Genomic DNA, 114,739 nt, shown 5'->3' on the forward strand with positions numbered 1-114,739 from the left:
TCGCGACATCGCCGGGGGCCCAGTGCCAGCGGGTGGTGTGCTCGAGCCGGGTCACCCGATCCTGGAACAGCCGGAACAGCGCGTGCGATTCGGTGCTGGGCAGGCCGACGATCCGCTTCACGAAATGCCCGAGCAGCAGGGCACGCTCGCCGGTGTCGGGGTGCACCTCTACCACCGGGTGCTCGGTCTCGTAGTAGGTGGATTCGAATTCGCGGCGGTAGGCGCGCACGTTCTCGTCCGGGCGGTCCTCGGCCTCGGCGGCGTAGTCGTAGAGGTTGGTGTGGCGGGCCCGCAGACCCTCGGCGAGCCGCTTGAGTGGATCGGGCAACGAGTTGTAGGCGGCGACGGTGGAGGCCCAGGTGGTGGAGCCGCCGTAGCTGGGCAGCCGTTCGGCCCGCAAGATCGAGGCCTTGGGCACGCGGTCGACGAAGGTGACGTCGGTGTGCCAGCTGTTGGCGCGCCCGTGCCGGGAGTCGATGGCCAGGCTCTTGACCCCGGCGGAGGTGACCGTCGGATGCGGGGTGGTCGGCGTGCCGAGCAACTGCGCGAACTCGTACTGGCCGTCCTCGGTGAGGTGGTCCTGGCCGCGGAAGAAGATCACCTTGTGCTCGTGCAGCGCCGCGCGCACGGCCGTCACCGTTTCCGGGTCGAGGTCGCCGCCGAGCCGCACCCCCTCGACCACCGCGCCGATGTGCGCTCCGAGCTTGACCGCCCGCACGGCGGACTGGGAAACGACGGACATGGCAGTGCCTTTCGCTCGAACCTCACGATCGACACCGATGGAATCAGCCGCGCGCGTCGGCGGGCAGGGTTGTCCTCAGCGGGATTCGAAATCCCGTGGCGACCGCCGATCGGCGCGTCCACGCAGGTCACGCGGGCGACACGACAGGCGGCCCGGACGCGACACGCCGTGCTGATTCCCGCCGGGCGCCGTCGACCATCGCGATTGCTGCGCCGTAGCGGCGACGCCGCTCACTCTCCCGAGCCGGGTCGCTCGGCCGCGTCGGCCGGCACCAGACGGCTCAGCGGGACCGGGAACGGATAGCGGCCGGGGGCGTCCTCGGGGAGTTCGGACGCCTCGATGAACGCCTGCTCACCGTCGATCTGCACGATCCGGAACACCGAGATGCCGGATTCGGTCACCCTCACCAGATCACCCACCTGCACGGTGGCAGGATAACTCGAACCGACCGATCGGCCTTGTTTGCCGGTGGGACACCGGCGGCGCGTCGGCGCACCCCGCCGTCGGGAGAGGCCGAAACCGACCGATGGGATGGGATTTCCGCCCAGCTCAGGCGGGTATTTTTCAGGAGTCGATATCGGCCCCTACCGCGAGGAGCCCCTGATGTGCGGCACCAGCCTGAGCGCCAGCGCGAGCGCGCGAATCCGCTCGACCACCGACGCGACCCGCCGCGGTGAGGTCACCGAGCGACATTCCGGGCCGCACGCGCTCGCCGAACCGAGCCCGTCCGGCGAGCCGGTCACCGCGGGCGAGCAGGTGGACTGACCCACCTGCCGGCGGCGCGCGGGCCCGCGCACGTGCCCGGACCCATGCCGAGCAGTCTTCTGCACGGTACGAGCCCGGCCGTCCAGGTGACTCGCAATTCTTGCTGCGATGACTGCGGAAGCCCGGGTACGGCAGGTATCAAAACTCCGATATCAAGGGGATAACGCCTACTTCCAGCCTCTCCCCACGGGGCGATACAAATGATAAGTTAATAGTGATTCTGTTCAGTGACCATCGTCTCTCACGCCGGGACTCCGGGCATCGCGATGGTCGGGCTCGACGAGGAGCGACGACATGGATGGACTCGACGTTCTCCGGACGGCAACCGACCGCACCCCCGTCGGCAGCCGGGCGCGCGACGCGCTCCGGTAAGCGGGATACGGGGGTGCATCATGGTCACACGCCGGCAGACAATCGCCGCGACCTGCGCGGCCGCCGCCCTGATCGGCGGCCTCCCGCTCACCCTGGCCCCGGCCGTGCACGCGGCACCGCCGCGCTGCCCGGACCTCTTCGTCGTGGCGATCCCGGGGACCTGGGAGACCTCCGTGACCGAGCCGGGGCGCGGCATGCTCGCCGCGGTTGTGGACGACCTGCCCGGTGACGTGGCGGTCGAGTTCGTGCACTATCCGGCCACCGCGTTCCCCTGGGAGGGCGAGGTCTACGGCCGCTCGAAGAACGAGGCGTTCGTCAAGGCGCGGCAGGCGGTGGCGGCGGTCGCGCAGTCGTGCGACGCCACCCGTTTCGCGCTGCTCGGCTACAGTCAGGGCGCCGACGCGGCCGGGGATCTGGCCGCCGAGATCGGCACCGGGCTCGGTGTGGTCGCCCCCCACCGGGTCGAACTGGTCGGGCTGATCGCCGATCCGCGCCGCTCCCCCACCGACAACCTCATCGGTCCCCCGGTGCCGGGGGCGGGCGCGGTCGGTCCCCGCATCGGCGGGTTCGGCCGGCTCAGCCGCACCACCTACACCTTCTGCGCGCCGGGCGATCTGTACTGCGCCATGCCCGACGGGGATTTCGCCGGGCGGATCGCCGGATTCGTCGTCCAGCTGTCGAATCCGGATCCCGCGAAGATCGACAGCTACCAGCGGCAGGCCGACCAGTTGATCACCGACGCCCTCGCGGCGGGCGGGCTCGGCTTGCTCGCCGACCAGCTCAACGCCGCGGCCTACGAGGAGCGCAGAAGGCAGGTGGACGACTTCCTCAATTCCGGTGTGCACCAGAGCTATCCGCACTACCGCGTCGGCCGTGACGAGACCACCGCGCTGAGCTGGCTGCGCCGTCGCCTCCTGGAGGTGATCCGCCGCTGACGGGGCTACCCCGCCGCGGGCACCCAGGTGCCGTGCAATCCGGCGGGCACCCGGATCGGCATCCGTACCGAGGCCACCGGTCCGGCCGCCGGGTCGGCGGCGGCGAGGATGTGGAACCACGAGGACATGTCGCGTCGGTCGGTGGCGAGGGTTCCCCAGTAGGCGTGCTCGGCGCCGGGCAGGTGGATCGGCTCACCGACGGCGTGATCGCCGGCATCCCACCAGGTTTCGGTGCCCCGTTCGGTGTCGACGAACAACAGCGCGGTGCGGTCGCCGGAGCCGTCGCGCCTGCCCGCCGTGGCGACGACCCCGTGCGGGCGGCCGATGCGGCGGTCGTCGATCCGGGGGAATTCCACCGGGTGCATGGCGATCTCGTCGCGGGCCACCGCTCCCGAGGCGGGATCGACGACGGCACGGACCACGCCGCCGCGCTGGGGTGTGCTCACCCGGGCCAGGCCGCTCGGGTAGTTCCACTGGACGTAGTCGAGCACGATCCGGCCCCGGTCGTCGTCGAAGGCGTTGGCGAAGTGCCAGACCCAGAAGGTGTCGGTCTCGGCCCACCGCACCGGACCGCCGTCGCGCGGGATCATCGCGATCCTGGTGCCCGCGGCGGGGCGCCAGTCCAGCAGCGAGCCGCCGTTCAGCAGGGCGGGGATGTCGAAGACGAGCGGGGCGAGCACCAGCACCAGATACCGCTCGGTCAGCGCCATGTCGTGGATCATGATCGGCTCGGCGACGCCGTCGACCGGGGTGGGCGCGCGCAGCACGTCGCCCGCCCGGCTCACCACCGACCACGCCAGGTAGGGCGACTCGAGCCGGTAGGTGAACAGCACCAACTCGCCGGTGCCCGGGTCGATCTTGGGGTGCGCGGTGCTGCCCAGTGCCATCGCGCCACCGCAGTCGTCGCGGCCGAGCGTGGCCAGGTCGGCCGGGTCGATCCGGTAGGGCAGGTCGCTCTCGGCCATCGCCAGCAGCCTGCCCGAATGCGCGACGACGTTGATGTCGGGCAGGTGCCTGCTGGTGCCCGCGAGTTCGGGACCGACCAGATCGGCGCCGGGCGTGTAGGGGTCGGTGATCCCCGCCCAGAGCGCGTGTCCGACACGCTCCTCGGCCACCACCATCGGGGTGCGGACGAAGCGGTTGAGGTAGCTCGCGCGTCCGTCCTCGATCCGGACGCGGTGCACCATCGCGTCACCGTCGAGCGGGTAGACGAAGGTACCGATGGGGTCGAAGCGCGGGTTCGGGCCGTTGCGGAAGTAGGTGCCGTGCAGGTCGGGCGGAATGGTGCCGGTGACCGGCAGGTCCACCGCCTCGACCTCGCGGCGCTGCGGGGCGAAGACCCCGCTCAGGTACGGGGTGCGGGCGAGGTCCACCGGCGCGGGTGGGGTGGAGGTGGTCATCCGGGTCTCCCCTCGGCTGGTGGCCCCGGCCGTCGCGGGCCTGTCGGAAACGATACGCGTCGGCTATCGTTCTCTCGGCGTAATACGGCAGGAATCAGTTCCGTCCGGCGGCCTCGGCGAGGTCGCCGTCACACCGACGGATGCCCGTCGAGGTGCGGTTTCTTCGAGCGGCAGCCGAGGGAGGATCGGCGATGGCACCGATGGCGCGTCTGTTGGGCTCGGCGGCCGCGGCGCTGGCCCTCGTGCTGGTCTCCGTGCTGGTCTCCGCGGGTGCCGCCTTCGCCCAGCCCCCGCCCGCGGACGACCCCTTCTACAGCTACGACGCGCCGCTGACCGGAGTGGCACCGGGCACCGTGCTACGCACCCGGCCCGTGCCCTTCGCCGCGCCGAATCTCACCACGCCGGTGTCGAGCACCCAGGCGCTCTACCGCACCACCGACCAGTTCGACCGCCCGGTGACCACCGTGGCGACGGTGCTGCGGCCGTTGCTGCCCGGTCCGGTGCGGCTGATGTCCTACCACATGGCCTACGACGCGCTCGGCTCGCAATGCGATCCGTCCTACACGCTCACCGGCCACGGCGACAGCGGCGTGGCGCTGGCCGAACAGGCCGTGATCGCCGGGTATCTCGTCGCCGGATACACCGTGGTGGTGCCCGATTACGAAGGGCCGCGGCTGGAATGGACCGTCGGCAGGCAGTCCGGGTACGCCGCGCTCGACGGAATCCGCGCGGCACTCGGCGTGTTGGCGCTGCCTGCCTCCACACCCGTGGCGATGATCGGCTACTCCGGTGGCTCGGTGCCCACCCAGTGGGCCGCCGAGGTCGCCCCCCGGTATGCGCCGGAACTGAACCTCGTCGGCGCCGCGGCGGGCGGCCTGCCCGTCGATCTGGCCCACAATCTGCCCTACATCAGCGGCAGCGCGCAGTGGGCCGGCGTCATCCCCGCGCTGGTGGTGGCCTACACCCGCGCCTACGGCCTCGATCCCGCCGCGTTCCTGTCCGCGCGCGGCGCCGAGGTGGTCGCGCAGGTGGAGACCGGTTGTATCGGCCAATTCGCCGCCGCCTACCCCGGACTCACCGACGCCGACATGGTGCGCGCGCCCTACACCTCGCTGCTGGATGTGCCGTCGGTGGTGGCCGCGGTGGACGACAACATCATGGGCACGGCGGGCACCCCGGCGATCCCGCTGCTGCTCGCGGTCGGCCAGGCCGACGCGGTCGGCGATTCGGTGATGGTCACCGCCGATGTGGCGGGCCTGGCGCACGAGTACTGCACGCGCGGTGTCGCGGTCACCTACACCCGTTTCGCCGGGCTCGACCACGGGGCCGCGTTCGCGCCCTTCCAAGCCGAGGCCGCCCGCTTCCTCACCGATCGGTTCGCCGGGAGGCCGCCCGGCACGAACTGCGCCGAGGTCGGCCCCGGCAACGATCTCGCGCCCACTCCCCTGCCCCGGTAGCGCCTCAGACCAGCGGTTTGCCGAGTGCGCGCCGCCGCCGCATGTCCGCCAGGTGCTTGCTCAACGGGTATCGGCGCCGCCGCTGCGGTCCGCGGCGCAGCACCTCGCCGATGGCCCGCATGATCACCTCGAAGGCACGCTGTCGGCGCGGCCCCCACGACAGGTCGAGTTCGTCGCGGAACCGCTGCGCAGAAAGCCGGTGGTGAAGAACCGGTGCGGGCCCGAGCGGGCGTGCCGGTGCGAACTGTCGGTCGCGGCCCGATAGGCGGCGCGTTCCTCGTCGGTGCCCCACAGGGCGACGGCCAGATAGGGACACCGGTTCGCCGGGCGGGCTCCGGGGTATCCCCGGACCCACGAGGCCGTCACCGGCCATGCCACGCCGACGGAGGACCGCATGCCCGCATCGCCGGACCGCCCCCGCGCCGTCGCGTTACGTGCGCTCAAACTCGGTGACCTGCTCGTCGCGGTCCCGGCACTGCACGCGCTGCGGCGCGCACTGCCCGAACATCGGATCAGCCTCGCCGCCACCGGCTGGCTGGCGCCGATGGTGCCGCTGCTCGACGCCGTCGACGATTTCGTCCCGCTCACCGGTCTCGTCCCGTTCACCCTCGACGCCCCACCCGACGTCGCGGTGAACCTGCACGGCGCGGGCCCACCCAGCACCACCATCCTCGACGCGCTGACCCCGCGCCGCCGCATCGGCCACGCCGGCGGCGGCTGGTCCGGCCCGGACTGGCACGACGATCTGCCCGAACGCAACCGCTGGTGCCGCATGGTCCGCGCACACGGCATCCCCGCCGACCCGGAGGAGGTGTGGCTCGCCGAGCCCGCCGTCCCGTCGCCGCGCCCGGGCACGACGCTGGTCCACCCCGGCGGCCGCTACGGCGCGAAACGCTGGCCACCCGAACGATTCTCGGCGGTGGCGCGCGCGCTCGCCGACCGCGGGCACGAGGTGGTGGTCACCGGCGGGCAGGGTGAGCGGGCACTCGGCGCCGACGTCGTGGCGCGGGCGGGGCTACCGCCGACCGCCCTGCTCGCCGACCACACCGACCTGCCCGAACTCGCCGCACTGGTCGCCGAGGCGGCGCTGATCGTGTGCGCCGACACCGGCATCGCGCACCTGTCCTACGCCTACGCCACCCCGTCGGTGGTGCTGTTCGGCCCCGCCCCGGCGGCGGTGTGGGGCCCGCCGCGGGAGGGACCGCATCGCCCGCTCTCCCACGACGACCTACGCCGCGGCGACACCTTCGGCGCCGACCCCGATCCGGCACTGCTCGCCGTCACCGTGGACGAGGTGCTGGCGGCCGTCGATCAGGTCCTGGCGGCATCGAGGCGCGCGCGGGCGTGACCGGCCGCACGCTCGCTGCCCGCAGGCACGGGGCACCCGGCAGCACCGTCAGGCGCCGTGGAGCGCCGCACGGAGCACCGAGACCGCTTGGGCGACCGCGGCTTGGGCCGCTTCGGTGCCGTGCATCGAGTTCACCATGACGAAGTCGTGGATGATCCCGCCGTAGCGGGTCTGGATCACCGGCACGCCCGCGGCGCGCAGCTTGCCGGCGAAGGCCTCGCCCTCGTCGCGCAGCACATCGGCCTCCGCGGTGATGACCAGGGCGGGCGGCAGACCGGCCAGCTGCTCGATGCTCGCCCGCAACGGGGAGGCGGTGATCTGGGCCCGGTCGGACTCGCTGGTGGTGTACTGATCCCAGAACCACCGCATGCCCTCCCGGCTCAGGAAGTAGCCCTCGGCGAACTGCTCGTAGGAGCCGGTGTCGAAGTTCGCGTCGGTCACCGGGTAGAACAGCACCTGCTGCACGAAGGACAGGTCGCCGCGCTCCTTGGCCATCAGCGTCAGCGCGATCGCCATGTTGCCGCCCACCGAATCCCCGGCCACCGCGATCCGCGTGCTGTCGAGCCCCTTGCTCGCGCCCTCGGCCGCCACCCACTGCGCCACCCGGTAGGACTGTTCGTTCGCGACCGGGTAGTGCACCTCGGGCGAGCGGTCGTACTCGGGGAAGACCACCGCGGCCCGGGCGCCGATCGCCAGGTCGCGCACCAGCCGGTCGTGGGTGTGCGCGTTGCCGAACACCCAGCCCGCCCCGTGCGTGTAGACGATCACCGGCAGCGGGCCCTCGACGGCCGGGGGCTTGACGATCCTGGCCCGCACCGAACCGGTCGGCCCGCCCGGCACGGTGATCCACTCCTCGTCGATCGCGGGCTTCTCGATCGGCGAATCCTGCACCGCGTCCACCGCCTTGCGGCCCTCCTCCGGCGGCAGCTGGTACAGGAACGGCGGCTGCGAGGTCGCGTCGACGAACTCCTGCGCGGCCGCCTCGAGCGGAAGGTTGTGCGGATTGCCTGCCATGTCGGTCCCTTTCGCCGGGTGGAGGCGCCGACCGGGCCGATGCCCGGGCGCCGTCCCCAGTCTTCCCGTCGACACCCGGCCGCGCCCCTCGCGACGGGCCGGGAAAACCCCGGATCGGGACATGCCCCGCCGAGGGGTTGCTACGGTGACGCCATGCGCTCGCCCCACCTCCCGCACCCACCCGACGGCGCGGCAGCCCGGCGGTGGCGTGGCGGCGAGCGGTAGCACCGGCGCATGGCCGAGCCCGACACGCCGGGGCGGTCCGGGGTCGATCCCCGGCTCGCGCACCTGGATCTGCCGCAACTGCACGCCCTGCACGCCTTGCTGACCGAACGCAGTGTCACCGGCGCGGCCGCCCGCCTGCAGCGCAGCCAGCCGACCCTGTCCAGCGCGCTCGCCCGGCTGCGCAGGCACTTCCGTGACGAACTGCTCACCCGGTCGGGCAATCGCTACGTGCTGACGCCCTTCGCCGAGCAACTGCACCCGCTGGCGGCGGTGGCGGTGGCGGCCGTCGAGCGGGTGTTCGGCGCGGAAGCCGAGTTCGACCCCTCCCGGAGCCATCGGGAGTTCTCCATCGTGTCCTCCGATCACGGCATCAGCGTGGCGGGCGGGCCGCTGATGGCCCGGCTCACCCGCGCGGCGCCACACGCCCGGGTGCGGTTCATCCCGGTGACCACCGAGGCGATCAGCCGGGAGGACGATTTCTACCGGACGATCGACGGGGTCTTCATGCCGCACGGGTACCTCGACCTGCCGCGCGCGATCGACCTCTACACCGACCGCTGGGTATGTGTCGTGGCGGCCGACAACCCGCGGGTGGGTGAGCGGTTGACGATGGCCGACCTGCGCGCGCTGCCGTGGGTCGCGACCTTCGTCGACCCGCTCGGCCGGGCCCCGGCGTGGCGGCAGATGGAACTGCTCGGGGTGGTGCCGCGCGTCTGCGCGGTGACCGAGTCGTTTCTGGCCCTGCCGCAGTTGATTCGCGGGACGGAGGCGATCGCGCTGCTCCAGGAGCGGGTGGCGAAGCTGGTGGCGAGTGGACCGGACTTCCGGGTGCTGGATTGCCCGTTCGACGCCGTACCGCTGGTCGAGGCGTTCTGGTGGCATCCGATGCACGACGGCGATCCCGGCCACGCGTGGCTGCGCGGCATCCTCGCCGACCTCGACCTCCAGGCATAGACGCGGTCTATAGCGCGCATCGGAAGAATTGTCTTCCTTTGCGCTGGTGACCCTCGAAGAATCGAAGACACCTCGGGCCGATCCGCCCGTCCGTCCGCGTTCTTCGGAGGTTCCGCGATGTCTGCTGCCCTGCCACCCCTCGCGCTGGACGTGCACGCGCACGTCTGGCTCGACACCGTCGAGGAACTGGTGTCCGGCCGGCCCGGGTACGCCGCGGCGGCCGCCCTCGAGGCCCGGCGGCTGGGACCGGAGTCCGCGGCCACCAACGCCGAGCAGGCCGCGCTGCGGCGCGCCCTGCTCACCGACATCGACGCCCGCCTGGCCGCCATGGACGCCGCCCGCATCGGCGCGCAGCTGGTCTCGGTCGTGCCCACCCAGTACCACCACTGGTCCGACCGCGGCCTGGCCAGGGAGGTCGCCGAAGCCACCAACGCCGGGGTGGCCGCGCACTGCGCGCTCGCCCCGGACCGGCTCACCGGCCTCGGCGTCGTTCCGCTCCAGCATCCGGACCTGGCGGTGGCGGCACTGGAGGACGCCGTGCTCGGCCACGGGCTGCGCGGTATCGAGGTGTCCTCGCACGCGCCCGTCGGCGCCGACACCATCGAACTGTCCGACCGGCGCCTGGACCCGCTGTGGGCGCGGGCCGGCGAACTCGGCGCGGTCGTGCTGCTGCATCCGTGGGGCTGCACGCTGGACGCGCGGCTGGACCGCTGGTACCTGTCGAACTCGGTGGGCCAGCCGGTGGAACACGCGGTCGCCCTGTCGCATCTCGTCTTCGGCGGCGTGCTCGACCGTTTCCCCGATCTGACCGTGATCGCCGCGCACGGCGGCGGATACCTGCCCGCGTTCATCGGCCGCGCCGATCACGCCTGGCAGCACCGGCCGGAGGCCCGCGGCTGCGCCGCACCGCCGAGCAGCTACCTGCGCAGGCTCTGGTTCGACTCGCTCGTGCACTCCCCCGTCGCCCTGCGGGCGCTGATCACCGCGGCCGGCCCCGACCGGGTGCTGCTCGGCACCGACTTCCCGTTCGACATGGGCGACTCCGACGCGATCGCCCGGCTCGCCGCGGTGCTCGACCCCGCCGAGTTCGACGCGATCACCGTCGACAACGCGCACCGGCTCGGTCTGCGCCCCCTCGCCTCCACCCCCCGCCCGTGACCCCGGACAGGACAGACACCATGACCACTTCCGCCCCCACCGTCGAACGCCTGCGCTGGTCGTCCACCGACGACGCCGACCGGCTCGCCGTCGAGAACCCCGCCACCGGCGCCGTCATCACCACCCTGCACGGCTCCGGACCCGACCAGGTGGACGCGGCGGTGCGCGCCGCCCACGCCGCCCAACCCGCCTGGCGCGCCCGCAGCCCTCGCGAGCGCGGCCGCTGGCTGCGCCGCATCGCCGACGCCATCCGGGACAACGCCGACGAGATCGCCCGGCTCGAAACCAGCGACAACGGCAAACCGTTCACGCAGGCCCGCGGATTCGATCTCGAAGCCGCCGTCGCCATCTTCGACCTGTTCGCCGGCCTGTGCGAGGCGATGCCCGGCGCGGTCCGCGACGCCGGACCGACCCTGGACATCACCACCCTGGAACCGTACGGGGTGGTGGCGGCGATCGTGCCGTTCAACTGGCCGCCGCTGCACACCGCGGGCAAGCTGGCGCCCGCGCTGGCCGCGGGCAACGCCGTGGTGATCAAACCGCCGGAACAGGCACCGCTGTCGGTGTTGCGGATGGTGGAGATCGTGCAGCAGATCCTGCCCGACGACATCGTGCACGCCGTCCTCGGCGGCGGCCCGGTGGGCGCGGCGCTGGCCGGGCATCCCGGCATCGGCAAGATCTCCTTCACCGGCGCACCGTCCACCGGGTCGGCCGTCCTGCGCACCGCCGCCACGAATCTCACGCCGACACTGATGGAACTGGGCGGCAAGAACCCGCTGCTGATCTTCGACGACGCCGACCTGGACTCGGCGATCCCGTGGGCGATCGAAGCGGCGTTCTTCAACCAGGGCGAGGCATGCACCGCCGCCTCCCGCATCCTGGTGCACGCCGACCGCTTCGACGAGGTCGCCGAGCGGATGGCCGCGGCGGTGCGCCGGTTGCGCGTCGGCGACGGCGCCGATCCCGGCACGCACGTCGGCCCGCTGGTCACCGCCGCGCACAAGGCGCGCGTCGAGGAGTACCTGGAACTCGGCGTGCGGGAGGGCGCCACCGTCCTCGCCCGCGCCGCCCTGCCCACCGATCCGCGGCTGGCGCGCGGCCACTTCGTCGCACCCACTCTGTTCACCGACGTGCGCCCGGACATGCGGATCGCGCGCGAGGAGATCTTCGGCCCGGTCACCTGCCTGCTGCCGTTCCGCGACGAACAGCAGGCGCTCGCCATCGCCGACGACACCGACTTCGGCCTGGTCGCCGGGGTGTTCACCGCCGACGCCGAACGCGCGCTGCGGGTCAGCCGCGCCGTGCGCGCGGGCATGGTGTTCGTCAACCACTACCACCGCGCGTTCACCGGCACCCCGTTCGGCGGGGTCGGGCACAGCGGCTACGGCCGTGAGCACGCGCTCGAGACCCTGCACGAGTTCGGCTACAGCAAGAGCCTGCGGCTGCCCTCGGGCACCACGCCGATCCCGCGCTGGTCCCCGGCGCAGGACGTCTGCCGACCCTGACCACGAAACCCCTACTCCACCAACACTATCGGCCCCCTTCAACGCGGAAGGACGGCACATGACCGTTCCCCTGAAGACAACCGCCGTCGACCCCACCATGTTGCGCCGCGCCGCGGTCGCCAGCACGGTGGGCAGCGCGGTCGAGTTCTACGAGTTCACCATCTACGGCTTCCTCGCGGTGGTGTTCGCCCCGCAGTTCTTCCCTGCCGACGACCCCACCGCCTCCACCCTCGCCGCGCTCGCGGTCTTCGGCGGCGGCTACCTGGCCCGGCCGCTGGGCGGCATCCTGTTCGGCGCCTGGGGCGACCGGGTCGGCCGCCGCAGCGTGCTGATGGCCACCATCTTCCTGATGGGCGGGGCATCGATCGCGATCGGCCTGCTGCCCACCTACGCCACCGCCGGGCTGCTCGCCCCCGCCCTGCTGCTGGTGCTGCGACTGGTGCAGGGGCTGTCGGCCGGTGGGGAATTCACCGGCGCGCAGACCTACATCGTGGAGATGGCGCCGAGCCGCCGCCGCGGGGTCTACGGCTCGCTGCCCGCCCTCGGGATCGGCCTGGGGTTCGCGGTCGCGGCCCTGGTCGTGGCCACCACCAATGCCGCGCTCGACGGCGCGCAGATGAGCGACTGGGGGTGGCGCCTGCCGTTCCTGCTCTGCCTGCCGATGACCGTGGGCTGCCTGTTCCTGCGGTTGCGGCTGGAGGACTCGCCGGAGTTCGCCGCCATCGTCGCGGGCGCCGAGGTGACCCGCACCCCGGTGCGGGACGTGTTGCGCGGCCACCTGCCCGACGTGCTGCGCGTCGCGGGACTCACCATCGCGGTCCTCGGCCCCGGCTTCCTGGCCAAGCTGTATCTGGGCATCCATCTCGTCCAGATCAGCGACCTCGACCCGGTGCACGTCTACACCCTGCTCGGGGTGCTGCTGCTGGTGACCGCCGCGCTGTTCCCGGTGATGGGCCAGCTCAGCGACCGGCTCGGGCGCAGGCCCATCGCCCGCGCCGGGTTCGCCGCCTCGGCGCTGCTGTCACTGCCGTTGTTCCTCGTCGTCGACGCCACGACGAACCTGTGGCTGATCGCGCCGATCCTGTTGCTGTTCACCGCGATCGAGCCGTTCGTCTCCGCGTCGGTCTACACCACCTTCGCCGAACTGTTCCCCGGCCGCACCCGCTACACGGGCACCTCGCTGGGCTTCAACCTCGGCACCATCGTCGCGGCGGGCTTCGGCCCCTACGTCTGCGGCCAACTGATCACCGCCACCGGCTGGCACGCCGCCCCGGGATTGTGGGGAACCGCCTGCGCCGTGCTGGGTCTGCTCGTGCTGACCCGCACGCGCGAGACCAGCCGCGCCGCCCTCGCCCGCTGACCACGACAAGGCTCACCATGCGCAGATTCGTCGACCTCTCGGTACCGCTGCGGGCCGGCATCGCCTCCGACCCGCCCGGCCTGCTTCCCGAGATCGAATACCACACCCACGCCGACACCGCCGCCGACCTGCTCGCCTTCTTCCCCGGCGCCACCGCGCGGGACCTGCCCGACGGGGAGGGCTGGGCGATCGAACGCCTGCACCTGACCACCCACAACGGCACCCATCTCGACGCCCCCTACCACTATTCCGCGGTCATGGACGGCGGCCGTCCCGCTGCCACGATCGACCGGATCCCGCTGGAGTGGTGTCTGCAACCGGCGGTCAAACTCGACTTCCGGCACTTCCCCGACGGCTACGTGGTCACCGCCGACGACGTCGCCGCCGAACTGGACCGCATCGGCCACCGGCTGCGCCCGCTCGAGATCGTCGTGATCAACACCGCCGCCGGTACCCGCTACGGTGACCCGGACTACGTGAACTCCGGCTGCGGCATGGGCCGCGAGGCCACCCGCTATCTCCTCGACCACGGCGTGCGGTTGACCGGCACCGACGCCTGGAGTTGGGACGCGCCCTTCACCCACACCGCGAAACGCTATGCGCGCGAGCGCGATCCGGCGATCATCTGGGAAGGGCACCGGGTCGGCCGTGACATCGGCTACTGCCACCTGGAGAAACTGCACAACCTGGAAGCCCTGCCCGCCAGCGGATTCGAGATCTGCTGCTTCCCGGTGAAGATCCACGCGGCCTCGGCGGGGTGGACCCGCGCCGTGGCCGTCTTCGACGACCGTTCCGACCACGCTGGAGTCACCCGATGAGTGCTGTCATCACCGTCGCCCCGACCGGGCCGATCGCGTCCACCACCGACAACCCGCACCTGCCCACCCAGCCGGAGGAGATCGCCGACGCGGTCGCCGCCGCCTACGAGGCGGGCGCGGCGGTCGCGCACATCCACCTGCGCGACGCCGACCAGCGGCCCACCGCCGATCCCGCGATCGCCCGCCGCACCATGGACCTGATCGCGCAACGCTGCCCGATCCTGATCCAGCTCTCCACCGGCGTGGGATTGCAGGTGCCGTTCGCCGAGCGCGCGGCCCTGGTGGAGTTGCGCCCGCGCATGGCGACGCTGAATCCGTGCAGTATGAGCTTCGGTGCGGGCGAATTCCGCAACCCGCCCGAGCAGGTACGCGAACTCGCCGCCCGCATGCTCGAACTCGGCGTCAAACCGGAACTGGAGATCTACGACACCGGCCACCTGGAGGCGTGCCTGCGGCTGCGGGACCAGGGCCTGCTCGGCGACGGCCCGCTGCAGTTCTCCATCGTGCTCGGTGTCGCGGGCGGTATGGCCGCCACCGCCGACAACCTGCTCACCATGGTGCGCCGCCTGCCCGAGGGCTCGATCTGGCAGGTGATCGCGATCGGCCGCAACAACCTGCCCCTCACCGCGATGGGGCTGGCGCTCGGCGGCAACGCGCGGGCGGGCCTGGAGGACACCCTGCACCTGCGCAAGGGCGAACTCAGCCCCGGCAATCTCCCGCTGGTGCGCCGCGCGGTCCGGCTCGCCGAGGACCTCGATCGCGGCATCGCCGGGGTCGAGGAAGCCGAAACGCTGCTCGGCCTGCCCGCCCGGTGACCACCGCGCCGGACACGCCGCCCGCCGTGGCCGTGCTCCGGTGTGGTGGTGCGCGAACGCCCGGCGGTGGTGAGGGGCCGCCGGGCGTTCGTGCACTCGGAGTCGGACGCCGGTGCACTCGCAGTCGGATCCGCCGGGTCGCCGGTTCCTAGGTTTGGCCGAACACGAAACGACAGTGAGGAGTCGACGATGAGTCAGCGAGACAGTTTCCGCGCCGCGGCGGTGCAGGCGGCACCGGTGTGGCTGGACGGCGCCGCGACGGTGGACAAGTGCGTCGCGTTGATCGAGGAGGCGGCCGACAACGGGGCGGCGCTGATCGCCTTCCCGGAGACGTTCGTGCCCGGCTACCCGTGGTGGCTGTGGCTGGATTCGCCGGCGTGGGGCATGCAGTTCGTGGCCCGCTACTTCGACAACTCGCTCGCGCTGGACGGCCCGCTGTTCGCCCGGTTGCGCGAGGCGGCCCGCCGCAGCGCGATCACGGTGGTGACCGGGCACAGCGAGCGCGACGGCGGTTCGCTGTACATGGGCCAGGCGATCATCGGGGCCGACGGCGAGGTGCTCGCCGCCCGCCGCAAGCTCAAGCCGACCCACGTCGAGCGCACCGTCTTCGGTGAGAGCGACGGCTCGAACCTGACGGTGGTGGACACCGAGCTGGGCCGCCTCGGCGCGCTGTGCTGCTGGGAGCATCTGCAGCCGCTGACCAAGTACGCGATGTACTCCCAGCACGAGCAGATCCACGTGGCGGCCTGGCCGAGCTTCTCGGTCTACCGGGGCGCCGCGTACGCGCTCGGCCCCGAGGTCAACACCGGCGCGGCCCGCCAGTACGCGGTCGAGGGCCAGTGCTTCGTGCTCTCGCCGTGCGCGGTGATCGACGAGGCCGGTGTCGAATTGTTCTGCGACACACCGGCCAAGCGCGAACTGTTGCTGCCCGGCGGCGGCTTCGCCCAGATCTACGGCCCGGACGGGCGGGAGCTGGGCACGGCGTTGCCGGAGACCGAGGAGGGCCTGGTCTACGCCGACCTCGAGGCCTCGGCCGTGGCGGTGGCCAAGAGCGCGGCCGACCCGGTCGGCCACTACAGCCGCCCGGATGTGCTGCAACTGCTGTGGGATCCGCGGCCGCGCAGTGTGGTCCGGCAGGTCGCGCTCAGTGCGGCGAGCCCGGCCGAGAGCGCCGACGACGCCGAACCCGCGGTGCGGTGACGCCGTGAGCACTTTCGTCCTGGTCCACGGCTCCTGGGCAGGCGGCTGGCACTGGGCGGACATCCGGGCCCGTCTGGAGCAGGCGGGCCACCGCGTCCACGCGCCCAGCTTGACCGGCATGGCCGACCGGCACCATCTGGCCGGCGAACACGTCGGCCTGCACACCCACATCGACGACGTGGCCCGGCTGCTGGAATGGGAGCGGCTGACCGACGTGATCCTGGTCGGGCACAGCTACGGCGGCATGGTGATCACCGGCGCCGCCGCGCGGGTGCCCGAGCGCATCGCCCACGTGGTCTACCTCGACGCGTTCCTGCCCCGGGCGGGCGAGGCGGCCTGGGACCTGCTGCCGTGGCAGCGCGAGGCCTTCCAGCAGCTGCGCCTGCCGGACCGGCCCTGGCTGGTGCGGCCGGTCGACGCCGCGGCCTTCTTCCCCGAACTGGGCGAGGGCTTCGACGACAACCGCCCGACCCCGATGCCGATCGCCACCCACGAACAGCCGGTGCCGGACGCGCCCGCCCCGGGCGCACTGCCCGGTACCTACATCCACTGCACCGCGGCCCCGGCCTACTTCGACGACGTCGCGCGCCGGGCCGCCGACGACGGCCTGGCGGTCGTCACCCTCGACGCCGGGCACATGGCGTTGCTCACCCACGCCGACGAGGTGAGCGCCACCCTGCTCGAGCTCGCCCAGGAGGCACCGCGATGAGCGAGGATCTCGAACGGGCGCTGACCGAACGGGCCTGGCGCGACCCGGCTTTCGCCGACGAACTGCGCACCGATCCGGCCGCCGCGCTGGCCCGGCTGGGTGTCGAGGTGCCGCCGGGACTGCGGATCGACGTCCGCGTGCAGCGCCGCGACACGCTGTACTACGTCATCCCGCCCGCCGCCGACGACGGCGGATCGGGCGACGAGATCGTCAACCAGATGGACCTGTGGCGCAGCGGCGACCAGTTCTGCTGGATCCTGCCGCAGCACGCCAAGGTCGCGCTGCTGGCGATGCGGCAGGCACATCGTCGCTGGGCCGCCGAGCAGGAAGGCAGCGCATCGTGACCCACGACGTGTTCACCGACCACTACCGGGTGCTGTCCACCGATGCGGCGGCGCGCGCCCGGCTGCTCGCCGACCCGCGGGCCGAACTGCTGCGCCACTTCGGGTATCTGCCCGACGGCGACTACCGGCTCGAGGTCGTCGAGCAGCGCAGCGACACCATCACCATCCTGCTGCCCGCGCCGCCGGCCGAACACGAGGACCCGGCCGCCCGCCTCGCGGAGGTGACCGGCCGGATCTACGACATCCTGTTCACCACCGGGGTCGGCGGGTTCCTCATTCCCGCCGAGGAACTCACCTGGTTGCTGCGGGACCTGCGGTCGCACTGGGCCGCGCGCGAGCGGGAGTGACGGCCACGCTCGGGCAACCGGCCGCATCCGTCGACACCGTGGACGGACGCGGGTACGGTGACATCCACCCTGGTTGCCCGAGCGTTGCCGGGGCAGGACAGCAGCACGTCAGCGAGATGGCATCGTCGAACATGGGCGACTTCGATCACTGGGAGACCTCGATCAGCGAGGCGTTCGTCGCGCTGCGCGCCAGCACGCCCGACCCGGCATCCTTCCGCGGCGCCCTCGTCCAGGTCGGACACGGCGAACTCTGCCATCTGACCACCGTCGACGCGGCGCCCCAGGATGTGGCGCGCTCGCCGGGCCTGGTGCGCCGCAACCCGACCGACTCGGTGATGATCGGATTACAGACGCGCGGACGCGGGTTCGTCGAACAGGACGGCCGGGTGGCCGCCGTCGGGCCCGGCGACCTGGTCGTCTACGACCCCGCCCGCCCGTACACGCTGCGCTTCCCCACGCCCTTCGTCACCCGCGTGCTGCTGCTGCCGCGCACCCACTTGCGCGAAGTGGAGCAGGCGATCGGTGACCTGACCGCCCGCGCACTGCCCGGCGCGGGCGGCATCGGCGCGGTGTTCGGCGCGTTCGTCACCAGCGTCGCCGAGCAGCGCGACACCCTGACCGAGGACACCCACCAGAGCTTGTGCTGGCAGGCCGCGGCACTGGGCACCGCCCTGCTGCGGACCGTGGCCGGCACGAGCACGCCGCACTCCCCCGCTCAGGAGGATCTGCTTCGGCGCGCCCGGACCTACGCCGAGGAACACCTCGCCGACCCCGCGCTCAACGCCGCCGCCCTCGCCCGTGCCCTGCACGTCTCGCCGCGCTACCTGTTCAAGCTGTTTGCCGAGCGCGAGACCACGCCGGGCCGCTGGATCCAGGCCAGGCGGCTGGACCGGGCGCGCGCTGAGATCGCCGCCAACCCCGCCGTCCTGGTGTCGGTGGTCGCGGCCCGCTGCGGCTTCGCCGACCCCACCCACTTCTCCCGCGCGTTCAAGAGCCGGTTCGGACTCACCCCCAGCGCGTTCGCCGCGCGCGTCGCCGGACGGTGAACACGACAGACCAGCGTCGTCGACCAGCACGGCTTCGATGGCGGCGAACGTCGGCGGGTCGTCGCCGCGGTGTGGCGGGGTAGTGGCTAACGCTTGGCGTAGTCGGCGACGCCCTGCCAGTCGAGCATGACGCAGGCCTCGTCGCCGACGACCCACGCGTCATGGCCGGGCGGTACCACCATCAGGTCCCCCGGCCCGAATTCCTCCTGCTCACCGTCGTCCATCCGCACCGCCAGCCGACCCGACAGGCAGTAGCCCATGTGGGGTGCCTGGCAGCTGTCGGTCCCGGCGATCGGCTTGACGTGCAGCGACCACTGCCAGCCGGGCTCGAACACCGCCCGACCCACCGGGCCGCTGTCGAGATCCACCAGATCGAGCTTGCCCTTGCCCTGCTCGAAGGGCCTGGTCTCCTCGGGTGCGTCGAAATTCTTGCGGATGATGGTGGACATGGCGTCCTCCTTGTCGTCGTCGGCGCCGACATGTGACGGTCCACCTGAACGCATTACGCCCGGCCCACCACCGCAGCTACCGCACAGTCAATCGTTCGCCGGTCCGGGGCGATGCGCAAGAGGTGCACCCGGCGGCACCGGGGTCGTCGAGATCGGCGGCTGCCCGACCCCGGCGGCGGCTCGGAATCGGGCGCGTACATCGCCGACCCTTCGATCAGGAGACCGCCACCGGCGTGCCTCAGTTGTCGAGGGCGGCGACGACCTCCACTTCGAGCAGGAGCTCCGGAAACGCCAGTGCCGCGACGCCGACGAGCGTACTCGCGGGCGGGCGGCCCGACTCCCCGCGCAGGGCGCTCAGGATGGCGGGCAGTATCTCGGGGCGGTAGTCGACGACGTAGATCGTCTCCTTGACGATGTCCGCACGGCTCGCGCCGACCGCCGCCAAGGCGGTATCGATGTTGGCGGCGATCCGCGCGGCCTGGGCGGCGTGGTCGCCCGCGCCCACGACCGTCCCGTGCTCGTCCCAGGCGACCTGGCCGGACAGGTGCACCAGGGTGCCGCCGGTCACGGCGACCACCTGGGTGATCAGCTCCGGGAGTGCGTGCAGCCCGGTCGGATTGAGGTGTCGGCGAGTCATGGGGGGTCTCCTTCACAGGTGCGCGCCGGTGAGTACGGCGTCGATGGATCGGTGGTCGAGAGTGGCTGCGGCCCAGGCGATGTGGCCGTCGGGGCGGATCAGCGCGGCTCCGACGCCGGACCAGTCCCCGGGCAGGTGTTCGGGCCGGGCGGTGTGTGCGAGCAGCCCCGGGCGGGAGCCCGGGTCGCCGGCGCCGGTGAGGTCGAGCAGGACGTGCTCGCCGCCGTGCAGCAGCTCGAACAGCCCGGTGGCACCGAACCGCAGATCCGGCGCCCGCGTACCGGTCAGTGGGTGCGCGTCCGGCGCGGGCCGGTACCGCACGGCCAGGCCGCTGACGCGTTCGGCCAGATCCTTGTTCAGCTGCGGGTTGTTCGCCAGCATCTCGGCGAGCAACGCGCGCAACCGCAGTCCTTCCGGCGAGAACGCCGACATCAGTGCGACCTGTGCGCGGCTGGTGTCGGTCAGTTCCGCGCCGACCGGCCGTCGCTCGGTCTCGTAGGTGTCCAGCAGTTCCGGACGGGCCCGGCCGGTCAGCGTCGCGGCCAGTTTCCAGCCCAGGTTGTGCGCGTCCTGGATGCCGACGTTCATTCCGACGCCACCCGCCGGGAAGTGCTGGTGTGCGGCATCACCGGCGAGCACGACCCGGCCCCGGCGGTAGTGGTCGGCCAGGTGGGTGGCATTGCCGTAGCGGGACAACCACACCGGCGCGCGCATGCCGAAGTCGTGACCCGCCAGCGTCACCGTCTTGGCCCGCAATTCCGCCAGGGTGAACTCGCCCGGCCATTCGGTCGTCACGTCCTGCGGGGTGAGGCCGACGATGCGGTGCAGCCCGCCGGGCAACGCGACGACGAGCAGCGTGCCCTCCGCGCCGAAGTGGCCGAAGCCGCCCTCGGGCGGGTTGTCCAGCACGACGTCGCCGAGCCAGCCGGCCAACGTCGCGGGCGTGCCGGGGAAGCCGATCCCGGCCGCGGCGCGGACCGTACTGCGGGTGCCGTCGCATCCGGCGAGGTACGCGGCCTCGATGCGGGCGGGTCCGGCGGGTCCTTCGATCGCCACGGTCACCCGGTCCGCCTCCTCGGTGAACCCGACCACCCGGTGCCCGCGCAGGATCCGCGCGCCGAGCGCGCGGGCGCGCTCCTCGAGCAGTTCCTCCGTGCGCGCCTGCGGCAGCGCCAGGGTGTAGGGGAACGGGCTGTCCAGCACCCCGAAATCCAGCCGGGTGTCCAGCACGCCGAAATGGCCGCCCCGGATCGGAACGCCCTCGGCCAGGAACGGTCCGTGCACGCCGCGCGAGGCCAGGATCTCGATGGTGCGCGGGTGCACGGTGAGCGCCTTGGAGCGCTCGTCACGCCGATCACGCGCCTCCACGACCGTGACCGGCACCCCGCCGAGCCGCAGTTCCGCGGCCAACCACATCCCCACCGGTCCCCCACCGGCGATGACAACGCCTGTCCTGTCCATCGTTCACCTGTTCTCTCGATTGCTTGGTCAGTGACCAAGAGTGCGGATACGAGTAAACTAGGTCGGTGACCAAGAAGCAAGGGGATGACCGCCTCGACGTCGACCGCGTGGTCGCCACCGGCCTCGCGGTGCTCGACGAGCGCGGCCTGGCGGCCGTGTCCACTCGGGCGATCGCGGAGCGGCTCGGCGTGCGCATGAACACCGTGCTGTGGCATGTGAAGACCAAGACCGGGCTGCTCGAACTCATGGCCGACGCGATCGTCGGCGAGATCGGCTACGACGACCTGCCCACCGCGGCACCCGAGCGGGTGCGCGAACTGGCGCGCCGCTTGCGCGCGGCGATGCTCGCCCACCGCGACGGGGCCGCCCTCGTCGTCGGCACCTACGCCGCGGAGGCGAACACCCTGCGCTTCGCCGATGCCGTGGTCGCCGCCCTGCTCGACGACGGCCGCACCGAACGCGGCGCCGCGTGGACCACCTGGACGATCATCTACTTCACCCTCGGCCTCACCCAGGAGGAGCAGGCCGTCACGGGCGCGCTGCCCGGCCGCCTCGCCGCGGCCGTCTCCGCGACCACCCATCCCGCGCTGCACCGGGTCCTGCCCCACCTCGACGCCGAATCCTTCGACGAGCGTTTCGAATTCGGCCTCACCGCGATCCTGCGCGGCACGACGCCCGGCGAATGAGTCAGTCGATCGGGTCGCGCGCCAGCGGGCAGGTCATGCAGTGCCCGCCGCCCCGGCCGCGGCCGAGTTCGGCGCCGACGATGGTGATCACCTCCACCCCGGCGCGGCGCAGCGCGGCATTGGTGAGGGTGTTGCGGTCGTAGGTGAACACCACGCCGGGCTCCAGGGCGACGGCGTTGTTGCCCGAATCCCACTGCTGGCGTTCGGAGGCGTAGGCGTCACCGGCGGTCTCCACCACGCGCAGGCGGTCGAGGCCGAGGGCGCGCGCGACCACGTCGACGAAGGGGGTGCCCGCCTCGTCGACGATCCGCACGCCCGGCGCGGCGTCGTCGGGCAGCAGGGTGAACGGGTGGATGCCGTCGACGATGCGCGGATGGACGACCACCAGATCCCGGTCGGCGAAGGTGAACACGGTGTCCAGGTGCATGGCCGCGCGCAGCTTCGGCATCCCGGCCACCACCACCCGATCGGCGGCGCCGGCCTCGAACAGCGCCTTGGCCAGCTGGGTGATCGCCTGCCGGGAGGTGCGCTCGCTCATGCCGATCAGCACGCTGCGGTTGCCGATCGGCATCACGTCGCCGCCTTCGAGAGTCGCCTGCCCCCAGTCCTTTTCCGGATCACCCCACCACACGGTGTCGGCGGCGTAGTCGGGGTGGAAGCGGTAGATGGTCTGCATCAGCAGCGGCTCGTCGTGGCGGGCGGGCCAGTAGAGCGTATTTATGGTGAGCCCGCCGTAGATCCAGCAGGTGGTGTCGCGGGTGTAGAGCGTGTTGGGCAGCGGCGGCAGCAGGTATTCGGGTCTGCCGAGCGATTCGCGGGCCAGGGCGAGATAGTCGCTGCGGTAGTCGGCGGGCAGATCCGCGGTCGACAGGCCGCCGATGAGGTAGCGGGCCAGTTCCCGCGGCGGCAGCGAATCCAGGAAGGCGCGGGTGCCCTCCACCAGACCGAGCCCGACGCGGTTCGCGACGATCTTGCGGTCGAGCAGCCACGCCCGCGCCTCGGGGAGCTCGAGGGTGCGGCCGAGCAGATCGTGCAGTTCCACCACCTCCACGCCGCGGTTGGTGAGCTTGTTGGCGAAGTCCAGGTGATCGCGCTGGGCGGCCTCCACCCACATCACGTCGTCGAAGAGCAGCTCGTCGGAGTTGGTGGGCGTGAGCCGCTCATGCGCCAGGCCCGGCGCACAGACCAGCACCTTGCGCAGGCGGCCGACCTCGGAATGGACTCCGTGCGGGATGGGATGGGTTGACATCGAACCACCTTCCGTCGACGAGCGGCACCACGGTTGTCACAGACTGATCCACCCGGCCGCGAGCGCGACCACGCCGAGCAACGCCCCGGCCGATACGACAGCGAACAGCACGACCTCCGCCCCGGTGAACACCCGCCGTCCGCGTTCCCGGCGGACCAGGACGAACAGCACGGTGGCCGGCGCGTAGAAGATCATCGAGACCAGCACGAACCTCAGGCCCGCCGCGTAGATCAGGAACACGGTGTAGATCGAGGCGATCGCGGCGACGGTCGCGTCGCCGCGCCAGGTCGCCGGCCGTTCGCCGGCGTGGTCCCGGGTCAGCCCGAGCCGCAGGGCGTACAGCGCGGCCAGCAGGAACGGGATCAGGCTCAGCGCGGCCGTCAAGTCCAGCGCGAAATCGAAGGCGTCCTCGGACAACATCGTGATGATCAGCACGGTCTGCGACAGCGCCGTGGTGAGCACCAGCGCGTTCACCGGCACGTCGCGCTCGGTGGAGCGGGCCAGGAACCGTGGCATGTCGTCGTCCTTCGCGGCGACGAAGAGCACCTCGGCCGCCATCAACGTCCAGGCCAGATACGCGCCGAGCACCGAGACGATCAGGCCGGCGCTCACGAACGCGGTGCCCCACGAACCCACCGCCGCCTCGAGCACACCGGCCATCGACGGCTGGCGCAGCTCGGCGATCTCCGCGCGCGGCAGAATGCCGTAGGAGACGATGGTCACCGACGCGAAGATCGCCAGCACGCTGAGGAATCCGAGGATCGTGGCCCGCCCGACGTCCTCGCGGCGGCGCGCGTGCCGGGAATAGACGCTGGCGCCCTCGACGCCGAGGAACACGAACACCGTCACCAGCATCGTGTCACTCACCTGCTGCCAGAGCGAGCCGGAATAGTCCGCGGCACGGACGTTGTCGGCGAACACCGCCGGATCCAGCAGGAACGCCGCCAGCAGCACGAACACCAGGATCGGGACCAGCTTGGCGATGGTGACGATCCGGTTGATCGCCGCGGCCTCCTTGGTGCCGCGCCGGATGATCAGGAAGAACGACCACAATCCGAGCGAGGACAGCAGCACCGCGATCAGCGTGTCCCCCGCCCCCAGCGCCGGAAACCACTGCCCGAGCGTCGACATGATGAGCACCCAGTAGGTCACGTTGCCCACACACGCGCTCGCCCAATACCCCGCCGCCGCGTAGAAGCCGGTGAACTCACCGAATCCGGCCTTGGCGTAGGCGTAGACACCGGCATCCAGTTCCGGCTCGAGCACCGCCAGCCGCTGGAACACCAGCGCCAGCACCAGCATGCCCGTCCCCGCGATCAGCCAGGCGATGAGCGCGCCACCGACCCCGGTCTCCTGAGCGAAACGCCGTGGCAGCGAGAACACTCCCGCCCCCACCATCGACCCGACGACCATCGCCGTCAGCGTGAGCACCGTGACCTTCACCGCGCGCTCCGGCGCCTGCTGCTGGGTCATGCACCCACCTCCCTGCCCGCCGACGAACCGGCCCCGAAAAGCCCCGGACACGGCTGCCGGCGCGCCCCGGGGACGTCCACCGACAAGGCAACTCCCTCCGCGCCGTCCGCGAATCACCCGACGCGGGTGATTCCCGCGGCGACGACCCGTGCCAGCGTGGGGCGAACCGCCTGCCGTCCGTCCCCCACCGACGCGCGAGCCCCCCGAGCACCGGCCGAGGCCGAACCGATCGGTGGCGCCACCACGAGAGAGGCGACCATGAGCGAAGATCTGGACCACACGGACACGAGGGACTTCGACGACGCGACCCGGGGACTGGTCGCCGAACTCGATCCGCCCGCGATCACCGACGGAAACGGACGCGTCGTCTGGGACATCGAGTCCTACGGGTTCCTGGCCCAGGACTGCCCCGACACCGCACACCCCGGCCTGTGGCGGCAAGGCAGGCTCTGCAACATCCAGGGCTTGTTCGAGGTCACCGCGGGCATCTATCAGCTGCGCAACCTCGACCTGTCGAACATGACGATCGTCGAGGGCGACGAGGGCGTCGTCGTGATCGATCCGTTGTTGTCGGCGCAGACGGCGGCGGCCGGGTTGGCCCTGTATCGGAAACATCGCGGCGACCGGCCGGTGCGCGGGCTGATCTACACCCACTCCCACGCCGACCACTTCGGCGGGGCGCGCGGCGTGCTGCCCGAGGACCACCCAGAGGTGCCGATCCTCGCGCCCGCCGGTTTCCTCGAACACGCGGCAGGCGAGAACGTCTACGCGGGCGGCGCGATGAGCAGGCGCGCGCTGTACATGTACGGCGCCGCGCTGCCGAAATCCCCTGCGGGGCAGATCGGCTGCGGGCTGGGCATGACCACCTCCACCGGACGGATCACCCTGATCCCGCCGACAATCGACATCACCCACACCGGTCAGGAGGAAGTGATCGACGGGGTGCGCATGCTCTTCCAGCTCACGCCCGGCACCGAAGCACCGGCCGAGATGAACTTCCTGTTCCCCGACCACCGCGCCCTGTGCATGGCCGAGAACGCCACCCACAACATGCACAACGTGCTCACCCTGCGGGGCGCACTCGTGCGCGACACGCGGGTGTGGGCGCGGTACCTGGACGAGGCCATCGCCATGTTCGCCGACCACGCCGACGTCGCCTTCGCCTCGCACCACTGGCCGACCTGGGGGCAGGAGAACTGGACCGGGTGGCTGGCCGACCAGCGCGACATGTATGCCTACCTGCACGACCAGACTCTGCGCTTGATCAACAAGGGGCACACCGGGATCGAGATCGCCGAGGAACTCACGTTCCCGCCCGCGCTGGACGCCCGGTGGGCGAATCGCGGCTACTACGGCTCGCTCAGTCACAACGTCAAAGCCGTCTACCAGCGGTATATGGGCTGGTTCGACGGCAATCCCGCGCACCTGTGGGAACACCCACCGGTGGCGACCGCGCGACGCTACGTCGCCGACTACGGCGGGGTCGAGACGGTGTTCGCCAAGGGCCGCGAATACGCCGACCGCGGTGATCTGCGCTTCGCCGCGACGCTGCTCGACCACGCGGTGTTCGCCGAGCCCGAGCACGCGCGCGCCCGGCACGCGCTCGCCGAGGTCTACGACCGGCTGGGCTACGGCGCGGAGAACGGGCCCTGGCGCAACTTCTACCTCTCCGGCGCCGAAGAACTACGCAACGGCGTCCTCGAAGCGACCATCGACACCGGCGACCCGGATGTGCTCGCCGCCTTGAGCGTGGACATGATCATCGACGCGCTCGCGGTACGCGTCGACGGACTCCGCGCCGCACGAACCCATCTGACGATGGACTGGAAGCTGACCGACGAAGACCGGGTCGTCCGGCTGACCCTCTCCAACGGCGCGTTGACCCATCGCCAGGAGACCCCTCGGGCGCCGCTGCGCGGCGACGCCGACCTCACCCTGACACTGAGCAAGCCGCAGCTGCTCGGTGTGCTGTCCGGCGGCGGCCTCGACGGCGTCGACATCGACGGCGACCCCGCCCTGCTGGCCCGGTTGACCGAGGTGCTCGACCGCCCCGACCCGCGATTCCCGATCGTCACGCCCTGATCGGTCACGCCGGTCAGTGTCCCGCCAGCAGGGCGGTGATCAACGAACCGCGTTGCAGCTGTTGCCGGTCGGCGTCCTCGGAACGGTAGGTGGCGGTGGTGACCGCCAGCGATTCCGGGGCGGGGGCACCGATGCAGTGCGGGGCGAGGCGGCCGAAGAACCGCTCCGGGGTGAAGACGGCCTCGGGCGGATGGACGCCGGGACGCGCCGCCCGCAGCAGCGCACCGACGGCGAGGGGGATTCCGGTGACCTCGGCCATCGTCAGGCCGGGCACCTGCCCGAGGGCGCAGGCCAGGGTGGCCTCGGCGCCGCCGTGTTCGCCCGAGGCCAGCGCGAACAGCGGCGGCAGTTGGGAAGCCGCCAGCAGCCCGACCGATTCCGTGGGCAGCAGACGCTCGGCCAGTGCCGCCACCGACGCCGCGCGGTCCCGGCTCAGGATGCCGTGCGTGACGCCGCGGCCGAGCAGCTGGAGGGCGGCGACGACGTGGCGCGGCGCGAGGGCCAGGTTCACGCTCTCGGTGATCGTCGGGTAGGTGCGGGCGAGGGTGACCGGTTCGGGGTGGCCGAACGTCCATCCCGTTCCCCGCCCGATCCCGGGGTAGTCGACCACCGTCGCCCGCAGGGGCCGTTCCCGCACCTGCCTGCCGCCCCGGATGACCGGGATGGTGTTGCTGACCTGCTCGATGCCGTGCACCACGGCGGCGCTGGGCTGCCAGGAACGGGTCTGCGGCTGCGCTATGGCGAGGTTCCAGCCGGTGAGCACGGTGTCGACGCGGTCGAGGCCGGCGATGCACCGCGCGGCGAGCAGATTGGCGAGGCCCGGGCTCGCGCCGACGCCGAGCACCGCGGTGATCCCGGCGGCCTCGGCCTCGGCATGCATGTCCAGCATGGTCTGGGTCGGCTCGGGATCGTCGCAGACGTCGACGTAGTCGCATCCGGCCTCGATGGCGGCCCGCAGCACACCGGGCCCGAACCGGAAGAACGGTCCCACCGTGTTCGCCACGATGTCGGCATCCCGCATCAGCGCCACCAGCGCCGCGTGGTCGGTGACGTCGATGGGCTGCGCGGTGGCCTTCTCCCCCAGTTCGGCCGCCACCGCCCTGGCCCGATCCGCGGCCAGGTCGGCCACCACGAGCCGGTCGACCGCCGCGTCGGCGGCCAGGACACGCGCCGCGGCCCGCCCCACTTCGCCCGCCGCACCCAGCACCAGCACCCGCATACGCACTCTCCCCTCCGGTCGTCGGCTCAGACGACGAGATTATCCGTAACTTCGGGTACCAGGTGTTGGTTTTCCCGATTCCGTTCCGGTGGCCGCCGAAACGGGAACCACCAGTTCCACGAATCGGCCACCGACATCAGCGCCGGCACCAGGATCAACCGCATGACCGTGATGTCGACGACGATCGCGACCGCGAGCCCGAACCCGATCTGCTGGAGCTCGAGCACCTCCGCGACCACGAGCGAACCGAACACCGCGATCATGATGAGCCCCGCGACGAGAACGCGCCGTGCGGGTACCTGTCGACGTTGCTCGACGGCACGATCGCCAAGATCAACACCACCCTGCTCGGCTGGCTCAGCTACACCCGCGACGAGATTGTCGGACGCCGCCACTTCAGCGACCTGCTCACCGTCGGCGGGCGCCTCTACCACGAGACCCACTTCGCCCCGCTGCTGCGCATGCAGGGCGAAATCCGCGGCATCGCACTGGAATTGCGCACCGCGACGGGTGAGCGCCTCCCGGTCCTGGTCACCTCGACGGTCAAGACCGCCGCCGACGGCAGGCCCCTGCTCATCCGCACCACCGTGTTCGACGCCCGCGAACGCCGGGCCTACGAAGCCGAACTGCTGCGCGCGCGCCGCGCCGCGGACGCCGAACGCGAACGGCTGCAACGGCTCAACACCATCCTGCAACGCACGCTGCTGCCTTCGGCGCTGGAACCCGTCCCCGGCTTCGAGGTCGCCGCCCACTATCACATCGCCTCGCTCGACGAGGTCGGCGGCGACTTCTACGACCTGTTCCCGCTCGCCGACGGCGGCTGGGGGTTCTTCCTCGGCGACGTGTGCGGCAAGGGTGCCGCCGCTGCCATCATCACCTCCCGCATCCGCTACACCCTGCGCGCGGCGGCCGTCCACGACCCCGACCCGGCCGCCGTGCTCACCCACCTGAACCGCGTGATGATCGCCGCCTATCAGCCCGGCGACCCCCGCTTCTGCACCGTCGTCCACGGCCGCCTCACCCGCGAGGGCGACGCCGTCCACGTCACCCTCGCCGCGGGCGGGCATCCCCCGGCACTGTTGCTGCGTGCCGACGGCACCGCCGATTTCCTGCCCGCCCCCGGCGGCCAGCTCATCGGCGCCCTCCCCGGCGCCACCATCGCCACCCGCGGCATCGACCTCGCCCCCGGCGACACACTGCTGCTCTACAGCGACGGACTCACCGAAGCCCGCACCGGTGCGGGCGGCCTCTACGGTGAAGACGCACTCCTGGACTTCGCCCGATCCATCGCACCCGCCGGCGCGAGCGAGGTGATCACCGAACTGACGACACTGCTCGACTCGCTCGGCAACGGCGTCACCGACGACACCGCCCTGCTGGCCCTGCACCGGAGCACCGCGGCCGACGTGCAGCCCGCCACGGACACGTAGCACGGGGGAAATCTGCGCGCGGGCAGCGGCCGGCGCGTTACGATCCGCCCACCGCCGGCGAATGGATGCGATCATGCGCACAGCGCTGCACGCACTGGGGATCGGCACCGGATCGCGGCCCGCGGTCCCGCGGCCGCCGACTGGCTCGACCCCCTGCTGACCCTCGGCTTCGCGGCGGCGTGCACGACGACGATCCGCCTGGCCACCGGTGTCCTGCTGCTGCCCGAACACAATCCCGTCGTCGTCGCCGAGCAGGCCGCCTCGCTCGACCGGCTCAGCGGCGGCCGGTTCACCCTCGGTGTCGGAATCGGCTGGTCCCGAGAGGAATTCGCGGCGTTGGGGGTCCCCTTCGCCCGCCGCGCCGACCGCTGCGCCGCCTACGTCGCCGCCATGCGCACCCTCTGGCGGGACGAGATCGCCTCCTACACCTCCGAATTCGTCTCCTTCGACGCCATCCGCGTCAACCCGAAACCCGACCAGCCGACCATCCCGGTCATGCTCGGCGGCAACAGCGACCCCGCCCTGCGCCGGGTGGCCGAGTGGGGCGACGGCTGGTACGGATTCGGCCTCGACGGCGTAGGCGCGGCGGCCGAGCGGCTGGACACCCTCACCCGGCTGTGCGAGGAAGCGGGCCGCGACCGCGGCGAACTCGTCATCGCGGTGGCGCTGCGGTCCCCGACCGCGGCGGACCGGCAGGCACTGGCGGATCTGGGCGTCGACGAACTGGTGCTGGTGGAGTCGCCACCGGAGACGGGAGTCGAGGCGTGGGTCGACCAGCTGGCCGACCAGTGGCTGGACCGACACCGGCCGGAGTAGACCGCGAGCCGGCGGCCAGCCTGTTGACCGAATCACCTTGCCGACGTACAGTGACTGCACTCACGTATTGAAACGTTTCAACGACGAGGCGGCCCCGAATGACCCAGACCCGCGAACGCGTCTGCTTCCTGCTCTCCCTGCGTCCGGACCGGATCGAGGACTACCTCGCCGCGCACGCCACGGTGTGGCCGGAGATGTTGGCGGCGCTGCGGGAGGCGGGGTGGACGAACTACTCGCTGTTCCTGCGCCCCGAGGACGGGCTGGTGGTCGGCTACCTCGAGACCCCCGACTTCGCGGCGGCGCAGGCGGCGATGGCCGCGAGCGAGGTCGATGCGCGCTGGCAGGCCACGATGGCCCAGTACTTCCAGCCCGGCGCCCGGCCAGGCGACGGCATGCACCGCCTCACCGAGTACTTCCACCTGGACTGAGCCCCGGCTCGCTCCGCTCCCCTCCCGAAACCCTGCTGATCACCGAGGAAGACCCATGAAGGTAGGCGCAACAACCACCACCGGGTGGAAAGCGACGATCTCCGTCGCGATGTCCAACTACATCGAGGCGGGCTCGATCATCGCCATCGCCACCAGCCTGACCTTCTGGCAGGACGCGTTCGGCATCAGCAACTTCGCCGTCGGCCTGCTGGCCGCGTTGAGCGCCAACGCCTTCGGCGCGGCGATCGGCGCCGGCATCGGCGGGCCGCTGTGTGACCGCTACGGGCGCAAGGCGATCTACACCTACGACCTGCTGGTGTACATGGCGGGCGTGCTGCTGGCGGCGTTCGCGATGAACTTCGCCATGCTGCTGGCGGCGTTCGTGATCACCGGTATCGCGGTGGGCGCGGGTGTGCCGGCCTCGTGGACCTACATCGCCGAGCAGGCGCCGACGACCGAGCGGGCCCGCCATGTGGGCACCGCGCAGCTGGCCTGGTCGGTCGGGCCGCTGGTCGGCTTCGCACTGGCCGCGGTGCTGGCCCCGCTGGAACTGCTGGGCTCGCGCCTGATCTTCCTGCACCTGTTCGTGGTCGCGGCGGTGGTCTGGTGGATCCGGCAGGGGCTGGCGGAGTCGCAGATCTGGCGGGACGAGACCGGCACCGGCGCGAACGTCACGGCGGGCGTGCGGTCCACCACCGGTGGTCAGGGCCTGCGGGGGTTGTTCTCCCGGCGCATCAACATCACCGCGCTGCTGGTGCTGATCGGCATCTACGGTTTCTGGAACACGGTGGCCGGGCAGGCGGGCATCTTCATGCCGCGGGTCTACGACAGCGCCGGAGTGCACAGCGCGGTGCAGCAGAACCTGCTGCAGGTGCTGGTGTGGGGTGCGACGGTGGCCGCCACCTGGTTCGGGTTCATGGCCTACGCCGACCGGGTCTCGCAGCGCCTGCTCTACGTGATCGGCGCGGCGCTGGGCGTGCTGGCCTGGTGTGTGCTGGTGTTCTTCACCGACGCGGGCATGCCGACCCTGCTGCTCTTCGCGGTGCTGTGGGGCGTGTCCAGCGGCATCGGCGCCCAGGCCTTCTACAGCCTGTGGACCTCGGAGCTGTTCGCCACGCCGTATCGGGCCAGCGCCCAGGGCTTCATGTTCTTCGTGGTCCGGTCGGCGACCGGTCTGCTCAGCTACTTCTTCCCCACCCTGCTGGCCGCCACCGGGCTCACCGTCGTCGGCCTGCTGCTGATCGGCCTGCTGACCGTCGCCCTCGCCATCGGCGCCGTCTTCGCCCCGCGCACCCAGGGAAAGACGTTGCGTGAGATCGAGATCGAACGCTACGGCAGCCCGGTCGAGGCACCGGGTGCCGCCCGCGGACTCGAGGGCGCACCCGTGAGTGGGCACTGAGATGACGCGTCCGCCCACCCCATCCGTGACGAAAGGAGGTCCGGCCGTGTCGGTCGAGACCGTGCTGGAGGCCCTCGCGATCGAACTGCCCTCCTGGGCGTTCGGCAACTCCGGCACCCGGTTCAAGGTATTCGGCACCCCGGGTACCGCCCGCACCGTCGAGGAGAAGATCGCCGACGCGGCGACCGTGCACCGGCTCACCGGCCTGGCGCCGACGGTGGCGCTGCACATCCCGTGGGACACCGTGCCGGACTATCGGGCGCTGGCCCGCTACGCCGAGGATCTCGGCGTCGCGCTGGGCACGATCAACTCCAACACCTTCCAGGACGACGACTACAAGTTCGGCAGCCTGACCCACACCGACAAGCGCATCCGCCGGAAGGCGATCGATCACCATCTGGCGTGCCTGGAGATCATGGCGGACACCGGCTCGCGCGACTTGAAGATCTGGCTCGCCGACGGCACCAACTACCCCGGCCAGGGCGACATCCGCGGCCGCCAGGACCGGCTGGCCGAGTCGCTGGCCACGATCTACCGGCACGTCGGCGCCGGCCAGCGAATGGTGTTGGAGTACAAGTTCTTCGAGCCCGCCATGTACATGACCGACGTGCCGGACTGGGGCACCGCCTACGCCCAGGTGAGCGCGCTCGGTGAGCGGGCGGTGGTGTGCCTGGACACCGGGCATCACGCGCCGGGCACCAACATCGAGTTCATCGTGGCGCAGCTGCTGCGGCTGCGGAAACTGGGCTCGTTCGACTTCAATTCCCGCTTCTACGCCGACGACGACCTGATCGTCGGCGCGGCGGACCCGTTCCAGCTGTTCCGCATCCTGTTCGAGGTGCTGCGCGGCGGCGGGCTCGACCCCGGCTCCGGTGTCGCGCTGATGCTCGACCAGTGCCACAACATCGAGGACAAGATTCCCGGCCAGCTCCGCTCGGTGCTCAACGTGCAGGAGATGGCCGCGCGGGCGGCGCTGGTCGACCTCGACGCGCTGACCGCCGCGCAGGAAGCCGGCGACGTGCTCACCGCCAACGCGGTGTTCATGGACGCCTTCTACACCGACGTGCGGCCGCGGCTGGCCGCCTGGCGCGGCGAGCGCGGCCTACCGGAGGACCCGATGGCCGCCTACGCCCGTTCGGGCCACCAGCAACGGCTCGCCGGCGAACGTGCCGGGGGCAGCGCGGCCTCCTGGGGCGCCTGACCACACCATCATCGACACGAGGACACCACCTGCCATGACGCACCCGACCGTCGCCGCACTCATCGCCCGCTCCCACCGGCTCGGCGCCGATCCGAAGAACACCAACTACGCCGGCGGCAACACCTCCGCCAAGGGCGCCGACACCGATCCGGTCACCGGCGAACCCGTCGAGCTGATGTGGGTGAAGGGCTCCGGCGGTGATCTGGGCACGCTCACCGAATCCGGGCTGGCCGTGCTGCGGCTGGACCGGCTGCGCGCCCTGGTCGGCGTCTATCCCGGTGTGGAACGCGAGGACGAGATGGTCGCGGCGCTGGACTACTGCCTGCACGGGCGTGGCGGTGCGGCCCCGTCCATCGACACCGCCATGCACGGGCTGGTGGAGGCCGCGCACGTCGATCACCTGCATCCGGATTCGGGCATCGCGCTGGCCACCGCGGTGGACGGGCCGGAGCTGACCGAGAAGATCTTCGGCGACCGGGTGGTGTGGGTGCCGTGGCGGCGACCCGGTTTCCAGCTGGGGCTCGACATCGCCGAGATCCGGCGCCGCAACCCCCGCGCCATCGGGACCATCCTCGGCGGGCACGGGATCACCGCGTGGGGTGAGACCTCCGACGAGGCCGAGGCGCACTCGCGGGAGATCATCGAGACGATCGAGCGATTCCTGGACACCCACGGCAAGCCCGAACCGTTCGGCCCGGTCCTGCCCGGCTACGCGGCGCTGCCGGCCGAACAACGCCGGGCCAAGGCCGCGGCGCTGGCGCCGTTCCTGCGCGGGCTGGCCTCCACCGACCGCCGCCAGGTCGGGCACTTCACCGACACCGAACCGGTGCTCGACTTCCTCGCCCGCGCCGAACATCCGCGGCTGGCCGCGCTGGGCACCAGCTGCCCGGACCACTTCCTGCGCACCAAGGTCGCGCCGCTGGTGCTCGACCTGCCCGCCGACGCCCCGATCGAGCAGTGCAAGCAGCGCCTCACCGAACTCCACGAGACCTACCGCGCGGACTACCGCGCCTACTACGAGCGGCACGCCACCGCCGACTCCCCCGCCATGCGCGGCGCCGACCCCGCCATCGTGCTGATCCCCGGCGTCGGCATGTTCAGCTACGGCGCCGACAAGCAGACCGCGCGGGTGGCCGGCGAGTTCTACCTCAACGCGATCAACGTGATGCGCGGCGCGGAGTCGGTCTCCCGGTATCAACCGATCGACGAGGCCGAGAAGTTCCGCATCGAGTACTGGGCGCTGGAGGAGGCCAAACTCGCCCGCCGCCCGCGGCCCAAGCCGCTGGCCACCCGGATCGCGCTGGTCACCGGCGCGGCGTCGGGCATCGGCAAGGCCATCGCGGCGCGGCTGGCCGCCGAGGGCGCGTGCGTGGTGCTCGCCGACCGCGACGGAGCGAAGGCGGCCGAGGTCGCGGCCGAGCTCGGCTCGGCCGACGTGGCGATCGGCGTGGCCGCCGACGTCACCGATGAGGGGCAGGTCCGGGCCGCCGTCGACGCGGCCGTGCTCGCGTTCGGCGGCCTGGACCTGGTCGTCAACAACGCCGGTCTGTCGCTGTCGAAGTCGTTGCTCGACACCACCGAAGCCGACTGGGATCTCCAGCACGACGTGATGGCCAAGGGCTCCTTCCTGGTGGCCAAGGCGGCGGCCCGCGCGCTGATCGATCAGCGCATGGGCGGCGACATCCTCTACATCTCGTCGAAGAACTCGGTCTTCGCCGGGCCGAACAACATCGCCTACTCCGCGGCCAAGGCCGACCAGGCCCACCAGGTGCGGCTGCTGGCGGCCGAGCTCGGCGAGCACGGCATCAAGGTCAACGGCATCAACCCCGACGGGGTGGTGCGCGGTTCGGGCATCTTCGCCGGCGGCTGGGGCGCGCAACGCGCGGCGGTCTACGGGGTCGAGGAATCCGAGCTCGGCGCCTTCTACGCCCAGCGCACCCTGCTCGAGCGCGAGGTGCTGCCCGAGCACGTCGCCAACGCCGCCTTCGCGCTGTGCAGCGCGGACTTCTCGCACACCACCGGGCTGCACGTGCCGGTGGACGCCGGGGTCGCCGCGGCGTTCCTGCGATGAGCGCCACCGGCGCGGTGGCCGCCGTCGATCTCGGCGCCACCAGCGGGCGGGTGATGCTCGCGCGGGTCGGTCCCGGCCGCATCGCGATGCGGCAGGTGTCCCGCTTCGCCAACGATCCGCTGCCGCTGTGGCAGGGCGACCGGGCGGCGCTGCACTGGGATCTGCCCGGCCTCTACCGGCAGGTGGGGCGCGGACTGGCCGCCGCGGCCAGGCTCGAACCCACCCTGCTCGGCGCCGGGATCGACACCTGGGCCGTCGATTACGCGCTGCTGCGGCAGGGGGCGGCGGTGCACCTGCCCTACCACTATCGCGACCCCCGCACGGCGCAGGGTGTGGAGGCGGTGCACGCGGTCGTGGACCGCGACGAGTTGTATCGCCGCAACGGCCTGCAGTTCCTGCCGTTCACCACGGTCTACCAGCTCGCCGCCGAACAGCGCCGCGGCGCACTGGAGTCCGCCGATGCGGCACTGCTGATCCCGGATCTGCTCGGGTACTGGCTGACCGGCACCGCGGTGACCGAACGCACCAACGCCTCCACCACCGGCCTGCTCGGACTCGACGGCACCTGGGACACCGACCTGCGCGCCCGGCTGGGGCTGCCGGACCTCTTCCCCGCGGTCGTCGATCCCGGCACCGCGCTCGGACCGGTACTGCCTTCGGTCGCCACCGCGTTCGGCCTCGATCCCGGGCTCACGCTGAGCACGGTGGCCTCCCACGACACCGCCTCGGCGGTGGCGGCGGTGCCGATGGCGCCCGAGTCCGCCGCCTACATCTCCTGCGGCACCTGGGGTCTGGTCGGCGTGGAACTGTCCGCGCCGCTGGTCGATCCGGCCGCCAGGGACGCCGGATTCACCAACGAGGCCGGACTGGACGGCCGCACCCGGTTCCTGCACAACGTGATGGGGCTGTGGCTGCTCAGCGAATCGGTGCGGTACTGGCAGCGCGACGGTCACACCGCCGACCTGGCCCGGCTGCTCGCCGCGGCGGCCGACGCCCCGGCTCCCGCGGCGCTGTTCGACGTCGACGACCCGATGTTCCTGGCCCCCGGCGACATGCCCGCCCGCATCGAAGCCTGGTACACCACGCGTGACCTGCCGGTGCCGGACGGGCCGGTGCCGATGGTGCGCGCCATCGTGGAGAGCCTGGCCGCCGCGCTCGCCGCGGGCGTGCGCACCGCCGTGGAACTGACCGGCCTGCCCGTGCGCACCATCCACCTGGTCGGTGGCGGCGCCCGCAACACCCTGTTGTGCCGGCTGCTCGCCGAACACGCCGGGCTGCCGGTGCTGGCCGGACCGGTCGAGGCGACCGCGCTGGGCAACATACTGGTGCAGGCCCGCACCCACGGGCTGCTGCACGGCGACGTGGACGCGTTGCGGGCCGAGGTGGCCGCCGCGTTCCCGCCGCGCCGGCACGACCCGCACCCCGAATCCGTCCGGAAGGCAGGCTGATGAAACGACAGGTACCCAGGCCACGCGACCTCGCGCCGCTGTTGCAGTTCAAGAAGCCGCGCCTGAACCCCACGCGGCGCCGCCTCGACGCCGCGCTCACCATCGAGGATCTGCGCCGCATCGCCAAGCGCCGCACCCCGCGCGCCGCCTTCGACTACACCGACGGCGCCGCCGAAGCCGAGATCTCCCTCGATCGCGCCCGCCAGGCGTTCCGGGACATCGAGTTCCATCCGGCGATCCTGCGCGACGTGTCCAAGGTGACCACCGGCTGGGAGGTGCTCGGCGGGCCGGTCTCGCTGCCGTTCGGCATCGCCCCCACCGGGTTCACCCGCATGATGCAGACCGAGGGCGAACACGCAGGCGCTCGCGTCGCCGGGCGGGCGGGCATCCCGTTCTCCCTCTCCACGATGGGCACCGCGTCCATCGAGGACGTGGCCGCGGCCAACCCGCACGGCCGCAACTGGTTCCAGCTCTACATGTGGAAGGACCGGGACCGCTCGATGGCCCTGGTCGAGCGGGCCGCCGCGGCCGGATTCGACACCCTGCTGGTGACCGTGGACGTGCCGGTGGCGGGCGCGCGGCTGCGCGACACCCGCAACGGCATGTCCATCCCGCCCGCGCTCACCCCGGCCACCGTGCTCGACGCGCTGCCCCGGCCGCGCTGGTGGATCGACTTCCTCACCACCGAGCCGCTGGCGTTCGCCTCGCTGGACCGGTGGTCGGGCACCGTCGCCGAATTGCTCGACACCATGTTCGACCCCACCGTGACCTTCGAGGACCTGGCCTGGATCCGGGACCAGTGGCCGGGCAAGGTGGTGGTCAAGGGCATCCAGACCCTCGCCGACGCGCGCGCGGTCGTGGACACCGGTGTCGACGGCATCGTGCTCTCCAATCACGGTGGCCGACAGTTGGATCGCGCGCCCGTGCCGTTCCACCTGCTGCCCGAGGTGGCGCGGGAGCTCGGCGGCGACACCGAGATCCTGCTCGACACCGGCATCATGTCCGGTGCCGACATCGTCGCGGCCGTCGCGCTCGGTGCGCGCTGCACCCTCGTCGGCCGCGCCTACCTCTACGGCTTGATGGCCGGTGGCGAGGCCGGGGTGCAGCGCGCGGTCGACATCCTCGCCGGACAGCTCGAGCGCACCATGCGGCTGCTCGGGGTCACCTGCCTGGAGGAACTGAACCCGCGCCATGTCACCCAGCTGGCCAGGCTTGCCCCGCGACCGGTGGCCGACCAAGATCGGGGATGAGCAACCCGGCAGCGGAACAGAGGAGGCGCGGGCACCGGTGGTGAGCATGAAGGAGGTGGCCGCGGCGGCCTCGGTGTCGGTGGGCACCGTCTCCAACGTGCTCAACGCGCCGGAGAAGGTCGCCCCCGCCACCGTCGAGCGGGTCCTCGCCGCCATCGACCGGCTCGGCTTCGTCCGCAACGACGCGGCCCGCCAGCTCAAGGCGGGCCGCTCCCGCTGCGTCGGGCTGGTCGTGCTCGACATCGGCAACCCCTTCTTCTCCGATGTCGCCCGCGCCGCCCAGCAACGCGCCGCCGACCACGACCTGGTCGTGCTGCTCGGCTCCAGCGACGACGAGCCCGACCGGGAACGCCGCTACATCGAAACCTTCGACGAGCAACGGGTATACGGGCTGCTCATCTCCCCCGCGGGGGAACGGATCGACCGGCTCGTCGCTCTCCACGACCGCGGTGTGCCGGTGGTGCTGGTCGACCGCGACGGCCACGGCACCCCGTTCTCCTCGGTCGCCGTCGACGACGTCGCCGGCGGCGACCTGGCGGTCCGGCACCTGTGCGCCGTCGGCCGTCGCCGCATCGCCGTCGTCGGCGGTCCCGCCACCCTCGCCCAGGTCGCCGACCGCCGCGCCGGTGCCCGCCGCGCCGCGCGGGCGCATCCCGGTGTCCGGCTCACCGTCCTCGACACCCCCGCCCCCACCGTGCTGGCCGGTCGCGCGGCCGGTGAACACCTCGTCGCCCTTCCCGCCGACGAGCGCCCCGACGCCGTGTTCTGCGTCAACGACCTGCTCGCCATCGGCGTCCTGCAGGCCCTCACCCTGCACGGCGTCACCGTGCCCGACGACATCGCCCTCGTCGGCTACGACGACATCGATTTCGCCGAATCCGCGATCGTCCCGCTCACCTCGGTGCGCCAGCCGCGCGCCCGCATCGGCTCCTCGGCCATCGACCTGCTGGTGGCGGTGGCCGACGGGAAGCGGCGCGAGCCCGAACACGTCTGCTTCCGCCCGGATCTGGTGCAGCGGGCATCGTCACGCTGATCCGGCGACTCCCGCCATCTCGAATGTGGTTGCGAGACGGAGCTGTTCGGAGTCGACGTGTGCCGCTGTCCTCATCGGTGACTCGCCAGACCGTCGGCGAGCATGTCGACGAACTGCTCGATCCATGTCTCGTCGACCGCCTCGGCGCCGCGCAGGACGACGGCCACCAGCGTGGTGCCGAACACGGCTTCCACACACAGCGAGATGTCGAGGTCGCGACGCGCTTCGCCGCGCGCGACGGCACCGGCGAACGAATCGGCCAGGTCGTCCCAGACCCGGCTGCGCAGCCGCGCCGACAGTTCCTTCTCCAGCGCGGAATCGGTCATCAGTTCGCTGATCAGCGCGGGGGTGGCGCGCCGGCCGGCGGGTGACCCCACCACCGCCACGCACCGGGTGACGATGGTGCGCAGGACCCCGCGCAACGTGCCGTCGACGGCGGGTCCGGCTGCCACGTCGACCGGGAAGACGGCCTCGTGCACCAGATGCGCCTTGGACGCCCAGCGGCGGCGGATGGCGGGCACCGATGTCCCGGCGCGCTCGGCGATGGCGCGGAAGGTGAGGTCCGCATAGCCCACCTCGGCCACCAGATCGCGGGTCGCGGCCAGCACGGCGTCATCGATCCTGGTGTCCCGGGGACGGCCGGAGCCGGTCGGCGCCGCGTCGTCGAGCACTCTGCTTCACCTCTTCCTCGGGAGCGGTCCCGCTCGGCCGGCTCATTATCGCCGGGTGCGGCGGATCTGTCCGAAACGCCTCGGCGAACACCTCCGAGTATTACATTCTGTTTCGGAACGAAATGTAATTCGGATCACTGGAGACACCGTGACGCCCGACTTCCCCCACGACTCGATCGCCGACCTGCTCGGTGCCCGCGCCGAGGACGACCACCCCGCACTGCTCTTCGGCGACCAGCGGATGAGCTGGCGCGAGTTCGTCCGGGCGGCGCGCGAGCGCGCGGCCGCGCTCACCGCACTGCGCCGGCCCGGGCCCTGGCACGTCGGCGTGCTCATGGACAACGAGCCCGAGTACCTGCTGCTGATCGCGGGCGCCGCCCTCTGCGGAGCCACCATCGTCGGCATCAACGCCACCCGCCGCGGCGGTGAACTGGCCGCCGACATCACCGGCACCGATATCCGCACCGTGATCGTCGCCCCCGGCCACCGCCCGTTGCTGGACGACCTCGACCTCCCCGACGTCGACATCCTCGACAGCGACGGCGCCCGCTACCGCGACACACTGCACCGCGCCGCGGCGAACCCCACCACCGCACCCGCACCGCCGCCGGGCCGCGAGCACACGCTGCTGTTGTTGTTCACCTCCGGATCGACCGGCGCTCCCAAAGCCGTCGTCTGCTCGTCCTTCCGGCTCGCCGTCATCGCCCAGCTCAACCGGCACAGCCTGGTCCGCGACGACATCGCCTACAACGCCATGCCGTTGTTCCACGGCAACGCGGTGATGTCGGCGTGGGCACCGATCCTCGCCGTCGGCGGCACCCTCGCCCTGCGGCCACGATTCTCGGCCTCGGGGTTCCTGCCCGACGTGCAACGGTTCGGGGCGACGTTCTTCAACTACGTCGGCCGGGCACTGTCCTACATCCTGGCCCAGCCCGAACGTCCCGAGGAGGGGCAGACCCGGTTGCGTCTCGGGTTCGGCACCGAAGCCTCCATCCGGGACCGCCGGGAGTTCCAGCGCCGCTTCCGCTGCCGGATCGTGGAGTCCTACGGATCCTCCGAAGGCGTCTGCGCGATCGTCCGCGCGCCGGACACGCCCGAGGGCGCACTCGGGCGGCCGACCGACGACCTCGAGATCGTCGACGTCCACGGAAACGTCTGCCCGGTCGCCGAATTCGGCCCGGACGGGCGCCTCCGCAACGCCGCCGACGCGATCGGCGAGATCGTGGTCCGCGGCGGCGCGGCCCGCTTCGAGGGCTACTACAACAACCCCGCCGCGACCGCGGAGAAGCTGCGCGACGGCGACTACTGGACCGGCGATCTCGCCTACCGCGACGCCGACGGCTACTTCTGGTTCGCCGGCCGCACCTCGGACTGGATCCGCGTCGACAGCGAGAACTTCGCCTCGGCACCCATCGAGCGCATCCTGGCCCGCCACCCGGGCATCGCCACCGCGGTCGTCTACGGCGTCCCCGACCCCCGCACCGGCGACCAGGTGATGGCCGCCCTGCTCCCGCTCCCGGGCCACCCCTTCGACCCCGACGAGTTCGCCGCCTTCCTCGACGCCCAGCCCGACCTCGGCACCAAATGGCGGCCCGGTCTGGTGCGCGTGGTCACCGACCTGCCGCAGACCGGGACCGGCAAGGTCGACAAGCAGGCCCTGCGCCGCCAGGCGTGGCTGTGCGGCGATCCCGTCTACACCCGGACGAACGGCACCTACCGACCCCTGACCGAGGACGCCCGCGCCGCCGTCGCGGCGACGTTCGCCGAACACGGCCGCCTGGCTCTCCTGCCCGGCGACCAGCGATGACCGAAAGGCAGCACCATGATCGAACTCGACCGCAACCACCTCGTCGACTGCATCACCGCCCGACTCGCCGTCACCGACCAGCCGCGGCAGCGGACCATGCTCGAACGCATGCGAGTCCACGCCGCCGCCGAACGCGACGGCGACCTCGACACGCTGGTCGGCACCCTCGGCCCGGCCACGAACTACCACTTCTGGCAGCTCACCGGTGACGTCGGCCCCAAGACCCGCGACGGTGTCACCGAGTACTACCGCACCCTGGTCGAGAACAACGGCCACATCCTCGAATTCCACTGCGAACGCATGGTCGTCGACGACCACTGCATCGTCATCGAAGGGCGCCTCACCATGATCCAACCCGGCGCGCTCCTGATGCAGCACCCCCTCGCGGCAGGCATGGCCGAGGCCGGCAAGAACTACCTCCTCCGCATGCGCAACGTCATCTTCTGGTCCTTCGACGAGGACCTGATGATCATCGGCGAGGACTCCTACACCGGCGGCCCGATCGAGGTCCGCGCCCTCGAAGACCACGAACTCCCACCGGATTTCGCCGCACTCGTCCAGTCGTGACGCCCGTGCGCCGACCACGGGCTCGCGGCCGCGTGGCGGCACCGCTGGGCACCCGCACTAGATTGCTAGCATGCTAACATCGGCGGGTGGCCAAGGAGGAAGTGAAGCAGTTCAACGTCTACCTGCCGACGGAGCTGATCAAGCAGGTCAAGTTCCACGCGATCGAATCGGGGATGTCGTTGTCGGCGCTGGTGGCCGCGGCGCTGCGCGACTACCTCGCGCACGAGAGAGAGGACGAGCGATGACGAGCACGGGTATCGAGGCGGTTTTCCTGGAGACGCACAACTGGGGCCGGATGGCGAAGTTCCTCCAGGGCGTCGGATTCACGCTCGAGTTCGAGACCGACCACCACTCCGGACAGTTCCGCACCGACGACGGGCCCTATGTCTTCGTGGCGGAGGTACCCCAGGACCGGCCGACCGGTGTCCAACTGGTGTTGAAGGCGACCGGCACCGAGCAGCCGGGCGACGGCGTCGAGGTGGTCAGCGAATTCCAGCCGACACACTACGGCACCACCGAGATGACCGTCCGCGATCCGGATGGGCGGGTCTGGAGCGTGCAGGCGCCCCGGGAGCAGCGGTGACGGCGGCGATCGCGCCGGACAGCACGGCCGTTCGGGTCGCGCTGTGGCGGGCGCTGCACGTGCTGCACGATCCGGCCCCGCATGTGTTCGACGACCTGGCCGGGTTGCGCTTGGCCGATCCCGAGGACGGCTGGCGGTGCCGGCCGGACATGGATCCGGCGCGGACCGGCCCGATGCGCGCGGGCATCGTCGCCCGCGCGCGCTTCGTCGAAGATCTGCTCGCGCTCCAGGAGGTGGATCAGTACGTTGTGCTGGGCGCCGGACTGGACACGCTCGCGCTACGACAGCCCGAGTTCGCGCGCAGGCTGACCATTTTCGAAGTGGACCAGCCCGAGGCGCAGGAATGGAAGCGGCGGCGGCTCGTCGAACTCGGTCACGGGATACCCGAGCGGCTGCGCCTGGTCCCGGTCGACTTCGAGGTGGACTCGTGGTGGGAGCGGTTGCGGGCGGCCGGTTTCGACCCCGGACGCCCGGCCCTGGTCGCCTCCACCGGCGTCACCATGTACCTCAGCCGGGCAGCCAATATCGCGACGCTGGAACAACTCGCCCGGCTCGCACCCGGCTCGACCTTCGTCACCACATTCCTGCTACCGCTGGATCAGGTGGGGCCCGAGGAACAGCAGCTGCGCCGGTTCGCCGAGGACGGCGCCCGCCGCTCCGGCACGCCGTTCGTCAGTTTCTTCCGGCCCGCCGAACTGGTCGACCTGGCCCGCGCCGCGGGTTTCACCGACGCCCGGCACATCTCGGCGGCCGACCTCACCGCACGCTACTTCGCCGACCGCCCCGATGGACTGCGCCCGGCCGAATCCGAGCAGATCATGGTCGCCACGACCTGACCACCGACGGTGGAGGCAGGGCGAACTCCGCATTCGCGGCCCAGGACGGCAGCAGAACTCCCGTCGTCCACCGTGATTCGGATTCGTCCCATGCCGTGCGCCACCGTTTCATGCCTCGCCGGAAAGAGCATCCCAGCCGTTCGCGAGGAGTTCGAAAGCGCGGATCATCGCCTCACGAGGATTGTCGTGGCCGCGGATGGCCCGGGGGGCTTCCAGGGCGAAATGAGCCAGCGCGGTGCAGGCGGGATCATCGGCCGACAGGTCGCTCTCCTCGGCGATGACCCGGGCAAGAGCGGCGGTGTGGCGCAGCCACATGTTCTGCCCGTAATCACGCAGGGCCGGTGTGCTGTTCACGAGGTTCGCGAATGCGGTGAAGCGCTCGTCGCCGTCGGCGGCGACCAGGCGGTGGCGCAACGCGTGCTCGCGCAGGGCCGCGGGTATCGACTGGCCTGCCGGGCGTTCCCGCACGGCGGCGAGCAGACGCTCCTGCTGGTCGGTGTCCGCATCGAAGACGAGCGCTTCCTTGACCGGGAAGTGCTTGAACAGGGTGGTCGTGGACACGTCTGCGGCGTCGGCAATCTCGCGGATGCCGACATCGTCGTAGCCCCGCTCGAGGAACAGACGCAGCGCGGCGTCGGCGATCGCCCGGCGGGTGGCCGCCTTCTTGCGTTCACGGCGGCCCACCGGCGCGGGTGTCGTCTCGGTGTCGGTCATGCCGTCAATGTACGCCTGAGTTGCTCCGCTTCAAACGTGCAACCGTTGCATTTTTGAAGTCGTTATGCTTTTCTGAAGTAGCGGCCCGTCGACACCGCGCTCCCAGTCCCCCTGCCCGTCGAGGCACCCACGAACGGAACACCACCATGCAAGCCCCCCGTATCGTCATCATCGGCGCCGGTCTCGGCGGCCTCACCTGCGCCAGGATCCTGCAACGTCACGGCATCACCGTCAGCGTCTTCGAACGCGAGACCGGTCCGGACGTGCGCAACCAAGGCGGCACACTCGACCTGCGCGCGGACAGCGGCCAGATCGCACTGCGCGAAGCCGGACTCCTCGACGACTTCTTCCGCCTCGCCCGATCGGAAGGACAGGAGATGCGCCAGCTCGACCCGGCGGGCAGGACGCTCTTCCACCACATCCCCGAAGCAGGAGACCGCTACAAGCCCGAGATAGACCGAGGTGTGCTGCGCGACCTCCTGTTGCACTCGCTCGAACCCGGCACCGTGCGCTGGGGCCACACCGTGTGCGACATCGACGGACCCGACACCGGGCCGCGGCGAGTCCGCTTCGCCGATGACAGTGCCGTCGAGGCCGACCTGGTCATCGGGGCCGACGGCGCCTGGTCCGCGGTCCGCCGCGCCGTCTCCGAGGCCGTCCCCCGCTACAGCGGCGTCAGCTTCCTCGAAGCTTGGTTCCACGATGTGGAGAACCGGCACCCCGACGTCGCCGAACTCGTCGGCGCGGGCAGCGCCGCAGCCGCCGACGGCGAACGCGGCCTGTTCGCCCAGCGCAACGGCGGCGGCCACATCCGCGTCTACATCATCCAGCGCGTGGCCGTGGACTGGATCGCCGCCGCGGGCCTGTCCGTCGCCGAGACCGACCGCCTCCGCGCTCTCCTGTTGACCCGATACCGCGACTGGGCACCGAACCTCCGCCGCCTGCTCACCGACAACGACGGTCCCTACATCGACCGCCCCATCCACGCCCTGCCGGTACCGCACACCTGGACCCACAGCCCGTCCGTCACCCTGCTCGGCGATGCCGCCCATCTCATGCCCCCGCTCGGCGTCGGTGTCAACCTCGCGATGCTCGACGCCTGCGATCTCGCCCTCGCCCTCACCCGCGGCGTCAGCGTGGACGCGGCTGTGCGCGCTTACGAAGCGACGATGTCGCCCCGCGCCACCGCCATGCAGCAGCTCCTCGACGGCGCCGCCGACCACCTGCTCTCCACCGAGCTACCCGATTTCGCCGGAGCGGAACGACCACCCGGCAGCACTGACGATCGAGCGTTCGAGGAACATCCCCACGTCACTCATTGACATCTGGCGATTCAACAAGAATCATATGATTCATATTCGGTTGCCCCGCGGCGGCCGGTCCAGTGGCGGACGAGGAGTCGGCATGTTCGACGAAGCAGAGTTCCAGCGAGCCCTCGCGCAGCCCCGGCTGTCCCGCCCGGTACCGGAGTTCCTGGAATCCAACCGCGCGGTGCCCATCCGGGCCATCCCCGAGACCGAGTTGCAGGCGACCACCCAGCAATGGTTCGAGTCCTTCGCCACCAAGCTCGACTATCTCGGCGAGCGGCACGGCACCGACCTGAGCTGGCTGATGACCTGGGCCAAGAAGTACTGGTGGAGTTTCCTGGTCCGCGACATGAGCGTCAACGACGAGTTGTACGCGCCCGATATCCGCTACACCGACGTCACCACATTCGGCCGAACCATCGTCGGCATCGACGAGTTCGTGAAATACAACTTCGCCTTCTTCGACGCCATCCCGGACTGGCGCTACGACCCGCTACCCGACCAGGTCTACATCGACGTCCAACCCGACGGCACGGTGCGCACAGTCATCCGCTACATGGGCAGCGGCCACTGGTCCGGCCCGCTTCGCCTCTACCCCTACGACGATTCCGCGCCCACCCTCTACGGCACCGGCCGCTTCATCCAAGCCCCCGCCGTCGACCGCTACCACTTCACCGAGGACGGGCTGATGGCGGAAGGCGAAACCCTCTACGACTTCCTCGACGGCGTGCAGCGCGCGGGCATCCTGCCCCGCGACGACAGCTGGCCCTTCCGCGCCCTGATGGCGGCGTCGAAGATCCCGGCGATGGCGCAGCGGGTCGGGCGCGGTTTTCGGCGATGACAGCGCACGGGAAACGTGGACGGCCCCGGAAACGTCGGCGGGGCTTACCACCGACCTTCGGGGCCGTCATCATCTTTCGCGAGCGTCAGATGCCGATGATCGCACGCAACGCCGCGATCAGCTGAGAAACGAAATCGAGAATCATCGGATTCACCTCCTCCGTGGTCAGCGGTAACCCTCGAATTACACGTTCCCCCGGCGCCGAAACACCCCCTGAGAAATGGGCGCACTGCGCGGCCTTCCGGCATGCATCATCCGGGTCCGACACCGAGGCCGAACAAGGAACTCGCGCCGCTGTACCGAGTCCGGGTTTCCCCGCCCGACCGCTACGCCGCCGAACCCGACCGGAGGTCGGCAATTTACCGGCGACGCCACCCAAGCGCATCCATGCAGCCCCGTGTCGTGGACACATGGGCCGATTTGGCCAGTGCCGCATCGACAACGGCCCGAATCGAGGCGCCGTTTTCGGTCCATGGCTCGGCACCCGACGTGTATCGCCGTCGGTTTCCCCGCGGACCCCCGGAGCCGGGCGGCGCGCCACGCGAGCCGGGTTTACGCCGCGCACAACGGTGTACCTCAGCAAGTGCAGTACCGGTGAATACGAACAGTCCGAGAGAAAGGAATTGCCATGCTCGACGAACTGTTGGCGTTGATCACCACCCTCATCGACACCCTCAGCGCCGGGGCGGGTCTGCCACTCTGACCGCCCGAGTCCCGACTGCCGCCCTGGCCCCGGTGACGGCCGGGGCCAGGGCGGCGCGGAGTCTGCTCGGCTGGAACACCTTTCGGAATCCACCGCGCTCCGGCGGAGTGTTGGCGGTGGCGGGCCCGCCGCCCTCCGACCAACCACCGGCCGGGCATGACCGACCCGCACACGCCTACTTATCGGGGCCGTCTGCGAGGATCGCCGCATGGACGAGGAAGTCATCCCCATTCTCCGCGTCGCCGATGCTGCCGCGGCGGTCGCCTGGTATGAGCGGCTGGGCTTCACACAACAGTGGGAGCACCGTTTCGAACCGGGTTTCCCCGCCTTCGTCGAGGTCGCCCGCGGCGAGGTTCGGCTGTTCCTGTCCGAGCACGAGGGCGACGCCCGCCCCGACACCCTGATCTACCTCCGCGTCCGCGATATCGACACCGTCGCCGCCGAATTCGGTGTCCCGGTCGAGGAAGCGCCGTGGGCGCGCGAAATCGAACTGCGCGATATCGACGGCAACCGGCTGCGCATCGGAACACCGACGGAATGACCCGCACGACAGCGGCTGTCCGCGGGAGACCGATGACCATGCCCCCTGCCGTGCTCCCCATCGCCCCGGCTGCCCGGATCGTTCAGCGAACCGAGGACCAGATGCCGATCACGATCGACGGAAGGCTGTGTGGCCGAAAGGCGATGAACCGCCACCTCGACCTGAGATGAGTGCTGCTGGCCAGGGCTCAGCGGCGCGTCATTGCCGGCCGCGGCTGCGTGCGGCGCTGTCGGGAGCGGCACCCGAGTCCGCGGCCACTACATGCTCAGGCGGTCGTTCGGCCCGGCCGGGCGAGGCCGGATACACGAGTGGCAGCAATATCCCGGCCATGGCGGTGGTGACGAGTGCCATCACGACCATGAGGGAGTACAGGTCGGTGTCGAGGACGCCGAGCTCCACACCGACGGTCAGGGCGATGAGTTCGGTCAGGCCCCTCGTGTTGATCAAGATCGCCAGCGCGACCGAGTCGCGAGGTGCGATCCGGTTCGCCCGGGCGCCGAGGTAGGCACCGATTCCCTTGCCGCCCACGGCGGTCAGCAGGATGAGCGCCAGGTCGCCGAGTGCGGCGCCGCCCAGCGCGGACAGGTCGACCGCGAGTCCGGCGACGACGAAGAACACCGGTAGCAGCACCGACGAGACACCCCGCACGCGCGACACCACCCACGCGCGCAGCTGGATGCCGTGTTCGCGGGGCATGGCCGCGCCGAAGAGGAAAGCGCCGAAGATCAGGTGCAGGCCCATCCATTCGGTGGCCGATGCCGACAGCGCCAGCCCGCCCGCGACCACGACTGACGCGGCAGCCCCGTACCGGGCACCGACGCCGGGCCTGCCGCGCGACCGCCGGTCGGTCCACGCACCCCATCGCGCCAGCAGGGGCCGGAGCCCGACGAGCACGAGCAGCACGAAGGGCACGACGAGCACGAGCCGCCACGGCTCGGCCGCACCGCCCGCCACCACCGCCACCACGGCCAGCAACGACCATGCGATCACGTCGTCGACGGCGGCGACCGCGACGGCGACCGCGCCGACCGGTGTGGCCAGCAGCTTGCGATCGGTCAGGATCCGGGCCAGAACCGGGAAGGCGGTCACCGACATAGCGGTGCCCAGGAACAGCACGAACCCCACGCGGTGCGCGCTGGGGTACCGCTCGGCCAGGCACAGTGCCAGCAACGCGCCGAGGCCGAAGGGCACCACGATCGAACTGAGCGCCACCCCACAGGCCGTCCGCCGCCGCCCGCGCAGCAGGTCACCGTTCAGCTCGAGCCCGACCAGGAACATGAACAGCACCACCCCGACGGTGGCCAGGGTCTGCAGTGCCGGGCGGATGTCGGCGGGGAACAGCAGCCGGGTGAGCGCGCCGCCGAAGACGGTGGGCCCGAGCAGGATTCCCGCGGCGATCTCGCCGATCACCGGCGGTTGCTGCAGTCGTTCGGCCACCCGGCCGAGCAGCCGTGCGACCACGACGATGACGACGAGCGCCGCCGACAGGTGCAGCACCATGTGCGGAGCCATCGACCATCCTTCTCCGCGGCGGCGGACAGCGCGCCGCTTCCTCGGGCAAGCGGTCGCGCGATCGGCGCCGGCGCGCAGGCTCTTTCGGCGACGGAACCGCCCCGGGACAACAACGCACTAACGATAACGGTTTTCATTTAGTTTCGCACATCGGCGCCTTCCGGAGCAGATCCCCGCAGGGATCGGCCCGGTGCCTCACACCTTCGCCGGGACCTCCGCGCGCGGGATCAGCAGTCCCGCGATCACCGTGCCGACCGCGATCAACGCGCCACCCATGAAGAACGCGGCCGAGTAGCCGTCGCTGAGCGCCGCGGGAGTTCGATCGCCCACGGTGACCGTCGCGGCCACCGTGGCCAGCACCGCCAGGCCGAGCGCGCCGCCGAGCTGGCGGGAGCTGTTCAACAGGCCGGAGGCCATCCCCGCCTCCTCGGCCGCGACGCCGCGCATGGCGATGGTGCCCATGACCACGAAGCTGATGCCGATGCCGACGCTCGCCACCACCGAGGGGCCGAGAATGTCGGTGAGGAACGTGCCACCGGGCCCGCCCGTGCCGAACCACGCGATCCCGACCGCGCCGAGCAGCCCGCCGACCACGAGCGTCGCCCGATGGCCGAACCGGTTCACCAGCACCGGAACCAGACGCATGCCGCCCACGGCGCCGAGCGCGAAGGGCACGAAGCACACCCCGGCGGTGGCGGGCGAGTACAGCAGCACCGACTGCATGTGCAACGAGACGAAGTAGAAGGCGGCCAGCTGCCCGGCGGTGATCATGAAACCGAAGACGTTGGCGCCGGCGACACTTCCGTGCGCGAGCAGCCCCAGGCGCATGAGCGGTTCGGCGACACGGGTTTCCACCACGACGAACGCCGCCAGCAGCACCACGCCGACCGCGAGCGTGCCGACCGTGACGGCGGAGGCCCAGCCGTGCTCGTCGGTGCGCACCACCCCGAGGATCAGCAGCAGCATCGCGGTGGTCACCAGCAGGGCGCCGGCGATGTCGAGCCGGGGTCGCGCCCGGTCCTCGGCACCCCCGATCCCCCGCGCGGCCGTGCTCAGCGCGGCGACCACGATCGGCACGTTGATCAGCAGCACCCACCGCCAGTCCACGAAGTCGGTGAGCAGACCGCCGGCCACCACGCCGAGCGCACCGCCGAGCATGGTGGCCGCCGCCCACAGCCCCACCGCCTTGGTGCGGGCGGGCCCCTCCGGGAAGGTCACGGTGATCAAGGCCAGCGACAGCGGCGACAAGGCGGCGGCTCCCAGGCCCTGGACCGCTCTGGCGCCGATGAGCAGGGCCTCGTCGGTGGCGAGGCCGCCCGCGAGGCTGGCGGCGCCGAAGAGGACCAGGCCCGCGATCATCGTCCGCCGGCGGCCGATCACGTCGCCGAGCCGTCCGCCGAGCAGCAGGAATCCGCCGAACACCACGGCATAGGCGTTGACGACCCATTGCAGTGCGGTGGCCGACATGTCGAACTCGGACTGGATGGCCGGGAGCGCGACATTCACCACCGACAAGTCCAGCGAGACCATGAACTGCACGATCACCACGGTCGCCAGCACGGCTGCCGGTCTGTTCGTCTGCGCCATCTACCCCTCCGAGCCCCGAAACCGATTTAATAACACGTCTTTTTATTATCCTCGCACAGGCGCCCGCACCCGTCGAGCCCGTGCCCGCGACCCAACTCTTAATGATAATCTTTTTCATTAAGTACACGGGTCGGCGTCCGCCGGGAATCAGGAGATGTGCATGAACGACTACTACTCACCCGTCGCGGAGTTCTACGACCTCGTGCCCCGCGCACACGCCGACGGTGAAGCGGCACTGCGGAAGATCCTGTCCGAGGTCGATCCGGCCGCGGGCACGGTGGTCGACATCGGCGCGGGCACCGGACGCACCTGCCGGGTCGTCGCCGAGGTGCTGCCGACCGCGAAAATCCTTGCCTGCGAACCGTCTCCGGCGATGCGCGCGGTGCTGACCCACGCCGTCCTGGCCGACGAGGACCTGCGCCGCCGGGTCACCATCGTCGCCGAACCGGCCGAGTCGATGGTGCTGCCGGACCGGATCTCGGCGGTGATCGTCTTCGGCGTGCTCGGTCACATCGGCGAACAGGATCGCCGGGCGCTGTGGGACCGGATGCTGCCGCGCCTGGCGCCCGGCGCGCCGGTGCTGGTGGAACTGCTGCCGGTCACGCGCCCGACCGCGCTGCCGCCGATGCCGTTGGCCCGCGAGCAGATCGGCGACCTCGTCTACGACGGGACACTCGAGGCCGAGCCGATCGGCGGTGACCTGATCCGGATGACCTCGACCTGGCGGATCAGCGGCGATGCCGCCCCCACCAGGGTGGTGCGCAACGTCAGCGAGTGGCACACCTTCGGCATCGAGGACCTGGCGCGGGAAACCGGCCTGGCCGGTGCACAACTCACCGCGCAGGCCGGCGTCCTGCGCGCCCCGCGCCGCTGACCCGACGGCGGCCCCTCGGGGCCGCCGCCTCATCGTCGCGCGGTGATACGCACCGTGATCCCGTCGCGCGGCCGCATCCCGATCAACCCCGCGGGCCGCGCGTCGGTGGTCAGCACTTCGCCGTCGATCCGCCGGGCGAGCGCGGCGAACGCGGCGGTGATCGCCATGGTGGCGAAGTGCGCGCCGATGCACCGGTGCGGGCCGCCACCGAAGGGCAGGAACTCGTGCGGCGCCGGGCGGCGGTAGCGGGGGGAGCCGGGATCCCACCGGGCGGGATCGAAGCGTTCCGGGTCCGGCCACACCGCATCGAGCCGGTGGGTGTGGAAGGGGCTGAAGATCAGCAGGTCGCCGGGGACGAAATGGGTTGCGGCGAAGGTGAATTCGGCGGCCACCGTGCGCGAGATGATCGCCGTGGCCGGGTAGAGCCGCATCGTCTCGGACACGAGCCGAGCCAGCCCCGGCGGCTCGGGCGCGTCCGAGGGATGGCCGGCGAGCGCGGCGGTGACCGACGCCCACAGCGGGCGATCACGCATCGTGCGGTACACCATCCACGCCAGCTGCGCGGCGGTGGTCTCGGCACCGGCCTCGAGCAAACTGACCAGCTGGTCGGTGATTTCGTCGTCGGTGAGGCGGGTGCCGTCGACGCCGCGCAGCAGCACCCCGAGCACGTCGGCGCACGGCTCGTCCAGCCGGGTGCGCCGCTCGATCTCGGCGATCACCCACCGGTGCACCGCGGACCGGGCCAACAGCGCACGGCGCCAGACCGGGGACCCGGAGCCGCGGTCGATGCTCCCGCCGACGACGTCGGTGTCGATGGCTTGATGGATGTCGTGCAGCCACTCGTCCAGGCCGTCGGCGCGTTCCACGGCGGCCGCGCCGAACAGGCTCGCCAGCGTGGCGCGGCGCACGGCCCGGCGCAGCGGCGGATAGAGGTCGACGACCTCGCCGGGCAGCCACTCGTCCATCGCCTGCTCGACGTGGCGGGTCACGGTGTCCCGGTGCGCGGCGACACGGCGCGCGGTGAAGGCGGGTGTCACCAGCCGACGCAGGTGACGGTGCCGGTCACCGTCGTTGACCAGCAGGGCGGACCGCCCGGTCAGCGGCGCCAGCGCGGTGAACGCCGCCTCCCAGCTGAACAGTTCGCTGTGGCCGAGGATGAACGCGGTCGCGTCGGTGCCGAGCGCGAGCCGGAAACGCATCGGCCCGGCTCCGAGTTCGGTGATCGCGCCGTGCTCCCGGTACAGCCGCGACATGGTGGCGTAGGGGTCGGCCGAGAACGCGTGCAGGTCGGCCAGTCCCCGGGGCACACCGGGCGCGTTCATGCGCGGACTCCGGTCTGCGGGTCCGGGCCGGCGAGCAGCTGCGGCAACGGGACCGGCGCGGGCGTGGGCGGCCGGATCAGCTCGGGTGAGCCGAGCACGGTGGTGAGCCGCTGCCAGAGGGCGGTCACGGTCATCGCCCACTGGTCGGCGGCCGCACAGCGGCGGGGATCGGCGATGTCGGCGCGCAACTGCCGCAACGCCACCCGCACGCTGTCCGGCCAGAGTTCGTCGAACACCGTCCGGAACGTGGGCGCGGTCGCGGGCCCGAGCACCTCGGTGCTGGGCACGTCCAGCCGTTCGGTGCCGGGTCCGGCCATGACCAGTCGTCCGGTCGCGTCGCGGCCGGTGTGCAGGCGCGGGCTCCACAGCACCGGTCCGTGGGTGTCGGCCAGCGACAGCACGCCGCCCTCGAAGGCGATCGCGATCCGGTGCAGCAGCAGCGCGTGATTGTCCGGGTCGGCGGGGTGGATCTGGTTCTGTACCCGCAACGACACCGGCACACCGCCGATCACGGCGGCCAGGTGGGTGTAGGGCATGGGCGGGTCGGCCAGCGCGGCCGGCTCCGGCGCGACGGGCGCCGGCTCGCCGATCGCCCACGGCCGCAGCTTGCCCACAGCGCGGCCGACGATGTCGAGCAGCGAGTAGGCGACCTGGCCACCCGCCGCGGCGTCCACGTGCAGTGGCCGTTGCCGCGCGCGCAGGATGGCGGCCGCGCGCAGGAACAATTCGACCGGGCGCAGGTGCGGATAGAACGCGTTGAGCCGGTAGCGGGCATCGTGCGCGCGGGCGGTCCGCAGGCAGTCGGCGAGCTCGCCGGGATGCAGCAGGTGTTCCTGTAGCACGTGGATGCCGCGGCGCAGCAGCTGCTGGGCCAGCTGCGCGCCGTCACCGCCCGCCGCCCCCGCGCGCACCGCGACGCAGGCGATGTCGATGTCGCCGGGCAGCTCGTCGACCCCGCAGTAGTGCGGCACCCCAGAGGTTTTCGCGATCTCCCGAGACGTGGCACTGCCCCGGGACACGATGCCGGCGAGCTCGACGTCCGGGTCGGCCTGCACCGCGCGCAGATACACCCGGCCGAACGAGGTGCCGCACACGACGACCCTCGGTGTCGCGGGTACGGGCGTCGGTTCGGTGGCGATCACAGGCTTCCTGCCTCCATCGGTTCGTCGTGGGCGTGCCGGTGGGTGTGCCAGACGGGCAGCGCTCCGAGGGCGGTGACCCCGGCGAGCAGGGCGCGGGGGTCGAGGACGTCGTCGGCGTAGTGCAGGCCCGGGGGCACCGCCCCCGACAGCACCGCCCGCACAGCGCACACCGCCGTCGCGGCGGTGAGCTCGAAGCTGCTCGGGGTGCGCAGCACCGCGGTGTCGGTCCGGTCGGGCCGGTGCAGCGTGAACGCCATCAGGTAGAAGGGGTCCGTTCCGGCCAGGTCGAGGTCGGCCGCGGCGCCGATCTCCGCGACGATCCCGGCGAGCGCCGCGGCGTCGGCGCGGACGCGGCCGCGCAGTCGGGTGAGCGTCAGCCGCAGCGCGTTGCCCACGAAGACGTTGTGCCAGTGCAGCTCCGCCAACCCGGTCGCCCGGGCCAGCCGTTCCGCGTCTGCGGTGAGGAACGGCATGGTGGTGACCCGGCCGGGGAACCCGGCGACCTCGACGTCCTCGCGCACCGGCAGGGCGTTGCGCACGCGACGGCCCCCCGACCACGCGGCCAGGGTCTGGCCGTACCAGTGGCCGTCGTCGGAGCTGTCCAGCGACAGGGCGAGGTCGCCGGCCGAGGCCGGGGCGAACGGTTCGATGCCGCCCGCGTGGACCACCAGCCGGGCGCCGGTGAGGTCGTCGGCCAGCACGCGCGGAACGACGTTCGCCAGGCCCGGCAGCATGCCCGCCGACAGCACCGCGGTCCGCTCGCCGTCCAGCAGCGGCGACCCGGCGAGCAGCCGGTGGGTGGGGCCGTCGCCGGAGACGTCGACGTAGTCGCTGCCCGCCGCCAGGGCCGCCCGGGCCACCCGGTCCAGCAGCAGATGGGACGGGCCCGCGCAGTTCAGGACGAGCCGGGCGCCCGCGCAGAACGCGGCCAGCGATTCCGTGTCGAAGGCATCGACCCGGCGCGGTTCGGCGTCGGGCGGGAATCCCGACGCCCGGGTGAGGTCGCGGGCGCCCAGGCGCAGCTCGCCGATGCCGAGCCCGGTGAGCATCCGCACCGCGGCCCGCCCGACGACCCCGGTGGCGCCCAGCACCGCCACGGTGGTGCGCGCCCCGGTTCGACGGCTGTGTTCGGTCACGGCTGCCGCTCGCCGCGCGCCTCCGGCAGCGGCGCGGTGATCCGGGCGGCGACCTCGGCGGCGTGCGCCGCCGACATGCTGGTGAGGTGATCGCCGGGGATGTCGTCGATGACGACGGTGCCGAGCCCGACCCGTGACCAGTACCGCGCCACCTCGGCCCGGGTGCCCATCAGCGTGGCGGTACCGCCGTTGCAGAGCACCCGGATCGGGCCGACGTAGGGCTCGGCGCGGTGCGCGCCCATCGCCCGCAGGTTGTGCGCGAAAATCTCGAACTGCCTGCGGAATTCGGCGAGTGTGAGTCCGCCGGTCCGGTAGGGCCCGGTCGCGGCGGTGGCGGCGGTGTGCAGCGCGGCGAGGCGATCGGCGCGCGGCACGGCCGCCAGCTGCCGGAACTGCGCGGCCGGGAGTGCGGCGGCGCCGTCGAGCCCGGCGAGCGCACCGGCCGGAACCCGGTCCGGGGTGCGGTCGAGGATGACACGCACCGCCGTCTCGACCGCGGTGTCGTCGGCGGGGAATCCGACGGTGGCCGGGTCGACGCCGAGGGAGCGGGCGAAAACGTATTCGGTGAGCAGCTCGTCGTGCACGGCGGGCGGCTGGTAGGCGCCGATCACGGTGAGTTCGTCCACCGTCGCCCCCGCCTCGGTCAGGGTGCGCGCGATCTCGGCGGCCAGCAACCCGCCGACGGAATAGCCGATGATCCGGAAGCGGCTGTCGTGCGCGAGCAGCTCGCTCGCGTAGTCGGCGGCCTGCCTGCCGATCACCGTGTCCGCGGGCAGTGCCGAGTACTTCGCCGCGTCGGTGAGCTCGAGCCCGAGCAGGGCCCCGGGGTGCGCGGCGCGCAGGTGCGGGAGCAGCGCGTCGTAGGGCGAGAGCGTGCCGGTGCCGCCATGCACCAGCACCCAGGTTCCCGCGGGGTGTCCGGCCGCGCCGCCCAACGGCCGCACCGAGGTCGGTGCGGTGGTGGTGTCGGCGGGCGCGGTCCGCGCCCCGCGGCGGCGGGCGGCCAGCGCGGCGACGGTGGGGTTGCGCAGGACGTCGCGCAGCAGTTCCTGCCATTCGATGTCGGCGACCTCGGGGACGCGGTCGCGCAACTTGCCGACCATCTGCGACAACAGCAGCGAATCACCGCCGAGGGTGTAGAAGTTCTGGTCGCGGCCGACCTTGGGCACGCCGAGCATCTCCTGCCACAGCTGCGCGATCCGCTCTTCGATCTCGTCGGCGGGCGGGGTGTAGGCGGCATCGGCGGTGGTGGCCGGTGCGGCGGCGACGCGGGCGGCCAACGCGGACCGGTCGAGTTTCCCGTTGGCCGAGCGGGGCAGGGCGTCGAGCAGGTGCAGTTCGTCGGGCACCATGTGGGCCGGCAGCAGCGTCGCGACGTGGTCGGTGAGTTGGTGTTCGGTGACGGTGTGCCGCTCGCTCTTGAACCGGGCGATGAACACGCCCTGGCCGGAGGCGGCGAGCGGAGTGTCCTCGGCGGGCAGCACGCGCACCTGCTCGGCCCCGGCGGTGTCGAGCTGGCGCAGCCACTGGTCGCGGGTGAAGAACGCCTGCCCGGTGCCCGCGCGGACATCGGTGAAGGCGGTCAGCTCACTGAAGAACTCGAACTCCATCGACACCAGCAGCGCGTAGTTGTGCTGCCGGGTGGGTTCGAGGAACACCAGCCAGCCGCCCGGCGCGAGCAGGTCGCGCAGCCGCGCCAGCACCGCGTCGGCGTCGACCGAGTTGTGCAGCACGTTCGCGCACAGGATGACATCGGCGGAGTTGGGTCGCAGGCCCTGGTCGGGCGCGTCGGCGTTGATGTCGAAGCGCCCGTAGCGCACCCAGGGATGCGCGGCGAACCTCGCGCGGGCTTCGCCGAGGAAGTACTCGGAGATGTCGGTGAACAAATAGTCCGGTTCGAACTCGGCCAGCGCGGGGATCAGGTCGGTGCTGGTGCCCGCGATGCCCGCGCCGACCTCGAGCACCCGCAGCCGGTGTGGTGTCTGCCGGGCGATTTCGCGCACGGTGTCGATCACGATGCGATGGGCGCTGCGCGCGACCAGGTTCGTGCGGTACACCGCGTGGGCGGCGCCGGGTTTCCCGGCGGGGAACAGCAGTTCGCGCACGTCGAGCGCGCCGCGAAGCAGGTCGTCGAGTCTGCTGCTGCATGCCTTGATGTAGGACAGGGTCTCGCTGCCGTAGCCGACGATCGCTTCCAGTTCGTCGATGCGCCGCCACGCCGCCTCGACCGCGTCCGGACCCGCGGCGATCAGATCGCGGTAGCGGCCGGTGGCCGGATCGTGGCGCACGGCTCCCCCGTCGGCGAGGGCGGCCAGCCAGCGTGTCAGCAGGCCGTGCTGGCGGTCGGAAACACCGGTGGCGGCGGCGATCTCGGCGATGTCGTGGGCGCGGTCGCGGTGATCGAACAGGCCGTTCGCGCGCAACTGGGCGGCGATGGACAGCATGGCCATCTCGTCGACGGCGTTCATCAGCGCGACGAACGCTTCGCCGTCGATGTCGCGGTGCGCGGCCGCCGCGGCGTGCTCGGCGGCGGCGAGCACCTCCGCCGCGGCCTGCCCGCCGCCGCCGTCGCCGGTCGCGATCTCGGCGAAGCCGAACAGCCGCGCGCCCGGTCCCCTGCCGTCGACCAGAACCGCGGCATCGGCGACGGCGGGATGGCGGCGCAGCGCCGACTCGATCTCGCCGAGTTCGACCCGGTGGCCGCGGATCTTGACCTGGGTGTCCTCGCGGCCGAGGAATTCGAGCCTGCCGTCGGGGTGGAAGCGGCCCAGATCGCCGGTGCGGTACAGCCGGTCGCCGGTGCGGGGGTGCCGGATGAACCGCTGCGTGGTCAGCTCCTCGTCGCCGAGGTAGCCCTCGGCCAGTCCCGTTCCGCCGATGTGGATTTCGCCGGTGACGTGGTCGGGGCAGTCCTGCAACGCACCGTCGAGCACGTGCACGGTCTGGTTCCGCAGCGGGGTGCCGTAGGGGATGCTGCGCCACCGCGGGTCGATCTCGCGCACCGGGTGGTGGATGGACCAGATGGCGGCCTCGGTGGCCCCGCCCAGTCCGATCACGGTGAGCTCGGGGTGGTGGGCGCGCATCCGGTCGGGTAGGTCAAGGGGGATCCAGTCGCCGGACAGCAGGACCAGCCGCAGCGCGGCGATGCGGGCCGCGGGTGCGGCCGGTGCGGCCGGATCGGGCGGGGAGTCGAGCACGTCCAGCAGCATCTGCAGGTGTCCGGGCACGCTGTTCCACAGCGTGACCGCGTGCCGGTGGACCAGATCGAGCCAGTGGGAGGGGTCGTCGGCGCGGTCCTGGTCGGGGAGCACGACCGCGCCGCCGGCGGCGAGCACGCCGAAGATGTCCCACACCGACAGGTCGAAGGCCAGGCTCGCGATGCCGAGCACCCGGTCGGCGGGGGTGAGGGCGAAGCGCGTCTCGATGTCGTCGAGGGTGTTGGCCGCGGCGCGGTGGGTGACGACGACGCCTTTCGGTTCGCCGGTGGAGCCGGAGGTGTAGATGACGTAGGCGGGGGTGTCGGGGTCGCCCGCGCTGTCGGGCACGGTGTCGATGCCCGCCAGCAGGTCGACGGCCAGGGGTTCGGTGGGGGCGGGGATCTCGCCCGCGTCGCGCAGCCAGGACTGGGTGAGCGCCACCCGGGCACCCGCCCGCTCGATGATCCGTTCCCGGCGGGCCATCGGCTGGGTGAGGGTGATCGGCACGTAGGCGGCGCCGACCGTCGACGTCGCGAGCACGGCCACGACCTGTTCCGGCCCCTTCTCCATGAGCACGGCCACCCGGTCACCGGGCCGCACGCCCGCATCGCGCAGTGCGACGGCGGTGGCGGCGACGCGGCGCCGTAGCTCGCCGTAGCCGAGCACGCGGTCGCGGTGGATGACCGCGGGCGCGTCGGGCGCGAGGTCGGCGCGCGCCAGGATCCGCTGGTGCAGCAGCCGCGGCGTGGTCGCGGCGGCGGTGTCGTTGTACCGGTCGCGCCGAGCGCGCTGCGCCGCGGGGAGGGGCACCGGGTAGGGCTCGGTCCAGGTTTCGGGGGTTTCGGCGAGCCGGGTGAGCAGATCGACGAACGCGGCGAACGCGGCGGTGGCCGTGTCCCCGGCCAGCACGCCGCGGCGCACGTCCCAGGCGACCAGCAATCCGTCGTCGTCGGGGGTGATCTGGCAGTCGAGCCACACCTGCGGGGTGCGGGTGATGCCGCGCAGGATGCGGCCGCGCCGGGCACGCGCCCCGGCGTCGCCGGAGCCGAGGGTGCTGGTGAACACGACGGGCATGAGCACCGGGTTGCCCGCGCGGCGGGTGAGTTCGCCGAGCACTTCCACGCCGTCGAACAGGCGGTGATCCAGATCGGTGAACAGCTGGGTGGTGATGCCGCGGGCGCGGTCGGCGAAGGTGTCGTGCTCGTCGAGGTCGATGCCGAGCAGTTCGACGGAGGTGAAATCGCCGAGCACCGCGCCGATGTCGGCGTGCGCGGGCAGCCGGTTGAACACCGGCAGGTTCAGGGTGAACCGCCGGCTGCGGCTCCACCGCCCGACCACCTCGGCGTAGGCGGCCAGTACCGCGCCGGAGGCGGTCAGGCCGTGCGCTGTCGCGTGGCGGGTCAGTCCGGCCAGGGCGGCGGCGGGCAGCCGGTGGTGCAACCGGTCGAAGCCGGGCTCGACGTCGGCGTCGTCGGTGTTCGCGCGGGTGGGCAGGTCGGGTGCGGCGGGCAGGGAGTCGATTCTGGCCTGCCAGTAGTCGCGGTCGCGGTGGTAGCGCGGGCCGTGGCGCAGCTGCTGGACGCCGAGCAGGTAGTCGCGGAAGCCGATCGCGGGGGCGGGTGGCAGTGCGGCGGCGTCGCCGGCGCGCACGAGGTCGTCGAGTTCGGCGAGCAGCAGCTGCATGCTCGCGGCGTCGACCACCAGCAGTTCCACCAGCAGGTGCAGGACGCATCCGGTGCCGGTGCGGGTGATGTGCAGCGCGAACAGCGGCCAGGTGCCGGGGTCGCCGGCCGAACCGAGCAGGGCGTCGCGCCGGCGGTCGAGGGCGGCGGCGAGGTCGGCGGGGTCGGCGTCCGGCAGATCGGTCACCGGGATCGCGTAGTGCGGTACGGTCGCGGCGACCTGTTGGTAGCCGTCGGTGTGGACGGTGGCGCGGAGCATGTCGTGGCGGGCTACGAGGGTGTTCCACGCCTGTTCGAGGACAGCGGGTTCGGCGCTGTCATAGGCGATTTCGAGGTAGCTGGCGCAGGCGACGCCGCCGAAGGGGTAGGTGGGGTCGCGGCCGATCAGGTAGGCCTGTTGCACCGGGGTCAGCGGGAACGGTTCGTGCGCGGCGTCCGGGTCGGCGGACACGCTGATCGTCGCCTGTTCCCGGGCGAGGTGGGCCAGCACGGCGGGTTTGTGCGCCGCCAGCTGTTCGCGGTGGTCGGCGGTCAGCACACCTTGCGGGGCGCGGAATCGCAGCTGTTCGCCGTCGGCCCACAGGTGCACTCCGCGCTGTCGCAGATCGGTTACCAGTTCGGGGACGTTCACAGAGCACCTTCTTCGAGGTCGATACCGTTGTGCGGGTCGTTGTCGCCGAGTCCGGCGATGGTGGGCGCGGCGAAGAACGCGCGCAGGGTGACGGTGATGCCGAGTTCGCGGGCGAGGCGGCCGACCAGCCGGGTCGCCGACAGCGAGTCGCCGCCGACGGCGAAAAAGCTCGTGTGCCGGTCGGGCGGTGCGGCGCCGACGGTGTCCGCCCAGATCTGCGCGATCCGGGATTCGAGTCCGGGGCGGATGGGTTCGCCTGGTTCGTGGTCGGGCGGGTCGGACTGGGTTCGGGCGCGGCGGGCCAGCGCGGCGTGGTCGATCTTTCCGTTGCCGGTCAGCGGCGGAGCCGGCAGCGGGATCAGGTCGGGGATCCAGGCGGAAGGCAGTCGGTCGGCGAGGAAGCGCGGAAGGTCTTCGGGGAGTTCGGGTTCGACGAAGGCGACCAGCCGAGCCTGGGCCCGTTCCCCCACCGCCACCGCGAACGCCCGCCGCACAGTGGGATGGGCGGCTATCGCCTGCTCGACCTCGCCCAACTCCACCCGATGACCACGGATCTTGACCTGCCGATCGACCCGCCCCAAGAACTCCAACACCCCATCACCGCGATACCGCCCCACATCACCGGTCCGATACCAACGAACACCGCCCTCATCGAAAAACGACGCCGCCGTCAGATCCGGTCTGCTGCGATATCCTCGGGCGACACCGGCACCACCGATCAACAACTCCCCCGGCACCCAATCCGGGCGATCATTGCCCTGCTCGTCCACCACCCGGAACCGTTGATTCCGCAACGGGCGACCGTAAGGAATGGACACCCACGCCGGATCGACCCGCTCGACCTCGAAACAGTTCGACCAGATCGACGCCTCCGTCGCCCCACCCAACGCGATCAGACGACACCGCGACGACAAGGCGGCGAGCCTGCCGGGCAGATCCAGACCGACCCAGTCCCCCGACACCAGCGCGCACCGCAGCGACGCCGGGAGCCCCGGCCCGGATTCGGCGACGGTGAGCAGCATGTCCAGCATCGCCGGGACCGTGTTCCAGACGGTCACCCCGTGCTCGCGCACCAGCGCCAGCCACCGCTCCGGATCGCGGCGGTCCTCGTCGGACACGATCACCGCGCTACCACCCGCACCCAGAACCCCGAACAGATCGAACACCGACAGATCGAAATCCGCTGCCGCCACCGCCAACACCCGATCACCCGCGCCGAGCCCATACCGGTCCCGGAGATCCGCGAGAGTGTTCACCACCTGCCGATGCTCGATCTCGACACCCTTCGGAACACCGGTCGAGCCGGAGGTGAAGATCACGTAGGCGAGATCGCAGCCGCTCCCCCGATGGACCGGCGCAGGCGCGTACCGGCGGACGTCGGCGATCGTTACCACCGGCACCTGGACGGCCCCGCCCGCGAATCGGGCCGGATCGTCGGTGAGGACGGCCGTGACCCCGGCCTGATCAAGGATCGCGGTCCGGCGCTGTACCGGCTGATCCACGGCCACCGGCACATACGCCGCCCCCGCCGCCAACACGCCATACAGGCCCGCCACCAACCCCGCACCACGCGCGGCACACACCACGACCGCATCACCGGGACGCACGCCCCGCGCGGACAGCATCGCCGCGATCCGGCGGCTGTGCTCCGCCAGGTCGCCGAAGGAGACGGTCACCGCGCCATCAACGAGCGCCACACGGCCGGGATCGGCGGCGGCGACCTCGAACATCGGCGCGTGCAACAACTCACCGTCCACCGGCGCGGCGGTGTCGTTGACCCGGTCCCGGACAGCCCGTTGCCTCGCGGGCAGCGCAGGCGCGAGCGGCTGCCCCCAATCCAGGTCACCCAACCCCCGCACCAACCCCTGGTAGGCGGCGAACATGTCCTCGACCAGCCCGTCGGGGAACAACTCGTCCACCGAATCCCAGCTCAGCACCAGACCATCGGCCACCTCGACGACCTGGTGGTCCAGCCACACCTGCGGCGTCTGGGTCCGGGTGACATCCGGCCACCGGATCGACCGCGCCAGCTCGTCGTCCACCCCGAGCATCGAGGTGAACACCACCGGCACCGGTTCCGCGGCCACCGCGCTCTCCCGCGCCAGCTCGCGCAGCACCCGCACCGCCGAGACCTGCTGGTGATCGAGGTCGCGCCACAGTTGCTCCTGCAACCGCCGCACCCGGCCGAGCCAACTCTCCCCCCGCGCCGGCTGATCCGCCACCAGCAACAATGCGCTGAAATCGCCCACCACCCGCATCACATCCGGATGCACCTCACGGCGATCGAAGCGCGTCAACGTCACCGTCAGCTCCCGCTGCGCACTCCACGCGCCCAGCACGGTGGTGTAGCAGGCCAGCAACACCACACTCGGTGTCACACCCAGGCCACGCGCACGCCGCACGATCACCTGCCAGAGCTCGGAATCGAGGCGGACCTCCCGGCGCGTGAACCGCGGCCGCCCCACCGCCGCCGGCAACACCCGCAACGGCAGCTGCGGCCCCGGCGGCAGCTCGGCCAACCGACCCCGCCAATACGACAGCGCCGCAGCCACTTCCGCCTCCGACGGCGCACAACTCAACACGTAATCCCGGAACTCCAGCGACACGGGCGCGAGCTCGAGCGCCGGGTCCTCGTACAGCCGCATCCACTCCGACAACAACACCAACGCACTCAGACCATCGGCGATGAGGGTGTCGAACGCGGCGCAGACCCGCGTCGAGTCGCCGTCGCGCACGACCCGCACGTCGAACAGCGGCCAGCGCCCGGCGTCGCGGAGACGGTCGGCGATGTCGTCGCGGACGGCGGTGACGGGTCCGTCGACCACCGGGATCTCGTACCGGGGCACCCGGGCGAGGACGCGTTGCGTCCCATCGGTGGCCACCACCGCACGCAGCATCGGATGGCGGTCGACGACCCGGTTCCACGCGGCCGCCAGCCGCACCGGATCGACTCCGGGCCAGTCGTATTCGACGTACAGGTGCGCGCCGACACCGCCGAGATCGAAATCGTCGGACCGGCCCAGCCAGTAGGCGACCTGGATATCGGTCAGCGGGAACGGTGCGTGCCTGTTGGCGGGATCGGCGACGATCTCCGGCAGCGCCGTGGCCGCGCCGAAGGTCAGCGTCGAGGCGAAAGCGGCGAGCGTGGGTGTGGTGAACAGGCGCGCCAGGTCCGCGCCCCGCACCCCGTCGGCGAGCAGCCGCCGGATCAGGCGGGTGGCCAGCAGGCTGTCGCCACCGAGGGCGAAGAAGTCGTCGTCGCGACGGATCTCCTCGACACCGAGCACCGCCGCCCAGGCCCGCGCCACCGCCCGCTCGACACCTTCCAGAGGCGCACCGGATTCCGTGCCGTCGCGGGTGCTCGCGGCAGCGAGGGTGGCGCGCACCGCGTCGCGGTCGATCTTGCCGTTGCGCGTGATCGGCAGCGCGGGGGCGCGGACGAACCGGCGCGGGACCATGTACGGGGGCAGCCGCTCGGCGAGCCAGGCACGCAGCCCGCCGTCGGTGATCTCGTCCCCGACCACGACCGCACCGAGGGCACGGGCCGGGTGCTCGAGCACGCCGGCGGCCGCGGCCGTCACCCGGGGATGCTCGGCGAGCACGGCTTCGACCTCGCCCAGCTCGATGCGGTGCCCGCGGATCTTGACCTGATGGTCGATGCGGCCCAGGAATTCGAGGGTTCCGTCGGGCCGGTAGCGCACCAGGTCACCGGTGCGATACCAGCGGCGCCCGTCGTGGTGGACGAACTTCTCGACGGTGCGTTCCGGGTCGCCGCGGTAGCCGTGTGCCAGCCCGGCCCCGGTGACCCACAGCTCGCCCGCCGCCCAGTCCGGGCAGTCCCGCCCGCGCGGATCCACCACACGGCAGCCCGCGTGCGGGAGCGGAACCCCGTATGGCACGCTCGACCAGCCGGGATCCACCGTCCCGACTTCGCACACCGTGGCGTGGATGGCGGCCTCGGTCATGCCGCCCAGACCGGCGAACCGGCAATCGGGGACCAGGCGGCGCAACCGTTCCGGCAGATCCACCGTCACCCGGTCGCCGCCCAGCATGACGAGCCGCAGCGTCGCGCCCAGCCCGGTGTCGGCCGCGGCGGTCAGCAACATGTCCAGCAGGGCGGGCACCGCGCTGACGACGGTGACGCCCCACCGGCGGATCAGCGCGGCCCACGCGGCGGCATCCCGCCGCTGCGCCTCCTCGACCACCACCACCGAGCCGCCGACCGTCAGGAACGCGAACAGGTCGTAGGCGGACAGGTCGAAATCCAAGGCGGACAGCGCGATCGTCCGATCCTCGGCGCCGATACCGAACACGTCGTCGACCGCGTCGATCGTCGCGGCCACCGCCCGGTGCGGCACCTCGACACCCTTCGGGACCCCGGTGGACCCGGAGGTGAAGATGACGTACATGACGTCCTCCGGATCGACCTCGGCGATGTCCGGCACCGGGGCCACCGCGCGCGCCTGCTGGGGGAAGATCGCGGTGAGGTCCGCGGGCCATCCGGCAGCAGCGGTGTCCGGATCGGTGATCACCCACCGCGCCCCGGCGGTGCGGTAGACCCGTTCGCGCCGCGCCGCGGGCAGGTCGACACCCGAGGGCACGTAGGTGGCGCCCACGGCGAGCACGCCCAGCACCGCCACGATCTGGTCGACGCCCTTGGGCAGGGTGATGCCCACGCTGTCACCGCGCCCGATTCCCCGCGCCCGCAACAGGCCCGCCATGCGCCGGGCCCGCTCGGCGAGCGCACCGTAGGAGATCGCGGCACCGTCGGCCAGCAGGGCGGTGCGTCCGGGGTCGGCGGCCGCCCGGGCGAAGAACCGGTGCGGCAGCGGCACGCCCGGCGCCGACGTGATCGGGGCGTGGTGGCGGCGGACCTCGGGACGGGGCGCTGCCCTGCCCCAGGCGCCGTCGTCGTCGATCAGCAGATCGACGAACCGCACGTAGGCGTCGAACATGGCGTCCAGCAGCCCGGGGGGAAACAGCGACACCCGGGCGTCCCAGTTGAGCAGGATGCCGCCGTCGAACTCGGTCACCTGCGCGTCCAACCAGACCTGCGGGCCCTGGGAGATCGTCCAGGACGGCTCGCCGAGGCACCGCCGAACCTCGGGCGCGTACAACTCGCCCAGGCTCAGCGCACTGGTGTACACCACCGGCGCCAGGACGCGGTCGCCACCGGCGGCCCGGCTCAGGTCCCGCAGCACCTCGACCCCGGTATAGGCGGTGTAGCCGAGCACCTCGCGCAGGCGGACGGTGAGCGCGCGCGCCCGCTCGACCACCGGCAGCGGCTCGGACAGGTCCACGTCGAGAAGCACCGAACTGGAGAAGTCGCCGACGAGGCGGTCCACGTCATCGTGCAGCGGCTCGCGATCGAAGGCGGGCAGATTGAGCAGGAACCGATCGGTGGCGCTCCACATACCGACCGTTTCCGCGAAGACCGTGGCGAGCACGCCGGCGGTGGTCAGTCCGGCCCGGTGAGCGCGCTCGCGCAGCAGCGCCGCCCGCTCGGGCGACAACCGGTGGGCGCGCCGGTCGACCCGCGCCACCCCATTCGTCTCGGTGGCCAGCAGCGGAAGCTGGGGTGCGGCAGGCAGATCCGGTAGCCGGCGCTGCCACCACTGCCTGGCCTGCTCGCGCGCGGCCGACCGCAGCCGGCCGCGATCGGCGAGATAGCGGGCATAGGTGTAGTCCAGGGCGGGCAGCGCGTCGGGCCCGTGCCGGTACAGCGCGGTCAAGTCGCCGAGGAGGTTGCGCAGACTCAGCGCGTCGCCCGCGATCATGTCCAGGTCCAGGTGGACCCGGGTCCGCCCGCCGGGCAGCAGCGAGAGCTGGAGATCGATCACCTCGCCGCCCGCGATATCCATGCTGCGGTGCGAGCAGGTGTCCCGGATCTCGGCCAGCCGCCGCTGCCGGACCGGTTCCGGCATGTCACGCAGGTCGTGCACGACCAACCCCCGCCAGCAGCCCTGCTCCGTGACCCGCTGCATGCCCGCGGCGTCGACGATGACGCGCAGTTGCGGGTGCCGGGCGATCAGTGCGCGCATCGCCCGCTCGAGCCGGTCCGGGTCCAGGCCGTCTGCGTGGTCGAACTCGCTGTAGAAGTGCGCGGCGACCGCGCCGAGGTGCTGCGCGCGCGTGCGGCCGACCCAGAAGGCATGTTGCATCACCGCCAGCGGGAACGGCTGCGCGAGATCCACCGTGCTGGTTTCCGCTGCCTCCGAACGACTTTCGTCGCGGCCGGGTTCGCGACGGCCCAGCAGGGCCTGCCAGGCGCCGAGTGTCGGGTTCCGGACGAGGTCGCGGTACTCGACGCGGTGGCCCGCGCGGCGCATGAGCCCGGAGATCCGCATGAGCGTCACCGAATCGAGGCCGAGCTCGAGCACGTTCGCGTTGTCGGTCAGTTCCTCGACCGGTACTCCGGTCAATTCGCTGACCGTCTGCCGCACATCGTCGTGCCCGGCTGTCGGTGCCATCGAGGGTGTCGGTAACGAACGGAGATTGTCTTTCATCACTTCCCTCGACAGCAGACCAGCAACAGCAACGACCAAAGCAAAACGAAAATCATTTTCAACAATGCTAGAATCTACGGCGACCGAGCGGTTCGGTCAAGCGAGCCTTCGCGTTCGGGCAGGCGAAACACCCAGGCGGCGAGCAGGTTCGGCGAGGTACAGGAAGCGGGCATGGCGGCGCAACAGCGACTGATGAACATGATGTTCGGGACGATCTGCTCCCAGGTGGTCGGCACCGCCGCCCGGCTCGGGCTCGCCGATCACCTCGGCGAGGACGAGCTCGACTACCGGGAACTGGCCGCCCGCACCGATACCCACCCCGGGGCGCTCGCCCGGTTGCTGCGCGCGCTGGCCGCCCTGGAGATCGTCGTCGAGACCGGCCCGGGCACCTTCCGGCTGGGCGAGGCGGGCCTGCCGCTGCGGACGGATCGACCCGATTCCCAGGCGGCGGCCGTGCTGCTGTTCACCGACCCCGCCCTGCTGGACTCGTGGAAGCTGACCGAGGAGGCCGTGCGCACCGGGCGGCCGACCTTCGAAACGCTCTACGGCACCGACTTCTTCAGCTTCCTGGCCACCCGGCCCGAGCTGTCGGAACGGTTCAACGCGACCATGCGGCAGGTGAGTCTGCCCATCGCGCACCTGGTTCCGGTGAGCTACGACTTCACCCGGCACCGCACAGTGGTCGACGTCGGCGGCGGCGACGGCACGCTGATCGCGCAGATCCTGCGTGGCGCACGGTCGGTGCGCGGCGTGGTCTTCGATTCGCCGACCGGGGTCGCCGAGGCCGCCTCGACGCTGGCAGCGGCCGGGGTCGCCGACCGCTGCCGCGTCGAAGCCGGTGACTTCTTCACCGCCGTGCCCACGGGTGGCGACCTCTACGTGCTCAAGAACATCCTGCACGACTGGGACGACGACCGCTGCGTCACCATCCTCGACCGCTGCCGGGCGGTGGTCCCCGCCGACGGCCGGGTGTTGATCGTGGAGTCGGTCCTGCCCGACACGGTCGACACCGCCGACCCGGCCCCCTACCTCACCGACATCAGCATGCTCGTCAACATGGGCGGGCAGGAGCGCACCCGCGCCGAGTACGAACGGCTCTGTCGCCGCGCCGGTTTCGCGGTCGTCGCCGCGCACCCGACCGTCTTTCCCACCTCGTATTCGCTCCTCGAGGCCATGCCGGTCTGAGGTCATGCCGGTCTGAACGGACAACGCACCCATGCTCGACACACCCCGGCCGATCGTGGTCGACCTGCTGGCCGAGGACTTCCACGAACGGGCGCACCGCGTCTACGACGAGCTGCGCGCACGGTCACCGGTCGTCTACGCCGAACTCCCGCACCAACCGGGCCGCGGTTTCTGGATGGTCCTCGGCTACGCCGCCGCCGACGCCGCGCTGCGCGACGCCCGGCTGGCGAACAACCCGCGCGCCCTGCTGACCCCCGCCCAGCGCACCGCCCGGGCGCGCGCGCAGATCCCGGACCCGCCGAACACCATGCTGCTGTCCGACCCGCCGGAGCACACCCGGCTGCGGCGGGCGGCGCAGCGGGCGTTCACCCCCCGATCGGTGGCCGCCCTGCGGCCCGCGGTCGTCCGGCATGCCGAGCGATTGCTCGACCGCGCGCAGCAGACGGCCGACCGGGGCGACGGCACCGTGGATCTGCTGCACTCCTACGCCTATCCGCTGTCCCTGACGGTGCTCGGCGAGATCCTCGGCTTCCCCGAGGCATGGCATCCCGGCCTGCACGACCTCGCCGTCCGGGCCGCCGCCGCCTCGACCCCGCTCTCCGGCCCCGATCCCGTCCTGCGCGAACGGCTCGACACCTACACCCGCGATCTCGTCGTGCTCAAGCGGAACAGCCCCGGTGACGATCTGGTCAGCAGGCTGGCCCACCCCGAGTCCGGGCGGGACGCGCTGTCGGACGAGGAACTGCGCGCCATGGTCGGGTTGCTGGTGGCGGCGGGGTTCGAGACCTCGGCCAGTCTGCTCGCCAGCGCCGTGCTGTCCCTGCTCACCCATCCGGACCAATGGGCGGCGCTGCGGGACGATCCAGGGCTGGCCGCGGCGGCGGTGGAGGAGACCATGCGCTACTGGGGCCCGGTGGAGTCGGCGACGATGCGCCTGGCGCGCGAACCGCTGCGGCTGGGCGACCGGCGCATCGCGCGCGGCGACCGCGTCCTGGTGTTTCCCGCCGCCGCCAACCGCGACCCCGCGCACGTTCCCGATCCACACCGTTTCGACATCCACCGCCCGCCCCGGCCGCATCTGGGCTTCAGCGGCGGCATCCACACCTGCATGGGCGCCGCGCTGGCGCGCACCGAGGTCGCCGTCGCGCTCACCGTCCTCGTCGCGCGCTGGCCCCGGCTGCGGCTCGCCGTCGACCCGGCCGCGCCGCGCTGGCGTCCCGGCATGGGACTGCGCAGCCTGCGCCGACTGCCGGTCCGGCCCGACCCGGACACCCCCTGACCCCGCGTGCCGCACCCGGGGCACCGAAAGCACCACCCGCACAAGGAGTTCGACCATGACATCCCCGATCGACACCCGCTACGACGTCGCCATCCTCGGTGCCGGCATCGCGGGCAGCACCCTGGCCACCATTCTGGCCCGTCACGACCTGCGGGTCCTGCTCCTCGACGCGGGCGTGCATCCACGCTTCGTGGTCGGCGAATCCACCATCCCGCACGCGACCACGACCATGCGGATCCTGGCCGAGCGCTACGACGTCCCCGAACTGCGTGCGCTGGCCACCTTCGAGGGCACCGCCGAACAGGTGGCCCGCACCTGCGGCCGGAAACAGAACTTCGGCTTCGTCTACCACGAGCAGGGCGAGCCCAGCGACCCCGGCAAGGCCAACCAGGTCGTGTTGTCCTCCGGTTACCGCGGCGCCGAAGCCCATTGGTTCCGCCAGGACATCGACGCCTACGTCTTCCATCTCGCCGTCCGCTACGGCGCCACCGCCCGGTCCAACACCCGGGTCACCGACATCGCGATCGACACCGGCCGCGGTGTCGAGCTCGGCACCGCCGCGGGCGAGACCTTCACCGCCGAGTACCTGGTCGACGCCACCGGCTTCCGCTCGGTCCTGGCCGAGCGCTTCGGGCTGCGCGAGCAGCCCACCCGCGCCCGGACGCGCTCGCGCTCACTGTTCACCCACATGATCGGCGTGCAGCCGTTCGACGACGTCGCACCGGTCGCCTACGACCCGCCCACCCGGTGGCACAACGGCACCCTGCACCACGTCTTCGACGGGGGCTGGCTGTGGGTGATCCCGTTCGACAACAACGACCGCTCACTGAACCCGCTGTGCAGCGTGGGGCTCACCCTCACCGGGGACGCCGTCGACGACGACCGTCCCGCCCCGGAGCAGGAGTTCCGTGCCTTCCTCGACCGCTTCCCGGCCGTCGCGCGCCAGTTCCGCGACGCCGCGGCCGTCCGGCCGTGGGTGAGCACCGGGCGGCTGCAGTACTCCGCGACCGGCACCGTCGGCGAGCGCTTCTGCCTCACCGCCCAATCCGCGGGCGCGATCGACGCCCTGTTCTCCCGCGGGCTGGCGAACTCTTTCCAGACCGTGAACGCCCTGGCCTGGCGGATCATCGAGGCCGCGCGCGACAAGGACTGGTCGACCGCGCGCTTCGACGGGCTCGACGCGGTGCAACAGCGCATGTTCGACGTCCACGACGATCTCGCGTACTGCTCCTACGTCGGCTTCCGCGACTACCCGTTGTGGGACGCGATCTTCCGGGTCTGGCACACCTACAGCTTCTATTCCGACGCCGCCCTGGAACACGCACTGTCCCGCTACGTCACCAGCCGCGACGATCAGGTGTTCCGCACCCTGGAGCGGGGCGATTTCGCCCTGGCCACCACCGTGCGCGGCCTGCTGAGCGACGCCCGCGAAACCTGCCGGGCGGTCGAGCGCGGCGAGCTGACCCCCGCCGCCGCCGCGGCGGCGATCATCGAGACCATCAACCGGGAACGGTTCTTCCCCGGCTACCTGCCGCACGGCAATCCCGAGATGAAGTACGTCGACGTCGGCCAGGACACCGCGATGGAGTTCCTGCGATGGTCACGCACCGACGCCCCGCGGTGGATCACCGAAGCCTTCGCCTGACCGCGCGCCGATGAAGACCACGCCGATGAAGACCACGATGACGCCGATGGGAGCTTCGATGAACCAGCCCGCCGTCCTCGGCGCCGACTACACCCACACGGTGCGCGGGCACACCGGTGACCCGATCGCGCTGGCGGCCGCGATCGCAGCCTCCGGACAGCTCACCGACTACGTCGTCTACGAACAACCGGGACGCTGGTACGTCGCGGGCAACCCGGTCGGCTCGGTGACCGTCCGGCCGGGCCGGCTGCACTGCACGCTCGGCGGTGCGCACACCGAGACCTGGTCGGGCAGCCCGTGGGCACAGATCCGCGCCGCGCTGGATCGGGCGCCGATGCCCCGGTGGCGCGCCTACGGCTGGGCCGGCTTCGAGCTCCACCGCCCGCGGGCCGCCGCACCGGACGACGTCCTGGCCCACCTCATGGTGCCCGGGGTGGAACTCGAGATCACCGCGACCACGGTGCACGTCCGCAGCTGGGGCGCTCCGTTCGAACTCGACCTGCCCGATCCCCCGGCCGCGCCCCCGCCGACACCGGTGCCGGTGGACGGGCTCGACCACGCCTACCTGCGGCGGGTGCGCGACGCCCTGGACCGGATCGCCGACGGCGAGTTCCAGAAGGTGATCGTGTCGCGCCGGGTGGAGGTGCCGTTCACGGTGGACCTGCCCGCCACCTACGCGGCGTTGCGCCGAGCCAACACCCCGGCCCGCTCGTTCCTGCTCGACCTCGGCGGCTGGCAGGCCGCGGGCGTCAGCCCCGAAACCGTCCTCGAGGCCGACGGAACGGGGCTGGCGGCGACCCAGCCGCTGGCGGGCACCCGGGCCAGAACCGGCGACGCCGAGCGCGACCGCGCCCTCCGCGACGAACTGCTCACCGATCCGAAAGAGGTCTACGAGCACGCGACCTCGGTGCGACTGGCCTACCGCGAGCTGGCCGCCGTCGGGACCGGCACGCGGGTCAGCGAATTCCTCACCGTCAAGGAGCGGGGCAGCGTCCAGCATCTGGCCTCCCGGGTGGAGACCCTGCTGCCGGTCGGACGTACCGGCTGGGACGCCCTGGCGGCGGTCCACCCCGCCATCACCGCCTCCGGCATCCCCAAGGCGGCCGCCTGCGCCGCCCTCGACGAGCTCGAGCCGGGCACCCGCGGTCTCTACAGCGGCACGGTCCTGCGCGCCGACAGCATCGGAACGCTCGACGCCGCACTGGTGTTGCGCGCGGTCTACCAACGGGCGGGCCGGGCCTGGTTGCGTGCCGGAGCCGGGGTGGTCACGGGCTCCACCCCCGCCCGCGAACACGAGGAGACGTGCGAGAAACTCGCCTGCATCGCCCCGTACCTCGTACCGGCCCGGCCCGGCGATGCCCCGGCGCCCGGCTGACCGGCGCCGCACTGCGCGACAGTGCCCCGGACCGATCCGCCGGGAGCACTGTCGATTCCGGCTCCGCCCGATGCGGTGACCGGTGCTGGACAGCGGACGCGACCGGCGCCGTTGCTGCCTCGTCCCAAGGAACCAGGTTGTTTCGAACATGGCCGAAACGACAGCTCGGTGAGTTCGCGAGACCTCCCCGCAGTACAGCGAATTCAGTGGAGTACCCCGTTCCCGCCCTCGCCGTAACGGATCCGCACCCGGTTGTGTGGTGTGCGTTGTGCGCTCTCACCTGTGCGCGGTGCGGGGGGATCTTCAACTCCGACCTCAGCTGTCGGCCGTAACCACCCCGGTTCTTGCCCGCGGCGGCATCGGCCGCGTCGGTGATCACCGAATGCTCGAGCCGCAGCGCGTCCCGGCGGGCTAGCGCGTCGGTGCGGGTGCCGTCCGCGCCGATATCGGTGGCGGCGTCGGTGCGGTCGATTCGACCGCGGTGATGCCGGATGCGACGCGCGCCGAGGCGGCACAACCTAGACGGACGCGGTGACCCGCCAGTGCCGGGCGCGGGTCTGCGCCGCCCACATGGCGTGGTAGCGCCCCTGCCGCGCCAGCAGCTCCTCGTGGGTGCCGCGCTCGGCCACCACCCCGTCCTCGAGCACCAGGATCTGGTCCGCGGCCACCACGGTGGAGAGCCGGTGCGCGATCACGACGACGGTCTTCTCCGCGACCAGTGCGTCGATGGCTTCCTGCACGGCCACCTCGCTCTCGGTGTCCAGCGCGGCGGTCGGCTCGTCCAGCAGGACGATCGGCGCGTCCTTGAGGATCGCGCGGGCGATCGAAATACGCTGGCGCTCACCGCCGGACAGTGCGCCGCCGATCTCGCCGACCCGGGTGTCGTAGCCGTGCGGCAGCCGGGTCACGAAGGTGTGCACGTTGGCCGCGCGGGCCGCGGCCTCGATCTGCTCCTGCGTGGCGCCCGGGGCGGCCATCGCGATGTTCGCCCGGATGGTGTCGTCGAAGAGGTACACGTCCTGGAAGACCACCGCGATGTTGCGGTAGATCTCGACCGGGTCGAGTTCGCGCAGATCGACGCCTCCGATCCGGATGCTGCCCGCGTCGGGGTCCGCGTACCGGGTCAGCATCCTGGTCACCGTCGTCTTGCCGGATCCCGACGGGCCGACCAGGGCCGTCAGCGAGCGGGCGGGAGCGGTGAACGACACCCCGCGCAGCACCGGGGCGCCGTCCGGATAGGCGAAGTGCACATCCTCGACGGCGAGGTCGTGGCCGGTGATGCGCGCCCGCGGGTCACCCACCGGCAACGCCGGGGCGTCGAGCACGGCACCGACGCGTTCCAGCGCCGAGTCGGTGATCTCGAAGATGGCCGACAAGTTGGCCATCGTCGACATGGGCTCGGCGAATCGCACGGCGGCGGCGACCACGGCGATCAGCAGCGCCGCCGACATCCGCAGCTCGAGCACCAGCGCCGCGCCGAGCGCGACCATCGCGACCAGACACAATTGCACCACCCCGGCGGCCAGCAGGCCCGGCCAGGTCAGCCGCTTCTGCATGGCCGACATCGCCGCGTTCTGCTCCTCCAACGTCTCGACCAGGCGCCGGGACGCGGTGCCGACCTGCCCGGTGGCGCGCAGCACCGGCAGGCCCTGCACGTACTCGACCACCCGGCTCGCGGCCGCGGCGTCGGCCGCGTCGGTCCGGCGCGCGCCCGCGCCGGTGATCTGCTGGATGCGCCGGACGAACACCACCGCGAACGGCAGCGAGGCCGCGAGCACCAGACCCAGCCGCCAGTCGACGGCGAGGATGAGCACGCCGATCACCGCCGGGACGGTCACCATCTGAATGAACAGCAACGCCATCCCGGACGAGCTCATCGTCGCGTTGGCGACGTTGCTGCCCATGACGGTGGTGAGGTCACCGGCGGCGCGGCGCTCCAGGTCGGCCTGCGGCATGGTCCGCAGCTTGTCGCCGAGCCGCAACCGGGTGGCGGCGAGCACGTCGGCCCACCGCCCGAACTCGAACCGCAGCTGCCCGTAGTGCAGACCCGCCTGGACCACCCAGCAGGCCACCAGCACGCCGAACCAGGTCCAAGCGGCGGTGATGTCGACCTCCGGCCTGCTCAGCTCGTACAGGATCGGGATCAACGTGGCGTAGGCGAGCGCCTGCACGATCGACCCGAGCAGCGCGCACCACAGGGTACGGCGGAACTCGTCGCGGTAGTCCCCGGCGGCGAGCAGCATCAGCCGCAGAATTCTCCTCATCGGCGCATGGCCTCCTTGGTCGAGCTGCCGAGACCCCATCCGCGGGCGCGCTCGTGGTGTTCCCAGAGCCGGGCATAGCGCCCGCCGGCGGCGAGCAGTTCGGTGTGCGTGCCGGATTCGGCGACCCGGCCGGATTCCAGCACCACGATGCGGTCGGCGTCGACGATCGTGGACAGCCGGTGCGCCACCACCAGCACGGTGCGACCGCGGGTGAGTTCGGCGATCGCGTCCTGGATCGCCGCTTCGTTCTCCGGGTCGGCGAAGGAGGTCGCCTCGTCGAGGACGACGATCGGCGCGTCCGCGAGCAGGGCACGTGCGATGGTGATGCGCTGGCGCTGGCCGCCGGAGAGCCGGGCTCCCCGCTCACCGACCGGGGTGTCGTAGCCGCGCGGCAGTTCCGAGACGATGAAGTCGTGGGCGCGGGCGGCCCGTGCGGCGGCCTCGACCTCGGCGTCGGTGGCCGACGGCCGGGCCAGCCGGATGTTCTCGGCCACGGTGTCGGAGAGCAGGAACGGCTCCTGGAACACCATCGCCAGCGTGGCGAGCAGGTCCTGCGACGCGATCTGCCGAACGTCCACCCCGCCGACGAGCACCTGCCCGGAATCGACGTCCCAGAACCGCGGGATGAGCCGGGCGACCGTCGATTTGCCCGAGCCGGACGATCCGACCAGCGCGCACACGCTGCCGCTCGGGATCGTCAGGTCCACCCCGTCCAGGGCGGGCCGGTCCGCTCCCGGGTACGAGAAACGGACGGAACGGAATTCGATGGATCCGTCGGCCGGAGTCTGCGGGTCCGCGGGCTCCGGCAGCGGCTCGATGTCGAGCAGTTCGACGATGCGGGCGGCGCCTGCCTTGGAGTCGTTGAGCAGGTTGGACAGGTTCATCAACGGGACCACCGATTCCACCGGGAGGGTGCCGATGAGGATCGCGGCGATCAGTTGCGCGGGCGACATCGACCCGGTCGAGGTGAGCCAGATGCCGACCGCGGTCACGATCACGATGGTCGGCAGCGGCGCGACCGTCAGGTTGGCGAAGATCATCGCGCTGCGGTTGTTGTTCTGCCAGTTGGTGGTCGCGACGTTGAACTGCCGCACCCGGTCGACGAAGCGCCGGAACGAGACCGTGCCGTCGTCGAAGGTCCGCACCACCGGCATGCCCTGCACGAACTCCACCGTGGCCGCGTTGATGGCCTCGTTGGCCTCGTCGTAGCGGCGGCGGGTCTCGACGTAGTCGCGCAGGCTGAGCTGCATCCCGACGAACACCACCGGCAGGAACAGCGCGACCGCCAGCAGCAGCCGCCAGTCCACCAGGCCCAGCGCCACCAGCGCCGCGACGGGCTGGGCCAGGGTGAACCCGGCCAGCGGCACGGCGTCGGCGACCGCCATGTGCAGGCCGCGCACGTCGTCCTGCACGATCTTCTTCACCGCGCCGGAGCCCAAGCGCTGCGCCTCCCCCAACGGCATCCGGCCCAGGTGTGCGGCCAGATCGCTGCGCAGACGCTGCTCGAGGTCGAACGATGCCAGATGCGAGAGCAGGAACGACCAGGCACGCAGGGCGAATCGGGCGAGGAATCCGGCCGCGGCCAACACCAGGAAGGCCACCACGGTGCCGGTCCGCGTGTCGGCGTCGAACAACTCCCCCAGCGCCAGTGCCGTTCCCACGAACCCGGTCACCCCGGCCGCGCCACCCAGCGCGGCGATGGCCAGCGACGCGGTCAGCCGTCCGCGGACCGGCTCGGTCACCCGGAACAGCGCGCTACCGGGGGACACCGCGGTCGCCTCCGCGGATGCCGATGGTGGCGGTGTGGCCTCGTCCGTTCGGAGCGCTGCTGCGGTACCGCCCATCGTCACCGCTCCTGCCCATCATCCACGAGAAGCTCCAACCCTTCCGACAACCATTTCATGAAAACGATTGTCATTAGCGAATGCGGGCACTGTAACACACTCCGACCCTCGGCGGGCGGCCGAAGAATCGACAGCCGCCACCTCCCGAAACCCGGTGCGGCAGCAGATCTCACGGAGACCACCCGAGTCGCGACACCCTCGGGCGTCGCAGCCACCGCGCGGCACACCGGATGCGCGCTGCCTTCTCCGGACGCGTGCTGTGATTACCGCCGACACACCCCGACCCCCACTGTCGAGACTCCGGCACGCAGAATGGACGACCGTGCCGAACCCAGCGCCCCGCCGCCGCGGCCGACCGGTCCGCCTCGACCGCGAGACGATCCTGGCCGCCACCGACCGCATGCTCAGCACCGACGGTGCGGCGAACTTCAGCATGCGGCGTCTCGCCGCCCAGCTCGAGGTCAGCACGGCCGCGATCTACCACCACTTCCCCACCAAGGGCGCGCTGTTCTTCGCCGTTCTCGACGCCCGCGCGGACGATCTCCGGAAGCCGGACCTGCCCGCCGACCCCACCGACCGGCTGGTCGCGATCGTCGGCTACCTCATCGACACCCTGCACGAATTGCCCTGGGTGGTCGACATCCTCGTCCGCGGCGAGACCTACGGCCGGGCCGCGATGTGGATCCTCGACGAATTCGTCGGCGCCGCGCGAGCGCTCGGCGCCACCGAGACCGACGCCGTGTACTTCTACTCGGTGCTGTGGCGCTTCACCCTCGGTGAACTCACCGCCCGCCGCGCCGCGCACGACCGGAACGCCGCCGTCGCCCGCGGCGAGGCACCGCCGCACTGGACCGAATCGGCCGCCCCGGACCTGCTCGACGACTTCCCCTCGGTGGTCGCCCTGCTGCCGCAGTGGACAACCGCCGTCGCGGCCTACGACACCGACAAGGCCATCCGCGCCATCGTCGACGGCCTCGTCGCGAACCTCGATTCCACCACCGAACGCTAGACCCCTTCGCGGACTCCGGCTTTCGCACGCCGCACGGCACAGGCCACACGTCCCGGTGGACGCACCGAGCGCGACTTCGAGCGGCCACCGTCGACAACGATTCCGCATCGCCGTGCACGGCGTCTGGCCCGCTGCCGGGCTACGGGTGTGCCAGACTCGGGCCCATGGCAGTCGATCCCCGCGGCAGAGACATCAAGCGCTACCTCGCCGAGGACCCCGGTGGTCCGGTGGTCATGCTGAACCTGCTGCGCTTCGCCGAGGGCGGGCGGGAGAGCTACGCCCGCTACGCCGACGCGCTGCGCGAGACGTTCCTGCCCCGCTACGGCGCCGAGGTGCTGTATGCCGGCGACGGGTCGAGCGTGCTGGTCGCCGAGGAGGGGCAGAGCTGGGACGCGGTGCTGATCGTGCGCTACCCCTCCCGCGAGGCGTTCTCCCGCATGGTCGCCGACCCCGAATACCAGCAGGTCACCGCCTGGCGCACCGAGGCGCTCGAGGAAGCGGTGCTCCAGGCGACCGTTCCCTGGCCCGCGGACTGATCGAGCGGCACCCACCAGCGCCGGGGACCGCCCGTCACCGCGTGTCCCGCAACGCCATCCGCGCACGCCGGGTCAGGGTGGCACCGATTCCGTCGGCGGCCGCCCGGACCGCGGCGACATGGCTCTCCGGGTGGAATCGGTGCGAGGCGCCCGCGATACTGATCGCCGCCACCACCCGGTCGGCCTCCCGCACCGGGGCCGCCACGCACACCAGCCCCGGCGCCGATTCCTCGTATTCGTAGGCCACCCCCTCGGCCGCGATCCGGTCGAGGTGCCTGCGCAGGGTGCCCGGCTGCACGATCGTCCGCGGGGTCTGGGCGACCAACGGACCGGTCACCACCCGGTCGCGCAGCGCTCGGTCGGCGTTGGCCAGCAGCGTTTTTCCGATCGCGGTGCAGTGCGCGGGCATGCGGCCGCCGATCCGGGACGGCGCGCTGGCCTGGCGACGACCACCGATCTTGGTCAGGTAGACCACGTCGGTCCCGTCGAGGACGCCCAGATGCACGGTCTCGTTGACGCGGGCGTTCAGGTCCTCGAGAAACGGAATCGCGACCTCGAGCAGGCTGCGTTCCACCGACGCGCGCATGCCGAGCTCGAACAGGTACCCGCCCAGCCGGTAGCCGCGGCCGGTGCGCTCCAGCAGCCGCACGGCAACCAGGTCCGCGAGAATGCGGTGCAGGGTGCCCTTGGCGAGCCCGGTGCGCCGGGCGATCTCGGCCAGGCTCAGCACGCCGTCATCGATCGAGAACGCCTCGAGCACGGCCATCACCTTGCCCAACACGGTCGGCGCGACCCCGGTGCGCCCGGGCGCGTCCGGCCCGTCCACTCGTTCTCCGGCCTCGCTCACCCGACCGAGCCTACCCCGCCGCGTTCCGGTCAGCGGAACGAAATGCTGGCCTGCCACTCCGGCGCGGCGGAACAGTGGCAAACGACCATTTCGTGACGACCCGGGGACAACGAATGCCACCCTCGCAACTCGATGAACGAACCGTCGCGGCGACGACCGCCGCCGCCGAACGGCTCGCCACCGCCGCCCGCACCCGCGTCCCCTGCGCGCCGGTGCGCGACCTGATCGGCACCGACGACGTGCGGGCCGCCTACGCGGTGCAGGAACGAGCGACGGCCGAACGGCTCGCGGCCGGCGCCAGGATCGTCGGCCGCAAGATCGGCCTGACCTCCCCGGCGGTCCAGCAGCAGCTCGGTGTCGACCAGCCCGATTTCGGTGTCCTGTTCGACGACATGCGGTTCGAGCAGGACACCCCGATCCCCGCCGACCGCCTGCTGCAACCCAAGGCCGAAGCCGAGATCGCGTTCGTCCTGGCCCATGACCTGACCGACGGTGCCCTCGATCACGCGCAGGTGCGCGCCGCCGTCGACCACGCCGTGGCCGCGCTCGAGATCGTCGACAGCCGAATCGCCGACTGGGACATCACCTTCGGCGACACGGTCGCCGACAACGGCTCCAGCGGACTGTTCGTCCTCGGCTCCCGGCAGCTGAGCCTCGCCGAGTTCGAGCCGGTGGCGGCGCAGATGACCATGTCGATCGACGGCGTCGAGGTGTCCACCGGCACCGGCGCCGCCTGTCTCGGCGACCCGTTGCACGCCCTGACCTGGCTGGCCCGCACCGCCCGCGAGTTCGGCCAGCCGCTGCGCGCCGGTCAGGTGATCCTGTCCGGTGCCCTGGGTCCGATGGCGGCGATCACCGCCCCGGCCACCGTCACCGCCCACATCACCGGCCTCGGCTCGGTGACCGCCCGCTTCGCACAGGAGTGAACCACGTGAGCGACCCCACCACCGTGAAAGTCGCGGTCATCGGCTCGGGCAACATCGGCACCGATCTGATGATCAAGGTCATCCGGCACTCGCGCGTTCTGGAGATGGGCGCGATGGTCGGCATCGACCCCGACTCCGACGGCCTCGCCCGCGCCCGGCGGCTTGGCGTGCCCACCACCTCCGACGGCGTCGAGGGCCTGCTGGCACTGCCGGGCTTCGCCGACATCGAGGTGATCTTCGACGCCACCTCGGCCAGGGCTCACGCCGCGAACGCGGCCCTCCTGCAACCGCTGGGTAAACGTCTCATCGACCTCACCCCCGCGGCGCTCGGCCCGTTCGTCGTGCCCGCGATCAATGTGGACGAACACCGGGATGCCCCCAACGTCAACATGGTCACCTGCGGCGGGCAGGCCACCATCCCGATCGTCGCCGCGGTCTCGCGCGTGGCGCCGGTGGCCTACGCCGAGATCGTCGCCTCCATCGCCTCGAAATCGGCCGGACCGGGCACGCGGGCCAACATCGACGAGTTCACCGAAACCACCGCGCACGCCGTCGAAACCGTGGGCGGCGCCCGCCGCGGCAAGGCGATCATCATCCTCAACCCGGCCGAACCGCCGCTGATCATGCGCGACACCGTGCTGTGCTTGGCCACCGCCCCCGATCCCGCCACCAGGAGCGCGATCCGCGAGTCCATCGAGGAGATGGTCGCCCGCGTCGCCGGCTACGTCCCCGGCTACCGGCTCAAGCAACAGATCCAGATCACCGAGATCCCGCCCGACCAGCCCGTGCACACCCTCGCCGCCGACGGCGGACCCGCGCCCACCCACCAGGTCAGTGTGTTCCTCGAAGTGGAAGGCGCGGCCCACTACCTGCCCGCCTACGCCGGAAACCTCGACATCATGACCTCCGCGGCGCTGCGATACGCCGAATCGATCGCCGCGACCGTCACCGCCGCACCGGCCGACCAGGGAGCCACCCGATGACCACCCGACTGTTCATCCAGGACGTCACCCTCCGCGACGGCATGCACGCCGTCCGCCACCGCATCACCCCCGAGGACGTGGGCCGCATCGTGGCCGCGCTCGACGCGGCCGGCGTGGACGCCATCGAGGTCGCCCACGGTGACGGGCTCGCCGGCGGCAGCCTCAACTACGGCCCCGGCAGCAACACCGACTGGGAATGGATCGAGGCCGCGGCCGACAACCTGACCCACGCCCGGTTGACCACCCTGCTCCTGCCCGGCATCGGCACCATCGCCCACCTCGAACAGGCCTACCGGCTCGGCGTGCGGTCGGTGCGTATCGCCACGCACTGCACCGAAGCCGACGTCTCCGCCCAGCACATCGCCACCGCCCGCGAGCTCGGCATGGACGTCTCCGGATTCTTGATGATGTCGCACATGGCCGAGGCCGAGCAGCTCGCCGAACAGGCCGAGCTGATGGAAAGCTATGGCGCGCACTGCGTCTACGTCACCGATTCCGGCGGACGGCTGACCATGGACGGCGTCCGCGACCGGGTGCGCGCCTACCGACGCGTCCTCGATCCCGCCACCGAGATCGGCATCCACGCCCACGAGAACCTGTCGCTGGCCGTCGCGAATTCGGTGGTCGCCGTCGAGGAGGGCGTCACCCGCGTCGACGCCTCGCTGGCCGGGCACGGTGCGGGAGCGGGCAACTGCCCGATCGAACCGTTCGTCGCCGTCGCCGACCTGTACGGCTGGAAACACTCCTGCGATCTGTTCGCCCTGCAGGACGCCGCCGACGACCTGGTGCGCCCGCTGCAGGACCGGCCGGTGCGGGTGGACCGCGAAACCCTGACCCTCGGCTACGCCGGGGTGTACTCGTCGTTCCTGCGGCACGCCGAAGCCGCGGCCCGACGCTACGGACTGGACACCCGCACCATCCTGCTCGAAGTCGGCCGCCGCGGGTTGGTCGGCGGCCAGGAAGACCTCATCGTCGACATCGCCCTCGACCTGCTGGCCGACACCACCGCCTGAGACCGAAAAACGCCGGGGCCCACCGCGAATTCGCGGTGGGCCCCGGCGTGTCGGGCGCCGATACCGGTGCGGGCGAACAAGCGGCACACCCGTCGGCTCGCGAGGCGCATCGAGGCGCCCCGCGAGCCGCGGATGGCGAATGTTCAGTTGCCGGAGACGAAGTCGGCGACGAGCCGGTTGAACTCCGCGGCGTGTTCGATCATGGCCCAGTGGCCGCAGCGATTGAGCAGCACCGCCCGGCTGTCGGGGATGTGCGCCAGCAGGAACAGGGTGTTCTCGTAGGACACCACGCGGTCGTCCTTGCCGTGGATGAGCAGGGTGGGCGCGGCGATGTCGGCCAGCTTCGACCGGTCGACCCAGTGCGGAATCGGGGCACCGGCGGGCAAACCCGCCACGTAGTTGCGCAGGTGCTCGGGACGCGCCAGCGCGGCGTCGGAACGGGCCCGGACCAACTCGGGGGTGGCGAAGCGCGCCTTGTCGAAGGTCATCACCTCCACCAGGCGGCGCATGTTCTCCGGGGAGGGATCCCGGTAGGCCGCGATCAGCACCTTCAACCCCTCCGACGGGCCGTCGCCCGCGCCGAACAGCGTCGGCATCGTCCCGATCGGCGGACCCATCGTGACGAGATGGCTCACCCGCTCGGGATGGTCGATCGCCAGCCGCAGCGCGGTGTGTCCGCCCATCGAATTACCGACGAAGGCGGCCTGCTCGATGCCGACCGCGTCCAGGAACTGCACGGCCGCGGCGGGGTGGTCGAGCTGGTCGACGGTGACCGCGTCGGACTCGCCCCAGCCGGGCATGTCGACCGCGTAGACGTGGAAGCGTTCGGCCAGGGCGGGAATGTTGCCGGCGAAGTTGGACCAGCCGGTGGCCCCCGGACCGCTGCCGTGCAGCAGCACGATCGGCCGGGCATCGGCCGGTCCGGCTTCGTAGTACCGCAGCGTCCAGTCACGGGTGGTGACCGTGCGGCCCGCCGACTCCTGGGTGATCGTCATCAGTGGGCCTTCTCCTCGTGGCGGATGTTCGTCGACGGCGCGCGGCCGAGCAGGTCGTGGACGACTTCGGGGGCGCGGTGTCCCCAGCTGTGCAGCCGGTCGAGCGTGCGCACCTGCCAGGTGGCGTCGTCGATCAGCAGCCCGCCCCAGCCGTATTCGATGCTGAACCCCGACGGCGTGCGGACGTAGAAGCTGAACATGTTGTCGTTGGGGTGCATGCCCAAGGTCATCTCGAACGGCTGCGCGGCGTCGAGACAGCGGTCGTAGGCCATGCCCACATCGCGGATGTCGTCGACCTCGAGCATGAAGTGGTGAATTCGCTTCGGGTGCGGCATCTCCCCGAACGCGACCGAGTGGTGGCGCGGATTGCAGTGCAGGAAGATCAGATCCGCGTACACGCCGGGCGCGAGTTCCTCGACGATGGTGTCGCTGACCCGGAACCCCAGCACGCCCTCGTAGAACGCCATGTACTCCGGGCGCGGCACCCCGCGCGCGAGCAGCACGTGATGACCGGCGCCGCCGGTTCCGGTGACGAACGAGCCGAGCAGCACCGCGGAGTGGAACGGGGTGTCCGCGTCGGCGAAGCCGGTCACCAGTTCGATGTGGTTGCCCATCGGGTCGGCGGTGAGCACGATGCGGTCGACGCGGCGGGCGGCGGCCAGTTCGGCATCGCCCTCGGCGACCGGCGCACCGGCCGCCCGCAGCCGCTCGACGAGGCGATCGAGCGCGGCGTCCGAATCGACTTCGTAGCCGGATACCAGCAGATCGTCCGCCGCGCCGCGCTCGATGCGCCAGCGGAAGGCCCGTTCGTCGGTGCGCAGGACGAGGGCGTCGGTCGTCTCCTCGGCGAGCTGCATGCCGAGCAGATCGCAGGCGAAGTGCCGCCAGGCGGCGAGGTCGCTCGCCTCGTAGACGACGTAGGCGAGTTCTTTCACTCCGGACATCGGAAGCTCCTGTCGGTAGGTGTCAGCGCGGGGTGTCGGCACGGGGGGTTCAGCACGACGGGACGGTGAGGCCGTGCACGTCGTCGGCCGCGACGAAGCGGTCGGGCCGGACGGCGACGACGCGGGCGCCGTACCGCTGGAGCCAGGGACGCAGCACGTCGTCGAGATCGACGAGGTCGTCCGGCCCACGGGTGTGCACGGTGCGCGGGCGGATGGCGACGTAGCGGGCGCCGAGTGCGTCCCAGCCCGCCTTGTCCTCGGTGGTCAGGACGGTGGCGGGATCGGTGTCGTCGCCGAGCAGGACGAAGCCGTCGCCGAGCAGGTCGTCGAGGCGGGTCATCCGGCCCGCGGTGTCCCCCACGATCGGCTGGGGCACCATCCGGCCGATGATGCTCGCGTCGCCGATCTCGCCGCGGAGCCATCCGGCGGCCAGCGTCGGTGGTGCGGTCAGGGGTGGTTCGTAGGGTGTCACCAAACCCTCGGGGACCGTGTTCATCGCCTCGATCTCGGCGGGGGTGGCTTCCTGTTTGATGACGCGGCCGAGTTGCACGGCGAGGTCGGTGTAGAACGCCGCATTGGGTCGGCGCTCGGCTTCGTAGGTGTCGAGCCACTGCTCGGGCAGCACACCGCGCAGCACCCGGCCGAGCTTCCAACCCAGATTGTGCGCGTCGCGCATCCCGGTCTGCATGCCCGCACCCGCCCACGGCGGCATCAGATGCGCGGCGTCGCCCACCAGGAAGACGCGGCCGTTGCGCCAGGTGTCGGCCATCCGCACGTGATGGCGGTAGAACGCGTACCGGTGGATGGCGACATCGTCCTCGGTCACCCCGATCGCCTCGAGCAGCGGCCTGACCTCGGCGTCGGTGGGGAAATCCGCCTCGGTCTCGCCGTGCATGAGCGGCAGTTCCCAGCGATGGTTGCCGCCGGAGAGGGCGATGTCGACCACCGGGCGCTTGCGGTCGGTCCAGAAGGTGAGCACGTCACGGTCGGGCCACCAGCGCCGCACCGCGCAGTCGACGACGATCCACAGGGTGTCGGCGGTGTCACCGTCGAGCCGCGCGCCGATCCAGCCTCGGGTCCGCGAGGAACCGCCGTCGGCACCGATCGCATACCGGGTGCGGTAGCTGCGGGCGCGGCCGGTGGCGGGATCGGTGGTCGTGACCGTCACACCGTCCTCGTCCTGCTCGACACCGGTGACCTCGGCGCCGTAGCACACGGTCAACCGATCGCTGTATTCGGCTGCGGCCGAGCGTAGTTCGGCCTCCATGGTCGGCTGGTAGATGTTGTAGAAGCGCCGCCCCGCGCCGAGGGTGCTCGGCGGGTGCTCGATCCGCATGACCTCCTCGCCGTCGTAGGTGACCCAGCGCAACATCCGCTGCGGATCGATCACCTTGTCGATGCGTTCATCGATGCCGAGGTGCTGGAAGATGCGCATCGTCCAGTCGTTGACCGTGACGGCACGAGCCCGCGGGTAGATGTCGCGGTCGCGCTCGAAGGCCATGACCGACACGCCTTGCCGGGCGAGCGTGAGAGCGCCGATCACGCCGGAGGGTCCGTATCCGATGATCGCGACGTCGGCGTCGAAATCCTGACTCATGGGGTCTCCCGATGTCGACGATCGGCTACTTTCGTACCGATCGTTCCATTCTTCGGAGCCAGACTCACATGTGACCGCCGACACGGCCACGAGTTTCTGCACACCAGAATCGGCCGCGGCCCTCCGCACCCGCCCGCACCGCCCTCCTAGGCTGACGCACATGGACACCGCTCACGAACGCGCCGTGCTCGAACGACCCGCCGGTAACCGGCGTGGGCGTCGTTCGCGGGCGGAGATCCTCGACGCGGCCTCACGGTTGATGGCCGAACGCGGGTATGCCGCGACCAGCATCTCGGTGCTGAGCGCGGCGACCGGTCTACCCAAAAGCGCGATCTACCACCACTTCCACTCCAAGAGCGGCCTGCTCTCGGCCGTGATGGCGCACGGGGCCTACGAGTTCTTCCGCGCCATGGAACAGGCGCAGGCCGCACCGCCGGAGGGCGGCACCGTCCGCGAACGTCTCGGCTGGTTCCTCCGGCGCACCGAAGAGGTCTTCGTGACGAAGGCGGATTTCCTGCGACTGCACCTGATGCTGCTGATGAGCACCGAAGCCGCCGACGCAGAGGTGGGCGCGATGATCGACCAGGTCCGCCACGACGGCCGCAGGCACTTCCACCGCATGATCGCCCAGGCCTTCCTGATCGAAGGCGCCGACATCGCGCAGGTGGTCGCCGACGAACTCGACCATTTCGGCATGGCGGGCTTCGACGGCGCCTTCATCGCCTGGCAAGCCGACCGATCGCACGGGCTCACGGACCGCCTCGAACAGCTCGCCGACGCGCTCACCGTCATGGGTCAGCGCATCGTCGCCGAGCGTCGCGGCCGGTCGTGACCGCGATCAGCCCAGCTCGCGCTGTAATCCCGCGGCCGCGGCCCGGAGCGCGGCCACATAGCGCGGCAACGATCGGTTGTCGTAACGGACGGCGGGCATCGACACCGACAACGCCGCGACCGCGGTGCCACTGCCGTCCCGCACCGCCACGCCGACCGCGACGACGCCGCGCTCCGACCGGCCGTCGTTGACGGCGAAGCCGTTGCGGCGGATCTTCGCCAGCTCGTCGGCCAACTGCCCGAGATCGGGCGGCGGCTCCGGCCGCTCGTCGAAGCGCTCGGGCGCGTAGAGCGCCGCGAGTTCGGACGGGGCGATCTCGGCGAGCAGCACGAGACCCCCCGAGGTGCGCTGCGCCGGAAAGACCATCCCCTCCCGACTGCCCACCCGCAGCGCCTGCGCGCACTCCACACTGGCGACGAACCGCACCGTGTCAGCGGTGCGGACCACCAGATTCGCCGACTCCCCCAGCTGGTCGACGAGCCGATGCAACTCCGGCAGCGCGGCCGCGCGCAACCGGGAGGCGGCCGACCTGGAATGCGCGGCCAGCTCGAGCAACGGACCCACCCGATACGCACGGTCGGAGTCCTGCACCGCGAAGTCCCGGTAGACCAGCATGCGCAGCAGCCGATGGGCGGTCGAGGCGGCCACGCCGATCCGCTCGGCCACCTCCGACACCGTCAGCGATCCCTCCAACTGCAACATCGCGGCGATCCGGAGCGCGTTGTCCACGCTGGTGATCGCATAGGCCGGCGGGGCCTTGAACGGGTGGCCCATCGTGCACCTCGCTTCTGTAGAGCAGAAAAGTGTGTTCTCCCCACCGGAACATCCTCACGATAGCCGCATGAGCGCTACTCCAGCCCCCGCCGACGCCGCCACGGCCGTCGCGCTGCGCCCCGTCGCCGCTCCCGACCAACCGGAGATCACGCCCGAGCTGCGCGACCTGTACGCCGGATTCGAACGGGAACTGCTGATCCCCCTGTGGACGGAGATCGGCGATCTGATGCCGCCGCACCCGCACTCGTCCGCGGTCGCCCACCTGTGGAAGTGGGAGCGACTGCTGGCCCTCGCCGAACAGGCCGGTCGGCTCGTGCCGGTCGGTCGCGGCGGCGAGCGCCGGGCGATCGCACTGGCCAACCCCGGCCTGGGCGGGCGTCCGTTCGCGACCCCGACCCTGTGGGCGGCCATCCAGTACCTGATGCCCGGGGAGGACGCTCCCGAACACCGGCACAGCCAGCACGCCTTCCGGTTCGTCGTCGAAGGGTCGGGTGTCTGGACCGTGGTCGGCGGCGACCCGGTGCCGATGAACCGCGGTGACTTCCTCCCGCAGGCGGGCTGGCACTGGCACGCCCACCACAACCGCGCCGACGAGCCGATGGCGTGGATCGACGGCCTCGACATCCCGTTCCAATATGTGACCGACGCTCAGTTCTTCGAGTTCGGCCGCGACCGGATCTCCGATGTCGAGCGAGCCGCCCCCGAGCGGTCGCGCTCCGAGCGCCTCTGGGCGCACCCGGGACTGCGCCCGATCGGTGTCGACCACGCCGGCCCGGGCTCGCCCCTGCTGGCCTACAAGTGGGAATTCACCGACCGCGCCCTCGCCGAACAGCTCGCGCTGGAAAAGGAAGGACACACCGGCACGGTGGAACCCGGCCACGCGGCGGTGCGTTTCAGCAACCCCGTCGACGGGTCCGACGTGCTGCCGACGGTGCGCGCGGAGTTCCACCGGGTGATCCGCGGGGCCGAGACCGCGCCGGTGCGGGAAACCGGATCGAGCGTCTACCAGGTCTTCGACGGCTCCGGCACCGTCACCGTCGGCGATCGCAGCTGGTCGGTCACCCGGGGTGACCTGTTCGTGGTGCCGTCCTGGCAGCCGTTCTCCGCGCGGTCGGAGGCCGGAGCCACCGACTCCGACTCCGGCGCACTCGACCTCTTCCGATTCACCGACGCGCCCATCTTCGAAGCGCTGCGCCTCGACCGATTCCGCAAGGACGCCTGACATGAAGCTCGCCACCATCCGCCTCGACACCGACGACACCCCCGCCACCCGCGCCGTCCGGCTCGACGGCGACCGGCTCATCGAGCTCGGGGCACCCGACGTCGGCGCCCTGCTGGCCGACCCGGACTGGCCATCGGTCGCGCAGCGCGCCACCGGCCCGGCCCACCCCCTCGACGGCGCGGATTTCGCTCCGGTCGTGCCGAATCCGTCGAAGATCCTCTGTGTCGGCCACAACTACACCAACCACATCACCGAGATGGGCCGAGAACTCCCGGCGTATCCCACCCTGTTTCCGAAATACGCCGACACCCTCACCGGGGCGGCCGACGACATCGCCAAGCCGGCCGAGACCGACGCCCTGGACTGGGAAGTCGAACTCGTGGTTGTGGTCGGCGCGCAGGTGCGCCGCGCCGACGAACAGCAGGCCGCCGCCGCGATCGCCGGTTTCACGGTCATGAACGACATCTCCGTGCGGGACTGGCAGTTCCGCACGATCGAATGGACCCAGGGCAAGATCTGGGACTCCTCCACACCGGTCGGGCCCTACCTGGTCACCCCCGACGAGGTGGGCGGCGTCCGCCCCAGCCTGCGGGTCCGCACCATCGTGGACGGGCAGACGATGCAGTGCGACGACACCGGCACCCTGCTGTTCGACCCGGTGTTCCTGGTCCGCTACATCTCCACCGTCATCACCCTGCGTCCCGGCGACCTGATCGCCACCGGCACACCGGCCGGCGTCGGGCACGCCCGCGAACCGAAGATCTACCTGCGCGGCGGCGAAACGGTCGTCACCGAAATCGACGGCATCGGCGCCTGCACCAACCGCATCGTGGCGACCCCATGACACGCACGTTCACCGACGCCCGCCGCTGGATGACCGCCGGGACGACCCTGTTCGCCGACGCGGTCGCCGGGCTGACCGACGCCGACTTCGACACCCCGACCCACCTGCCCGGCTGGAACCGCCGCCATCTGGTCGCCCACGTCGCCGCCAACGCCGACGCCTTGCGAAACCTGGTGCGCTGGGCCGCCACCGGCACGCCGACGCCCATGTACGCCTCGCCCGAGGAGCGTGCCGCGGGCATCGCACGCGGCACGTCACTCTCCGCCGACGAACTGCGCACCTGGCTGGGCCGGTCCGCCGACGACCTGGACGCCGCCATGCGGGCGCTGACCGACGATCAGTGGGCCGCGCAGGTGGTCACCGCACAGGGCCGGACCGTACCCGCCACCGAAACGGCATGGATGCGCGCCCGCGAGGTGTGGGTCCACTCCGTCGACCTCGCCCTGGACATCGGATTCGGTGACCTGCCCGCGGATTTCCTGCGCGCGCTCGTGGCGGACATCTCGGCCAAACGCGGCGCGGTCGCGGGGGTCGACGGACCGCTACCCCAGGTCGCCGCCTGGCTGGCCGGTCGACCCCACACCCTGGCCGACGCTCCCCCGCTCGGCCCCTGGCTCTGAAAGGACTGATCGTCATGAGCGACGCGGACACTCGTCCCGACGTACTGATCATCGGCGGCGGGATCGGCGGTCTCGCCGCGGCGTTCGCACTGGCCCGCCAAGACCTCTCGGTGCGGGTCCTCGAGCAGGCGCCCGAGTTCGGCGAGGTCGGGGCGGGTCTGCAGCTGGCGCCCAATTGCACCCGCATCCTCGACGACTACGGCCTGCTCGACGAGGCCGCCGCGCTCGGCGTCGTCCCCGACGCGATGGTCATGCGCGACGCCGTCGACGGCGCCGAACTCACCCGGCTGGACCTGCGGGACCTGGCGAACCGCTACGGCTACCCCTATCTCGTCATCCACCGCAGCGACCTGCACCGTATGTTCGTGCAGGCCTGCCTGAGCGCGGGCGTCGATCTGGTCACCGGGCAGCAGGCGGTGCGTTACCGGAACACCCCGACCGGGGCCCGCGTCGACTTCGCCGACGGCCACAGCGAACAAGCCGACGTGGTGATCGCCGCCGACGGCCTGCACTCGACGGCGCGCGCCCTGGTCGTCGACGACGAACCGGTCTCGTCGGCCTATGTCGCCTACCGAGGCACCGTCCCGGTGACCGAGCCGCGCGTGGCCGAGGTGGATTTGAGCGAGGTGGTCGTCAACGTCGGGCCGCGGTGCCACTTCGTGCACTACGGCCTGCGCGGCGGCGAACTACTCAACCAGGTCGCCGTCTTCGAATCGCCGAAAGCGCTTGCGGGAGAGCCTGACTGGGGTACTCCCGACGAACTGGACGCGGCCTTCGCGCACACCTCCGAGACTGTGCGGGCCGGGCTGCCGTTCCTGTGGCGCGACAAATGGTGGCGGATGTACGACCGCGACCCGATCCCGAACTGGGTGTCGGGGAAGATCGCGTTGCTCGGCGACGCCGCGCACCCCCCGCTGCAATACCTGGCGCAGGGCGCGATCATGGCGATCGAAGACGGTTGGGTACTGGCCGAACACGTCCGCCGGCTCCGCGACCAGGGGTCGCTGGACTGGGCGGCCGTCCTGGACGCCTACAACGCGGTACGTCCCGAACACTGCCGACGCGTGGTCACCACCTCCCGCGCCTGGGGCGAACTCTGGCATCTGGACGGAATCGACCGCGAACGCCGCAACATCCTGCTGCGCGCCCGCGACATCCACGACTACTCGTTCGTGGACTGGCTCTACGGCCCCACCGCGCTGTTCCCCGCCGACGAGCCGCCGATGTTCGAGAAGATCCCATTGACCGCCGCGGACGCGGTGTCCACGGCCGCACCCCGCAGCGGCGGCTGACCTCACCGATCGCCCGGCCCGGCGCAGGACAGCAGCCGGGCCGGTCGGTGACGGCGCGGCAAACGACGGTGCCACGACGGCGCGGAGTAGCCCAGGACCAGGCGGATCAGCGCCTGGTCAGCCTGTCGTCGGCGGCGAGGATTCTGGCGCGCTTGCGGGGCACGATGTTGGCGCGGGTGATGTCACCGCCGTAGTGGGCCAGCACCCGATGATCCATGACCGCCCGCCACAGCGGCGGGATCGCGGCGAAGACGATCATGCTCGCATACCCCGCCGGCAACTGCGGAGCTACATCACAGCTGCGCAGCGTCTGATAGCGACGACCCGGGTTTGCGTGATGATCGCTGTGGCGTTGCAGATGGAACAGGAAGATGTTGGTCACCAGCCGGTCACTGTTCCAACTGTCCCGCGGCGAACACCGCGCCCACCGCCCATCGGGGCGACGCTCCCGCAGCAGCCCGTAGTGCTCGACATAGTTGACCGTCTCCAACAACGCCGCACCGATCACCGCCTGCAACACCAACCAGCCCAGGATGTGCCAGCCGAAGACCAGCATCAACCCACCGAACAGCACCACCGTCATCGACCAGGCCTGCAGGATGTGATTGTGCGGGCTCCACCACCGCTTGCCCTTACGCGCCAACCGCTCGGACTCCAACGCCACCGCCGACCGGAAACCCCCGGCCACACTACGCGGCAGGAACTCATACAACGACTCACCGAACCGCGCACTGGCCGGATCATCAGGAGTGGCCACCCGCACATGATGACCACGGTTGTGCTCGACGAAGAAATGACCATACGCCGACTGCGCCAACGCGATCTTGGCCAACCACCGCTCCAGATGCTCGACCCGATGCCCCAGCTCGTGCGCAGCGTTGATACCGATACCGCTGACCAGCCCCAACGTCGTCGCCAACCCCAGCTTGTCGACAAAACTCAGCTCGTCACCGGCCCACATCGCCGCCGCGATCACCAACCCGATCAACTGCACCGGCAAGAACAGATACGTACACCACCGGTAGTAGCGATCGTTGGACAACAACTCGTAGTCCTCATCCCGCGGATTCGTGCCATCCTCCCCCACCAGCCAATCCAGAACCGGAATGATCACCAACACGATGATCGGCCCGACCCACCAGAACACCTCCCACCCCGTCCGCAACACCAGCTGCGACGGCAGCAACGCACTGGCCGGGGCGATCAACCCCAGAACCCACAGGTGGCGTTTGGGATCACCGTGCGAATCGGTGCCGCTGGCCGCATGCCACGGCGACATCACTGAAAACCCTTCCAGGAGCCCGACATTCGTCCCCGACGGGCTGGTTCGGTCCGAGCATCATCGATCGGCCGACGAATGTCCATGCTGCGTCGCCCGCGCCCGCGACGCCTGCGGAAAGATCCAACAGTGATGCATCAGCAACCCGGCGTGGTCGACTGCGACCGGGGCGTTGCGGGCGCAACGCCGAGATCACGGCGCGCGGCACCCGGCCGCGCCTGGCCCCACGGATGCGGCGCTGACCAGCCCCTCCCGCCACGGCCCCGTTGTCGCGGTCGCCGAACTTCGGCGACTGCCGCCGAGCCGGATGCGGACATACGCGTCGGCCCCGGCATCGTCCGGGAGCCGACCGGGGTGGTGCGCCGTCACGATCGGGTATCACTCCGCCCACTCGGCACGGAGCGGAGCCCGTGCGCCCGGCCGATCGGCGGACGATTGCCGGCCTAGGCGCCGGCAGGTGCCAGACCCAGGTGGCGGCGCAGCCACGCCGCCATGTGCGCGACGGCGTCGTCGGCCTCGGGTGCGCGGCCGGCGAGGAAGGCGAACGAGTGCTGCATACCGGGCGCGATCTCGTAGTGGATGTCGACGCCGGCGGCACGAGCGCGTTCGGCGAATCGTTCGGTGTCGCTGACCAGGGTCTCCTCGGCACCGGTGTAGATGAGGGTGGGCGGGAAACCGTCGAGGTCGGCGTGCAGGGGGTTGGCGAGCGGGGTCGTCGGCGAGTGGTCACCGAGGTAGGCGGCCCGCATCCGGGCCAGCAGCGGTCGCTGCACCACGGCGTCGAGGTGCGCGAGTGTGTCCAGCGTTGCTCCGGTCAGCGCCATGTCGTACCACGGCGACATCGGCATCACCGCCGCGGGCAGCGGCAGGCCCGCGTCCCGCGACGCCAGGACCATCGAGGTGCAGAGGTTGCCGCCGGCAGAGTGGCCGACGCTGGCGATGTGGGCGGCGGCGTAGCCCTGGTCGAGCAGCCAGCGGTAGGCCGCGACCGAGGACTCGAGTTGCGCGGGGAACGGGTGTTCCGGCGCACGCGGGTAGTCCAGGACCAGGGCGCGGGTGCCGGTGGCCTTGGCGATGTGGCCGGCCATCTTCCGATCGGTGTACATCGAGCACACCATGAACCCGCCGCCGTGGTGGTGCAGCAGGACGCGGTCGTCGGCGCGGTCGACGGGCAGGCACCAGATCGCCGGGGTACCGCCGGCTTCGGTCTCGGCGTAGGTGACGCCCTCGGGCTCCGGGGTCACCGTGTGCAGCACTTCGTACAGATCGCGCATCGTCGCGAGATCCATGTCCGGCGCGGCCGCCGAGCGGTCGGCCAGGGATTGATAGGTGGCCCGCAGCACGCCTGCACCTTTGCTCACCATTGAGCACCTCCACGTGGGTGTTGTCCGAGTCGACGCCGCGTTCCGGCGGCTCGATAGGAGCGTAGAAAGCGCACGGACCAATGTCAATGGTCGTTCATATACATAGAACACCGGCATGATGCTCACCGGCGTTCCCGCACGGCCGCGCCGCGGGCTCGCACGGCTGATCCCTTGCTCCTCTTGGCATTTGCCCGCCGAAAATCCGTCGCGGAAACGAGTAGCGGCGTCGGCGCAACGACACTCGCGGACCGGTCGTGGGAATCGTCAATGATCGTTCATCTGTATTAAGGTGGGTGGCATGGCATTGAGGGCAGCGGCCGGCCGGGTGGTGAACCCGCGCGGTGACACGGCGGAACGGATCGAGGACGCGGCGGTCGATCTGTTCTTCCGGGAGGGGTACCCGAAAACGAGCGTCCGGGAGATCACGGCGGCGCTCGGGCTCACCCCCGGAGCGTTCTACAACCACTTCGAGTCGAAAGAGGCGCTGCTCTCGGCGGTGATCACCCGCACCCACGCCGTCATCGAGGAGAGCATCGAGCGCGCTCTGCTCGCCGCCGGTGAGGATGCGGTGGGACAGCTGTGGGAAGTCGCGCGCGCCTTGACCGGCATCTACACCGCCCGGCGCAAGGAGGCGGTCATCAGCCAGCGCGAGCGGCACCGCCTTCCCGGCAGCGAACCGGCCCAGATGCTCGAGCGGGAGCGGCAGATCCGGCGCGCGGTCGAGCGGATTCTCGTCCGGGGCCTGGAATCGGGGCGGTTCCGGCTGGCGCTGCCGAACGGCGACCCTGCCGATGTGGGGGTGGCCGCGAAGATGATCCTCGATCTGATCATCAGCGCCGGCTCCTGGTTCCGGCCCGACGGCCGCCTCGGTGTCGACGAGTTGTCCTACCAGTACGCCACGCTGATCATGCAGATGGTGGGAATCGACCCGGCCACGCTCACCGGCGATCGATTCGCGCGCCGGAGCGGCCGCTAGTGAGCGGGCGTGGCCGCGCGGCGGTCACGCCCGCTCGATGAGGGTGGCGTTGGCCAGCCCGCCTGCCTCGCACATCGTCATCAAGCCGTAGCGACCACCGGTCTGCTCCAGATGGTTGACCAGGGTCGCGAGGATGCGGGTGCCGGACGCGCCGAGCGGGTGCCCCAAGGCGATGGCGCCCCCGCGCGGATTCAGCCGGTCCGGGTCGGCGCCGAGTTCGTGTGCCCACATCAGCGGCACCGGCGCGAAGGCCTCGTTCACTTCGTAGGCGTCGATGTCGTCCAGCGCCAGCCCGGCGCGGGCAAGCAGTTTGCGGGTCGCGGGCACCACGGCGGTGAGCATGAGCAGCGGATCATCGCCGGTTACCGCGAACGAGTGACATCGGGCCCGCGGGCGCAGGCCGAGCCGCTGGGCCGCCCCCTCACTCATGATCAGTGCCGCCGAGGCACCATCGGTCAGCGGTGAGGCGTTTCCGGGCGTGATGGACCATTCGATCTCGGGGAACCGCGCGCGCACGGTCTCGTCGACGAACGCCGGTTCCAGCTCGGCCAGCGTCTCGACCGTCGTCGACGGCCGGATCGTCTCGTCCTCGGTGAGTCCGCCCGCGGCGACCAGTTCGTCGGCGAAGCCACCGGACGCCGCCGCCCGAGCCGCAAGCCGGTGTGAACGGGCGGCGAACTCGTCGAGGGTGTTCCGGTCCAGCTTCCAGCGGGCCGCGAGGATCTCCGCGGAAATACCCTGTGGCACTGTGCCATCGGGATACCGGTGCGTGATCGGGCCCTGATTCGGGTCGGCGCCGCGTCCGTTGGAGAACATCGGCACGCGGCTCATCGATTCGACACCGCAGGCGATCACGACGTCGTAGACACCCGCCATGACCCCCTGGGCGGCGAAATGCACGGCCTGTTGGCTGGATCCGCACTGCCGGTCGACGGTCGTCGCCGGGACCGACTCCGGGAATCCGGCGGCCAGCACGGCGGTGCGGCCGATGTTGAAAGCCTGCTCCCCACTCTGGGTGACACAACCGGTCACCACATCGTCGACCAGTTCCGGGTCCAGACCGTTTCGCCTCGTCAGCTCGGCCAGCACGCCGGCGAGCAGGGTCGCGGGGTGGATTCCGGACAGTCCGCCGCCGGGCTTCCCTCTGCCGGACGGAGTGCGGACGACATCGACGATCACAGCGGTTGGCATGGCGATTCTTCTCCGATATCAGCGGGGTTCGACCATCAGTGGGCCCGACCGGCCGCCGGGGCGTCTCCCCGGCGGCTCGCGCGGTGTGGTGGGGTTCTACTCGGTGGTGCCGACGATGAAGCTGACGGCGGTGCTGGCACTGCCGCCGATGTTGAGCGTGGCCGCGGTGCGCGCGCCGGGGATCTGACACTCACCGGCCGCGCCGGTGACCTGGCGGTGGCCGTCCAGCACCATGCGCACACCCGTCGCGCCGACCGGATGCCCGGCTCCGATGAGCCCGCCGGAGGGGTTGACCGGCAGGCTGCCGTCGGGGCGGATGCGGCCGTCCTCGATGGCCTCCCAGGCGCGGCCGGGGGCGGTGAGACCGGAAATGTTCGATCGCCATGTATTCGGTGATGGTGAAGCAGTCGTGGAGCTCGATGACGTCCACGTCCTCGGGTCCGGCGAGACCTGCCCGGGCGTAGGCATCGGTGATCGCCGCCCGGACGTTGGGAAACAGATAGTCCTGGCCGCGGCTGAGTTCCAACTTGTCGGCCAGCGGCAACGGCGCGCTGTGGTGGCCCCAGCCTCGGATGACGCTGGCCCGTCGGGCGCCGGGCGAGCGCCGCCGCGCCCACTGTTCGGTGAACGCGCCGTTGGCCAGGACGACCGCCGCGGCGCCGTCGGTGATCCGGCCGCAGTCGCTCTTCCGCAGCCGGCCTGCCACCACAGGATTGGTCGTGTCGTCCGTGCCGAGATCACCGGGGCCGAAATCCCAGTGTCGGGTTTGCGCCAACGGGTTGCGCCGGGCGTTGGTCCGGTTGATCTCGGTGATCGCATCGAGATGCCGGTGGTCGAGGCCGTAGCGGTGCGCGGTCTCCTCGGCGATCCGGTCGAACAACCCCGGCCACGGCAGCACCTCGTCGGACAGTTCGTCGGGCACCCAGGCGGCCGAACCGAGGTAGTGCGCGGCCTGTTCCCCGGGCACGTTGCGCATCAATTCGACACCGACCACCACCGCGACGTCGTAGTGACCGGCTTCGAGTTGGGCCATGGCGGCCAGCATCGCGACACTGCCGGAGGCGCAGGCGGCCTCGTGTCGGCTGGTGGGCAGCTGGGCCCAGTGCGGAGACAGCGTGCACAGCATCGGGCCGAGATGCGATTGCCCGGCGAAGCGTTCGGAATTGAAGTTCGCGACGTGCGCGCACCGCACCTCCTCCGGTGTCACCGCGGCGTCGTCCAACGCGGCGGTGACCGCTTCCCCGAGCATCGCCGGTAGCGGCCGGTCGCTGTCCTTGCTCCACCGGCGGGCGAAATCCGTTTGCGCTCCGCCCAGTACGTACACAGACATGCTCATTCTCCCTTTCCCCCGGCGGCCGGAAGACCCACCGGCGGTCGGTTCTCGGTGCGATGGTTCGGCTATGCCCGGACCCAGAAGCCGGGCAGGCAGGTCGGTGAACCGAGGGTCTGATAGACGGCATCGATGAGGCTCTGGCCGCGCGGATCGAGCGCCATGCCGAGGCCGTGCCTGGTCATCGTGTAGCCGAAGGCGAGTCGGTGGGAGGGATCGGCGAAGCCGATCTGCCCGCCCGCACCGGGTGCGCCGAAGGCGTCTTCGCCGATGATCATGCTGTTGTGGCCGGGGACGCGGCGGTTGTCCCACGACTTCGCGAAGCCGAGCGAGAACGCGGTGCGGAACAGCAGATAGGCGTCGACGTCACCGGCGGTGCAGACGCCGCGCATGCCGGCCAGATCGGCCGGGTCGACCAATCGCACGTCTCCGAGCGCGCCGTCCAGCGACAGCGGCGCATACATCCGCGTCAGGCCGCGAGCGTTGGTGATGCCGCCCGCCGCGGGAAGTTCGGCGGCGTGGGCGGCGCGGGTGTCCCAGAGGTTGCCGAACCAGCCGCCGTCGTTGGCGCCGATCCGGGCCTGCATCGATTCCGGATCGGCGATGGCGGCCTGGATCGGCGGCGGCAGCGGGTCACCGCAATCCAGCTCCCAGGCGATGCTGGGCGCGACGCGGGCCTCGTGCTCGGCGGGCAGGCCGATCCAGAAGTCCAGGCCCAGCGGCTCGGCGACCTCGGTGCGGAAGAACGTCCCGATGCTCTGCCCGGTGATGCGCAGGACGAGTTCGCCGAGGATGTAGCCGAGGGTGAACGGGTGGTAGCCGTGCCGGGTGCCCGGTTCCCAGAACGGTTCGGTGTCCTCGATCAAGGCGGTCATCAGCGCCCAGTCGAAGAAGCCGCCCTCGGGGACGGCCGAGGACACGTGACACACACCGGACTGGTGGCTGAGCACCTGCCGCACCCGGATGCCGCCCTTGCCGTGGCGTGCGAACTCGGGCCAGTACAGGGCGACCGGTGCGTCGAAATCCAGCTGCCCGCGGGCCCGCAGGATGTGGGCGCACAGGGCGGCGGCGCCCTTGGTGGCGGACATGACGACGTTGACGGTGTCGCGCTGCCACGCGGTTCCGGTCGCCGGGTCGGCGGTGCCGCCCCACAGATCGACGACGGGTTCGCCGTCGAGGTAGACGCACACCGAGGCCCCGACTTCACCGCGTTCGGCGAAGTTGCGGGCGAATTCCTCCCGGACCCGGGCGAACCGCGGGTCGCAGGTGCCTGCGATGTCGTCGGGAGAGGTCGGCGCGATGGTGTCCACCGGGCCGCGTCGTCGCGGTTGTGCCTCGGTCATGGTGTGCTCGATTCGGGTGTCCGGGAGGTGCTCGCTGATGTGGTGCGGCCGAGGGCGGTGAACGCCCGACCGGGTGCCGGTGGGTCGCTGATGATCCGCCACTGGGGGTCCGGGGTGGCGGGGTCGTCGTTGACGAACCAGCGGGGATAGCCACGCAGGGTTTGCCCGCCGTCGATGAGAATGCTTGCGCCGGTGATGAATCGGGCGCCGTCGCCGACCAGGAAGGCCACCGCCTCGGCGACGTCCTCGGGGTCGCCGACCCGGCCCAACGGTGTCTCCGCTTCCAGCACCGCCTGCGCCCGACCGCCGTCGGCCCCGAGGATGGGTCCGGTCATGCCGGTCTGGATGACGCCGGGGCAGATCGTGTTCACGCGGATCCCGAGCGGGCCGAGCTCGTCGGCCAGGCAGCGCGCGAACATGTCCGCGCCCGCCTTCGACGCCGCGTAGGCGGCGAACAGCGTGCAGGGACGCACGGCCGCGGTGGAGGCGTTGATCACGATCGATCCGCCGCGTCCGTGGGCGGCCATGGTGCGTGCCGCGGCTCGGCAGACCAGGAAGGTGCCGGTGAGGTTCACGTCGACATGCCGCTGCCACTCCCGCAGGTCCTGGTTCAGCACCGAGCCCGCGCGGCCGTATCCGGCATTGGCCACACAGATGTCGAGCTGGTCACCGACGACCTCGCCGAACAGCCGGTCGACCTCCCCGGGGTCGGTCTGATCGCACACCGCGGCCACGGCGTCGCCGCCCGCGTCCCGGATCGCGGCAGCGCGGCGTTCGGCGCCCGCGCCGTCGCGATCGGTGAGCACGACACGGGCACCGTCGGCCGCGAGGTGCGCGGCGATCGCGGATCCGATGCTGCCTGCGGCGCCGGTGACGACCGCGACGCGGCCGGTCGATGTCGGGTTCACCCTCGCACCCACCCTCCGTCGACGAACAACGCCTGCCCGGTCACATACGCCGCGTGCGGCGAGAGCAGGAAGGCCACCGCCGCGGCCACCTCGTCCGGCTGTCCGACCCGCCGCAGCGGAAGACCGCGCGCCACCTTCTCGCCGACGGCGGTCAGTCCGGCCTCGCGGACCATGTCGGTGTCGATGAATCCGGGGCAGACGGCGTTGACCCGCACGTGCGGCCCCAACTCGACGGCAAGAGAGCGTGTCAGGGTCAGCACGGCGCCTTTGGAGGCGTCGTAGGCGATCTGTCCGCTGAATCCGATCACCGCGGTGGAGGCGAGATTGACGACCGCGGCCCGGGCCGACCCCCGCAGATGCGGCGCCGTCGCGCGTGTCACCAGATACGGGCCGGTGGCATTGACCCCGAGGACGCGGTTCCAGTCCTCGACCCGATGGTCCTGCAGCGAGGCACGTACTTCGACGCCGGCGTTGTTGACCACCGCATCGACACCGCCGATCGTGTCGACGGTGGCGCCGACGGCAGCGGACACCGATGCCTCGTCGGAGACATCGACGGGTATCGCGGCCACCTCCGGCAGTTCGGCGGTCAGTGTCGCCAGCCGCGCGGTGTCGATGTCCCAGGCGGCGACCCGGTAGCCGTCGCCGTGCAACCGCCGCACGATTGCTCGGCCGATGCCCCGTGCGGCGCCGGTGACGATCGCCGCGGGCGTGCTCATGCCGGTGCTCCCGCCGCCGCGGTCCGCGACGCCGCACCGCCGGGCGCCGACGGCTCGTCCGGGAGGGAAAGTCCGAGCAGCCGGGCCGCGTTGCCGGCCAGCCAGGCCGTCACCGTCGGCTCGGCGAGGCCGAGCGTGGTGATCTCCTCGGCCAGCGCGCGGGTGGACACGCCGTTGACCCAGGTCGTGCTGCCGAACACCAGCTTGCGGCGCAGCGCGCCGTCGGCGCGGCTCAGCACCGGCTCCCACCCGTAGCCGGGTGTGGCCATGGCGGTGCCGCGGTGGGTGGAGCTGTCCAGGTACACGTTGCGGTGACGCTGCGCCACGGCCGCCATCTCGCCCATCCACGGCCAGCCGCCGTGGCCGACGACCAGGACCAGGCCCGGGTACCGGCCGGCGAGCCCGTCGATGTGCCGCCACGTGCACGAGTCCATCGGCCGGGTGGCCGCGAAGTTCTGTCCGCAGTGGATCCACAGCGGCAGCCCCTCGTGCTGGGCGTACTCGAAGATCGGGGCGACGCGCGGATCCAGCACGTCGACGCCGTCCAGGAACGGGATTATCGACAGCCCGCGGGCACCCAGCTCGTCGTGGGAGCGCCGCAACTCCGTCATCGCCGCGGAGATGTCGGCGAGGCTGAGCCCGGCCCAGAAATGCAGTTCGGGCACCCGGGTGGCCAGCCGGGCGACGTGGTCGTTGACGGTGCCGTCGCCCGCCTGCCACATCCCGCCGTGCGCGACCTGCGCGATCACTCCTTGGTCACGCAGCTTCCGTGCGTGCTCGCCGACATCGACGGCCAGCAGCTCCGGCTCGAGCAACACCTCCACGGCCGCGAAGGGGTCCCGGTCCAGCGTCCGTCGATAGCGCGCGAGGTCGGCACCGGCCAGCTCACACAACCGGCGCGCGAACACCCGCAGATAGCCCGGGGCGTCCGCCGCGAACGCCCGCAGGTAGGCCCGCCAGGACGGTAGGTCGTAGACCACTTCGCACACATCGATCACGGGCCGGCCGCCGGCCGGTCCCGCCGCACCGTCCTCGGACGGGGCCACTGTCTCCACCTTTTGCATGAACACTTGTTTACCTTCCGCGAGACCACAATGTCAATGGTCGTTCATATACTTTCCTGACGCGCGCGCGGCGCCTACCGAGGGCACGGGTGACCCCTCGATCGCGCCGACGCACCCGGTCGGTGCGAGCGTGGAATGCGGCCGCTCCGGCCGCGGGAACACTCGGGTGGACCCGGGCCCGAGATGCGGGCGACCGAGACGGCACAGGCGCGCGAACGCACGCTCCGGCGCGGGTCGCCACAGCAGGGACAGCTAGTCCTGTTTGACGCGGATTCCCGCCGCTTCACGATCCCAGGTGTCGGGGGTGATCCCCTCGGACCGGAGACGGTGCTTCTCGATCTTCGCGGTCGGCGTCTTCGGCAACTCCGGCAGGACACGGATGTAGCGCGGAACCATGAAGTGCGCCATGCGCGTTCGGGCGAACTCGAGGAGTTCGGCCGGATCGACGTCGCCGCCCTCCACCGGCGCGACGACGGCGAGGACATCGTCCTCGCCGTGCGGGCTCGGCACGCCCACCACCGCCGCTTCGCGCACCGCGTGGTGCGCGACCAGTTCGGCTTCGACCTCGAACGAGGAAATGTTCTCCCCGCGCCGGCGAATCGCGTCCTTGACGCGGTCGACGAAGAAGAACTCGCCGTTGTCGTCGCGACGGAACGCGTCGCCGGTGTGAAACCACCCGTTCCGCCACGCACGGGCGGTCGCCTCGGGCATTCCCCAGTACCCGGAGTTCATCGCCCACGGCCGATCGGTCCGGACGATCAACTCCCCGATCTCACCGACGGGAACCTCCCGGTCGAATTCGTCGACCAGCCGGCCCTGCACGCCCTTGCGCAGCCGGCCGCAGGTGCCGGGCGTCCGCGGGTTGATCGTGCTGATGAGCGGAATCGACGTCTCCGTCATGTTGAACATCGCCTGCACCGACACACCGAAACGCGCGGCGAACCCGGCCACGTCGTCGATGAGCGGCACCATGAACACGTGGCGTAGCGGATGATCCCGATCTCGCTCGCCGACCGGCTGCTTGACCAGGAATGTCGCCATGACGCCCAGGAGCGTCACGTGCGTGACCTCCCGGTCGCGCACCGTCTCCCAGAACGACCGGGTGTCGAACCGGTCGACGACGGCCACACTGCCACCCAGCAGCAGCGCCGCGTAGCAACCGATGGTGCCGCCCGCGTGGAACAGCGGCAGATTGACCATGTAGCGGTCGCCCGGCCCGAAACACTCGCTGAACGCCGCCAGCGAGGAACTCGCCAGGTGCAGATACGAACAGGTGACCCCCTTCGACGGACCCGTCGTCCCGGAGGTCAGGATGATCGCGTACGGGTCCCACGGCTGCACCGCCTGCTCGGGTTCCACCACGGGTGTCGCATGATCGATGGCGCCGTCCCATTCCAGTGGCACCACCCGCACCGATGCGGGAATGTCCACCTCACGCGCGCGCTCCGCCAGCGCCGGCGCGACCAGCATGACCTGCGCCCCGGACAGGCGCACGGCATGCTCGAGCAGACCGCCCCGATAGGCCGTGTTGAGCGGTACATGAACGGCCCCCAACAGGTTCGCGCCGAACCACACGCGCACGGCGTCCGGACCGTTCGGCAACCAGGACAGGACCCGGTCACCGGGACGAACACCCAGGCGCCTCAGCCGGTGCCCCATCTCGTTGGCGACCGCCCAGACATCGCGGTAGGACCACACAGTCCCGTCGGCGAACACCGCGTACACCTCGTCGGGCCTGCGCTCGGCCTGACGACGCAACAGCGGACCGAGGACGCACTCCTCGGCCGGGGGCACCTGCGCACTCCAATAGTCCATCTACGTACCGATCCTCTCCCTCTCCCGCCGGTGGGGACTCCCGGTGTGCTCGCCAACGACCTTCCGGCCGCGTCACCGGTCACCGACGGCTCGCTCGCTCAGGTATATGAACACTTATACACCTTCGCGGAGTGGTAGACCAGGAATTCGGCTTGGGAACCGGGCGTCTCCGAGCCGGCCCGCCACCGCACTCGATCTCCCGAGTCCCACCCCGGTCGGGCCGCGGAACGTCAGGTCGCATTCCCGCCGGTGCGTACGGCTCCGACACCGCACTCTCGAAGCGAAGTTTTTGTGACAATCCGGGAAGGAACGGCTATGGCAGACATCGCGGTGGTGACGGGCTCGACGCGTGGCATCGGGTTCGAAACGGCCCTGGCATTGGGATCGGCGGGATACACGGTGATCGTGACGGGGCGCTCACGGGAGTCGGCCACGGCCGCGGCCGGCCGGCTGGGCGACCGTGGGATCGACGCACAGGGGTACGCGCTCGACGTCACGTCGTTCGACTCCGTGCAGCGTCTGGCCGGCATTCTCGCCGAGACCCACGGGCGAGTCGATGCGCTGGTGAACAACGCCGGTATCGCTGCCGAATGGGAGGCCCCCGGCCCCAGCCTGTACGCCCATCCACACGCGGTGCGCACGACGATGGAAACCAACGTGTTCGGCGTGTTCCACACGGTGGAGGCCATGCTGCCGTTGGTGCGCCGCAGCGAGGCCGGCCGGATCGTCAACGTGTCATCGTTCGTGGGGTCGCTGGCCCTCCAGTCGCGAGCCGACCCGAACGACCTGGTGATCCCCGCGTATCAGGCCTCCAAGGCGGCCCTCAACAGCCTGACGATCACCTTGTCGAAGGTTCTCGCCGACACCGGCATCAAGGTGTTCTCCATCGATCCGGGCTTCGTGCAAACCGACTTCTCCCCCATCAACCGGGCGCAGGCGCCACTGACCGCCGCGCAAGGCGCCGAGCCGGTGGTCGAGGCCGCGATGCTCGATCTCGACGCACCGTCCGGTTCGTTCCTCGGTCGAGACGGTGTGGTGCCCTGGTGACCGTGGCCGTTTCGGTCGCATCGGTGCCCGGTCACCGGGTCGTGACGACGATCTTCCCCGCGTGGAGGCCGGCGTCCAGGTGCCGGTGGGCCTCGGCCACATCGTCGAGGGCCAACACCCTGTCGAGGGCGGGACGCAACGCTCCCGAGCGGACACCGGCGTTCAGGAAGGCCGCCATGCGCTTCACCACGGCGGCTGCGTCGGCTCCAGCAGTACGGTCTGTCACCGGCATCGCCGCCGGGTCTCGGAGCGATTCCTGACCCGGCGGCGGCCGCGGATTCGGTCGAGCGGTCAGTTCATCGATACGTCACGGAAGACCTCGTTGCCCTCGAAGTAGGTGGCGAGCACTTTCGCTTCTCCCACCGAGGTTTTCGGCAGCTCGAACAGGTTCTTGTCGAGCACCACGAAGTCGGCCTTCTTCCCGGCCGCGAGCGAGCCCCGTTCGTCCTCGGCGAAGATGAGGTGGGCGCCGCCCATCGTGTAGCTGGCGATCATGTCGGCCAGTGTCGCGCGCTCCTGCGGGTTCTGCGCCGCACCGAGATCGGCCTCGGTGGCGGTGTCGACATCGACCCGCGTCATGCCCGCCTCGAGGCCGGTGAGCGGGTACATGTCACGGGTGAAGGTGTCGGTCGAGGGGAAGTCGCTCGACGACGACACCGTGACGCCCGCATCGAGGAAGCTCTGGAATCGCATGGCGTTGTTCACCTCCGACGCGGGTGCGTCGTCGTACCATCCCTTGCCGAACCAGGCCGGCTGCGGGACCGCGATGATGCCGAGTTCGCGGAAGCGCGCCAGATCCTCGCCCCGGGTCCAATCCAGATGGGTGATCGCATGCCTGGCGTCGCGGCGGCCGTTGCGCTGCGCGGCGACTTCGAAGGCGTCGAGCACATTGTCCTCGGGATAGAACCCGGGGCTGCCGATGGCGTGGACGTAGATCCGGAAGCCCTCGGCGTCCAAGGCCGCGACGGTCTCCTCGAGCACGTCCTGCTTCCAGACGAGCTTCGCCTCGCCCACGCCGTCGGCGAAGATCTTGATGGTGTCCAGGGTGAAGTGTGTCCCCCGGTATTTGTCGCGCATGTCCACGAAATGAGCGACCTGGGAGACGCCCTTCGTCTCGTCCGCCCACTGGGCGAGGTCGAATCGAACCGTCAGCTTCCCCTCGTCGTCGAGTTGCTGGAACGCTTGCAGCAGTGACTCGGTCGGGTAATGGATGGGCACGAAGGTGGAGGTGATTCCGTCCTCGGCGGCGACCCGCTGCCACTCCAGGATGGTGTGCCGGTACTGCTCCACGGTGAAATCCGATTGTGGCAGTGCGGAGATCACCAAATTCTCCGCGCCGAACTCCTCGAGTTCGCCGGTGGGCTCCCCGGTGGCCGGGTCGCGCACGATGGTCGCACCCTCCGGATCCGGTGTGTCCTTGGTGATTCCGGCCAGTTCGAGTGCTTTCGAATTGGCGAGCAGGGTGTGGTGGCTGTTCTCGATGATCGCCACGGGAATGTCGGGCACGGCCGCGTCGATGAGTTGCCGGGGCAGGACCCCGCGGGCGCGGGCATCCTCGGCGATGTCGTCCCAGCCGACGCCACGCAACTGCGGCATGGCCGGGTTCTCGGCCCGGTAGGCGCGCAGCGCGGCCTGCTTGTCCTCGACGGTTCGGTGACGGTCGAGATTGAGCCAGAACAGGCTCTCGGCCATGAGATAGGCGTGATTGTGTCCGTCGATGAACCCGGGGGTGACCATCTTGCCCTGGAGATCGACCACCTGCGCCCCATCGTTTTCATAGGCCTGCGCGCCGGCGTCGTCACCGACGTAGACGATCTTGTCGCCGCTGACCACGATCGCCTGGGCCCATTCCCGGGTGTCGTCGACGGTGTAGATGCGACCGTTCTTCAGGATCAGGTCGGCGGCGGGGGTCTGATCGCCGCTCGAACAGCCGGTGATCAGGGCCGCCGTGAGAGCGGCCGCACCGAGAAGTACGGGGTATTTCCTCATCAGTTCGATTCCTTTCGTCGTGCCGTTCCGCTCGGCGCCGTCGGTGACGTCGCGCAGACGTCGGCGACGGGCACAACCCGGGCGCGTCGGGGCCCAGGCATGCCTGGGCTCGCACTCGGTCGTGTCGATCGGCTCGGCGCCGACCGGGCGCGGAGGGCACGTGCGTTTTCAGTAGGACGGTCCGCCAGGTCATCCGGTCATGACGAGGTTGTGGGCTCGTCCCCTCGATCCCGAGCACCCGGCCGCGCACTCGCGGCCGGCACCCCCGAGTGGGGTCCCGCGAGAACCGACGGACTTCTCCGCGGCCGCCGCCTGTTCGAACTGACTGTGGCGCTTGCCATGTCGACTCCTCGTCGCTTCGTCGCTACCTGACGGTCCATCGACCCCGCACCTACCTGCACGTAGCTGCCGTTACCGGGCGATGGACGGTATTGCCGCGGCTCGGTGGTCGTTGGCGCAACCACCGAGCCGCCGTCCTGATCCCTCTCACCATGCGATCCGACTGTGAACCGGATCACGATCAGGACGTGTGCCAGTTGTATACCACCGGTCCACAACTGACAAGGGAGTTCTCCCGAGTTCCCCGAGGAAGCCCATCAGCGGATCCCCACTCCCCGATCCGAACGGCCGGACGACACCCGACGGCACACGAAGGACGCAGCGAACTCCGTGCGACGCAGGCGATTCAGCGCCACCGGCCGTTCCCCGTCCGCAGCCGATCGCCGCGAGCGGTCACCGCAGGCGACCGGTCACCGGCGCTTCGCGCGCACCTCGATCGCGTCCAGGAACAACTCGTCAAGACGAGCGAAGACCTGTCTTCCGAAGCGACACTGGGTGAGGCGATCTACGCCTTCCGCGCGATCGCGGACGCGGCGGCGCGGCGATGACCTCGACGCTCTGCACTGTCCCGCCCTGCCCGCTCGATGTGCGCGATCTCCTTCCGCGTACCGGCCGGGTGGTCGTGCCGGTGGGTCCGGTGCCGGGCCCAGCCCGCGAAGGACCCGGCACCGACCGTCGATTCAGTGATGGATCGACGCGCCGCCCTCGGCCCGCACCAGTTCCCGGCGCTTGTCGTCGGTGAAATTCCACCGGAACGTGCCCGGCTCGGCGGCCTCCTCGACGAGTTCCTCGATCACGCCCCGGCAGGCGCGTTCCTTGATGAAGGCGGCGAGGCGACCGCCGATGGCGAACCTGGTCGCGGTGTCGTCCTTGGCGGCCAGTTGCAGGGTGGCGGCGCGGCGGCCCAGCGCGATGCACTGACCGAAGTAGCCCACGCTGATCTCGGTGGGCCGCTCACCGGCAATCCGGGCCAGCACCGTGTCGGCGGCGTGCGCGCCCAGCGGCCGCGCGGTCTGGCAGCTCATGCGCAGCGGCCGGTCCGAGGGCGCCGCCGAGCCGCACACTGTCGCGGGTCACCTCGACCACCGTGGCCTCGCCACCCTCGAGCACGCTCACCCCCAGCCCGGCGAGCCGATCGGCCACCGAACGCCGCACCCGCGGGTGCAGGTACGGGCCGAGCACCCCGCCACAGATCAGCGTGACGGCGCGGCCCTGCTCGGCCAACTCGGCGGCGACCTCGATGCCCGTCGAACCGCCGCCGACCACCGTCACCGCGGCCGCGGCCCCTGCGGTGTCGAGGGCCGACCGCAGCCGGCGCGCCTCCTCCAAAACCGCCACCGGATAGGCGAATTCGGCCACTCCCGGCACGGACGGGGCCGCGCTGCCGCTGCCCACCGCATAGATCAGATAGTCGTAGTCGAGCGTCGCGCCGGAGGCCAACCGCACGCTCTGCCCGGCCGCGTCGATCAGCTCCGCCGTGTCGACCACCAGCCGGACGCGTTCGGCCAGGATCTCCCGGTAGTCGACGACGGCCGAGTGCGACCCACCCGCCACTTGGTGCAGGCGGACCCGCTCGACGAAGCTCGCGCGCGGGTTGACCAGTGTCACCGCCACGTCCGCACGCTGCGTCAACCGGTTGGCCGCCATGACACCGGCGTATCCGCCGCCGATCACGACCACATCGATGTGCCCACTCATGGTTCCTCCTTCATCCGCGGGGTTCGGGCACAAGACACCGGGTGCGCGAGGATCGTGACACCGTATGAGCCGGATCACGTGGAGCCGGCGGGCTGCCGCACCGGGTCACTCACCGGCCGGCTGCCCGGCGCGCGCGAGGGAGAGCGCGAGGTCGGCGTGACCGTTGTCGAGCAGATACCCGAGCAGGAGCGCGCGAAAGGCCCGATAGGACGTGTCGTCGTCGACCGCGCCCACCGCCATCTGATCGAGGGCCAGCCCGTGTGCCAGTGCCGTGAGCACCGGGGCCGCCGCTTCGGCCTCGGGCGCGCCGACCGCGCGCACCACCGCCCGGGCCACCGTCCACGACGATTCCAGCGCGTCCTGGGCGGCCTCCCGGAATTCGGGATGCCGCGCGGCGTGCAGCAGGGCTTCGCAATAGGCCAGCCAGTCCGGCAGCCGTGGCCGGTTGGCGGCGGCCAGCATGCGTCCCATCTCGTCGGCCGACATCGTGTGTGCGGCCAGCTGTTCGGCCGTGGCCGTCTGCGCGGCCTGTTCTTCGGCCATGAAGGTCAGCAGGGACTCCTTGGCGAGTTCGTCGATGGAGGAGAAGAAGTAGCTCGCCGTCGCCAGCGGCAGCCCGGCCCGTTCGGTCACCGCGCGATGCGTCACCCCGGCCATGCCCTGTTCGGCGACGATCTCGACCGTCGCGCGCAGCAAGGCATTTCGGCGGGCTTGGGCGCTGGGTCCGTGCCGGCGAGCGTTCATGGAGCCGATCCTAGACCGGAGGTCTGGAAGAACCTCTTGACAAAGTCTGGCAGGACTCCTAGTTTTCTGGAAACTTTTCCAGACTTTCAGGGGTGCCCGATGCCGCCGATCCACGCCTTCGTCGACGACGCTCTCGCCGACCACGATGCCGTCGAACTCGCCCGGCAGGTCGCCGCCCGCACGGTGAGCCCCGCCGAACTCGCGACCGCCGCCCTCGACCGCGCGCGCCGGGTGAACGACACGCTGCGCGCCGTCGCCGCGACCTACCCGGAGCCGCGGTTCGCCCCCGAAGGCCGTGGCGCGCTCAGCGGCATACCGACCTACATCAAGGACAACGTCGATGTGGCGGGCCTGCCGACCCAGCACGGCAGCGTCGCCTTCACCGCACCCGCGGCCCGGCGCGACGGCCGGGTCACCCGCCAGTTCCTCGCCACCGGGGTCACCGTGCTGGGCAAGTCCCGGCTACCCGAGTTCGGGCTCACCCCCACCACGGAGTTCGCCACCCAGGAACCGGCCCGAAATCCCTGGCACCTCAACCACTCCCCCGGCGGCTCCTCCGGCGGCGCGGCAGCGCTGGTCGCCTCGGGTGTCGTCCCGCTCGCGCACGGCAACGACGGCGGCGGCTCGATCCGCATCCCGGCGGCCTGTGCGGGACTGGTCGGGCTCAAGACGAGCCGCGGCCGGCTGCTCGACAGTGAACAGACCCGCCTGATGCCGCTCAACCTCGTCTCGGAGGGGGTCCTGACCCGCACGGTCCGCGACAGCGCCGCCTTCCTCGCCGCCGCCGAGCGCTACCATCGCAACCCCGCGCTCCCGCCCATCGGCGAGGTCATGGGCCCGGCCATGCGGCGACTGCGGATCGGGCTGGTGACCGAGAGCCCCACCGGCGCGGTCGTGGACGAGCCCACGATGGCCGCGGTCGAGGCCACCGCGCGCATCCTGGAGAAGGCCGGGCACATCGTGGAGCCCACCAGCCCGCCGGTGACCACGCGCTTCGTCCACGATTTCACCCTGTACTGGGCGTTTCTGGCCGATGTCCTCACCACGACCGGCAGGTTCGGGTTCGGCGCGTCCTGGAACACCGCCGACGCCGAGCACGCCACCCGGGGCCTGCGCGCCTACCACCGCCGGACGCTGCACCAGACCCCCGCGGCATTGCGCCGACTGCGCCGATTCCGCCACGTTTACGACACCTGGCTGGCCCGGCACGACGTCATCCTGAGCCCGGTCGTCGCCCACACCGCCCCCGAACTCGGATACTTCGCCGGCACGTCGTCTTTCGACGAACTGCTCGCACGAATGGCCAACTTCGTCTCGTTCACGCCGGTGAACAACGTCGCCGGTTCGCCCGCCATCGCGATCCCCGCGGGCCTCGCCCCCGACGGGCTGCCCGTCGCGATCCACCTGTCCGCCGCCTACGGTGACGAACGCACTCTGCTCGAACTGGCCTATCTGCTGGAAGCCGAGCAGCCCTTCCCGAGAATCGACGGGCGAGCACCGGCGGTCTGATCGGCGCGGGCGGCCCGGTTCCTATCCGGCCGCGTGCCGGCTGTTCGGGCGTGTCGTCGCGGTCCGGGTGGCGACGAGCGCCGTCGCCACCCCGATCGCGGTGAGGACCGCGATGCCGAGGATCAACCACCGCGCCGACGCGAGCGGGGAATCACCGCCCAGCGCAAGCAGATTCCCGGCCAGCGCGCTGGTGAGGGTGAACGCGATCAGCTGGGTGGTGCTGACCGCCGCGGCGGCCTTCGCGCCCTCGGCCTCGTCCTCACCGGCGCGCATCGCCGCGACGGACAGGTGCGGGAAGGCGAGCCCGATCCCGGCACCGGCGACGAACAGCAGCACCGCCCACACCGTGAGGTGCAGCCAGCGCGCACCGTCGGCCTGGAGCAGCCCGTAGGCGGCCAGTCCGGCGGTCAGCAGCACCGGTCCGGTGCGGACCAGGATCCGCGCGGTGCGCTCGGCGGCGGCGACGCTGAACAGCTGGGCCAGCGTCCAGCCCAGCGACAGCACGGCGCCGAGGAGTCCCGCGACGATCGGGGTGGCGCCGGCGAGCTGCTGCGCGAACAGCGGGATGAAGTTCTCCACCATCACCCCCGCACACAGCGCGGCAACGGTGACGTAGACCCATTTCAGCGGGTTGCCGGGGGTGTAGGCGAGGCGGGGCAGCACGCCGTCGGGATCCCGGGAGTCGATCACGAAGAACGCGATGAGCAGCAGCAGCCCCGCGGCGACGGTGACCGGCACCCACACACCGGACAGCGCCGATCGCAGGCTCAGCAGCGCGGCGGTCAGGGCGAGCGCGAGGATCGATGCGACCGGCACCGGGGTGCGGGTGGCCTCTTCGGGGCGCCGCGTCGGCAGCGCCCGCACGGTGACGAGCAGCAGCAGGATCGCGATGCCGGTGAGCGTCGCGAACGCGGCCCGCCACGCACCGCCCTCCGCGAACACCCCGCCGAGGGCGGGCCCGAGCAGGGTGCCGACCCCGAACATCGCCGAGACGAGGCCGGTGGCGCGGGTCCACAGCTGCGGCGGAAGCACCCTGCGGATCGTGGCGTACCCGAGTCCGGTGAGCAGGCCCGCGCCGAGACCCTGGATCGCGCGCCCGGCCACGAAGAACTCCATCGTGGGACTGCCCGCGCCGACCACCGTGCCCCCGGCGAAGAGCAGGTAGGCGACGACGTAGGAGCCGCCGCTGCCCCGGACGGCGAGCATCCGGCTCACGATCATCGTCGCGGTGACCGCGGTGATCAGGTAGGCGGTGGCCGCCCATGCGTAATACTGCTGCCCGCCCAGCTCGCCGACGACGGTGGGCATGAGCGCGGCGGTGAAATAGAGGTTCATCGCATAGAGGCCGACGCCGCCCGCCATCACGATCACGGCGGTGCGGTGCGGGCGGGAGAACAGCGCCCGCCACCCGGAATCCTGCTCCGCCACGGGCATTTCAGCGACGGATGCGGTGGTCTCCGGGGATGGTTCCGGCGTGGAAGAGGTCATGCGCGCTACGCTAAAATTTCAAGTTCACTTGAAGTCAAGGCCCAGTGTGAAAAGGCGCAGTATGAAGCAGACACCCACGGACCTGCTCACCGTGGGCGAGGTCGCCCGCCGGGCCGGCATCGCCACCAGCGCGGTCAGGTTCTACGAAGACCAAGGGTTGATCGCCGCCACCCGCACCGCAGGCAACCAACGCCGCTATCCCCGCCACGTCCTTCGCCGCATCGGAATCATCGTCGCCGCACGGCGATTCGGCATCCCGCTCGCCGAAGTCGCCGAAGTCTTCGCCGACCTCCCACACGACCGCATGCCCAGCAAGACCGACTGGCGCAAGATCTCCCGCGGCTGGCACGACCGCCTCGAAGCCCGGCGCCGCGAGCTGGAACGGCTCGAGGAGGAACTCATCGGCTGCATCGGCTGCGGGTGCCTGTCGCTGAACACCTGCCGAGTGCTGAATCCGGAAGATCGCCTCGCCGCCGAAGGGCCGGGCGCGCGGCGGCTCACCGGCGGGGACGCAGACACCCAGCGCCCGCCGGACGCGCACGATCTCGGTCGTTCTCCGGGATCGGCATTCGCCGGGGACGGACAGGGGCGGTAGGCGTCGAGGTCGAAGCGCCCGAGCTGTGCGAGATAGTCGTCGGTGTTGCCCGGCCACAGCGCTTTGTTGTGACCGGTCGGGTCCGACTCGATGGTCAGCATGCGGAATCCGAGGTCGCGCGCGGTCGCGAGCGCACGCCGGAACAGAACGCTGCCGATCCCCGCGCCGGTCGCCTCGGGCGCGACGATCAGCATCCCCAGCTCACCGACGGGCGCGTCGCCCTTCACCGTCACGAAACCGAGGACGACGCCGTCCCGCTCGGCAACCAGTGTTCGCCGGGGCCGTGAGGTCAGGGGCGGCGCAGGCGGCCGAGGAATCCGCGAACACCCGTGGCAGGCTCGACCGCGTCCAGGCGGGCGATCTGGTCCGCGTCCAGAGTGATCGAGCCCGCTGCGACGTTCTGCTCGAGGTGGGCGATCGACGTGGTGCCGGGAATGATCAGCACATTCGGGGCGCGGTGCAGTAACCAGGCCAGGCCGATCTGGGCCGGGGTGGCGCCTGCCTCCTGCGCGATCCGCTGGACGACCGGTTCGTGGGTGACCTTCGCCAAGCCGGGCATGGCACCACCGAGCGGGAAGTACGGAACCCAGGCGATGCCCTCCGCTCGGGCGACGTCCAGGACCGGTTCCTGCTTGCGGGAGGTCAGGCTGTATTGATTGGACACGCACACGATCCCCGCGGGCAGCGCGGCACGCAGTTCGGCCGTGTCGACGGTGCTCACCCCGATGTGTCCGATCAGGCCCTCCTCGCGCAGGGCGATCATCTCGGCCATCTGGTCGTCGAATGACACCCGCTGGCTCGGGGTCAACGGGAAGGACCCGGGCGGGATGCGGCGCATATTCACCACATCCAGACGCTCGACCGCGAGACTGCGCAGGTTGGCGTGGACCTGCGCGCGCAATTGCTCGGGTCGCTGGGCGGGCACCAGTGGCATCGGACCGCGCCGGGCCGGGCGGGCACCGACCTTGGTCACGACCACCACGTCCGGATCGACGGCCAGCGTGGCGGCGAGGTACCGGTTGGCGGTGCCGTCGCCGTAGAAGTGGGCGGTGTCGAAGTGGTTCACGCCCAGTTCGTAGGCGCGGCGCAGCACCGCGCATGCCGCGTCCGGGTCAGTCGCGCGGGGCAACTGCATGGTGCCGTACCCGACCCGCGCGACCTCGCGTCCGGCCAACGTGAAGGAGCCGCCGGGGCGTGCAGCGGTGTCGGAAGGGTGGCTGGAGTCGGTCATCTTGGGAGCTCGCTCTCGTGCGACAATAAAGCTCGAACCGGAGGAACCTCCGGTAAGGCCAGAATGCCACAAACGGAGGGACCTCCGCTATGGGTGACGCATCGCTTCCTCGGGAGACGCCCGTCTCCACCACCGGCCCCGCCCCGGCCCAGCGCCGCCGTCGCGCCGACGCCGAACGCAACCGCCGAGCACTGCTCGACGCGGCCCGCGCGGCCCTGGCCGACGGCACCGGTTCCTTCTCCCTCGAGGCCGTGGCCCGCCAGGCCGGGGTGGGGATCGGCACCCTCTACCGCCACTTCCCCACCCGCGAGCAGCTCGTAACAGCCGCCTACGACGCCCAAGTCGAGGACCTGCTCGCCCAGGCCGGGGCACTTGTCGACAAGCTGCCGCCGCGGCAGGCCCTCCGCGAATGGATGAACCACTTCGCCCAGCTCGTGACCGCCAAACACGGCATGCTCGATGCCCTGCACACCAGCCTGCTCGATGCCGCGCACACCCCCGACGTCGCAGGCATTCGCGCGCGCATGGCCGCCGCGATCACCCCGATCCTGCAAGCGGGCGCCGACGACGGGTCACTGCGCGCCGACGTTCAGGCCGGTGACGTGGTCCTCCTGATCGCCGGGTCCCTGATGCCCGTCCGGGACGACGCCGCGCGAACCCAGCGTTTGCTCACCCTCGTCCTGGACGCCCTACGCCCGATGAAAGCGGGGTGATACCCGCGGTTGCTCCGGCGATGTCTCGCCACGCATCGGACGCGGATCTTCGCAGCTCGTCGGTCAGCGGGGTGGTTCCGCGGACACCGGCAGATCCGCCAGCCGCCATTCGAGCATGCCGTCGCGGAGGCGGACCGCGCGCCGGCCGCGTTCGGTGAGCAGGCGCACCGCGTCGTAGGCGAACACGCAGTATTCGCCGCGGCAGTAGACGACGATCTCGGTGTCGGCGGGTAGCTCGGCGATGCGGTCGGACAGCTGGTCGATGGGGATGTTGATCGCGCCCGGGATGTGGCCGGCCGAGTACTCGGCTTCGGGGCGCACGTCGAGGACGACCACCTGCCCCTCGGTGCCGCGGGCGAGTAGTTC

The 114,739-nt window shown here is 71.2% G+C and carries 95 protein-coding genes and 6 pseudogenes (2 of these 101 cut by a window edge); 55 read left to right on the forward strand and 46 right to left on the reverse strand.

Features of this window, described 5'->3' with window-relative positions; translation table 11 throughout:
- On the reverse strand, window positions 1-742 hold the 5' portion of the coding sequence (locus CRM89_RS09375; protein ID WP_098083764.1) for a TauD/TfdA family dioxygenase. The gene continues 185 nt to the left of window position 1, outside the view; 742 of the gene's 927 nt are visible here — the first part of the coding sequence; it begins with the start codon at window positions 740-742; its stop codon lies beyond the left edge, outside the window.
- 230 nt (window positions 743-972) lie between these two features.
- Entirely contained in the window at window positions 973-1,167 is a 195-nt protein-coding gene (locus CRM89_RS09380; RefSeq protein ID WP_060590612.1) for a hypothetical protein, read from the reverse strand.
- Window positions 1,168-1,345: 178 nt separating this feature from the next.
- On the opposite strand from CRM89_RS09380, the gene CRM89_RS30855 reads away from it, so the two are divergent.
- Window positions 1,346-1,507, forward strand: coding sequence for a hypothetical protein (locus CRM89_RS30855; protein WP_159005442.1), 162 nt, complete (start codon window positions 1,346-1,348; stop codon window positions 1,505-1,507).
- Window positions 1,508-1,899: 392 nt separating this feature from the next.
- Complete coding sequence (locus tag CRM89_RS09385) at window positions 1,900-2,814, forward strand: cutinase family protein (RefSeq protein WP_060590610.1); 915 nt, start codon at window positions 1,900-1,902, stop codon at window positions 2,812-2,814.
- A 5-nt stretch (window positions 2,815-2,819) separates the two neighbouring features.
- Here the strand turns inward: CRM89_RS09385 and CRM89_RS09390 are convergent, their stop codons facing one another.
- Complete coding sequence (locus tag CRM89_RS09390) at window positions 2,820-4,214, reverse strand: carotenoid oxygenase family protein (protein WP_098083765.1); 1,395 nt, start codon at window positions 4,212-4,214, stop codon at window positions 2,820-2,822.
- 191 nt (window positions 4,215-4,405) lie between these two features.
- On the opposite strand from CRM89_RS09390, the gene CRM89_RS09395 reads away from it, so the two are divergent.
- Together CRM89_RS09395 and CRM89_RS09405 are read left to right on the forward strand one after the other, a co-directional pair.
- Window positions 4,406-5,671 (forward strand): lipase family protein, encoded by a 1,266-nt coding sequence (locus CRM89_RS09395; RefSeq protein WP_098083766.1) that lies wholly within the window; start codon window positions 4,406-4,408, stop codon window positions 5,669-5,671.
- 394 nt (window positions 5,672-6,065) lie between these two features.
- Window positions 6,066-7,019 carry a glycosyltransferase family 9 protein gene (locus CRM89_RS09405; RefSeq protein ID WP_098083767.1) on the forward strand — a complete coding sequence of 318 codons (954 nt, stop codon included), beginning with the start codon at window positions 6,066-6,068 and terminating at the stop codon, window positions 7,017-7,019.
- A gap of 48 nt (window positions 7,020-7,067) precedes the next feature.
- Here CRM89_RS09405 and CRM89_RS09410 read toward each other — a convergent pair whose 3' ends face one another.
- Window positions 7,068-8,033 (reverse strand): alpha/beta hydrolase, encoded by a 966-nt coding sequence (locus CRM89_RS09410; protein ID WP_098083768.1) that lies wholly within the window; start codon window positions 8,031-8,033, stop codon window positions 7,068-7,070.
- A gap of 234 nt (window positions 8,034-8,267) precedes the next feature.
- Here CRM89_RS09410 and CRM89_RS09415 point away from each other — a divergent pair, with 234 nt between their 5' ends.
- The 11 genes from CRM89_RS09415 (at window position 8,268) to CRM89_RS09465 (ending at window position 18,514) form a co-directional block, all read left to right on the forward strand.
- Window positions 8,268-9,212: a LysR family transcriptional regulator gene (locus CRM89_RS09415; RefSeq protein ID WP_098083769.1), complete on the forward strand. Its 945-nt coding sequence runs from the start codon at window positions 8,268-8,270 to the stop codon at window positions 9,210-9,212.
- 117 nt (window positions 9,213-9,329) lie between these two features.
- Complete coding sequence (locus tag CRM89_RS09420) at window positions 9,330-10,370, forward strand: amidohydrolase family protein (protein ID WP_060590597.1); 1,041 nt, start codon at window positions 9,330-9,332, stop codon at window positions 10,368-10,370.
- A 20-nt stretch (window positions 10,371-10,390) separates the two neighbouring features.
- Window positions 10,391-11,875 (forward strand): aldehyde dehydrogenase, encoded by a 1,485-nt coding sequence (locus tag CRM89_RS09425; protein WP_098083770.1) that lies wholly within the window; start codon window positions 10,391-10,393, stop codon window positions 11,873-11,875.
- Window positions 11,876-11,933: 58 nt separating this feature from the next.
- Entirely contained in the window at window positions 11,934-13,235 is a 1,302-nt protein-coding gene (locus tag CRM89_RS09430) for an MFS transporter (RefSeq protein WP_060590593.1), read from the forward strand.
- Window positions 13,236-13,252: 17 nt separating this feature from the next.
- On the forward strand, window positions 13,253-14,053 hold the full coding sequence (locus tag CRM89_RS09435; protein WP_060590591.1) for a cyclase family protein: 801 nt from the start codon (window positions 13,253-13,255) through the stop codon (window positions 14,051-14,053).
- The gene (locus CRM89_RS09440; RefSeq protein ID WP_060590588.1) at window positions 14,050-14,868 is read left to right on the forward strand and encodes a 3-keto-5-aminohexanoate cleavage protein; all 819 of its coding nucleotides are present in this window, start codon (window positions 14,050-14,052) and stop codon (window positions 14,866-14,868) included. Before CRM89_RS09435 ends, CRM89_RS09440 begins: the two co-directional genes overlap by 4 nt.
- 189 nt (window positions 14,869-15,057) lie before the next feature.
- Window positions 15,058-16,068, forward strand: a complete 1,011-nt coding sequence (locus CRM89_RS09445; protein WP_086843506.1) for a carbon-nitrogen hydrolase family protein — start codon at window positions 15,058-15,060, stop codon at window positions 16,066-16,068.
- A gap of 4 nt (window positions 16,069-16,072) precedes the next feature.
- Window positions 16,073-16,777 carry an alpha/beta fold hydrolase gene (locus tag CRM89_RS09450; protein ID WP_086843508.1) on the forward strand — a complete coding sequence of 235 codons (705 nt, stop codon included), beginning with the start codon at window positions 16,073-16,075 and terminating at the stop codon, window positions 16,775-16,777.
- Entirely contained in the window at window positions 16,774-17,121 is a 348-nt protein-coding gene (locus CRM89_RS09455) for a nitrile hydratase (RefSeq protein ID WP_098083771.1), read from the forward strand. Before CRM89_RS09450 ends, CRM89_RS09455 begins: the two co-directional genes overlap by 4 nt.
- The gene (locus tag CRM89_RS09460) at window positions 17,118-17,468 is read left to right on the forward strand and encodes a hypothetical protein (RefSeq protein WP_011209804.1); all 351 of its coding nucleotides are present in this window, start codon (window positions 17,118-17,120) and stop codon (window positions 17,466-17,468) included. The genes CRM89_RS09455 and CRM89_RS09460 overlap by 4 nt, the downstream gene beginning before the upstream one ends.
- Before the next feature lie 131 nt (window positions 17,469-17,599).
- Window positions 17,600-18,514: a helix-turn-helix domain-containing protein gene (locus CRM89_RS09465; protein ID WP_041560207.1), complete on the forward strand. Its 915-nt coding sequence runs from the start codon at window positions 17,600-17,602 to the stop codon at window positions 18,512-18,514.
- An 86-nt stretch (window positions 18,515-18,600) separates the two neighbouring features.
- Here CRM89_RS09465 and CRM89_RS09470 read toward each other — a convergent pair whose 3' ends face one another.
- From CRM89_RS09470 to CRM89_RS09480, 3 genes are all read right to left on the reverse strand, one after another.
- Window positions 18,601-18,963 carry a cupin domain-containing protein gene (locus CRM89_RS09470; protein ID WP_011209806.1) on the reverse strand — a complete coding sequence of 121 codons (363 nt, stop codon included), beginning with the start codon at window positions 18,961-18,963 and terminating at the stop codon, window positions 18,601-18,603.
- Between the two features lie 238 nt (window positions 18,964-19,201).
- Window positions 19,202-19,600, reverse strand: a complete 399-nt coding sequence (locus CRM89_RS09475; RefSeq protein WP_041561086.1) for a RidA family protein — start codon at window positions 19,598-19,600, stop codon at window positions 19,202-19,204.
- Window positions 19,601-19,612: 12 nt separating this feature from the next.
- Window positions 19,613-21,061 (reverse strand): FAD-dependent monooxygenase, encoded by a 1,449-nt coding sequence (locus CRM89_RS09480; RefSeq protein WP_098083772.1) that lies wholly within the window; start codon window positions 21,059-21,061, stop codon window positions 19,613-19,615.
- Window positions 21,062-21,126: 65 nt separating this feature from the next.
- Here CRM89_RS09480 and CRM89_RS09485 point away from each other — a divergent pair, with 65 nt between their 5' ends.
- Window positions 21,127-21,747, forward strand: a complete 621-nt coding sequence (locus CRM89_RS09485) for a TetR/AcrR family transcriptional regulator C-terminal domain-containing protein (RefSeq protein ID WP_098083773.1) — start codon at window positions 21,127-21,129, stop codon at window positions 21,745-21,747.
- A gap of 1 nt (window position 21,748) precedes the next feature.
- Here CRM89_RS09485 and CRM89_RS09490 read toward each other — a convergent pair whose 3' ends face one another.
- Window positions 21,749-22,996 (reverse strand): arginine deiminase, encoded by a 1,248-nt coding sequence (locus CRM89_RS09490; protein ID WP_098083774.1) that lies wholly within the window; start codon window positions 22,994-22,996, stop codon window positions 21,749-21,751.
- A gap of 36 nt (window positions 22,997-23,032) precedes the next feature.
- Complete coding sequence (locus tag CRM89_RS09495) at window positions 23,033-24,469, reverse strand: basic amino acid/polyamine antiporter (protein WP_011209811.1); 1,437 nt, start codon at window positions 24,467-24,469, stop codon at window positions 23,033-23,035.
- A gap of 258 nt (window positions 24,470-24,727) precedes the next feature.
- On the opposite strand from CRM89_RS09495, the gene CRM89_RS09500 reads away from it, so the two are divergent.
- On the forward strand, window positions 24,728-26,551 hold the full coding sequence (locus CRM89_RS09500; protein WP_172964466.1) for an alkyl/aryl-sulfatase: 1,824 nt from the start codon (window positions 24,728-24,730) through the stop codon (window positions 26,549-26,551).
- Between the two features lie 13 nt (window positions 26,552-26,564).
- Here CRM89_RS09500 and CRM89_RS09505 read toward each other — a convergent pair whose 3' ends face one another.
- Both CRM89_RS09505 and CRM89_RS09510 read right to left on the reverse strand, forming a co-directional pair.
- A complete protein-coding gene (locus CRM89_RS09505) occupies window positions 26,565-27,770 on the reverse strand; it encodes a saccharopine dehydrogenase family protein (protein ID WP_098083775.1) in 1,206 nt (401 codons plus the stop codon).
- Between the two features lie 26 nt (window positions 27,771-27,796).
- On the reverse strand, window positions 27,797-28,033 hold the full coding sequence (locus CRM89_RS09510) for an MMPL family transporter (RefSeq protein WP_098086938.1): 237 nt from the start codon (window positions 28,031-28,033) through the stop codon (window positions 27,797-27,799).
- On the opposite strand from CRM89_RS09510, the gene CRM89_RS09515 reads away from it, so the two are divergent.
- From CRM89_RS09515 to CRM89_RS09555, 9 genes and pseudogenes are all read left to right on the forward strand, one after another.
- Entirely contained in the window at window positions 27,983-29,200 is a 1,218-nt protein-coding gene (locus tag CRM89_RS09515; RefSeq protein WP_371392053.1) for a PP2C family protein-serine/threonine phosphatase, read from the forward strand. The genes CRM89_RS09510 and CRM89_RS09515 overlap by 51 nt on opposite strands.
- Window positions 29,201-29,326: 126 nt before the next feature.
- Window positions 29,327-30,016: pseudogene (locus CRM89_RS09520) on the forward strand (TIGR03619 family F420-dependent LLM class oxidoreductase); the annotation flags it as partial.
- Window positions 30,017-30,114: 98 nt separating this feature from the next.
- Window positions 30,115-30,444 (forward strand): L-rhamnose mutarotase, encoded by a 330-nt coding sequence (locus CRM89_RS09525; RefSeq protein ID WP_011209823.1) that lies wholly within the window; start codon window positions 30,115-30,117, stop codon window positions 30,442-30,444.
- A 55-nt stretch (window positions 30,445-30,499) separates the two neighbouring features.
- A complete protein-coding gene (locus CRM89_RS09530) occupies window positions 30,500-31,843 on the forward strand; it encodes an MFS transporter (protein WP_060590566.1) in 1,344 nt (447 codons plus the stop codon).
- Window position 31,844: 1 nt separating this feature from the next.
- Complete coding sequence (gene rhaI / locus CRM89_RS09535) at window positions 31,845-33,044, forward strand: L-rhamnose isomerase (RefSeq protein ID WP_098083777.1); 1,200 nt, start codon at window positions 31,845-31,847, stop codon at window positions 33,042-33,044.
- A 34-nt stretch (window positions 33,045-33,078) separates the two neighbouring features.
- Window positions 33,079-35,115 carry a bifunctional aldolase/short-chain dehydrogenase gene (locus CRM89_RS09540; RefSeq protein WP_098083778.1) on the forward strand — a complete coding sequence of 679 codons (2,037 nt, stop codon included), beginning with the start codon at window positions 33,079-33,081 and terminating at the stop codon, window positions 35,113-35,115.
- Window positions 35,112-36,563, forward strand: a complete 1,452-nt coding sequence (locus CRM89_RS09545; protein ID WP_098083779.1) for a rhamnulokinase family protein — start codon at window positions 35,112-35,114, stop codon at window positions 36,561-36,563. The genes CRM89_RS09540 and CRM89_RS09545 overlap by 4 nt, the downstream gene beginning before the upstream one ends.
- Window positions 36,563-37,813: an alpha-hydroxy acid oxidase gene (locus tag CRM89_RS09550; protein WP_172456760.1), complete on the forward strand. Its 1,251-nt coding sequence runs from the start codon at window positions 36,563-36,565 to the stop codon at window positions 37,811-37,813. Before CRM89_RS09545 ends, CRM89_RS09550 begins: the two co-directional genes overlap by 1 nt.
- Window positions 37,814-37,859: 46 nt before the next feature.
- Window positions 37,860-38,846, forward strand: a complete 987-nt coding sequence (locus CRM89_RS09555) for a LacI family DNA-binding transcriptional regulator (RefSeq protein WP_041561090.1) — start codon at window positions 37,860-37,862, stop codon at window positions 38,844-38,846.
- A 71-nt stretch (window positions 38,847-38,917) separates the two neighbouring features.
- Here CRM89_RS09555 and CRM89_RS09560 read toward each other — a convergent pair whose 3' ends face one another.
- Window positions 38,918-39,517: a TetR/AcrR family transcriptional regulator gene (locus tag CRM89_RS09560; RefSeq protein WP_086843523.1), complete on the reverse strand. Its 600-nt coding sequence runs from the start codon at window positions 39,515-39,517 to the stop codon at window positions 38,918-38,920.
- A gap of 148 nt (window positions 39,518-39,665) precedes the next feature.
- On the opposite strand from CRM89_RS09560, the gene CRM89_RS09565 reads away from it, so the two are divergent.
- From CRM89_RS09565 to CRM89_RS09585, 5 genes are all read left to right on the forward strand, one after another.
- Window positions 39,666-41,324, forward strand: a complete 1,659-nt coding sequence (locus CRM89_RS09565; RefSeq protein ID WP_098083780.1) for an AMP-binding protein — start codon at window positions 39,666-39,668, stop codon at window positions 41,322-41,324.
- 15 nt (window positions 41,325-41,339) lie between these two features.
- Complete coding sequence (locus CRM89_RS09570) at window positions 41,340-41,891, forward strand: hypothetical protein (RefSeq protein WP_098083781.1); 552 nt, start codon at window positions 41,340-41,342, stop codon at window positions 41,889-41,891.
- Between the two features lie 86 nt (window positions 41,892-41,977).
- A complete protein-coding gene (locus tag CRM89_RS09575) occupies window positions 41,978-42,136 on the forward strand; it encodes a CopG family transcriptional regulator (RefSeq protein ID WP_011209833.1) in 159 nt (52 codons plus the stop codon).
- Window positions 42,133-42,474, forward strand: a complete 342-nt coding sequence (locus CRM89_RS09580) for a glyoxalase/bleomycin resistance/dioxygenase family protein (protein ID WP_011209834.1) — start codon at window positions 42,133-42,135, stop codon at window positions 42,472-42,474. Before CRM89_RS09575 ends, CRM89_RS09580 begins: the two co-directional genes overlap by 4 nt.
- A gap of 8 nt (window positions 42,475-42,482) precedes the next feature.
- Window positions 42,483-43,310 (forward strand): class I SAM-dependent methyltransferase, encoded by an 828-nt coding sequence (locus CRM89_RS09585; protein WP_371392055.1) that lies wholly within the window; start codon window positions 42,483-42,485, stop codon window positions 43,308-43,310.
- A gap of 108 nt (window positions 43,311-43,418) precedes the next feature.
- Here the strand turns inward: CRM89_RS09585 and CRM89_RS09590 are convergent, their stop codons facing one another.
- Window positions 43,419-44,024, reverse strand: a complete 606-nt coding sequence (locus tag CRM89_RS09590) for a TetR/AcrR family transcriptional regulator (RefSeq protein WP_098083783.1) — start codon at window positions 44,022-44,024, stop codon at window positions 43,419-43,421.
- Between the two features lie 146 nt (window positions 44,025-44,170).
- Here CRM89_RS09590 and CRM89_RS09595 point away from each other — a divergent pair, with 146 nt between their 5' ends.
- From CRM89_RS09595 to CRM89_RS09605, 3 genes are all read left to right on the forward strand, one after another.
- Window positions 44,171-45,346: an NAD(P)/FAD-dependent oxidoreductase gene (locus CRM89_RS09595; RefSeq protein ID WP_098083784.1), complete on the forward strand. Its 1,176-nt coding sequence runs from the start codon at window positions 44,171-44,173 to the stop codon at window positions 45,344-45,346.
- 82 nt (window positions 45,347-45,428) lie between these two features.
- On the forward strand, window positions 45,429-46,172 hold the full coding sequence (locus CRM89_RS09600; protein ID WP_098083785.1) for a nuclear transport factor 2 family protein: 744 nt from the start codon (window positions 45,429-45,431) through the stop codon (window positions 46,170-46,172).
- Between the two features lie 911 nt (window positions 46,173-47,083).
- Entirely contained in the window at window positions 47,084-47,416 is a 333-nt protein-coding gene (locus CRM89_RS09605) for a glyoxalase superfamily protein (protein WP_060590545.1), read from the forward strand.
- Between the two features lie 198 nt (window positions 47,417-47,614).
- On the opposite strand, the gene CRM89_RS09610 is transcribed toward CRM89_RS09605, so the two are convergent.
- The gene (locus tag CRM89_RS09610; protein WP_098083786.1) at window positions 47,615-48,928 is read right to left on the reverse strand and encodes a cation:proton antiporter; all 1,314 of its coding nucleotides are present in this window, start codon (window positions 48,926-48,928) and stop codon (window positions 47,615-47,617) included.
- Window positions 48,929-49,123: 195 nt separating this feature from the next.
- On the reverse strand, window positions 49,124-50,515 hold the full coding sequence (locus CRM89_RS09615; RefSeq protein WP_098083787.1) for an MFS transporter: 1,392 nt from the start codon (window positions 50,513-50,515) through the stop codon (window positions 49,124-49,126).
- A 160-nt stretch (window positions 50,516-50,675) separates the two neighbouring features.
- Between CRM89_RS09615 and CRM89_RS09620 the strand changes: the two genes are divergently transcribed.
- A complete protein-coding gene (locus CRM89_RS09620) occupies window positions 50,676-51,389 on the forward strand; it encodes a trans-aconitate 2-methyltransferase (RefSeq protein ID WP_098086940.1) in 714 nt (237 codons plus the stop codon).
- 29 nt (window positions 51,390-51,418) lie between these two features.
- Here the strand turns inward: CRM89_RS09620 and CRM89_RS09625 are convergent, their stop codons facing one another.
- The 5 genes from CRM89_RS09625 to CRM89_RS09645 are packed head-to-tail and all read right to left on the reverse strand — an operon-like array spanning window position 51,419 to window position 66,969.
- On the reverse strand, window positions 51,419-52,711 hold the full coding sequence (locus CRM89_RS09625; RefSeq protein WP_098083788.1) for a cytochrome P450: 1,293 nt from the start codon (window positions 52,709-52,711) through the stop codon (window positions 51,419-51,421).
- Window positions 52,708-53,853 carry a Gfo/Idh/MocA family oxidoreductase gene (locus CRM89_RS09630; RefSeq protein ID WP_253805085.1) on the reverse strand — a complete coding sequence of 382 codons (1,146 nt, stop codon included), beginning with the start codon at window positions 53,851-53,853 and terminating at the stop codon, window positions 52,708-52,710. The genes CRM89_RS09625 and CRM89_RS09630 overlap by 4 nt, the downstream gene beginning before the upstream one ends.
- Complete coding sequence (locus tag CRM89_RS09635; RefSeq protein WP_060590535.1) at window positions 53,850-54,989, reverse strand: saccharopine dehydrogenase NADP-binding domain-containing protein; 1,140 nt, start codon at window positions 54,987-54,989, stop codon at window positions 53,850-53,852. Before CRM89_RS09635 ends, CRM89_RS09630 begins: the two co-directional genes overlap by 4 nt.
- Entirely contained in the window at window positions 54,986-60,499 is a 5,514-nt protein-coding gene (locus CRM89_RS09640; protein WP_253805086.1) for a non-ribosomal peptide synthetase, read from the reverse strand. Before CRM89_RS09640 ends, CRM89_RS09635 begins: the two co-directional genes overlap by 4 nt.
- A complete protein-coding gene (locus CRM89_RS09645; protein WP_228802042.1) occupies window positions 60,496-66,969 on the reverse strand; it encodes a non-ribosomal peptide synthetase in 6,474 nt (2,157 codons plus the stop codon). Before CRM89_RS09645 ends, CRM89_RS09640 begins: the two co-directional genes overlap by 4 nt.
- Before the next feature lie 207 nt (window positions 66,970-67,176).
- Between CRM89_RS09645 and CRM89_RS09650 the strand changes: the two genes are divergently transcribed.
- Genes CRM89_RS09650 through CRM89_RS09665 form a run of 4 tightly spaced genes read left to right on the forward strand, consistent with a single transcriptional unit; the run spans window position 67,177 to window position 72,489 of the window.
- Window positions 67,177-68,190, forward strand: coding sequence for a methyltransferase (locus CRM89_RS09650; RefSeq protein ID WP_060590531.1), 1,014 nt, complete (start codon window positions 67,177-67,179; stop codon window positions 68,188-68,190).
- Window positions 68,191-68,221: 31 nt separating this feature from the next.
- Entirely contained in the window at window positions 68,222-69,469 is a 1,248-nt protein-coding gene (locus tag CRM89_RS31980; protein WP_060590529.1) for a cytochrome P450, read from the forward strand.
- A gap of 55 nt (window positions 69,470-69,524) precedes the next feature.
- Complete coding sequence (locus tag CRM89_RS09660) at window positions 69,525-71,114, forward strand: NAD(P)/FAD-dependent oxidoreductase (protein WP_098083790.1); 1,590 nt, start codon at window positions 69,525-69,527, stop codon at window positions 71,112-71,114.
- A gap of 10 nt (window positions 71,115-71,124) precedes the next feature.
- Entirely contained in the window at window positions 71,125-72,489 is a 1,365-nt protein-coding gene (locus CRM89_RS09665) for a salicylate synthase (RefSeq protein ID WP_211152719.1), read from the forward strand.
- Between the two features lie 292 nt (window positions 72,490-72,781).
- Here the strand turns inward: CRM89_RS09665 and CRM89_RS32225 are convergent.
- The 3 genes and pseudogenes from CRM89_RS32225 to CRM89_RS09680 all read right to left on the reverse strand — a co-directional run.
- A pseudogene (locus CRM89_RS32225) lies at window positions 72,782-72,964 on the reverse strand (hypothetical protein); the annotation flags it as partial.
- Between the two features lie 43 nt (window positions 72,965-73,007).
- A complete protein-coding gene (locus CRM89_RS09675) occupies window positions 73,008-74,753 on the reverse strand; it encodes an ABC transporter ATP-binding protein (RefSeq protein ID WP_098083792.1) in 1,746 nt (581 codons plus the stop codon).
- Window positions 74,750-76,522, reverse strand: a complete 1,773-nt coding sequence (locus tag CRM89_RS09680; protein WP_229434663.1) for an ABC transporter ATP-binding protein — start codon at window positions 76,520-76,522, stop codon at window positions 74,750-74,752. The genes CRM89_RS09675 and CRM89_RS09680 overlap by 4 nt, the downstream gene beginning before the upstream one ends.
- Before the next feature lie 397 nt (window positions 76,523-76,919).
- Between CRM89_RS09680 and CRM89_RS09685 the strand changes: the two genes are divergently transcribed.
- A complete protein-coding gene (locus tag CRM89_RS09685; RefSeq protein ID WP_060590521.1) occupies window positions 76,920-77,606 on the forward strand; it encodes a TetR/AcrR family transcriptional regulator in 687 nt (228 codons plus the stop codon).
- Between the two features lie 164 nt (window positions 77,607-77,770).
- The gene (locus CRM89_RS09690; protein WP_098083794.1) at window positions 77,771-78,142 is read left to right on the forward strand and encodes a DUF1330 domain-containing protein; all 372 of its coding nucleotides are present in this window, start codon (window positions 77,771-77,773) and stop codon (window positions 78,140-78,142) included.
- Window positions 78,143-78,176: 34 nt separating this feature from the next.
- Here the strand turns inward: CRM89_RS09690 and CRM89_RS09695 are convergent, their stop codons facing one another.
- Window positions 78,177-78,908 (reverse strand): IclR family transcriptional regulator, encoded by a 732-nt coding sequence (locus CRM89_RS09695; RefSeq protein ID WP_060593268.1) that lies wholly within the window; start codon window positions 78,906-78,908, stop codon window positions 78,177-78,179.
- Window positions 78,909-79,102: 194 nt separating this feature from the next.
- Here CRM89_RS09695 and CRM89_RS09700 point away from each other — a divergent pair, with 194 nt between their 5' ends.
- From CRM89_RS09700 to dmpG, 3 genes are read left to right on the forward strand one after another with little or no spacing between them, the layout of a single operon-like run.
- Window positions 79,103-79,915 (forward strand): 2-keto-4-pentenoate hydratase, encoded by an 813-nt coding sequence (locus CRM89_RS09700; RefSeq protein ID WP_060590518.1) that lies wholly within the window; start codon window positions 79,103-79,105, stop codon window positions 79,913-79,915.
- The gene (locus CRM89_RS09705; protein WP_371391980.1) at window positions 79,912-80,898 is read left to right on the forward strand and encodes an acetaldehyde dehydrogenase (acetylating); all 987 of its coding nucleotides are present in this window, start codon (window positions 79,912-79,914) and stop codon (window positions 80,896-80,898) included. Before CRM89_RS09700 ends, CRM89_RS09705 begins: the two co-directional genes overlap by 4 nt.
- Window positions 80,895-81,911 carry a 4-hydroxy-2-oxovalerate aldolase gene (gene dmpG / locus CRM89_RS09710; protein WP_011209852.1) on the forward strand — a complete coding sequence of 339 codons (1,017 nt, stop codon included), beginning with the start codon at window positions 80,895-80,897 and terminating at the stop codon, window positions 81,909-81,911. The genes CRM89_RS09705 and dmpG overlap by 4 nt, the downstream gene beginning before the upstream one ends.
- 143 nt (window positions 81,912-82,054) lie before the next feature.
- Here dmpG and CRM89_RS09715 read toward each other — a convergent pair whose 3' ends face one another.
- From CRM89_RS09715 to CRM89_RS09725, 3 genes are read right to left on the reverse strand one after another with little or no spacing between them, the layout of a single operon-like run.
- On the reverse strand, window positions 82,055-82,906 hold the full coding sequence (locus CRM89_RS09715) for an alpha/beta fold hydrolase (RefSeq protein WP_098083795.1): 852 nt from the start codon (window positions 82,904-82,906) through the stop codon (window positions 82,055-82,057).
- Window positions 82,906-83,850 (reverse strand): VOC family protein, encoded by a 945-nt coding sequence (locus CRM89_RS09720; RefSeq protein WP_098083796.1) that lies wholly within the window; start codon window positions 83,848-83,850, stop codon window positions 82,906-82,908. The genes CRM89_RS09715 and CRM89_RS09720 overlap by 1 nt, the downstream gene beginning before the upstream one ends.
- Before the next feature lie 49 nt (window positions 83,851-83,899).
- Window positions 83,900-85,447, reverse strand: coding sequence for a bifunctional 3-(3-hydroxy-phenyl)propionate/3-hydroxycinnamic acid hydroxylase (locus tag CRM89_RS09725; protein ID WP_098083797.1), 1,548 nt, complete (start codon window positions 85,445-85,447; stop codon window positions 83,900-83,902).
- A gap of 160 nt (window positions 85,448-85,607) precedes the next feature.
- Here CRM89_RS09725 and CRM89_RS09730 point away from each other — a divergent pair, with 160 nt between their 5' ends.
- A complete protein-coding gene (locus CRM89_RS09730) occupies window positions 85,608-86,279 on the forward strand; it encodes a TetR/AcrR family transcriptional regulator (protein WP_098083798.1) in 672 nt (223 codons plus the stop codon).
- A 6-nt stretch (window positions 86,280-86,285) separates the two neighbouring features.
- Here the strand turns inward: CRM89_RS09730 and CRM89_RS09735 are convergent, their stop codons facing one another.
- The gene (locus CRM89_RS09735) at window positions 86,286-87,053 is read right to left on the reverse strand and encodes an IclR family transcriptional regulator (protein WP_098083799.1); all 768 of its coding nucleotides are present in this window, start codon (window positions 87,051-87,053) and stop codon (window positions 86,286-86,288) included.
- Between the two features lie 67 nt (window positions 87,054-87,120).
- Here CRM89_RS09735 and CRM89_RS09740 point away from each other — a divergent pair, with 67 nt between their 5' ends.
- The 4 genes from CRM89_RS09740 to CRM89_RS09755 are packed head-to-tail and all read left to right on the forward strand — an operon-like array spanning window position 87,121 to window position 91,031.
- Window positions 87,121-88,275, forward strand: coding sequence for a cupin domain-containing protein (locus CRM89_RS09740; protein ID WP_098083800.1), 1,155 nt, complete (start codon window positions 87,121-87,123; stop codon window positions 88,273-88,275).
- Between the two features lies 1 nt (window position 88,276).
- Entirely contained in the window at window positions 88,277-89,119 is an 843-nt protein-coding gene (locus CRM89_RS09745) for a fumarylacetoacetate hydrolase family protein (protein WP_098083801.1), read from the forward strand.
- On the forward strand, window positions 89,116-89,739 hold the full coding sequence (locus tag CRM89_RS09750) for a maleylpyruvate isomerase N-terminal domain-containing protein (RefSeq protein ID WP_098083802.1): 624 nt from the start codon (window positions 89,116-89,118) through the stop codon (window positions 89,737-89,739). Before CRM89_RS09745 ends, CRM89_RS09750 begins: the two co-directional genes overlap by 4 nt.
- Before the next feature lie 14 nt (window positions 89,740-89,753).
- The gene (locus CRM89_RS09755; RefSeq protein ID WP_098083803.1) at window positions 89,754-91,031 is read left to right on the forward strand and encodes an FAD-dependent oxidoreductase; all 1,278 of its coding nucleotides are present in this window, start codon (window positions 89,754-89,756) and stop codon (window positions 91,029-91,031) included.
- A 106-nt stretch (window positions 91,032-91,137) separates the two neighbouring features.
- On the opposite strand, the gene CRM89_RS09760 is transcribed toward CRM89_RS09755, so the two are convergent.
- Together CRM89_RS09760 and CRM89_RS09765 are read right to left on the reverse strand one after the other, a co-directional pair.
- On the reverse strand, window positions 91,138-92,310 hold the full coding sequence (locus CRM89_RS09760; RefSeq protein ID WP_098083804.1) for an alkane 1-monooxygenase: 1,173 nt from the start codon (window positions 92,308-92,310) through the stop codon (window positions 91,138-91,140).
- Window positions 92,311-92,753: 443 nt separating this feature from the next.
- Window positions 92,754-93,671, reverse strand: coding sequence for an alpha/beta hydrolase (locus CRM89_RS09765; RefSeq protein ID WP_371391981.1), 918 nt, complete (start codon window positions 93,669-93,671; stop codon window positions 92,754-92,756).
- 301 nt (window positions 93,672-93,972) lie between these two features.
- Here CRM89_RS09765 and CRM89_RS09770 point away from each other — a divergent pair, with 301 nt between their 5' ends.
- A complete protein-coding gene (locus CRM89_RS09770; RefSeq protein WP_098083805.1) occupies window positions 93,973-94,650 on the forward strand; it encodes a TetR/AcrR family transcriptional regulator in 678 nt (225 codons plus the stop codon).
- Window positions 94,651-94,674: 24 nt separating this feature from the next.
- On the opposite strand, the gene CRM89_RS09775 is transcribed toward CRM89_RS09770, so the two are convergent.
- Window positions 94,675-95,841 carry a thiolase family protein gene (locus CRM89_RS09775; protein ID WP_060590491.1) on the reverse strand — a complete coding sequence of 389 codons (1,167 nt, stop codon included), beginning with the start codon at window positions 95,839-95,841 and terminating at the stop codon, window positions 94,675-94,677.
- Between CRM89_RS09775 and CRM89_RS30860 the strand changes: the two genes are divergently transcribed.
- The gene (locus CRM89_RS30860; RefSeq protein WP_172964406.1) at window positions 95,840-96,028 is read left to right on the forward strand and encodes a hypothetical protein; all 189 of its coding nucleotides are present in this window, start codon (window positions 95,840-95,842) and stop codon (window positions 96,026-96,028) included. The two genes, CRM89_RS09775 and CRM89_RS30860, sit on opposite strands and share 2 nt — an antisense overlap.
- On the opposite strand, the gene CRM89_RS32230 is transcribed toward CRM89_RS30860, so the two are convergent.
- From CRM89_RS32230 to CRM89_RS09805, 7 genes and pseudogenes are all read right to left on the reverse strand, one after another.
- Window positions 95,938-96,309, reverse strand: a complete 372-nt coding sequence (locus CRM89_RS32230) for a hypothetical protein (protein ID WP_371392056.1) — start codon at window positions 96,307-96,309, stop codon at window positions 95,938-95,940. The two genes, CRM89_RS30860 and CRM89_RS32230, sit on opposite strands and share 91 nt — an antisense overlap.
- Window positions 96,263-97,177: pseudogene (locus tag CRM89_RS09780) on the reverse strand (acetyl-CoA acetyltransferase); the annotation flags it as partial. The pseudogene CRM89_RS09780 and the gene CRM89_RS32230, both read right to left, overlap by 47 nt.
- Before the next feature lie 62 nt (window positions 97,178-97,239).
- Window positions 97,240-98,514, reverse strand: coding sequence for a serine hydrolase (locus CRM89_RS09785; RefSeq protein WP_098083806.1), 1,275 nt, complete (start codon window positions 98,512-98,514; stop codon window positions 97,240-97,242).
- Window positions 98,511-99,422, reverse strand: a complete 912-nt coding sequence (locus CRM89_RS09790; RefSeq protein ID WP_060590487.1) for an SDR family NAD(P)-dependent oxidoreductase — start codon at window positions 99,420-99,422, stop codon at window positions 98,511-98,513. The genes CRM89_RS09785 and CRM89_RS09790 overlap by 4 nt, the downstream gene beginning before the upstream one ends.
- On the reverse strand, window positions 99,419-100,141 hold the full coding sequence (locus tag CRM89_RS09795; RefSeq protein ID WP_086843631.1) for an SDR family NAD(P)-dependent oxidoreductase: 723 nt from the start codon (window positions 100,139-100,141) through the stop codon (window positions 99,419-99,421). The genes CRM89_RS09790 and CRM89_RS09795 overlap by 4 nt, the downstream gene beginning before the upstream one ends.
- On the reverse strand, window positions 100,138-101,187 hold the full coding sequence (locus CRM89_RS09800) for an amidohydrolase family protein (RefSeq protein WP_172964467.1): 1,050 nt from the start codon (window positions 101,185-101,187) through the stop codon (window positions 100,138-100,140). The genes CRM89_RS09795 and CRM89_RS09800 overlap by 4 nt, the downstream gene beginning before the upstream one ends.
- A 270-nt stretch (window positions 101,188-101,457) precedes the next feature.
- Window positions 101,458-103,020: an AMP-binding protein gene (locus CRM89_RS09805; RefSeq protein WP_098083808.1), complete on the reverse strand. Its 1,563-nt coding sequence runs from the start codon at window positions 103,018-103,020 to the stop codon at window positions 101,458-101,460.
- Between the two features lie 315 nt (window positions 103,021-103,335).
- Here CRM89_RS09805 and CRM89_RS09810 point away from each other — a divergent pair, with 315 nt between their 5' ends.
- Window positions 103,336-104,067, forward strand: a complete 732-nt coding sequence (locus tag CRM89_RS09810; protein WP_060590479.1) for an SDR family NAD(P)-dependent oxidoreductase — start codon at window positions 103,336-103,338, stop codon at window positions 104,065-104,067.
- Window positions 104,068-104,098: 31 nt separating this feature from the next.
- On the opposite strand, the gene CRM89_RS09815 is transcribed toward CRM89_RS09810, so the two are convergent.
- The 4 genes and pseudogenes from CRM89_RS09815 to CRM89_RS09835 all read right to left on the reverse strand — a co-directional run bounded on the left by CRM89_RS09815 (window position 104,099) and on the right by CRM89_RS09835 (window position 108,837).
- Window positions 104,099-104,293, reverse strand: coding sequence for a zinc-binding dehydrogenase (locus CRM89_RS09815; RefSeq protein ID WP_253805087.1), 195 nt, complete (start codon window positions 104,291-104,293; stop codon window positions 104,099-104,101).
- 65 nt (window positions 104,294-104,358) lie between these two features.
- Window positions 104,359-106,056 (reverse strand): amidohydrolase, encoded by a 1,698-nt coding sequence (locus tag CRM89_RS09820; RefSeq protein WP_098083809.1) that lies wholly within the window; start codon window positions 106,054-106,056, stop codon window positions 104,359-104,361.
- A 1,019-nt stretch (window positions 106,057-107,075) separates the two neighbouring features.
- Window positions 107,076-108,093: pseudogene (locus CRM89_RS09830) on the reverse strand (NAD(P)/FAD-dependent oxidoreductase).
- A 105-nt stretch (window positions 108,094-108,198) separates the two neighbouring features.
- Window positions 108,199-108,837, reverse strand: a complete 639-nt coding sequence (locus CRM89_RS09835; protein ID WP_011209857.1) for a TetR/AcrR family transcriptional regulator — start codon at window positions 108,835-108,837, stop codon at window positions 108,199-108,201.
- Window positions 108,838-108,936: 99 nt separating this feature from the next.
- Here CRM89_RS09835 and CRM89_RS09840 point away from each other — a divergent pair, with 99 nt between their 5' ends.
- Window positions 108,937-110,346, forward strand: a complete 1,410-nt coding sequence (locus tag CRM89_RS09840) for an amidase (RefSeq protein ID WP_098083811.1) — start codon at window positions 108,937-108,939, stop codon at window positions 110,344-110,346.
- A gap of 21 nt (window positions 110,347-110,367) precedes the next feature.
- Here CRM89_RS09840 and CRM89_RS09845 read toward each other — a convergent pair whose 3' ends face one another.
- Window positions 110,368-111,834 (reverse strand): MFS transporter, encoded by a 1,467-nt coding sequence (locus CRM89_RS09845; protein WP_228792157.1) that lies wholly within the window; start codon window positions 111,832-111,834, stop codon window positions 110,368-110,370.
- A gap of 61 nt (window positions 111,835-111,895) precedes the next feature.
- Here CRM89_RS09845 and soxR point away from each other — a divergent pair.
- Window positions 111,896-112,333 (forward strand): annotated as a pseudogene (gene soxR, locus CRM89_RS09850) (redox-sensitive transcriptional activator SoxR); the annotation flags it as partial.
- Window positions 112,334-112,563: 230 nt separating this feature from the next.
- Here the strand turns inward: soxR and CRM89_RS31630 are convergent.
- Both CRM89_RS31630 and CRM89_RS09860 read right to left on the reverse strand, forming a co-directional pair.
- Window positions 112,564-112,662: pseudogene (locus CRM89_RS31630) on the reverse strand (GNAT family N-acetyltransferase); the annotation flags it as partial.
- A 56-nt stretch (window positions 112,663-112,718) separates the two neighbouring features.
- Window positions 112,719-113,660 (reverse strand): aldo/keto reductase, encoded by a 942-nt coding sequence (locus CRM89_RS09860; protein ID WP_060590468.1) that lies wholly within the window; start codon window positions 113,658-113,660, stop codon window positions 112,719-112,721.
- An 89-nt stretch (window positions 113,661-113,749) separates the two neighbouring features.
- On the opposite strand from CRM89_RS09860, the gene CRM89_RS09865 reads away from it, so the two are divergent.
- A complete protein-coding gene (locus CRM89_RS09865; RefSeq protein WP_098083814.1) occupies window positions 113,750-114,373 on the forward strand; it encodes a TetR/AcrR family transcriptional regulator in 624 nt (207 codons plus the stop codon).
- A gap of 63 nt (window positions 114,374-114,436) precedes the next feature.
- Here CRM89_RS09865 and CRM89_RS09870 read toward each other — a convergent pair whose 3' ends face one another.
- On the reverse strand, window positions 114,437-114,739 hold the end of the coding sequence (locus CRM89_RS09870) for a metalloregulator ArsR/SmtB family transcription factor (RefSeq protein WP_060590466.1). 369 nt of this gene lie beyond the right edge of the window; only the last 303 of its 672 coding nucleotides appear in the window; its start codon lies beyond the right edge, outside the window — the gene reads right to left on this strand; the stop codon is at window positions 114,437-114,439.

The organism is Nocardia sp. FDAARGOS_372, assembly GCF_002554515.1.
Taxonomy (GTDB): domain Bacteria; phylum Actinomycetota; class Actinomycetes; order Mycobacteriales; family Mycobacteriaceae; genus Nocardia; species Nocardia farcinica.

What these genes read in the sequence shown, in the direction of transcription:
- CRM89_RS09510 (WP_098086938.1), bottom strand. Translation starts at nt 28,033, where the DNA reads ATGATCGCGGTGTTCGGTTCGCTCGTGGTCGCGGAGGTGCTCGAGCTC.
- CRM89_RS09785 (WP_098083806.1), bottom strand. Translation starts at nt 98,514, where the DNA reads ATGACCGAGGCACAACCGCGACGACGCGGCCCGGTGGACACCATCGCG.
- CRM89_RS09495 (WP_011209811.1), bottom strand. Translation starts at nt 24,469, where the DNA reads ATGACCCAGCAGCAGGCGCCGGAGCGCGCGGTGAAGGTCACGGTGCTC.
- CRM89_RS09725 (WP_098083797.1), bottom strand. Translation starts at nt 85,447, where the DNA reads ATGAGTCAGGATTTCGACGCCGACGTCGCGATCATCGGATACGGACCC.
- CRM89_RS09720 (WP_098083796.1), bottom strand. Translation starts at nt 83,850, where the DNA reads ATGTCCGGAGTGAAAGAACTCGCCTACGTCGTCTACGAGGCGAGCGAC.
- CRM89_RS09695 (WP_060593268.1), bottom strand. Translation starts at nt 78,908, where the DNA reads ATGGCCGTGCTCGAGGCGTTCTCGATCGATGACGGCGTGCTGAGCCTG.
- CRM89_RS32230 (WP_371392056.1), bottom strand. Translation starts at nt 96,309, where the DNA reads ATGCCTACGCCCGGGCAGGTCTCGCCGGACCCGAGGACGTGGACGTCA.
- CRM89_RS09590 (WP_098083783.1), bottom strand. Translation starts at nt 44,024, where the DNA reads ATGACCGACACCGAGACGACACCCGCGCCGGTGGGCCGCCGTGAACGC.
- CRM89_RS09620 (WP_098086940.1), top strand. Translation starts at nt 50,676, where the DNA reads ATGAACGACTACTACTCACCCGTCGCGGAGTTCTACGACCTCGTGCCC.
- CRM89_RS09675 (WP_098083792.1), bottom strand. Translation starts at nt 74,753, where the DNA reads ATGAGGAGAATTCTGCGGCTGATGCTGCTCGCCGCCGGGGACTACCGC.
- CRM89_RS09650 (WP_060590531.1), top strand. Translation starts at nt 67,177, where the DNA reads ATGGCGGCGCAACAGCGACTGATGAACATGATGTTCGGGACGATCTGC.
- CRM89_RS09665 (WP_211152719.1), top strand. Translation starts at nt 71,125, where the DNA reads ATGAAGACCACGCCGATGAAGACCACGATGACGCCGATGGGAGCTTCG.
- CRM89_RS09405 (WP_098083767.1), top strand. Translation starts at nt 6,066, where the DNA reads ATGCCCGCATCGCCGGACCGCCCCCGCGCCGTCGCGTTACGTGCGCTC.
- CRM89_RS09820 (WP_098083809.1), bottom strand. Translation starts at nt 106,056, where the DNA reads ATGAGGAAATACCCCGTACTTCTCGGTGCGGCCGCTCTCACGGCGGCC.
- CRM89_RS09500 (WP_172964466.1), top strand. Translation starts at nt 24,728, where the DNA reads ATGAGCGAAGATCTGGACCACACGGACACGAGGGACTTCGACGACGCG.
- CRM89_RS09715 (WP_098083795.1), bottom strand. Translation starts at nt 82,906, where the DNA reads ATGACGATCACCCAGGAGTCGGCGGGCCGCACGGTCACCACCCGTGAC.
- CRM89_RS09840 (WP_098083811.1), top strand. Translation starts at nt 108,937, where the DNA reads ATGCCGCCGATCCACGCCTTCGTCGACGACGCTCTCGCCGACCACGAT.
- CRM89_RS09435 (WP_060590591.1), top strand. Translation starts at nt 13,253, where the DNA reads ATGCGCAGATTCGTCGACCTCTCGGTACCGCTGCGGGCCGGCATCGCC.
- CRM89_RS09425 (WP_098083770.1), top strand. Translation starts at nt 10,391, where the DNA reads ATGACCACTTCCGCCCCCACCGTCGAACGCCTGCGCTGGTCGTCCACC.
- CRM89_RS09580 (WP_011209834.1), top strand. Translation starts at nt 42,133, where the DNA reads ATGACGAGCACGGGTATCGAGGCGGTTTTCCTGGAGACGCACAACTGG.
- CRM89_RS09745 (WP_098083801.1), top strand. Translation starts at nt 88,277, where the DNA reads ATGAAGCTCGCCACCATCCGCCTCGACACCGACGACACCCCCGCCACC.
- CRM89_RS09700 (WP_060590518.1), top strand. Translation starts at nt 79,103, where the DNA reads ATGCCACCCTCGCAACTCGATGAACGAACCGTCGCGGCGACGACCGCC.
- CRM89_RS09625 (WP_098083788.1), bottom strand. Translation starts at nt 52,711, where the DNA reads ATGAACGCGCCCGGTGTGCCCCGGGGACTGGCCGACCTGCACGCGTTC.
- CRM89_RS09505 (WP_098083775.1), bottom strand. Translation starts at nt 27,770, where the DNA reads ATGCGGGTGCTGGTGCTGGGTGCGGCGGGCGAAGTGGGGCGGGCCGCG.
- CRM89_RS09610 (WP_098083786.1), bottom strand. Translation starts at nt 48,928, where the DNA reads ATGGCTCCGCACATGGTGCTGCACCTGTCGGCGGCGCTCGTCGTCATC.
- CRM89_RS09545 (WP_098083779.1), top strand. Translation starts at nt 35,112, where the DNA reads ATGAGCGCCACCGGCGCGGTGGCCGCCGTCGATCTCGGCGCCACCAGC.
- CRM89_RS09415 (WP_098083769.1), top strand. Translation starts at nt 8,268, where the DNA reads ATGGCCGAGCCCGACACGCCGGGGCGGTCCGGGGTCGATCCCCGGCTC.
- CRM89_RS09595 (WP_098083784.1), top strand. Translation starts at nt 44,171, where the DNA reads ATGCAAGCCCCCCGTATCGTCATCATCGGCGCCGGTCTCGGCGGCCTC.
- CRM89_RS09420 (WP_060590597.1), top strand. Translation starts at nt 9,330, where the DNA reads ATGTCTGCTGCCCTGCCACCCCTCGCGCTGGACGTGCACGCGCACGTC.
- CRM89_RS09530 (WP_060590566.1), top strand. Translation starts at nt 30,500, where the DNA reads ATGAAGGTAGGCGCAACAACCACCACCGGGTGGAAAGCGACGATCTCC.
- CRM89_RS09735 (WP_098083799.1), bottom strand. Translation starts at nt 87,053, where the DNA reads ATGGGCCACCCGTTCAAGGCCCCGCCGGCCTATGCGATCACCAGCGTG.
- CRM89_RS09600 (WP_098083785.1), top strand. Translation starts at nt 45,429, where the DNA reads ATGTTCGACGAAGCAGAGTTCCAGCGAGCCCTCGCGCAGCCCCGGCTG.
- CRM89_RS09465 (WP_041560207.1), top strand. Translation starts at nt 17,600, where the DNA reads ATGGGCGACTTCGATCACTGGGAGACCTCGATCAGCGAGGCGTTCGTC.
- CRM89_RS09690 (WP_098083794.1), top strand. Translation starts at nt 77,771, where the DNA reads ATGGCAGTCGATCCCCGCGGCAGAGACATCAAGCGCTACCTCGCCGAG.
- CRM89_RS09770 (WP_098083805.1), top strand. Translation starts at nt 93,973, where the DNA reads ATGGCATTGAGGGCAGCGGCCGGCCGGGTGGTGAACCCGCGCGGTGAC.
- CRM89_RS09480 (WP_098083772.1), bottom strand. Translation starts at nt 21,061, where the DNA reads ATGGACAGGACAGGCGTTGTCATCGCCGGTGGGGGACCGGTGGGGATG.
- CRM89_RS31980 (WP_060590529.1), top strand. Translation starts at nt 68,222, where the DNA reads ATGCTCGACACACCCCGGCCGATCGTGGTCGACCTGCTGGCCGAGGAC.
- CRM89_RS09660 (WP_098083790.1), top strand. Translation starts at nt 69,525, where the DNA reads ATGACATCCCCGATCGACACCCGCTACGACGTCGCCATCCTCGGTGCC.
- CRM89_RS09615 (WP_098083787.1), bottom strand. Translation starts at nt 50,515, where the DNA reads ATGGCGCAGACGAACAGACCGGCAGCCGTGCTGGCGACCGTGGTGATC.
- CRM89_RS09540 (WP_098083778.1), top strand. Translation starts at nt 33,079, where the DNA reads ATGACGCACCCGACCGTCGCCGCACTCATCGCCCGCTCCCACCGGCTC.
- CRM89_RS09795 (WP_086843631.1), bottom strand. Translation starts at nt 100,141, where the DNA reads ATGAGCACGCCCGCGGCGATCGTCACCGGCGCCGCACGGGGCATCGGC.
- CRM89_RS09385 (WP_060590610.1), top strand. Translation starts at nt 1,900, where the DNA reads ATGGTCACACGCCGGCAGACAATCGCCGCGACCTGCGCGGCCGCCGCC.
- CRM89_RS09750 (WP_098083802.1), top strand. Translation starts at nt 89,116, where the DNA reads ATGACACGCACGTTCACCGACGCCCGCCGCTGGATGACCGCCGGGACG.
- CRM89_RS09430 (WP_060590593.1), top strand. Translation starts at nt 11,934, where the DNA reads ATGACCGTTCCCCTGAAGACAACCGCCGTCGACCCCACCATGTTGCGC.
- CRM89_RS09555 (WP_041561090.1), top strand. Translation starts at nt 37,860, where the DNA reads ATGAAGGAGGTGGCCGCGGCGGCCTCGGTGTCGGTGGGCACCGTCTCC.
- rhaI (WP_098083777.1), top strand. Translation starts at nt 31,845, where the DNA reads ATGACGCGTCCGCCCACCCCATCCGTGACGAAAGGAGGTCCGGCCGTG.
- CRM89_RS09740 (WP_098083800.1), top strand. Translation starts at nt 87,121, where the DNA reads ATGAGCGCTACTCCAGCCCCCGCCGACGCCGCCACGGCCGTCGCGCTG.
- CRM89_RS09410 (WP_098083768.1), bottom strand. Translation starts at nt 8,033, where the DNA reads ATGGCAGGCAATCCGCACAACCTTCCGCTCGAGGCGGCCGCGCAGGAG.
- CRM89_RS09490 (WP_098083774.1), bottom strand. Translation starts at nt 22,996, where the DNA reads ATGTCAACCCATCCCATCCCGCACGGAGTCCATTCCGAGGTCGGCCGC.
- CRM89_RS09775 (WP_060590491.1), bottom strand. Translation starts at nt 95,841, where the DNA reads ATGCCAACCGCTGTGATCGTCGATGTCGTCCGCACTCCGTCCGGCAGA.
- CRM89_RS09805 (WP_098083808.1), bottom strand. Translation starts at nt 103,020, where the DNA reads ATGGACTATTGGAGTGCGCAGGTGCCCCCGGCCGAGGAGTGCGTCCTC.
- CRM89_RS09860 (WP_060590468.1), bottom strand. Translation starts at nt 113,660, where the DNA reads ATGACCGACTCCAGCCACCCTTCCGACACCGCTGCACGCCCCGGCGGC.
- CRM89_RS09395 (WP_098083766.1), top strand. Translation starts at nt 4,406, where the DNA reads ATGGCACCGATGGCGCGTCTGTTGGGCTCGGCGGCCGCGGCGCTGGCC.
- CRM89_RS09810 (WP_060590479.1), top strand. Translation starts at nt 103,336, where the DNA reads ATGGCAGACATCGCGGTGGTGACGGGCTCGACGCGTGGCATCGGGTTC.
- CRM89_RS09845 (WP_228792157.1), bottom strand. Translation starts at nt 111,834, where the DNA reads ATGACCTCTTCCACGCCGGAACCATCCCCGGAGACCACCGCATCCGTC.
- CRM89_RS09865 (WP_098083814.1), top strand. Translation starts at nt 113,750, where the DNA reads ATGGGTGACGCATCGCTTCCTCGGGAGACGCCCGTCTCCACCACCGGC.
- CRM89_RS09440 (WP_060590588.1), top strand. Translation starts at nt 14,050, where the DNA reads ATGAGTGCTGTCATCACCGTCGCCCCGACCGGGCCGATCGCGTCCACC.
- CRM89_RS09475 (WP_041561086.1), bottom strand. Translation starts at nt 19,600, where the DNA reads ATGACTCGCCGACACCTCAATCCGACCGGGCTGCACGCACTCCCGGAG.
- CRM89_RS09470 (WP_011209806.1), bottom strand. Translation starts at nt 18,963, where the DNA reads ATGTCCACCATCATCCGCAAGAATTTCGACGCACCCGAGGAGACCAGG.
- CRM89_RS09445 (WP_086843506.1), top strand. Translation starts at nt 15,058, where the DNA reads ATGAGTCAGCGAGACAGTTTCCGCGCCGCGGCGGTGCAGGCGGCACCG.
- CRM89_RS30855 (WP_159005442.1), top strand. Translation starts at nt 1,346, where the DNA reads ATGTGCGGCACCAGCCTGAGCGCCAGCGCGAGCGCGCGAATCCGCTCG.
- CRM89_RS09570 (WP_098083781.1), top strand. Translation starts at nt 41,340, where the DNA reads ATGATCGAACTCGACCGCAACCACCTCGTCGACTGCATCACCGCCCGA.
- CRM89_RS09525 (WP_011209823.1), top strand. Translation starts at nt 30,115, where the DNA reads ATGACCCAGACCCGCGAACGCGTCTGCTTCCTGCTCTCCCTGCGTCCG.
- CRM89_RS09760 (WP_098083804.1), bottom strand. Translation starts at nt 92,310, where the DNA reads ATGTCGCCGTGGCATGCGGCCAGCGGCACCGATTCGCACGGTGATCCC.
- CRM89_RS09755 (WP_098083803.1), top strand. Translation starts at nt 89,754, where the DNA reads ATGAGCGACGCGGACACTCGTCCCGACGTACTGATCATCGGCGGCGGG.
- CRM89_RS09605 (WP_060590545.1), top strand. Translation starts at nt 47,084, where the DNA reads ATGGACGAGGAAGTCATCCCCATTCTCCGCGTCGCCGATGCTGCCGCG.
- CRM89_RS09645 (WP_228802042.1), bottom strand. Translation starts at nt 66,969, where the DNA reads ATGGCACCGACAGCCGGGCACGACGATGTGCGGCAGACGGTCAGCGAA.
- CRM89_RS30860 (WP_172964406.1), top strand. Translation starts at nt 95,840, where the DNA reads ATGGCGATTCTTCTCCGATATCAGCGGGGTTCGACCATCAGTGGGCCC.
- CRM89_RS09455 (WP_098083771.1), top strand. Translation starts at nt 16,774, where the DNA reads ATGAGCGAGGATCTCGAACGGGCGCTGACCGAACGGGCCTGGCGCGAC.
- CRM89_RS09730 (WP_098083798.1), top strand. Translation starts at nt 85,608, where the DNA reads ATGGACACCGCTCACGAACGCGCCGTGCTCGAACGACCCGCCGGTAAC.
- CRM89_RS09390 (WP_098083765.1), bottom strand. Translation starts at nt 4,214, where the DNA reads ATGACCACCTCCACCCCACCCGCGCCGGTGGACCTCGCCCGCACCCCG.
- CRM89_RS09835 (WP_011209857.1), bottom strand. Translation starts at nt 108,837, where the DNA reads ATGAACGCTCGCCGGCACGGACCCAGCGCCCAAGCCCGCCGAAATGCC.
- CRM89_RS09550 (WP_172456760.1), top strand. Translation starts at nt 36,563, where the DNA reads ATGAAACGACAGGTACCCAGGCCACGCGACCTCGCGCCGCTGTTGCAG.
- dmpG (WP_011209852.1), top strand. Translation starts at nt 80,895, where the DNA reads ATGACCACCCGACTGTTCATCCAGGACGTCACCCTCCGCGACGGCATG.